Source organism: Aquirufa sp. ROCK-SH2 (assembly GCF_054558315.1).
Genome location: NZ_JBPXKB010000001.1, coordinates 57,672 through 173,014 on the forward strand (window position 1 = coordinate 57,672; position 115,343 = coordinate 173,014).

The 115,343-nt window shown below is 35.6% G+C and carries 92 protein-coding genes and 1 CRISPR repeat array (1 of these 93 only partly in view); of the genes, 40 read left to right on the forward strand and 52 right to left on the reverse strand.

Annotated elements, in window-relative coordinates:
- On the reverse strand, nt 1–599 hold the 5' portion of the coding sequence (locus tag V7S79_RS00265) for a DUF975 family protein (RefSeq protein WP_459488354.1). 79 nt of this gene lie to the left of the window's left edge; the window shows 599 of its 678 coding nt (coding positions 1–599); it begins with the start codon at nt 597–599; its stop codon lies off the left edge, out of view.
- A 136-nt stretch (nt 600–735) separates the two neighbouring features.
- Nucleotides 736–4,098, reverse strand: a complete 3,363-nt coding sequence (gene secA, locus V7S79_RS00270) for a preprotein translocase subunit SecA (protein WP_459488355.1) — start codon at nt 4,096–4,098, stop codon at nt 736–738.
- A gap of 232 nt (nt 4,099–4,330) precedes the next feature.
- On the opposite strand from secA, the gene V7S79_RS00275 reads away from it, so the two are divergent.
- The gene (locus V7S79_RS00275) at nt 4,331–4,801 is read left to right on the forward strand and encodes a hypothetical protein (RefSeq protein WP_459488357.1); all 471 of its coding nucleotides are present in this window, start codon (nt 4,331–4,333) and stop codon (nt 4,799–4,801) included.
- On the opposite strand, the gene V7S79_RS00280 is transcribed toward V7S79_RS00275, so the two are convergent.
- The gene (locus V7S79_RS00280; protein ID WP_459488358.1) at nt 4,798–5,634 is read right to left on the reverse strand and encodes a sugar phosphate isomerase/epimerase family protein; all 837 of its coding nucleotides are present in this window, start codon (nt 5,632–5,634) and stop codon (nt 4,798–4,800) included. The two genes, V7S79_RS00275 and V7S79_RS00280, sit on opposite strands and share 4 nt — an antisense overlap.
- 101 nt (nt 5,635–5,735) lie before the next feature.
- On the opposite strand from V7S79_RS00280, the gene V7S79_RS00285 reads away from it, so the two are divergent.
- From V7S79_RS00285 to V7S79_RS00305, 5 genes are all read left to right on the forward strand, one after another.
- Nucleotides 5,736–6,992: a Gfo/Idh/MocA family oxidoreductase gene (locus V7S79_RS00285; protein ID WP_459488359.1), complete on the forward strand. Its 1,257-nt coding sequence runs from the start codon at nt 5,736–5,738 to the stop codon at nt 6,990–6,992.
- A 4-nt stretch (nt 6,993–6,996) separates the two neighbouring features.
- Nucleotides 6,997–10,065, forward strand: a complete 3,069-nt coding sequence (locus V7S79_RS00290; RefSeq protein ID WP_459488360.1) for a family 16 glycoside hydrolase — start codon at nt 6,997–6,999, stop codon at nt 10,063–10,065.
- A gap of 20 nt (nt 10,066–10,085) precedes the next feature.
- Nucleotides 10,086–10,565, forward strand: a complete 480-nt coding sequence (locus tag V7S79_RS00295) for a (2Fe-2S)-binding protein (protein WP_459488362.1) — start codon at nt 10,086–10,088, stop codon at nt 10,563–10,565.
- Between the two features lies 1 nt (nt 10,566).
- Nucleotides 10,567–12,669, forward strand: a complete 2,103-nt coding sequence (locus V7S79_RS00300; protein WP_459488364.1) for a xanthine dehydrogenase family protein molybdopterin-binding subunit — start codon at nt 10,567–10,569, stop codon at nt 12,667–12,669.
- 162 nt (nt 12,670–12,831) lie between these two features.
- Entirely contained in the window at nt 12,832–13,866 is a 1,035-nt protein-coding gene (locus tag V7S79_RS00305; protein WP_459488366.1) for an acyltransferase, read from the forward strand.
- Between the two features lie 58 nt (nt 13,867–13,924).
- On the opposite strand, the gene katG is transcribed toward V7S79_RS00305, so the two are convergent.
- On the reverse strand, nt 13,925–16,213 hold the full coding sequence (gene katG / locus V7S79_RS00310) for a catalase/peroxidase HPI (protein WP_459488368.1): 2,289 nt from the start codon (nt 16,211–16,213) through the stop codon (nt 13,925–13,927).
- 104 nt (nt 16,214–16,317) lie between these two features.
- Between katG and V7S79_RS00315 the strand changes: the two genes are divergently transcribed.
- From V7S79_RS00315 to V7S79_RS00330, 4 genes are all read left to right on the forward strand, one after another.
- A complete protein-coding gene (locus V7S79_RS00315) occupies nt 16,318–17,220 on the forward strand; it encodes a LysR substrate-binding domain-containing protein (protein WP_459488370.1) in 903 nt (300 codons plus the stop codon).
- A 159-nt stretch (nt 17,221–17,379) separates the two neighbouring features.
- Nucleotides 17,380–17,874, forward strand: a complete 495-nt coding sequence (locus V7S79_RS00320) for a hypothetical protein (RefSeq protein WP_459488372.1) — start codon at nt 17,380–17,382, stop codon at nt 17,872–17,874.
- 208 nt (nt 17,875–18,082) lie between these two features.
- Nucleotides 18,083–18,331, forward strand: coding sequence for a hypothetical protein (locus V7S79_RS00325; protein WP_459488374.1), 249 nt, complete (start codon nt 18,083–18,085; stop codon nt 18,329–18,331).
- 176 nt (nt 18,332–18,507) lie between these two features.
- On the forward strand, nt 18,508–18,870 hold the full coding sequence (locus V7S79_RS00330) for a S1 domain-containing protein (protein WP_459488375.1): 363 nt from the start codon (nt 18,508–18,510) through the stop codon (nt 18,868–18,870).
- Nucleotides 18,871–18,925: 55 nt separating this feature from the next.
- A CRISPR array of direct repeats spans nt 18,926–19,741; the repeat unit is 47 nt; unit sequence GTTGTGAATTGCTTTCAAAATTGTATCTTTATTACCGCATTCACAGT.
- 72 nt (nt 19,742–19,813) lie between these two features.
- Here the strand turns inward: V7S79_RS00330 and cas2 are convergent.
- From cas2 to V7S79_RS00380, 10 genes are all read right to left on the reverse strand, one after another.
- Nucleotides 19,814–20,119: a CRISPR-associated endonuclease Cas2 gene (cas2, locus tag V7S79_RS00335; RefSeq protein WP_459488377.1), complete on the reverse strand. Its 306-nt coding sequence runs from the start codon at nt 20,117–20,119 to the stop codon at nt 19,814–19,816.
- A gap of 34 nt (nt 20,120–20,153) precedes the next feature.
- Nucleotides 20,154–21,050 (reverse strand): type II CRISPR-associated endonuclease Cas1, encoded by an 897-nt coding sequence (gene cas1, locus V7S79_RS00340; RefSeq protein ID WP_459488378.1) that lies wholly within the window; start codon nt 21,048–21,050, stop codon nt 20,154–20,156.
- On the reverse strand, nt 21,047–25,651 hold the full coding sequence (cas9, locus tag V7S79_RS00345; RefSeq protein ID WP_459488380.1) for a type II CRISPR RNA-guided endonuclease Cas9: 4,605 nt from the start codon (nt 25,649–25,651) through the stop codon (nt 21,047–21,049). The genes cas1 and cas9 overlap by 4 nt, the downstream gene beginning before the upstream one ends.
- Nucleotides 25,652–25,773: 122 nt before the next feature.
- A complete protein-coding gene (locus tag V7S79_RS00350; protein ID WP_459488381.1) occupies nt 25,774–26,658 on the reverse strand; it encodes a helix-turn-helix transcriptional regulator in 885 nt (294 codons plus the stop codon).
- Nucleotides 26,659–26,796: 138 nt separating this feature from the next.
- Nucleotides 26,797–27,693 (reverse strand): DUF3078 domain-containing protein, encoded by an 897-nt coding sequence (locus tag V7S79_RS00355; protein ID WP_459488383.1) that lies wholly within the window; start codon nt 27,691–27,693, stop codon nt 26,797–26,799.
- Between the two features lie 31 nt (nt 27,694–27,724).
- Nucleotides 27,725–28,675, reverse strand: coding sequence for an aldose epimerase family protein (locus V7S79_RS00360; protein WP_459488385.1), 951 nt, complete (start codon nt 28,673–28,675; stop codon nt 27,725–27,727).
- On the reverse strand, nt 28,672–29,451 hold the full coding sequence (locus tag V7S79_RS00365) for a TIGR02757 family protein (protein WP_459488387.1): 780 nt from the start codon (nt 29,449–29,451) through the stop codon (nt 28,672–28,674). The genes V7S79_RS00360 and V7S79_RS00365 overlap by 4 nt, the downstream gene beginning before the upstream one ends.
- A 4-nt stretch (nt 29,452–29,455) precedes the next feature.
- Nucleotides 29,456–29,620 carry a hypothetical protein gene (locus tag V7S79_RS00370; RefSeq protein ID WP_459488388.1) on the reverse strand — a complete coding sequence of 55 codons (165 nt, stop codon included), beginning with the start codon at nt 29,618–29,620 and terminating at the stop codon, nt 29,456–29,458.
- 1 nt (nt 29,621) lies between these two features.
- Nucleotides 29,622–30,524 carry a septal ring lytic transglycosylase RlpA family protein gene (locus tag V7S79_RS00375; protein ID WP_459488389.1) on the reverse strand — a complete coding sequence of 301 codons (903 nt, stop codon included), beginning with the start codon at nt 30,522–30,524 and terminating at the stop codon, nt 29,622–29,624.
- Nucleotides 30,514–31,275, reverse strand: coding sequence for a hypothetical protein (locus tag V7S79_RS00380; protein ID WP_459488391.1), 762 nt, complete (start codon nt 31,273–31,275; stop codon nt 30,514–30,516). The genes V7S79_RS00375 and V7S79_RS00380 overlap by 11 nt, the downstream gene beginning before the upstream one ends.
- 74 nt (nt 31,276–31,349) lie before the next feature.
- Here V7S79_RS00380 and kdsB point away from each other — a divergent pair, with 74 nt between their 5' ends.
- The 3 genes from kdsB (at nt 31,350) to metF (ending at nt 37,000) form a co-directional block, all read left to right on the forward strand.
- Nucleotides 31,350–32,102, forward strand: a complete 753-nt coding sequence (gene kdsB / locus V7S79_RS00385) for a 3-deoxy-manno-octulosonate cytidylyltransferase (RefSeq protein WP_459488392.1) — start codon at nt 31,350–31,352, stop codon at nt 32,100–32,102.
- Between the two features lie 179 nt (nt 32,103–32,281).
- Complete coding sequence (metH, locus tag V7S79_RS00390; RefSeq protein ID WP_459488393.1) at nt 32,282–36,043, forward strand: methionine synthase; 3,762 nt, start codon at nt 32,282–32,284, stop codon at nt 36,041–36,043.
- Between the two features lie 3 nt (nt 36,044–36,046).
- Nucleotides 36,047–37,000: a methylenetetrahydrofolate reductase [NAD(P)H] gene (metF, locus tag V7S79_RS00395; RefSeq protein ID WP_459488395.1), complete on the forward strand. Its 954-nt coding sequence runs from the start codon at nt 36,047–36,049 to the stop codon at nt 36,998–37,000.
- 95 nt (nt 37,001–37,095) lie between these two features.
- Here metF and V7S79_RS00400 read toward each other — a convergent pair whose 3' ends face one another.
- A complete protein-coding gene (locus V7S79_RS00400; RefSeq protein ID WP_459488397.1) occupies nt 37,096–39,813 on the reverse strand; it encodes a hypothetical protein in 2,718 nt (905 codons plus the stop codon).
- Between the two features lie 15 nt (nt 39,814–39,828).
- Nucleotides 39,829–40,398, reverse strand: a complete 570-nt coding sequence (locus V7S79_RS00405) for an NUMOD4 domain-containing protein (RefSeq protein ID WP_459488399.1) — start codon at nt 40,396–40,398, stop codon at nt 39,829–39,831.
- Nucleotides 40,399–40,505: 107 nt separating this feature from the next.
- Between V7S79_RS00405 and V7S79_RS00410 the strand changes: the two genes are divergently transcribed.
- Nucleotides 40,506–40,862 (forward strand): CoA-binding protein, encoded by a 357-nt coding sequence (locus V7S79_RS00410; RefSeq protein WP_459488402.1) that lies wholly within the window; start codon nt 40,506–40,508, stop codon nt 40,860–40,862.
- 3 nt (nt 40,863–40,865) lie between these two features.
- Here the strand turns inward: V7S79_RS00410 and purS are convergent, their stop codons facing one another.
- The 6 genes from purS to selD are packed head-to-tail and all read right to left on the reverse strand — an operon-like array spanning nt 40,866 to nt 45,034.
- Nucleotides 40,866–41,117, reverse strand: coding sequence for a phosphoribosylformylglycinamidine synthase subunit PurS (purS, locus tag V7S79_RS00415; protein WP_459488404.1), 252 nt, complete (start codon nt 41,115–41,117; stop codon nt 40,866–40,868).
- The gene (gene pssA / locus V7S79_RS00420) at nt 41,114–41,836 is read right to left on the reverse strand and encodes a CDP-diacylglycerol--serine O-phosphatidyltransferase (RefSeq protein WP_459488405.1); all 723 of its coding nucleotides are present in this window, start codon (nt 41,834–41,836) and stop codon (nt 41,114–41,116) included. Before pssA ends, purS begins: the two co-directional genes overlap by 4 nt.
- A 1-nt stretch (nt 41,837) precedes the next feature.
- Nucleotides 41,838–42,479, reverse strand: a complete 642-nt coding sequence (locus V7S79_RS00425) for an MBL fold metallo-hydrolase (RefSeq protein ID WP_459488407.1) — start codon at nt 42,477–42,479, stop codon at nt 41,838–41,840.
- A gap of 45 nt (nt 42,480–42,524) precedes the next feature.
- Nucleotides 42,525–43,229 carry an SAM-dependent methyltransferase gene (locus tag V7S79_RS00430; RefSeq protein WP_459488409.1) on the reverse strand — a complete coding sequence of 235 codons (705 nt, stop codon included), beginning with the start codon at nt 43,227–43,229 and terminating at the stop codon, nt 42,525–42,527.
- On the reverse strand, nt 43,226–43,987 hold the full coding sequence (locus V7S79_RS00435; protein ID WP_459488411.1) for an alpha/beta fold hydrolase: 762 nt from the start codon (nt 43,985–43,987) through the stop codon (nt 43,226–43,228). The genes V7S79_RS00430 and V7S79_RS00435 overlap by 4 nt, the downstream gene beginning before the upstream one ends.
- Nucleotides 43,988–45,034, reverse strand: a complete 1,047-nt coding sequence (gene selD, locus V7S79_RS00440; RefSeq protein ID WP_459488414.1) for a selenide, water dikinase SelD — start codon at nt 45,032–45,034, stop codon at nt 43,988–43,990. It lies immediately after the preceding gene.
- A gap of 257 nt (nt 45,035–45,291) precedes the next feature.
- On the opposite strand from selD, the gene V7S79_RS00445 reads away from it, so the two are divergent.
- A complete protein-coding gene (locus V7S79_RS00445) occupies nt 45,292–48,630 on the forward strand; it encodes a TonB-dependent receptor (RefSeq protein ID WP_459488415.1) in 3,339 nt (1,112 codons plus the stop codon).
- Between the two features lie 212 nt (nt 48,631–48,842).
- On the opposite strand, the gene V7S79_RS00450 is transcribed toward V7S79_RS00445, so the two are convergent.
- Genes V7S79_RS00450 through tsaE form a run of 3 tightly spaced genes read right to left on the reverse strand, consistent with a single transcriptional unit; the run spans nt 48,843 to nt 50,891 of the window.
- The gene (locus V7S79_RS00450; RefSeq protein ID WP_459488416.1) at nt 48,843–49,244 is read right to left on the reverse strand and encodes a hypothetical protein; all 402 of its coding nucleotides are present in this window, start codon (nt 49,242–49,244) and stop codon (nt 48,843–48,845) included.
- Between the two features lie 4 nt (nt 49,245–49,248).
- Nucleotides 49,249–50,472 carry an alanine dehydrogenase gene (locus V7S79_RS00455; RefSeq protein ID WP_459488418.1) on the reverse strand — a complete coding sequence of 408 codons (1,224 nt, stop codon included), beginning with the start codon at nt 50,470–50,472 and terminating at the stop codon, nt 49,249–49,251.
- Nucleotides 50,460–50,891, reverse strand: coding sequence for a tRNA (adenosine(37)-N6)-threonylcarbamoyltransferase complex ATPase subunit type 1 TsaE (gene tsaE / locus V7S79_RS00460; RefSeq protein ID WP_459488419.1), 432 nt, complete (start codon nt 50,889–50,891; stop codon nt 50,460–50,462). The genes V7S79_RS00455 and tsaE overlap by 13 nt, the downstream gene beginning before the upstream one ends.
- 126 nt (nt 50,892–51,017) lie before the next feature.
- On the opposite strand from tsaE, the gene V7S79_RS00465 reads away from it, so the two are divergent.
- The 8 genes from V7S79_RS00465 (at nt 51,018) to V7S79_RS00500 (ending at nt 60,865) form a co-directional block, all read left to right on the forward strand.
- The gene (locus tag V7S79_RS00465) at nt 51,018–51,941 is read left to right on the forward strand and encodes a sugar phosphate isomerase/epimerase family protein (protein WP_459488420.1); all 924 of its coding nucleotides are present in this window, start codon (nt 51,018–51,020) and stop codon (nt 51,939–51,941) included.
- An 87-nt stretch (nt 51,942–52,028) separates the two neighbouring features.
- Nucleotides 52,029–53,363, forward strand: coding sequence for an amidohydrolase (locus V7S79_RS00470; RefSeq protein ID WP_459488422.1), 1,335 nt, complete (start codon nt 52,029–52,031; stop codon nt 53,361–53,363).
- Nucleotides 53,364–53,441: 78 nt separating this feature from the next.
- Nucleotides 53,442–55,568 carry a bifunctional aldolase/short-chain dehydrogenase gene (locus V7S79_RS00475; RefSeq protein WP_459488424.1) on the forward strand — a complete coding sequence of 709 codons (2,127 nt, stop codon included), beginning with the start codon at nt 53,442–53,444 and terminating at the stop codon, nt 55,566–55,568.
- Nucleotides 55,569–55,581: 13 nt separating this feature from the next.
- Complete coding sequence (locus V7S79_RS00480; RefSeq protein ID WP_459488425.1) at nt 55,582–56,853, forward strand: TIM barrel protein; 1,272 nt, start codon at nt 55,582–55,584, stop codon at nt 56,851–56,853.
- A gap of 17 nt (nt 56,854–56,870) precedes the next feature.
- Nucleotides 56,871–58,256: an FGGY-family carbohydrate kinase gene (locus V7S79_RS00485; protein WP_459488427.1), complete on the forward strand. Its 1,386-nt coding sequence runs from the start codon at nt 56,871–56,873 to the stop codon at nt 58,254–58,256.
- The gene (locus V7S79_RS00490) at nt 58,247–58,963 is read left to right on the forward strand and encodes a (Fe-S)-binding protein (protein ID WP_459488429.1); all 717 of its coding nucleotides are present in this window, start codon (nt 58,247–58,249) and stop codon (nt 58,961–58,963) included. Before V7S79_RS00485 ends, V7S79_RS00490 begins: the two co-directional genes overlap by 10 nt.
- Nucleotides 58,956–60,317 carry a lactate utilization protein B gene (locus V7S79_RS00495; RefSeq protein WP_459488430.1) on the forward strand — a complete coding sequence of 454 codons (1,362 nt, stop codon included), beginning with the start codon at nt 58,956–58,958 and terminating at the stop codon, nt 60,315–60,317. Before V7S79_RS00490 ends, V7S79_RS00495 begins: the two co-directional genes overlap by 8 nt.
- Nucleotides 60,314–60,865: a LutC/YkgG family protein gene (locus V7S79_RS00500; protein WP_459488432.1), complete on the forward strand. Its 552-nt coding sequence runs from the start codon at nt 60,314–60,316 to the stop codon at nt 60,863–60,865. Before V7S79_RS00495 ends, V7S79_RS00500 begins: the two co-directional genes overlap by 4 nt.
- A 54-nt stretch (nt 60,866–60,919) precedes the next feature.
- Here V7S79_RS00500 and V7S79_RS00505 read toward each other — a convergent pair whose 3' ends face one another.
- A complete protein-coding gene (locus tag V7S79_RS00505) occupies nt 60,920–61,435 on the reverse strand; it encodes a hypothetical protein (protein WP_459488434.1) in 516 nt (171 codons plus the stop codon).
- A 191-nt stretch (nt 61,436–61,626) separates the two neighbouring features.
- Here V7S79_RS00505 and V7S79_RS00510 point away from each other — a divergent pair, with 191 nt between their 5' ends.
- Complete coding sequence (locus V7S79_RS00510) at nt 61,627–62,295, forward strand: hypothetical protein (protein ID WP_459488435.1); 669 nt, start codon at nt 61,627–61,629, stop codon at nt 62,293–62,295.
- Nucleotides 62,296–62,487: 192 nt separating this feature from the next.
- On the opposite strand, the gene V7S79_RS00515 is transcribed toward V7S79_RS00510, so the two are convergent.
- The 5 genes from V7S79_RS00515 to rsmA all read right to left on the reverse strand — a co-directional run bounded on the left by V7S79_RS00515 (nt 62,488) and on the right by rsmA (nt 66,472).
- Nucleotides 62,488–63,444, reverse strand: coding sequence for an NAD(P)-dependent oxidoreductase (locus V7S79_RS00515; RefSeq protein WP_459488437.1), 957 nt, complete (start codon nt 63,442–63,444; stop codon nt 62,488–62,490).
- Nucleotides 63,441–63,770: a nucleotide pyrophosphohydrolase gene (locus tag V7S79_RS00520; protein ID WP_459488438.1), complete on the reverse strand. Its 330-nt coding sequence runs from the start codon at nt 63,768–63,770 to the stop codon at nt 63,441–63,443. The genes V7S79_RS00515 and V7S79_RS00520 overlap by 4 nt, the downstream gene beginning before the upstream one ends.
- 1 nt (nt 63,771) lies before the next feature.
- On the reverse strand, nt 63,772–64,221 hold the full coding sequence (gene dtd / locus V7S79_RS00525) for a D-aminoacyl-tRNA deacylase (protein ID WP_459488440.1): 450 nt from the start codon (nt 64,219–64,221) through the stop codon (nt 63,772–63,774).
- A 1-nt stretch (nt 64,222) separates the two neighbouring features.
- Nucleotides 64,223–65,605 carry a magnesium transporter gene (mgtE, locus tag V7S79_RS00530; RefSeq protein WP_459488442.1) on the reverse strand — a complete coding sequence of 461 codons (1,383 nt, stop codon included), beginning with the start codon at nt 65,603–65,605 and terminating at the stop codon, nt 64,223–64,225.
- A gap of 84 nt (nt 65,606–65,689) precedes the next feature.
- The gene (rsmA, locus tag V7S79_RS00535) at nt 65,690–66,472 is read right to left on the reverse strand and encodes a 16S rRNA (adenine(1518)-N(6)/adenine(1519)-N(6))-dimethyltransferase RsmA (RefSeq protein ID WP_459488445.1); all 783 of its coding nucleotides are present in this window, start codon (nt 66,470–66,472) and stop codon (nt 65,690–65,692) included.
- Nucleotides 66,473–66,542: 70 nt separating this feature from the next.
- Between rsmA and V7S79_RS00540 the strand changes: the two genes are divergently transcribed.
- Nucleotides 66,543–69,824 (forward strand): PAS domain S-box protein, encoded by a 3,282-nt coding sequence (locus V7S79_RS00540; protein ID WP_459488447.1) that lies wholly within the window; start codon nt 66,543–66,545, stop codon nt 69,822–69,824.
- A gap of 55 nt (nt 69,825–69,879) precedes the next feature.
- Here the strand turns inward: V7S79_RS00540 and V7S79_RS00545 are convergent, their stop codons facing one another.
- The 4 genes from V7S79_RS00545 to V7S79_RS00560 all read right to left on the reverse strand — a co-directional run bounded on the left by V7S79_RS00545 (nt 69,880) and on the right by V7S79_RS00560 (nt 73,814).
- A complete protein-coding gene (locus V7S79_RS00545) occupies nt 69,880–70,176 on the reverse strand; it encodes a rhodanese-like domain-containing protein (RefSeq protein ID WP_459488449.1) in 297 nt (98 codons plus the stop codon).
- A gap of 10 nt (nt 70,177–70,186) precedes the next feature.
- A complete protein-coding gene (locus tag V7S79_RS00550; RefSeq protein WP_459488450.1) occupies nt 70,187–70,960 on the reverse strand; it encodes a PASTA domain-containing protein in 774 nt (257 codons plus the stop codon).
- Between the two features lie 125 nt (nt 70,961–71,085).
- Complete coding sequence (locus V7S79_RS00555) at nt 71,086–72,423, reverse strand: Gfo/Idh/MocA family protein (protein ID WP_459488452.1); 1,338 nt, start codon at nt 72,421–72,423, stop codon at nt 71,086–71,088.
- Between the two features lie 26 nt (nt 72,424–72,449).
- Entirely contained in the window at nt 72,450–73,814 is a 1,365-nt protein-coding gene (locus tag V7S79_RS00560; protein ID WP_459488453.1) for a 3-keto-disaccharide hydrolase, read from the reverse strand.
- A 271-nt stretch (nt 73,815–74,085) separates the two neighbouring features.
- Here V7S79_RS00560 and V7S79_RS00565 point away from each other — a divergent pair, with 271 nt between their 5' ends.
- The 7 genes from V7S79_RS00565 to V7S79_RS00595 all read left to right on the forward strand — a co-directional run bounded on the left by V7S79_RS00565 (nt 74,086) and on the right by V7S79_RS00595 (nt 83,269).
- Nucleotides 74,086–75,417 (forward strand): Gfo/Idh/MocA family protein, encoded by a 1,332-nt coding sequence (locus V7S79_RS00565; protein ID WP_459488455.1) that lies wholly within the window; start codon nt 74,086–74,088, stop codon nt 75,415–75,417.
- A 75-nt stretch (nt 75,418–75,492) separates the two neighbouring features.
- Nucleotides 75,493–76,656 carry a trans-sulfuration enzyme family protein gene (locus V7S79_RS00570; protein WP_459488457.1) on the forward strand — a complete coding sequence of 388 codons (1,164 nt, stop codon included), beginning with the start codon at nt 75,493–75,495 and terminating at the stop codon, nt 76,654–76,656.
- A 3-nt stretch (nt 76,657–76,659) separates the two neighbouring features.
- Complete coding sequence (locus tag V7S79_RS00575) at nt 76,660–77,751, forward strand: complex I subunit 1/NuoH family protein (protein WP_459488459.1); 1,092 nt, start codon at nt 76,660–76,662, stop codon at nt 77,749–77,751.
- Between the two features lie 45 nt (nt 77,752–77,796).
- Nucleotides 77,797–80,205, forward strand: a complete 2,409-nt coding sequence (locus tag V7S79_RS00580; protein WP_459488461.1) for a TonB-dependent receptor — start codon at nt 77,797–77,799, stop codon at nt 80,203–80,205.
- Nucleotides 80,206–80,207: 2 nt separating this feature from the next.
- The gene (locus tag V7S79_RS00585; protein ID WP_459488463.1) at nt 80,208–81,356 is read left to right on the forward strand and encodes a DUF4249 domain-containing protein; all 1,149 of its coding nucleotides are present in this window, start codon (nt 80,208–80,210) and stop codon (nt 81,354–81,356) included.
- Between the two features lie 36 nt (nt 81,357–81,392).
- Nucleotides 81,393–82,403 (forward strand): ferrochelatase, encoded by a 1,011-nt coding sequence (hemH, locus tag V7S79_RS00590; protein WP_459488464.1) that lies wholly within the window; start codon nt 81,393–81,395, stop codon nt 82,401–82,403.
- 2 nt (nt 82,404–82,405) lie between these two features.
- Entirely contained in the window at nt 82,406–83,269 is an 864-nt protein-coding gene (locus V7S79_RS00595) for an EamA family transporter (RefSeq protein ID WP_459488466.1), read from the forward strand.
- Nucleotides 83,270–83,282: 13 nt separating this feature from the next.
- Here V7S79_RS00595 and V7S79_RS00600 read toward each other — a convergent pair whose 3' ends face one another.
- From V7S79_RS00600 to V7S79_RS00635, 8 genes are all read right to left on the reverse strand, one after another.
- Nucleotides 83,283–84,221, reverse strand: coding sequence for an SPFH domain-containing protein (locus V7S79_RS00600; protein WP_459488468.1), 939 nt, complete (start codon nt 84,219–84,221; stop codon nt 83,283–83,285).
- Nucleotides 84,222–84,268: 47 nt separating this feature from the next.
- The gene (locus V7S79_RS00605; protein ID WP_459488469.1) at nt 84,269–85,159 is read right to left on the reverse strand and encodes a YicC/YloC family endoribonuclease; all 891 of its coding nucleotides are present in this window, start codon (nt 85,157–85,159) and stop codon (nt 84,269–84,271) included.
- Nucleotides 85,156–87,591, reverse strand: a complete 2,436-nt coding sequence (locus tag V7S79_RS00610) for a hypothetical protein (RefSeq protein ID WP_459488470.1) — start codon at nt 87,589–87,591, stop codon at nt 85,156–85,158. Before V7S79_RS00610 ends, V7S79_RS00605 begins: the two co-directional genes overlap by 4 nt.
- A 4-nt stretch (nt 87,592–87,595) precedes the next feature.
- Complete coding sequence (locus V7S79_RS00615) at nt 87,596–88,024, reverse strand: FKBP-type peptidyl-prolyl cis-trans isomerase (RefSeq protein WP_459488471.1); 429 nt, start codon at nt 88,022–88,024, stop codon at nt 87,596–87,598.
- Nucleotides 88,025–88,050: 26 nt separating this feature from the next.
- Nucleotides 88,051–88,743 (reverse strand): phosphoribosylformylglycinamidine synthase I, encoded by a 693-nt coding sequence (gene purQ / locus V7S79_RS00620; RefSeq protein ID WP_459488472.1) that lies wholly within the window; start codon nt 88,741–88,743, stop codon nt 88,051–88,053.
- Nucleotides 88,744–88,805: 62 nt separating this feature from the next.
- Nucleotides 88,806–90,392, reverse strand: coding sequence for a M1 family metallopeptidase (locus V7S79_RS00625; protein ID WP_459488473.1), 1,587 nt, complete (start codon nt 90,390–90,392; stop codon nt 88,806–88,808).
- Nucleotides 90,393–90,492: 100 nt separating this feature from the next.
- Nucleotides 90,493–91,809 (reverse strand): adenosylhomocysteinase, encoded by a 1,317-nt coding sequence (gene ahcY / locus V7S79_RS00630; protein WP_459488475.1) that lies wholly within the window; start codon nt 91,807–91,809, stop codon nt 90,493–90,495.
- Between the two features lie 217 nt (nt 91,810–92,026).
- Complete coding sequence (locus tag V7S79_RS00635) at nt 92,027–93,319, reverse strand: UDP-N-acetylmuramoyl-tripeptide--D-alanyl-D-alanine ligase (protein ID WP_459488476.1); 1,293 nt, start codon at nt 93,317–93,319, stop codon at nt 92,027–92,029.
- 92 nt (nt 93,320–93,411) lie between these two features.
- Between V7S79_RS00635 and V7S79_RS00640 the strand changes: the two genes are divergently transcribed.
- Nucleotides 93,412–95,511: an FG-GAP-like repeat-containing protein gene (locus V7S79_RS00640; RefSeq protein ID WP_459488478.1), complete on the forward strand. Its 2,100-nt coding sequence runs from the start codon at nt 93,412–93,414 to the stop codon at nt 95,509–95,511.
- Between the two features lie 105 nt (nt 95,512–95,616).
- Here V7S79_RS00640 and V7S79_RS00645 read toward each other — a convergent pair whose 3' ends face one another.
- Entirely contained in the window at nt 95,617–96,576 is a 960-nt protein-coding gene (locus tag V7S79_RS00645; RefSeq protein WP_459488480.1) for a sulfite exporter TauE/SafE family protein, read from the reverse strand.
- Between the two features lie 128 nt (nt 96,577–96,704).
- On the opposite strand from V7S79_RS00645, the gene leuS reads away from it, so the two are divergent.
- Nucleotides 96,705–99,527 (forward strand): leucine--tRNA ligase, encoded by a 2,823-nt coding sequence (gene leuS / locus V7S79_RS00650; RefSeq protein WP_459488481.1) that lies wholly within the window; start codon nt 96,705–96,707, stop codon nt 99,525–99,527.
- Nucleotides 99,528–99,534: 7 nt separating this feature from the next.
- Here the strand turns inward: leuS and V7S79_RS00655 are convergent, their stop codons facing one another.
- From V7S79_RS00655 to pdxA, 5 genes are all read right to left on the reverse strand, one after another.
- Nucleotides 99,535–99,825, reverse strand: coding sequence for a helix-turn-helix domain-containing protein (locus V7S79_RS00655; RefSeq protein ID WP_459488483.1), 291 nt, complete (start codon nt 99,823–99,825; stop codon nt 99,535–99,537).
- Nucleotides 99,791–100,015 (reverse strand): type II toxin-antitoxin system RelE/ParE family toxin, encoded by a 225-nt coding sequence (locus V7S79_RS00660; RefSeq protein ID WP_459489259.1) that lies wholly within the window; start codon nt 100,013–100,015, stop codon nt 99,791–99,793. Before V7S79_RS00660 ends, V7S79_RS00655 begins: the two co-directional genes overlap by 35 nt.
- Nucleotides 100,016–100,276: 261 nt before the next feature.
- A complete protein-coding gene (locus V7S79_RS00665; protein ID WP_459488485.1) occupies nt 100,277–102,718 on the reverse strand; it encodes an endonuclease MutS2 in 2,442 nt (813 codons plus the stop codon).
- Nucleotides 102,715–103,641, reverse strand: a complete 927-nt coding sequence (locus tag V7S79_RS00670) for an NAD(P)-dependent oxidoreductase (protein ID WP_459488487.1) — start codon at nt 103,639–103,641, stop codon at nt 102,715–102,717. The genes V7S79_RS00665 and V7S79_RS00670 overlap by 4 nt, the downstream gene beginning before the upstream one ends.
- Nucleotides 103,642–104,649 (reverse strand): 4-hydroxythreonine-4-phosphate dehydrogenase PdxA, encoded by a 1,008-nt coding sequence (pdxA, locus tag V7S79_RS00675; RefSeq protein WP_459488488.1) that lies wholly within the window; start codon nt 104,647–104,649, stop codon nt 103,642–103,644.
- A 266-nt stretch (nt 104,650–104,915) separates the two neighbouring features.
- Here pdxA and V7S79_RS00680 point away from each other — a divergent pair, with 266 nt between their 5' ends.
- The 6 genes from V7S79_RS00680 (at nt 104,916) to V7S79_RS00705 (ending at nt 113,108) form a co-directional block, all read left to right on the forward strand.
- Nucleotides 104,916–108,776 (forward strand): pyruvate carboxylase, encoded by a 3,861-nt coding sequence (locus tag V7S79_RS00680; RefSeq protein WP_459488490.1) that lies wholly within the window; start codon nt 104,916–104,918, stop codon nt 108,774–108,776.
- A 4-nt stretch (nt 108,777–108,780) separates the two neighbouring features.
- Nucleotides 108,781–109,533 (forward strand): PI-PLC domain-containing protein, encoded by a 753-nt coding sequence (locus V7S79_RS00685; RefSeq protein WP_459488491.1) that lies wholly within the window; start codon nt 108,781–108,783, stop codon nt 109,531–109,533.
- A 36-nt stretch (nt 109,534–109,569) separates the two neighbouring features.
- Nucleotides 109,570–110,469 carry a sugar phosphate isomerase/epimerase family protein gene (locus V7S79_RS00690; RefSeq protein ID WP_459488492.1) on the forward strand — a complete coding sequence of 300 codons (900 nt, stop codon included), beginning with the start codon at nt 109,570–109,572 and terminating at the stop codon, nt 110,467–110,469.
- Between the two features lie 24 nt (nt 110,470–110,493).
- A complete protein-coding gene (locus V7S79_RS00695; RefSeq protein WP_459488494.1) occupies nt 110,494–111,714 on the forward strand; it encodes a TCR/Tet family MFS transporter in 1,221 nt (406 codons plus the stop codon).
- A 116-nt stretch (nt 111,715–111,830) separates the two neighbouring features.
- Nucleotides 111,831–112,562 carry an outer membrane lipoprotein-sorting protein gene (locus V7S79_RS00700; protein WP_459488495.1) on the forward strand — a complete coding sequence of 244 codons (732 nt, stop codon included), beginning with the start codon at nt 111,831–111,833 and terminating at the stop codon, nt 112,560–112,562.
- A gap of 90 nt (nt 112,563–112,652) precedes the next feature.
- Nucleotides 112,653–113,108, forward strand: coding sequence for a hypothetical protein (locus V7S79_RS00705; RefSeq protein WP_459488496.1), 456 nt, complete (start codon nt 112,653–112,655; stop codon nt 113,106–113,108).
- Between the two features lie 108 nt (nt 113,109–113,216).
- On the opposite strand, the gene V7S79_RS00710 is transcribed toward V7S79_RS00705, so the two are convergent.
- The 3 genes from V7S79_RS00710 to V7S79_RS00720 are packed head-to-tail and all read right to left on the reverse strand — an operon-like array spanning nt 113,217 to nt 115,212.
- Nucleotides 113,217–114,137: a sugar phosphate isomerase/epimerase family protein gene (locus tag V7S79_RS00710; protein WP_459488498.1), complete on the reverse strand. Its 921-nt coding sequence runs from the start codon at nt 114,135–114,137 to the stop codon at nt 113,217–113,219.
- 4 nt (nt 114,138–114,141) lie between these two features.
- Nucleotides 114,142–114,495, reverse strand: a complete 354-nt coding sequence (locus V7S79_RS00715) for a transmembrane 220 family protein (protein ID WP_459488500.1) — start codon at nt 114,493–114,495, stop codon at nt 114,142–114,144.
- Nucleotides 114,496–114,507: 12 nt separating this feature from the next.
- Entirely contained in the window at nt 114,508–115,212 is a 705-nt protein-coding gene (locus V7S79_RS00720) for a tetratricopeptide repeat protein (protein WP_459488502.1), read from the reverse strand.
- Between the last annotated feature and the right edge of the window lie 131 nt (nt 115,213–115,343).

Sequence of the window (115,343 nt, forward strand, 5' to 3'; positions counted from 1 at the left end):
CCGATTCCCAATGTGAAAATGCATAAAATCCCAAGGATAAAAAACCTTAGCCAAAGTTTAAATAATTGCCATTTGTGCCCTTTCATCATTTGTTTACTTTGACTGATAGCATCCAAGGAACTGATAGTTGGATTATCCACCAAAATATAATACGTCATGGAGTAGGATAGCGCAGCGATGATGCCTGGAATAATGAATAGGAGCGTCCAAGCCAAGGTGAAAATAAAAATGATAATATTGGTGGCCAGAAATACAAAAAAGCGATTTAAATCCCGAAATCCATCGAAAATTAATTCGATTTCTGCTTTATATCCACGGACTAAATAGATACTGAAAATAGCAGCACCGAATGAGAATGCTCCTGCCAAGAAGATCGAAAAAATCAATCCGGAATCTATATTGACTACTTGATTTGTTGTTGAATGAGAATCGGTAAAAGGTATATTGTAGGGTAAATTAATTGGGTAGCTGTAAAAATGTCGAGTCATGAAATTAACCGACGAAGAAATAATGAAAATGATTAAAAAGGCTAAAATAGCGAGCAGCCAATTTCCTGAAAGCTTTTTTCTTGCTGCAGCGGTTATTTCTGAATTAGTCATAAGGTATAGGTTAAGATTATTGTCAGAAATATAGACGAATTTTCTGAAATTTCTTATTTCTATTAAGAATAAAAACGTGGTGTCTTTGTGTTAAAATGAATGGTTTAACACAAAGGCACCACGTTTTCTCTTTTCTCTACGCGATCACCACCGCATTGCCACTTTCTACGTCTTGTTCTACTACCTTGTATTTGACGTTTTCTTTGATCGATCCGTCTTTGTATTGAACAGTTACGCGTTGATTTCTATCGGCAATTTTGATGGCTTGGCGTGGTGCAACTCGTTCCGCGCTTCGCTCTTGCGTATCATAATATTCCTGCTCATCTCCTGCACCTTGATTCGCTAATCCACCCAATAAGGATGATAATGCCTCGTCTTTGCTCGTTTTTAATTTAGGAGCCTTTTCTTTTGGTGCTTTGGCAGCTTGATTGGTTTCGTGAACTTCCGGAATTTCCGCTCTCAAGACAAAACTGATTGTGTCACTATTTACTCGCGCTACAAAACGTTGGAATAAATTAACAGCTTCAAATTTGTAAATCAATAAAGGATCTTTTTGCTCAAATACCGCATTTTGAACCGATTGTTTTAAATCGTCCATTTCACGTAAATGCTCTTTCCATTCTTGGTCAATCAAGGTTAAAGTGATGAACTTCTCCATCTCAGTTACCACTTCTTTACCTTTGGAATCAATCGTTTTTTGTGCATCAACCACAATGCCTGTCATCCAATTACCATTACTGATCGGTACCTGAATACCTGAAAAACCTTGACGGATTGCCTCTTGAGCCACATTAATTACCTGTTTAGCAATTAATTCATTCTTGGCTTTGTAATGCGCCTCTGCAGCGGTAAATAATTTCTCTGTTTTAACATCGACAGATAATCTTGGGAATTCATCTGCACCAAATGGAGGTTCCATGCCCAATAAATCAATGACTTTTAATTCCAATTCTTCGTAATTGCTGAAATTGGTAGATAAATCTTGACAAACATCAAATAAAGTGTTAACAATATCCAACGATAATCTTTCTCCAAATAATGCGTTTTGACGACGTTTGTAAATCGCATTACGTTGGTAGTTCATCACATCATCGTATTCCAATAATCGCTTACGAATACCAAAGTTGTTTTCTTCTACTTTTTTCTGTGCTCTTTCGATGGATGAAGTAATCATCGAGTGCTGAATCACTTCTCCTTCTTCCATACCTAATCGATCCATGACCTTCGCAATTCTGTCTGAACCAAACAAACGCATCAAGTTGTCTTCCAAGGATACGAAGAATTGAGAAGAACCCACATCTCCTTGACGACCCGCACGACCTCTTAATTGTCTATCTACACGGCGCGATTCATGTCTTTCTGTTCCTATGATGGCCAAACCACCTGCAGCTTTGGATTCAGGACTTAATTTAATGTCCGTTCCACGACCCGCCATATTGGTTGCAATGGTCACTTTGCCCGACTGACCTGCTTCTGCAACAATCTCCGCTTCTCTGGCGTGTTGCTTGGCATTCAATACATTGTGTTGTATTTTTCGAATGGTCAATAATCGACTCAATAATTCTGAATTTTCTACCGAAGTTGTACCTACCAAAACAGGTCTTCCTTCTTCGACCAAAGCCTGAATTTCCTCTGCAACTGCATTGTATTTTTCCCTCACAGTTCGGTACACTTTATCTTCGTGGTCCTTACGTTGAATGGATCTATTAGTTGGAATAGAAACGACATCTAATTTGTAAATTGTCCAAAATTCACCCGCTTCCGTTTCAGCAGTTCCCGTCATACCTCCTAATTTGTGGTACATACGGAAATAATTTTGTAGCGTGATAGTTGCGTATGTCTGACTCGCATCCTCCACATTTACGCCTTCTTTTGCCTCAATCGCTTGGTGTAATCCATCCGAATATCTTCGGCCTTCCATGATACGACCTGTTTGCTCATCAACAATTTTAACTTTGCCTTCCACCGTGATGTATTCGGTATCTTTTTCAAAGAGGGTATAGGCTTTTAATAATTGATTAACCGTATGAATACGACTCGCTTTTTCATTGTATTCGCGGATTAAATGCTCTTTTTGAGTTAATCTTTCCGCATCATTCAATGAAGCATTTTTTTCAATTTTGTTCAAATCAATAGACAAATCTGGCAAAACAAAGAAATCTGGATTTTCCGTGTTGCCACTCATGAATTCCAAACCTTTTTCTGTCAATTCTACTTGATTGTTTTTTTCTTCAATCGTGAACAACAAAGGAGCATCTGCTTGTGGCATCAATTTTTGATTTTCTGCCAAATAGATGGATTCTGTTTCGTTTAATAATTGCTTATTACCACTTTCAGATAAGAATTTGATCAAAGGTTTTGATTTAGGTAAACCTCTGAAAGCTCTGAATAAAGCTAATCCTCCTTCTTTTTTATCCCCAGAAGCAATTTGTTTTTTTGCTTCTACCAAAAAGTTTTGGACAATTTGTTTTTGAGCCTCTACTAATTTTTGAACTCTAGGATTGAAGGCTTCAAATTCTTGTTCATCTCCTCGTGGAACAGGTCCAGAAATGATTAAAGGTGTTCTAGCATCGTCAATTAAAACGGAGTCAACCTCATCCACCATCGCAAAATGATGGGGTCTTTGAACTTGATCTTCAACGCTTCTGGCCATGTTATCACGTAAGTAATCAAAGCCAAATTCATTATTAGTTCCGTAAGTAATGTCGGCTAAGTAAGCATTTCTTCTCGCTTCCGTATTGGGATCATGTTTGTCGATACAATCCACTGTCAAACCATGGAACTCAAACAAAGGCGCATTCCATTCCGAGTCACGCTTGGCTAAGTAATCATTCACGGTAACTAAGTGAACACCTCTGCCAGCCAAGGCATTTAAATAGGATGGAAGGGTAGAAACCAAGGTTTTACCTTCACCCGTGCCCATTTCAGAAATTTTACCTTGGTGCAATACAATACCACCTATTAACTGTACATCGTAATGTACCATGTCCCAAGTAATGGTATTTCCAGCTGCATTCCATTGATTCAACCAAATAGCTTGATCGCCTTCAATGACTACATTGGATTTTTTAGCAGCAATGAATTTATCCTCTGTTGTAGCTTGAACAACTAATTTTTTATTTTCTGTAAATCTTCTGGCTGTTTCTTTAACTACCGCAAAAGCTTGAGGAAGAATTTCCATCAAAACAATTTCTAATTGTTTATTGCGCTCTTCTTGTAATTTATCGATTTGCTGAAAGTACTTGTCTTTTTCATCGACATCCTCTGTCGCTTGTCCTTGCTCGTGCAATTGTTGGATTTGCGCATCAATATCTGCTAAAAAGTCTTTGATTCTACTTTTGAATTCAGTCGTTTTGTATCTTAAATCATCATCTGAAATAGACGATAATTTGGCATATTCAGTTTTAATATTTTCTACAATCGGTAAGATAGCCTTTATGTCTCTTTCCGATTTTGTTCCAAATATCTTGGTTACTGTTTTACTGATTAATGAAATCATTGGTTCAATTATTGGCCTCTACTCGGCGTTGTTTAAATACAAAACGCAATTTACCACTTTGAAATTTTATCTGTGCTATTTTCTTATAATTTATGTAAAAAAATAAATCGATAATATTATTTCGTTGTGTCTTTGTGTTTAAAATTTAACACCAAGTCACAAAGTTTTAACATACTTCGTTTTTTGAAGTTGCCCCAAAATTCCTTTCTTTTGTGTTCCAAATTTGAATGAAATGTCAGAATATCCGATTACGCCGAGAAGACCTCCTAGAAAAAAATTAAAAATGCCTTTGTTTGGTAACATGGGAGGGGGATCGAATTCAGGAAATACCACCTCGGTTTTTGGGATGAAAAATTTCACCTCCATGCTTTTTATCGTAGGTACGGTGGGACTTTTACTTCAAATGTATTTGCCAAAACTTTGGGCGGAAAAAATGTATGACACAGAAAGTGAAATCCGAGAAATGGAATTAGATGGAGCCATTCGGAAGAAATTCACCGATCCATCCAATCGAAGCGAAATCCATTATATCTTGGTTATCAAAGAAAAAACAGGCCGCAAAAAAATAGATTTGTATTTAGCCAAACCAGATTTTTTCGACCAAGTTGCGGTACCACAACGTTTGAAGAAAAAATCTGGTGAATTAGCCGTTCAGGTAACTCGTTACAGTAAACCTGATACAATCATCCAAATTCGTTTTTAGAAAAACGAACGTAAAAATTTAACTGTTTCTGGTACTTGTTGCATGGATCTTGACGATTCATCCTCGATCATATAGTGTTTGATACCATTCTTTTTGGCAATTTCCATGATGTCTTTCATGTTTAATTCGCCGGTGCCTACCGTAACATCATTTTCTACATCACTGGATCCGAATTGATTTCCCGGAGTCCCGATTCTACGATCTTTGATGTGCAATGCTTTCCAACGGTTAGGATATTTTTGTAACCATAATGCAGGATTATGTCCTGGATGAAAAACCCAATAAATATCCATTTCATAATTCACATACCTAGGATCTGTTTTTTGAATCAATTCATCCATCAAATAACCCAATTTATATGGTCTGAATTCATAGCCATGGACGTGGTACAAGAATTGGTAGCCATTTTTAGCAAATTCTTTTCCTGCTTCATTGAAAACTTGAACCGTTTTATTTACGTCAGAAATGCCAAATTCATTGCCATTATGACCAATCCAGTAAGTGATGATATAGGAAGAGCCTAAAAATTTTGCTCTATCCATGATTTCTTTTCGCTTGATGGGATCTTGTAATTCACCAAAATCAGCACCTACGGCGATCACTTTGATGCCATATTGGTCCATTAATTTTTTGTATTCTGGTAGACTCAAACCATAAGTGCCAGAAAATTCCACTTTTTTGAAACCCATCGCTGCAATTTTGGCTATGGTTCCTGGAACATCTTTGGGGATTTCATTTCTGAAACTGTATAACTGTACACCGACTTGCTCTGGACATTGGGCAATCGATAAAAAAGGAAGTGCTAATAATAGGCTTAGGAGTATTTTTTTCATAATTGATAAAATTGATTTTTCAAAAGTAAGTAAATAGCACATAGAGAAGTCTAAAATTTTATAAAAAAAATTCTAACTTGTCATCTTAAGCTTAATTACATATGGAAATTTCACGTAGAAAATTTTTAGGGGGTACCGCCCTAGGCTTGGCTGCATTTAGTATTGTGCCAAGACACGTTTTAGGTAAAGGTTATTTAGCACCTAGTGATCAATTGACCAAAGGAATTATCGGAACAGGAGGAATGGGAAGAGGGCATATTCCTTATGCAGGAACAAGAGTCGTTGCAATGTGCGACGTTGATACCAAAAATTTACAATTAGGTTTGGATCGTGTTGAAAAGGGCGTAAAAGCTTTTTCTGATTACAGAGAATTGATTCAACTACCAGAAGTCGATATTGTACATATTGCTACTCCTCCACATTGGCATGGCATTATGGCGGCAGACGCTGCAAAAGCAGGGAAAGATATTTGGTGCGAAAAACCCATGACTAGAACCATTGGAGAGGGTAAAAGAGTAACGGAAGCTGTTCAGCAACATGGTCGTATCTTTCGTTTAAATACTTGGTTTAGATTTGAAAATAATTTTTACGGAATGAATACTCCCGTAAAACCCATTAAGAAATTAGTCGATTCGGGAATGTTGGGATGGCCATTGAAAGTGACGATTAGTAAACATACAGGTTTTGATTGGAAGTTTTATTGGGTGGGTAAAACCGATTTGACACCACAACCTGTTCCTCCTGAATTAGATTATGAAAGATGGTTAGGGCCAGCGCCTTACAAGCCATATAATGTGCATCGTACGCATCAAACCTTTAGAGGTTATTGGGATTATGATGGAGGTGCTTTGGGAGATATGGGTCAACATTACATTGATCCTATTCAATATTTCTTAGGAAAGGATGATACAAGTCCTGTTTACATTGAAGTAGATGCGCCTGCACAAGATGCAGATGCAGTGGGTACTTTTAGAAGAATTACTTACACTTATGCTGATGGTTGTCAAATTGTATTGGATGGTGAAGCAAAAGATGAAAAAGTAGCATATATCGAAGGTCCTAAAGGAAAATTGTTCCGTAATTTCAAATGTGATATTCCAGATTTTGAAAGAAAATTAGCAGAATTTCCAGATCCAGTAGATCAGCAAACGGATTTTGTGGACTCAGTGAAAAATAGAAAAACATTTGCTTTAAATGATCAAAACGGACATAAATCTTGTACCGTGGTTAATCTAGGATTGATCGCGATGCGTTTAGGACGAAATTTGAAATTTGATCCACAAACTCAGCAATTCGTTGGTGATGAAGAAGCCAATCGCTTAATCGATCAACCTATGCGTGCACCTTATACTATGTAATGAAATGAAAACAATAAAAATAACATTGCTCTTAGGCGCTGGCTTACTTTTTGGCAATCCAAATAGTTTATTAGCGCAAGCTCAAAAATCGAATACCCCTGTTTATGTGAATGATGCCGAGCGAAGTTCTCGAGTTCAAGCTAATTTGAAAATCATTCAAGAATCCAATGATATTGCTCAACAACAAAGAGCGATGCAAGCTTTACAATCCATTGGTCAAGCTGAATCTGTGGATGTCATTGTTCCCTTCTTGAAAAATAGCTATTTGGCTGGGCCTGCTGCTCGGACTTTATCAAAATTGTATCCATACTCCAAAGACAAGGTGGCAAACGCTTTGTTAGGCGCTTTGGAATCGAATGAGGCAAGTACCAAAATTCATGCGATTCAAGCTTTGACGGATATTCAACTGTCTGCTGCGTCTTCTAAGATTCAAGCTTTGTACCCTCAAACTGATTCAAGGGTTAATCAAGTCATTTTAAAAGCGCTTTATAAGTTGGGACAAAATGCTTCTGCGTCCTTATTAGCACAAGAAGCAAAGAAAGTGAATTTCTCTTTTGATCCTGCGCATGCAACAGATGCTTATGTAGAATTTCTAAAAGCAGCAAAAGATACCAAGTCATTGCAAGCGATTTTGACAAATAAAGATGCAAAATTGGATGATGCGCTTACGACAAAAATTTTGTCTAGCATTGCCAATTTATCTGCCAATCCTACGGTAGAATTTTTAAAGATTTATTCGAATTCAAATCTTGAAATTGGATTATCTGCTTTGAAAAAATATCTGAAAATCGGCGGGAAAAAAGATATTTTGGCTTTAGCTCAATCGTTCAAAACATGGAATGAAGAGAAAAAAAGCAAGTTCGTTGAATTTGCTGCCTTGCAAAAAGCGACTTGGACCTTAGACTTTTTAAATAATGTGACGGGAAGTGTGGCGCTTAATTCCCAAGTAGTAAAAAGCCTTCTGATTCTTCAAAAGGAAAACGCTGTTGTGAAAGTTTGGAATATGGCAGCTCGTCAAGACTTAGATGCCATGATGGTTGGTTCTGCTTTGGTTACAGTAAATGCCAATGATTTTTTGTCCGCTCAATTGAAGAATTATGCCAATTTAAGTGCAAGTCAAAAATCCTTAGCCTTGATTTATGCCTCTGCTCGTCAATGGCCTTCAGTGAAAACAGAGGTTTGGAAAGCAGTGCAGTCGAATGATAAAACGCGTGCTGCAGCCTATTCTGTTCTTCCAAAATGGGTAGATTCCAATGATTTTGAGATTATTGCTGAAAAATTATCCATAACATCAGAACCAGAAGAATTAAAATGTTTACATGCTTGCATGGTTCAAATATTGAAAACTCCTGGTAGTTCTTCCAAAATCACTGCCTATGCCAAAAAATCCAAGCAGCCTTTGAATTGGATTCCTTATGTAAAGGAAGTGGATGCTTTGGATTGGTTATATTCTGTGGCAAAGAAAACCTCGAATGAAGATGCCATTGCGGCATTGGTAAATGTTAATGCCAAATCTTTTCAAAATCCTACTCAACAAGTTTTACGCTTTAGAAATGCCTTGGATTTGACGAAAAACCTTGAAACAAGAGAAACTATTTATAAGCTTTTGGCGAAAAATAATACCTTGAGTTCCATGCGAGTTTTATATAAAGGCTTGAAAGAGCAAGGGATGAAGCAAACAGCTGCCGAAAGTTTGTTGGCTGTTTACACTGCGAATCCAGATTTTCAAAGTGCGATGACCAAAGAATGGTTGCAAGAAGCCTTGCCTGCTATTACAAATCCTGAAAAACGCGCTGAAGCTCAAAAAGTATTAAGCTCAACATCACCCGCTCGTGGATTTTATTCCATGTTCAATGGGGTGGATTTGACAGGTTGGAAAGGTTTAGTGGCAAATCCAGTTAAACGTAGATTAATGTCGAAAGATACCTTGGCTTTGTTGCAAAAGAAAGCAGATGAAATCATGCGTACAGGTTGGTATGTGAAAAATGATGAATTGCATTTTACAGGGCATGGAGAAAATCTTTGTTCAGTGAAAGATTATCAAGATTTTGATATGTATGTCGATTGGAAAATCGAAAAAGATGGTGATGCTGGAATTTATCTAAGAGGTTCTCCACAGGTGCAAGTTTGGGATTTAGCTCGTGTGAATGTAGGTGCCAACGTAGGTTCTGGAGGTTTATACAATAATCAAATCAATCCAAGCAAACCTTTAAAAGTTGCCGATAATCCGATTGATGAGTGGAATAGTTTTCATATTATCATGCGTGGAGAGCGTGTAACGGTTTATTTAAATGGAGAAAAAGTGGTGGATAATACCATTTTAGAAAATTATTGGGATCGAAAAAATCCAATTTTCCCGATGGATGCTATTGAATTACAAGCGCATGGAAATCACATTACCTACCGTAATATTTATGTCAAAGAATTAGAGCCACAAAAAGCTTACACTGTTTCTGAAGAAGAAAAACAAGCAGGTTTTGAGCCATTGTTTGATGGCAGTAGTTTGTTCAATTGGACAGGAAATACGGTGGATTATGTGCCTGAAAATGGAGAATTAGCCATTTATCCAAGTAGAGGAGGCAAAGGAAATCTTTATACCAAAAAAGAGTATGGCGATTTCCACATGAAGTTTGATTTTCAATTAACTCCTGGAGCCAATAATGGATTAGGTATTCGTGCTCCTTTAGAAGGGGATGCTGCTTATAAAGGAATGGAATTGCAAATCTTAGATAATACAGCTCCTGTTTATGCGAATTTACAACCTTATCAATACCACGGATCCGTGTATGGAATTATTGCTGCCAAACAAGGTTTCTTAAAACCAGTCGGTGAATGGAATCAGGAAGAGGTGATTGCTGAGGGAAATCATATCAAAGTGATTTTAAATGGGGAGGTTATTTTAGATGGCGATATTGCTGAAGCGACAAAAAATGGAACTCCTGATCATAAAGAGCATCCAGGATTGTTTAACAAAACTGGACATATTGGGTTTTTAGGACATGGTTCAGAACTTCGTTTTAGAAATTTACGAATCAAAGAAATTGTACCAAATACTAAGAAAAAGCGTAAATAATAACTTTCAATCTCATTGATATGGAAAAGATAGAATTAACAGTTAATCAAAAAAAGGTAAGTTTGGAAATAGATCCTAACACTCCTTTATTGTGGGTTTTGCGCGAGCATTTAGATATGCAAGGCACAAAATTTGGGTGTGGAATTGCACAATGTGGTGCATGCACTGTTTGGTTAAATGGAGAACCTATACGTTCTTGTGTTATGCCGATTTCTTCTGTGAAAGGGGCTAAAATTACCACCATTGAAGGATTGGATGCTCAAGCAAAACATCCTGTTCAAGTAGCATGGGATGAATTAGATGTTCCGCAGTGTGGATATTGTCAAGCAGGTCAAATTATGACCGCAGCAGCTTTGTTGAAGAAAAATCCAAAACCAAGTGAACAACAAATCATAGATGGTATGTCTGGTAATATTTGTCGCTGTGGTACTTATCACCGTATCAATAAAGCGGTTAAAAGAGCCGCTGAAATAGCATTGAACACTTCAAAAAAGAAATAAGATGAAAACTTCAAGAAGAGCGTTTATTCAAAATACGGCCTTAATAACTTCGGTTTTTTCCATAGGTTTTGATTGGTTTGGGGCAAATGCTAGTCCCATGGAAGTGGCCAATGCTGTTGTAGATGCAGATCGATTTAATGCATTTTTATCCATTAATTCTGCTGGTAAAATTATCTTATATTCTCCGAATCCAGAAATTGGACAAGGGATAAAAACCGCATTTCCCATTGTTGTAGCAGAGGAATTAGATGTTGATTGGAAAGATGTGGAGGTTGCTCAAGCAAATTTGGATACTGTGAATTTTGAGCGACAATTAACTGGTGGGAGTGGTGCTTTGAAGCATTCTTGGGATCGACTTAGAAAGGCGGGTGCAACAGCAAGGCAAATGTTTGTTCAGGCGGCTGCACAGCAATGGAATGTTGATGCTAAATTATGTTCTACCAAAAGTGGATTTGTCATTGGTCCCAATAAAGGACAAAGGGCGTCTTATGCATCTTTGGTGGAGGCTGCAAAAAAATTACCAGTTCCTACGGAAGTCGCATATAAAAATAGAAAAGATTATCAATTAATTGGCAGTTTTGTCAAAGGAGTCGATAATAAGAATGTCTTAACCGGCAAGCCTATTTTTGGAATAGATTATAAAAAAGATGGGATGGTTTATGCCCAAATTGTACGACCAGCTTCTTTTGGAAGTACCTTGAAAAGTTTTAATGCAGAAAATGTATTAAAAATGCCAGGTATTATCGAAGTTGTAAGTTTTAAAAATAAAGTAGCCATTGTTGGTAAGAGTACATGGGAGATCATGCAAGCTAGAAAGCGTTTGATATGTGAATATGATTTTCCTGTCACTAAAGAAAGTAATTATACACATCAAAAATGGTTTGATGAAGGGATGAAAACAGATAAAGCGACGGTTCAGAGAAAAGATGGAGATGTGAATGCTGCTTTTGCAAAAGCTAGTAAAATCATTGAGGCAACCTATGAATGTCCATTTTTACCGCATAGTCCTATGGAGCCTATGAACTTTTTTGCTGATGTAAGAGAGAAAGAGGCTTTCTTGGCAGGTCCTACCCAAGTTCCGCAGTCGGCACAAAAAGCGGTAGCTGCATTGGTTGGATTACCAGAATCTTCGATTCAGGTAGAACTCACGAAAATGGGCGGAGGCTTTGGGCGTCGATTGAGCAATGATTATGCATTGGAAGCTGCTGAGCTTTCGAAAATGATCAAAAAACCGGTTAAAGTAATTTGGACGAGAGAGGATGATTTAACGGGTGGTACTTATCGCCCAGCTGTGCGTTATCATTTTAAAGCCGGTTTAGATGAGAAAGGTAATGTTACAGCCTATTATTTGCGTGGAGTAGGTTTGAATGCAGGTAATAATGTCCGACAAGACAATTTCCCAGTGGGTGCCATCGAAAATGTGTTGATTGAATCTGTTAATCAAAATTCAGCAATCACAACAGGGCCTTGGCGTGCTCCGATTACCAATTTCTTAGCTTATGCTGAACAAGCATTTTTGGATGAAATAGCTGAAAAATCAGGAAAAGATCCAGTACAAATGCGTTTAGATTGGTTGGAGCGGGCAAAATCTAACCCAGTAGGCAAGTTGACGTATGAACCTGATCGTTTTATTGCTGTGATTAAAGAAGTGGCAGAAAAAGCTCAATGGAAAAAGAAAGCAGGAGTGAAGCAAGGATTTAGTGTATATTTTTCCCATTTTTCATACGTCGCTCAAATTGCAGAGGCGCAAGTGAAGGATGGAAATCCACAAATTACCCATATTACAGCAGTAACAGATTGCGGGGAAGTCATAAATAAAAGTGGTGCAACAAATCAGATTTTTGGTGCGATTGTAGATGGATATGGTCATGCCATGTTTGGTAATTTAGAGTTTGTGGAGGGTGTTCCCCTTCAAAAGAATTTCAATGATTACCGACTAATCCGAGGCAATGAAGTCCCTAAAATTGATGCTTATTTCATCGATAATGGAATTAGTCCCACGGGTTTAGGCGAACCTGCTTTACCTCCAACAGGTGGTGCAGTGGCCAATGCCATGTTTGCTGCAACTGGTAAAAGGTGGTATAAACAGCCGTTTAATAATTAAGAAGAGAGAAAAGAGAAGAGAGGAAAGAGAAGAGAGAAAAATTTAGTGATTAGTTATCAGTTATTAGATTCTTTTCTCTTTCCTCTTAAGTGAACACTCCCGAAAACTCCCATTTTCTCTTTTCTCTTTCCTCTTTCCTCTCTTCTCTTTTCAATAAATAGTATGCCCTCAAACAAAAACATCATTTGGTTAGATAATTTACGCGTTCTGTCAACACTGGCAGTGGTGATTATTCATTCCTCAGTGAATATTTTGTTTAAATTCGAAAAGGTTTCTTTGGAACATTGGTGGATAGCCAATTTTTATGATGGATTTTTTCGTTTTTGTGTACCCATTTTTGTGATGCTATCGGGGGCATTGATTTTGCCTAAAGAGGAGGAGATACCTTTATTCCTAAAAAAGAGTTTTCAACGTATTTTAGTGCCTTTCTTTTTTTGGCATTGCGTTTATATGTTCTTTAATTGGCAAGTAAGATATCGGGGAAAACACTTTCAATTTGATCAAGGTTTGAATTGGATTATTCAACAATTTCAAGGATATAGTTCGTATCATTTTTGGTATATCTATATGTTGATTGGATTATACTTGTTCATTCCAATTATTGGGAAATGGGTTCGGAAAGCAAGTGAAAGAGAAATAGAATACTTTTTATTGATTTGGTTAATTACTTTATTGATTAACTATTCTGAATTTTGGGGATTTAGTACCACCATTAAACTACCTTATTTTTCTGGTTATTTGGGATATTTGATTTTAGGATATTATTTGAAAATGAAAGAATTTAACCCTAAGAAGGCGATGTATTTCTCTTTGATGGCTATTGTCTTGGGTTCTTCTTTTACGCTTTGGGGAGCTTATGTGGCGACAGTTGAAATGAATAAATTGCAAGGGCAATTTTATCTATATTTTGCTCCTGGTGTTGTTTTATCAACTATGGGTGTCTTTTTATTTTTCAAATATCAAACCATTCAATTGCGAATTTTAAAGCCATTTTTCCAATTTGTAAGTTCTCACAGTTATGGAATTTACATGGTACATATTTTAGTTTTATTTTATCTGGCCAAATTAGGTATTTACCACAGCATGTTGCACCCAATCATAGGAATTCCGTTAACTGCTCTTTCTTGTGTTGTTGTTTCAGGAACCATTATTTTTCTATTGCGAAAATTGCCATTTGGGAATTATTTCGCAGGTTAATTAAAATAAAAAACCGACTCAAAATGAGTCGGTTTTTTTAATCAAACCTATTTAATCTTTATTTATACATTAAGTCAAATCGATCTAAATTCATCACTTTCGTCCAAGCGGCTACAAAATCTTTTACAAATTTAGTTTGTGAATCTTTGGTAGCATACACCTCAGCCAAAGCACGAAGCTCTGAATTTGAACCGAAAATTAAATCCGCACGGGTAGCTGTGGCTACAGTTGCACCTGTTTTTTCATTTTTACCCACGTATTCTTCTTTTGTTTCGTCTGTTGGTTTCCAAGTAGTCCCCATTTCCAATAAATTAACAAAGAAATCATTCGTTAAAGCATCTTTCTTGTTTGTGAAAATTCCATGCTTAGATCCATTGTAATTGGTGTTTAAGGCACGCATACCTCCAACTAATACAGTCATTTCAGGCGCAGTTAAAGTTAATAATTGGGCTTTGTCAATTAATAATTCCTCCGTTGCAATTGTATATCTCGTTTTTGAGTAATTACGGAATCCATCGGCCATAGGTTCTAACAGGTTGAAGGAATTCACATCTGTCTGATCTTGACTAGCATCCATTCTACCTGGTGTAAAAGGAACCTTAATATTTTGTCCAGCATTAGCTGCTGCTTTTTCTACTGCTGCACTCCCGCCCAACACAATTAAATCGGCGATGGAAACTTTCTTTTTGCCTGATTTCGCGTTGAAATCTTTTTGGATTTTTTCTAAGACTGCCAATACTTTTTCTAATTGTTTTGGATTATTCACCTCCCAATTACGTTGTGGTAATAAACGAATACGTGCTCCGTTTGCACCTCCACGGCGATCTGAGTGACGATAGGTTGATGCAGAAGCCCATGCGGTAGAAACTAATTCACTGATTGATAAGCCAGAAGATAATAGGCTTTTCTTTAATCCTGCTATGTCTTGTGAGTTAATTAACTCATGATTAACAGCTGGAATTGGATCTTGCCAAATTAACGACTCTTTAGGTACTTCAGGTCCTAAATAAGTTGAGCTAGGACCCATATCGCGGTGTGTTAATTTAAACCATGCTTTTGCAAATGCTTTTGCATAAACTTCTGGATTTTCTAGGAAATTACGTGATATCTTCTCGTAAGCAGGGTCAACACGTAATGCGATATCCGTTGTTAACATGGTTGGCTTATGGAAAGTGTTTTTGTCAAATGCATCCGGAATGATATTTGCGCTATTTTTTGCAATCCATTGGTTGGCACCTGCTGGACTCTTCTCAAGGGACCATTCGTTATTGAATAACAAATGTAGATATCCAATGCCCCATTGTGTAGGAGTGGATGTCCAAGTTACCTCTAATCCCGATGTAATGGCATCTTTTCCTTTACCTGATTTATACGTACTTTTCCATCCTAAGCCTTGTTGCTCAATACCCGCAGCTTCTGGATCCGCGCCTACATTTGTAGCTGGTCCAGCACCGTGCGTTTTGCCAAAAGTGTGTCCACCTGCAATTAAGGCAACAGTTTCTTCATCATTCATTCCCATACGACCGAATGTCTCACGGATATCTTTTGCCGAAGCTGCTGGATCTGGAACGCCGTTTGGACCTTCTGGATTCACATAGATTAAGCCCATTTGAACCGCAGCCAAAGGGGTTTCCAATTTGCGATCACCTGAGTAACGATTTTTGTCATCCAACCATTTTTTCTCTGAACCCCAATAAACATTTTCTTCCGGCTCCCACACGTCTGTACGTCCACCAGCAAAACCAAAAGTTTTAAAGCCCATTTGCTCCAGAGAAACATTTCCTGTTAAAACCATTAAGTCTGCCCAAGAAATTTTATCCCCGTATTTTTGTTTGATAGGCCATAACAAACGACGTGCTTTATCTAAATTGGTATTGTCTGGCCAGCTATTTAGCGGAGAAAAACGCTGTTGGCCAGCTCTAGCACCTCCACGTCCATCTCCTGAACGATAAGTACCTGCACTGTGCCACGCCATACGAATAAATAGTGGACCATAATTACCGAAGTCGGCTGGCCACCAGTCTTGCGATTTGGTTAATACCGCTGCTATGTCTTTTTTCAAAGCAAAATAATCCAAGCTTTTAAATGCTTTGATGTAATTGAAATCGGGTCCCATCGGATTTGATTTCTCTGAATTTTGACGAAGCATGCCTACATTCAATTGGCTAGGCCACCAATCTTTGTTTGTTGTAGCAGATGCTCTCGTTCCAGTATGTGGATTGATGCCAGCATGTGGATTTGTTCCACTACCATGTGGATTAGCTCCACTACCATGCGCTGATGAGTAATCTTGTGCGTTAATGACTCCAGAAAGGAGTATGCCGCAGAGAATGAATAGCTTTTTCATATGTTGATTGTTTTGTTTTCAAAAATCTAGGACGAAACTAATGAATCTATATTGATAGATAAAACTGAATTTATCTATATTTGTTATAGAAAAAATCTATATCAATGAATATCCATCAATTAGAATACATTTTGGCCGTAGATCAATTTAAAAGTTTTAGTAAAGCTGCCGATTATTGCCACGTTACGCAGGCTACTTTAAGTGCGATGGTAAAGAAATTGGAAGAGCAATTAGATATCGTAATTTTTGATCGAAAATCGAATCCAATTGTCACCACAGATAATGGTCGGTTAATTTTGCAACAAGCCCAACAAGTCGTTGCCCATGCCAATGCCTTGCTGGACTCATCTAAATCAATTCATCATAAAATTGAAGGTCGTCTTAAAATTGGAGTCATTCCGACAATTGCAAGTTCTATGATACCCATTATTTTAAAACCTATGATGGAAAAGTATCCTAAATTAAATCTGGAAATTTATGAAGTGACGACGAATCAATTGGTTAAAAATTTGTTGGATGGGAAATTGGATATTGGAATTTTAAGTACACCTATTTCTAATCATGATTTGGAGACTAATTTATTATATGTGGAAGAATTGAAGCTTTATGGATTTTTCGGCGGGAAAGAAAAAACAATCAAAAAATCTGATTTGGCAAATCAGCGCATGTTTTTGTTACAAGAAGGGCATTGTTTAAGGGATCAAGTGATTCAGCTATGTGATTTAAAGAAAAATAATTATTTACCACAAAACCTGTTGATTGAGTCTAATACTTTCGATACACTCTTAAATTTAGTGGATGAATTTAAAGGGATGACCGTTTTACCTACTTTATATATCAATCAATTGAATGAAAAACGTCAATCTAATTTGTTGGTTTTGGAAGATGGTCAATTGCAAAGAGAAGTGAGTTTAGCATTTTATCGACCTTATGCCAAATGGAATATTATTCAACAGTTTACAAAAGATATCGCTGAATGGGTTGGGGCTGAGTTAGGAAGGTTGTAAGGAAAAGAGAAAAGAGAAAAGAGGAGAGAGAAAAGAGGAGAGAGAAATGTAGAATTAAGAATGTAGAATTTACGTCATACGTCATACATCTTACGTCATTTCGACCCTATTTGACAAAACTATTACTTTCCTTTGTGACATCGAAATATTTAAGTTACTATGACGGAGCAAATCAATCAGTTAAAGACAGCCATTCAAAAGGGTAATTTTCCATGCGATTTTGAGCATTTTGGCGGTGCGGAATTAATCATCACTGACAAACCTTCTAGAAAAGGTTATCCAGGAGACACCCTTGTTTTCAGCGAACATGCCAGCGCATTGAGTTGGTTGACCATCGAAATAGCGAAGATCTATTACAAAGAATTGACCTACATGAACAAATATGCCTTTTATCCAACATTAGGAAAATGCATGAATGAAAAACTACAAAAACATGAAGACCTTAAAGATTGCCTATTGGATATAGTGGATTATGCTGAAAATGAATTATTGCAAAAAGTGGATCCAAAAAAAATTGGATTAACGCTTGAACAGCTCTATGAAATCATGAGCTATCCCAATTACTGGCGACCAACCCTTCAAGCAGCTGCAGAACGTGGAGAATCTATCAAAGAAACCTACGAAGAACTGAAAGGACTGGAAATTTTCATGTAAGTCTGTAGAATTTCAATGAACCTTTTAAATGTCATTTTTTTACTTGAAAAAATATCTCATTCTTTGAATAAGGAAATTGAAAAAGAGTGAACTGTCTAATTAATTATTATATTAAAAGAAAATAAGCTATTAATATCCAGAAATCTTAACTTTCTAGTTTCCTAACCACATGCGAACCAGTCAAATCAATCCAACATTGCTCACTTTCATGTTTTCAGCTTTAAAACAAAGCCAAAAAATTGAAATTTTAAAGATTCAATTGAGCTCTATAAAAAAACATATTGAAGAGACTGAAACAAAGAAAAAATATTTAATATCAATGCACAAAGCTAGTCAGATAGAGATAGAGCGAATTAATTTATTCAATGAGATACAACAAATCAACCAAGATTTATCCGAATTGGTATCCATCAAAGTTAAAATAATTACAATTATATATTTCGATTTGCATTTATAAAAAACTTAGTTTTGATAATCGCTTCAATGAAATTGAAATAGTTTGCGATACGATTAGTTTTACTGCAAACGTAGACCCATCTAACGGAATAATACAGGAAAAATACTGGTAAATTTTTCTGCCGACCGGCTTTCACATGTTGAAAAATTAAGTAAACAATTTAGAAAAAAATAAACATGAAAGAATTAAAAATTATTGGACTTTGTTTTTGTGCCGTTTTGTATGGTATCATTCTATTCTATCACGATAAAAATTGGACAAGCGATAAAATAAACCCAAGTGTTAGATATCTACAAAACACCCTATATATTACTAACAATGACTCATTTGATTATTCAGGAATTACAATCAAGGCAGGAAATTCTAAATACGAAGTTGTTTTGAGTCCCTTTGTTAAAATTGAAGAGGGTAAAACGTTTGAAATACACGCATCCGAATTAAGCGACTATAACAAGGTTTCAATGAGAGGTTTTGTAAATAAAGATGATATAGTGATAGAAACCTATCAAGGTTGGTTTCATGGCTATTTTAAACGCTGAAACATGATTTTAACGATATGTTGGTTTTGGGAGTAAATGTAACAGCATAGAACAACTTGTGAATTGCTTTCAAAATTGTATCTTTATTACCGCATTCACAGTATTCACAGACGAACTAATAAACGAAGTGCAGTTGTGAATTGCTTTCAAAATTGTATCTTTATTACCGCATTCACAGTTTAATACAAATAAGGTACTACAAACTTCTGTTGTGAATTGCTTTCAAAATTGTATCTTTATTACCGCATTCACAGTCAATTCGGAAATTATTAGAGTTGCACCGCAGTTGTGAATTGCTTTCAAAATTGTATCTTTATTACCGCATTCACAGTTGGGCATACGTTGGATATTGGCAAGTTTATGTTGTGAATTGCTTTCAAAATTGTATCTTTATTACCGCATTCACAGTTTTATCAAGCAAAACCAAAGCAATGAGTGGGTTGTGAATTGCTTTCAAAATTGTATCTTTATTACCGCATTCACAGTTAATGGACAAAAGGTTAAATTAAGTGATCCGTTGTGAATTGCTTTCAAAATTGTATCTTTATTACCGCATTCACAGTCAATTAAAATTGTTTATACACTATGAAGGTGTTGTGAATTGCTTTCAAAATTGTATCTTTATTACCGCATTCACAGTCTAAATGTCCAATCATAAGCAATAGGTAAAGTTGTGAATTGCTTTCAAAATTGTATCTTTATTACCGCATTCACAGTTATTATGTTGAATTAGATACTTGGAAACCTGTTGTGAATTGCTTTCAAAATTGTATCTTTATTACCGCATTCACAGTTGTTTTGTCAATTGATATTTCAATCTCATCGTTGTGAATTGCTTTCAAAATTGTATCTTTATTACCGCATTCACAGTATAGTGGCGCATAACAAGCTGATATACTGTGAATTGTGAGTAAAATTGGAATTGAAAAACCGAATCGAATAGTTAAAATATTTCTAACTGCTGAGGTGGTTTTTCATTTTGAATAGGCTTTTTTCCATAAAAGATTTCCATCATTCCAAATTGCCGGTCCGTAAATTTCATCAAACATACCTTTCCGTGCTCAGGTAAATGCTTTCGAATGCGTTTGGCATGAACTTCTGTATTTTCCATTGAAGGACAAAATCGTAAATAAATGGAATACTGGAACATATTAAATCCATCTTTGATGAGCATTTTTCTGAAATCAGCGGCTATTTTACGCTCTTTTCTTGTCTCCGTGGGTAAGTCAAAATAAACAAATAGCCACATACTTCGGTATAGATTTAGTCTAGAATCAAATTCGTCATTCATACATAGGATACAAAATCTTTCTGCTTTTACCTGCAAAACAATCGTATAAAGAGCTAGTTGTCCGACTCATTGCCACCATTAATGGACTTTTTTGCCCATCTATCGTAACATCCATTCGCATAATTCCCATTAAATGAATTTTTAAAGACATATTCATTTCATGAAAATATTCCCCACTGTCTATGATATCCAATACCAATGTATCAACATAAGGACGATACGGTTCCATAATATCATCTGCTAAACCAAAAGCATTGTATTTGTTTTTATGGAATATCCCCAGCATAGGTAACATTCCAGAAGATACAATTGCTCGAGCAGTTATACCTCGTAAAATACTATAACCATAATTCAATAAATGATTGGGCGATTCTCCTTCTGGATGCCTAGTAAAACCTTCCCAAGGAAAAAGCCGCGACCAATAATTGGCGGCGGCTCTAGCCTCATGATTTTTACTATCTCCCGATTGAACTTCTTTACTCCATCGCATCAAATTGTCAACTTGTCCACCTCGACTTCTTAAATGTCCTGCCTGATTCAAGATTTTAGCTGAGACCGTCTGTTGCCATAAATTCTTTTTTAAAGGTAAGCTAGCGTCCAATTGCGTACGCATTCGTTCTGTTTGTTGCGTATGTCCTTCCAAAGGCAATAGCAGGCCAACAGGCATGTGTCTTTCATCACAGTAAAAAACAGAAACGCCATTTTGCATCAATCGATTATTTAATGCACTGGTAATTGTCACATATAAACTTTCAATCACAAGCACTCCAATATCCTCAATGGGTACTGTTTTATCTTTAGCAAATTCATCTGGATAACTCACCACCAATTGCTGATCTTTCAAACTTAAATAGCATGAATTTTCAAAAAATAAAGCCCGTTTTATCATCGAATAACTTTTTCAATTATACCTAAGCGATTTACAATTAATTTCCAACAAACAGATTTAATCATTACTGGCTTTTTATTTTCATCATAGATTGTGTTAGATTCTTCGATTTCAAGCATTCTCTCATTTTTATTATTAGAACCATTTTCATTATCTATAATTCTACTTGCGTAGCTGTTTTTTACAAAAAATCCTTGGGAACTTGTACAACTGACGAATTTATATATTCGTTCTGTTTGCTCTTTTGATAATTTATCAAAAATAAAAGGTTTTAAATTTTCTATTTCATCTTCAGTAGGAATATAAACTAAATCATTGGGAGAAAGTGTAAATAAAAGTGTATTTCCATTTTCATCTATTTCTAAGGCAGAATCTAATCCTTGCTTTTGTCGTTCGATTGCTTCATTTAATGGAATGGTTTTATAAATTCTTTTCTGTTTTTCATCTTTATAAATTGCAAAAAATAAATTCGTCCCCTTTTCTGCCTCGACATATTTTTCTGTTTTTCTTCTCGTTAACCCAAGCGGAAATCGACTACTTTTTTCAAATATGCGCACTCTTTTTATTGGCTGATGGTTTTTACCATTATTGAGTGTAAGAATATTATTATGTAATTCTTTTATACCTGTTTCTGAAAAAGCTACTTCACAAGGAGCTAATTTTTTACCACTTTCGTCTATTGCATTTTGATAAATTTCTTGTTTAAGATGATTTAATAGAATTTTTTGAATGCCAGTATCCGTTATTTTCGCTATCTTTTTTTCGTCAAATGTTACATCTAAATCGTTTCCAAATCTAGTTGCGGTAGCATCTACAATTTCATAAATTTGAACCTTATCAATTTCTTTTCCATCAATCTGAATAGGATAAGTCTTAAGATGTTTTTTTAAACCTTCTACATTGTTTGTGTAAAGTTTGATTTTTTCTTTAAGTTGCCTTTTCACCGCTTTGTTAACAACAAATTCTACCTGTTCAATAGCATTTGAAATAGTAATATGATGCGGTTTAATTCGTTTTAAAAACACTTTTCCACTAACAGTTTCAGCATGCAAAGGTTTCCTTATTGCCCAATTATCCCCTATTACTTGTTTAGTTGTGATTTTTTTAAATGCGCCATCCTCTTCTTTCCAAACTTGATATTTATTTACAGTTTTATTGATAACTCTATTATTTTGCTTGAAGCTAATAATAGTTTGATTCAATTCATCTTCTGCATTTTTTGTAAAATTTACCCACGGTTTATGAAACTCCCATTTATAATTTCCATTTGCATCAGGTTTGGTTTTAAAACAAAGTTTATTTCTCAATTCATGCTTTATTGTTTTATCGTCTTCATCTTTTGCATTTAGATTATTCAAATAATTGATGTGTGTTCTATTTACACAAGCAATTACTAATGCGTCTAAAGCATGGTGACGATGGTCTATTCTTTTTTTAGAAAAACCTTTTGAAATTTCATCAGGAACAGTAATTTGAAATACTTGTTTACCATTATTTCCAAATTCATCTATTTTGAGTTCTAAATTACCAAAATCATTAGAATTAGTAATTATATTTAAACGCTCAAAACGAGGTGTAATGATTTTGTTCCAAACATCATTTAAACCCCAATCTTGTTTCATTTTTGAAGTTATTGAGCCATTCAGGGATATAACATTCTTTGAGGTCACTTCTTGTTCATCATCTTCACGTACTATTTTACTTAAAAGATTTTTTACAATTTTGCTGATGTATTTAGTATCGTTTAACTGTCTTTCTATAAATATTTCAGGAATTTCTTCACTTAATAATCGTTTTTGCTTGCTTTTGTTTTTGCTATAATAGCCAGTGATATGTTTATTATATGCATCAATTGTAAATATTTTAACTGTTTTCCCTCCGGTTAAGGTTACAATTCTATCTTCATTTTTTCTAATAAATTCAAAAGCAGTCATATTACTTTTTAGCTCATTTACCTCAGATTCGCAAATGACTTTATTTGACAATGAATCATCAAATAATCTAGATTGTGGAATAATATGTTCAATTTGGTATTTTGTTGTAAACAAATCACTTAATGGAATTAATTTTCCGGTATATGGAGAAATATAGCCTTGTTCTAGCCAAAGTTTATATTTGGTAATTTCAGATGGAGATGGTTTGGCATTTTTTCTAATTTTATCAACTTCTTCTAATTTTCCTTCGCTTTTTTCGCTATTATAAATTCCTTCTTCATATATTTTTAAAATCTCTTGCTGGCTAGGTGAAAAGGGCCGTATATCATTAATTCCATCATTTTTCAATTCCGTTAAAATTGCTTTGATACGTAAGTTTGTGTTTTCATTTTGATTGATAGTGTTAGTAATTCTCTTTCTATCGGTAGCATTATTTTTCATTTCTCGTCCTAATTCAATATGAATTTCATCAAAAAAGTTTTCTTTGCCTTTACCATAATGTTGCCAAATATCTTTTACTACTCTTAAAGTTTCAGTAATAACTTGCTCAACTATCGGATTTCTCAAGGAATATTGTTTGAATTCATGTTTTAAAAAATGTTCAATGTCTGCTGGAGTTTTCCACTTTGAATTGTCGCTAGCTTCACTGTGTTTATCGTAAACAACATATGATGCCAGCCATAGAGGCATACCTTTGAAATCGGAAATTGTTTTTAGGTTAATTGCTTTTTCACGAACACGATTTTTGATATTATTATCAAATTCTCCTGTTTGAATTTTATCTATTCTAAGTAATGTTTTTGGATCTATATTGTTTTCATCCCAGTGGCTACCAAAACGCATTAATGATAATAATTTTTTTATTGCCTTCTCTGAATAAGACCCATACTCTTTTTTGTATGGTTTTATTTTTGAAAAAGTTTCGATAAATTCATCAGGTAAATTATGCCGTATTGTAAAACTTGTTAAAGCCTTACTGATTTCAGTTTTATCATTAACCGAATATAAAATATGCCATAAGTCTTGAGTGTTTTTTGCATCAAAAAAAGATTTATCCACATCAATTTTTGCAATCGCATTCAAAAACTGATTTCTTGTTTCATTACAAGGATAGATTTTGTCTTCGACATAATTCCATCTGTAATTATCTTCTTTTAACTTAAAATTTGTATAGGCTAATAACTGTTTCTGACTTACGTCTGCTTTATCATTAAGCCAACTAAGCAATTCTTGAATATCTTCTTCTGACTTTAAAAATTCATCCGTAACGTCAATATCATTCAATATTCCTTTTTTAAATATTTTCAGATTTTTAACAAATTGTAATAATCTAAATTCTTGAAAAATAGGATTAGATTTTGCTATACATTTTATAGGTTTTAAAATCTGAATTCCATTAATATCTTTAACTAAAATTCCATTTTTATCTTTGATAGGTCTGGATTCTAAACAGCAATCACTAATTAAAGAAGTTTTACTTTTTAGCGGTCTTTGATAAAATATTATATCCTCTAAAAACAAATATTCAAAATCTCTATCTTTAATATTGCTTTTATGAGATTCATTATGTCTGTATAATTCATCGGTGCATTTTTTGTAAAGTTTCCTGTCTTTTAAAATCGTTGAATGATATTCAATTTGGGTTTTAAGGATTTTGGATAATTCGTCACGGTAAAACTTTCGTTCGATTGTTCTAACAAGTTCGCCTTTTATTTTTTGTTGGGGATTTTTAAGCAATTGTTCAAAAATAAAAGAACCAACAGATTTTCCACTTTGATTTATTGTTTGTTCTGTTTTGATTTTAACCAATCCCCAGTCTTCAGCTTTTGGTGATCTAAAACTTCTTTTTTCCTTGTTTTCTTTATCAAGTTTTATAGTTCCGTCTTCATTTAATTCTGTGGTGACGATAAAATTCTTTTTCGTTCCCACCCAATCAAATAATTCAACTTTACTTTCTCTTTTGTAAATCCATCCATTTTCAAGAATTACATTATACCAAATACCTGATTTCCCTTTTCCTCTTTCAATTACATTAACAACGGTGAGAGTATGAAACTCTTCTAATTTGTTTTTATTTTCTTCTTGTTCTTCCCCACGCAATTGATAATACCCTCTTTTTTGATTAAAATTTAATAAAATCCAAGCAAGTTCTTCCTTACTTATTTTTTCAGTTAATGCTTTTTTTCTCAAATAATAAATAGTCCAATCATAAGGAACTTTTTTTATTTCAGGATTGATTAATTTGAATTCTGCAAGCATTTCATTATGGCTATTCATAAATATAAATTGGTTTTTACCCTTTTCATTTTTGCAGAAAGATAATTTCTCTTCTCTTTCTGGTTTAAACTGACCAAATCGTTTATCAAAATCAATTGCCTCTGAATAATGCTTAGGTAAAAAACCAAGAATATTTAAAACTCTGTGCAGTCGTTCTCTTCTTAACAAGAATCGTTGAACTAATCGTCTTTTACCACGATGTTTAGTTCTTTCAGCAGTTTGGGAAATAGACACTCCATTATCAAAATTTGAAAGAACACTTTCATCCATAGGAATGATTCGACTACCTAGTCCTCTAATGTCTCCAATTTTATTATCGAAATCTATATTTAACAATGCCCATCCAATGCTATTTGTTCCTTCATCCAGACCTAAAATTATTTTTTCCATAATGGTTATTTTATAAATTATTTATTTAAATTTGTTCTACAATTTTGAAGCAATTCACAATAAGGATTATTCCGTTGTGAAAACATTCAAAGCGGCAATCACAAATTGTCGCTTTTTCTTTTTTAAATACCTTCAATTAATTCCACCTCCCCAGGCATACTTCTCACAATTCGATTCACCGGCTCCATGCTATTTACTTTCAACTCTAATATCCATTTTCCTTTTGTATCCTCTTTCAAAAATCCTGCAGTTTCAGGGTAATCATCTTTAAGCCATAACATCGCTCGCATGCTCAATGATAATTTAATCGGAATTTTAGGTCCTTCTTCATTAAAACCAAATACATCAGCTTGTAATAATCGATGTGAACTGGAATGTTGAAATGAATTGCTTAATTCCTCCACAGAACCCATGCGTTCTAATTTGAAATATTTATTTTTTTGTGATTCTACCTCAAAAGCACATAAATATTGGTAATTGGCTGTAAAACCGATGGGTTCTACCAATCGATCAGAGACATTTTCAGAACTTGCAGATTGATATTTATGAATGACTATTTGTTTTTTTTGATCAATCGCCTCGTGAATTTGAGTAACCAATTTGGCAGCATACCCATTCACAATAGTTTTGGCAAAAATATGAGATTCCTCCAAATTGGGTAATTTGGAGATAATCGATTGAACTAAGGGATTATTTTTAATCGAAATAGATAATACTTCTTGAATCAAATGACTCTCCTCTTTGGTAAAAGGCTCAACTATCTGGTCGGATGCAAGAAAAAATTTATTGTATTCATCTTTTTCTACCTCAAAGCCCAACTCCTCCAGCAAATCCAAATAGCGATAGCAGCTTCGCTCTGAGATCTCTAAAGACTGAGATAAACGCTTAATCGTCTTAGTTGGAAAAGTTTTTAGTAGTGTAATTAATCGAAAGACTCGAAGAAGACGATTTTGGTTGTACATAGCTTTCAAACAAGTAGTAAAGATTAAACTTAATAATTTAATCACTTATACTCTATCCTTTTGACTGTATATGTCATAAAAATATGATTTATGTCAAGTGATACCGTTAATTAAATGAAGAAGAGAGAAGAGAGAAGAGAGAAGAGAGAAAACTCTCATACATCATACATCATACATCATACCTCATCTCGTTAATCGATACAAAACACCCATCGAGATTTGTTGAGAAAATTGCCAATTTGGGTCTTGGTCATAATCTTTGAGTAAGATGGCTTGTAAGTTGGCATTGATGTATTTATTCACTTTCATGGTGATATTCGCATCAAAACGATGCACAAGTCCATTCGGTTGACTGACACGGAAGTAATCAATTAACGTAGAATAACGCGCTTTTAAATTTACATTTTCAAAAATGTCTCTTTCAATATTAAATAGAATTTGAAGAACAAATTGATTTCTAATGTTGTCTCCTTTTTTCTCCAAACCAAATAATCCTGCACGAGAAATTCGTTCATCAAAGACAAAAGTTTGACGAAGTGATCCTATACCAAAACGAGAGTAAAAAGATTTGCTTGGGTGTACTTCAAAACCCAAGGAAGTCGTCAGATAAGCTGGAGCAAATAAGCTGGAAACCAATGAATCAACGGGTACTCCTAATGCATTTTTTTTGCCGTACTCAAAACCTTGTAAAAACTGCGTTTGGAAGTTGGTAGATCCAAAGAAATCCCATTTAGGTCCTAAGCGATAACCAGCTTTGAATTCGTAATAAATACGATCTAGATTTTTACGAAAACTTTGTGTTTTGTTTTGAAGAAAACCAATTTGCATTTGCAAATCGCTATTTAAACGCCAAGAACTATTTGTGATAACGGATGTATGATTTAAATACCAACCTGTTGCAAAGGTATTACTACCCCCTGATTTCCAATTGTCTGAAAAACTGGATTGGTTCAAATTGATACCTGTAGCAAAGTCTTGTTTCCATTTTGATTTCAAACTATCCACTTTAACGATTCCGTCGGCAAAGCTGTTTGAAAAATAAAAAGAAAATAAAAGAATGAGCCCCAGTTTGAATTTCATGTTGCAAGTTAAATAAACCTTTTTTTGAATACTATAAATCCGATGATTTTCCAATCCAAACATCTACTTTTCCATTAAAAACATCCTTCGATTCCAAAGATAGTAATCCTTCAAAGGTATTAAAGGCATCCGTATTGGCTGTCATGGGTTCCATCGCAAGGCAATCGTAGCCTTCTGGAATAAACGCTACAAAGTAGGGAAATATTTCACTGGAGTGGCCAATAAAAATAGATTTTTGTTGAGTTTTCTCTTTTAGCTCTGCAACATGATAGGGAAGTTTTTCTAACAAGAAAACATTATCTAGTTGCTCTGATCTCAAATCAACTCCATTTTTGAAATCAACCTTTTCCGATTTGAATGGTATCATTTGAGGGTCGGAAAGATATTTTTCCTTGGCTGAAAAAGCAACTTGGTAGTCTTTTATCGAGGTATTGGGGAAAGAAAAATAAGGGTGCCAACCGCAAGCAAATGGCATCGGTTCATTTCCTGTATTGATGGTTTGAAAATTCACTTCGAATTTGCCTGTTGCATTCAATCGATAAATGGCATTGAAAACAAATGGAAAAGGAAAGCCTTGGAAAGATTTACCGTCATATTCGTAGCTTAAAATAACTTCACAATATTCGTTATTACTTATTTGGGAACTAATGACAAATGGTTTCCTAGCAAGAAATCCATGAATTGCGTTTCCCAGGCCTTTCTCGTTGATGGGCAATTGATAGTTTCTTCCCAAAAAGGAATAATTTCCATTTCTTACCCGATTTACCCATGGGGCTAAAATGGCGCTCGGATGTAAGTTGTTTTCTGATAAATTAAACTTTTCTTCACCCGGAATTGAAATGATGGATTCCAAAGTATTTTCATATAATAGCTCTAGTTTTATCAGAGTGGCACCTACCGATAAATTGATATCGGCTCTTTCCTGGGTTTTAGGGTTAATTAGGGAAACAATGTCTCCTTGTGGGTTTTGTTCAATAATCATGTCCAAATGGTTTTATTTTCTATTCCCATTCCATACAAAGCAAAATCGTATTTTACGGGATCACTAGAGTCTAATTTTTTAAGTTCAAATGTTAGTTCTTCAGCTTTTTTCCAATTCGCTGGGCCAGGACTAATAAGTCCTAATTTTTCAGCGGTCGTTTGTGAATGAATATCTAAAGGACAAATTAATTGACTAGAATCAATGTTTTTCCATAGTCCAAAATCTACTCCCAGTTGATCTTTTCTAACGAACCATCTTAAAAACATACAAATTCTTTTGCAAGCGGAATTTTTGGCTGGCGTGGAAATATGTTTTTGCGTTCTTTTGGGGGCATGTTCAGCATCAAAAAAATAATTGTGAAATCCAATGAGTGATTCTTTGATGTTGATATTTTCCGGTTGATGTGTCAATAGAAATGCACTTTCTAAACTTTCATATCTTGAATAATGCCTCTTGAAAAAATCGATGAAATAAAGTGTGTCTGTATATTGGAAAGTACGATGCTTGAATCCTTCAAATCGTTGCAAATCTTTTTCCTGATGATGCATGACAAAGTCAAATGGATCTCCATCCATTAATTGAATCAGTGTTTTGGCATTATTTAAAATAGTTTTTCTTTGTCCCCAGGATAACATAGCCACCCAAAATCCCATGATTTCCTTGTTTTTTAAATCGGAAAATTGATGTGGAATTTGAATAGGATCATGTTCAATAAACCGAGGATGATTAAAGAATGCGTATTTCTTTTCCAGAAGTTCCGCCAAATCTTTTTTCATGCGTCTATTTTTTTGAACCTAGAAATGCCAAGATTTTAGAAGGCAAAGAAAAAATCCAAACAATCACCGTCACCGCCGCAGAAAATACAGCTATGAAAGGGTAGGATAAGATAAAAAATATCTCAAAAACGATGTTTCCTGCCGTTATGGGTCTTTTTTTCTTTGGCATTTTATTGGACTAAATAACTTATTTCAGCTCGGATACGTTTATCAACAGCATTTAATTTTTCAAATGCTTTGGGTGATAATTTGATGATTAATTTGGAATCAGAATTGGGCAATCTACCAATCACTTTTACCCAAATACTTTGGTTATTCGCTAAGTTTTTCACTAATACCAAAGTTCCAATGGGAGCTGTTTTGTGCAAAGCTAAATACTTACCTGAATTATCAGGCACATCAATTAATTCAGCGATACCATTTTCAATGGTCTTTTTTAATCCATCTGCTGTATTTTCAGCCTTTGTTTCGCTGACAGGCGCAGGGATTGTCATGTCAATTTTACCTTCACTTGCTGGTTTTTCAGCTTTGGAAGGAAGCAAATTGGTTTTTTCTAAGCTAGGTTCTTGAATGACAAGACGTTGTCCTTCTTGAAGACGATCAGAAGTTAAATTATTCCATTTGCGTAAATCTGCCATGCTCACTTTATAAAGATTTGCGATGGTTAATAATCCTTGTTTCGATTTCACAATGTGGTATTTTTCTTCTTTTTTGTCCGCTGTAACTGGTGCTTTTTCAGCAGGTGTACTTGCTGTGCTAGATTCACCAGCGACAGTTTTGTCAATACTTTTTAAAATACTTGGACTTTCTTCCAAATAATGCAAAGGGATGTAAACGATTTCTCCCGTTTTAACAGGAATATCTGTTTCTGGATTTACTTGTTTAAATTCCGTCAATGAAATATTATACCTTTTTAAGATAGAAAAAAGGCTTTGTTTGGGACCTAATTTATACAAGATAAAGGTTTTGTTATTTTCTTTTTTTAATCCCAAAGAATCTAAGGTACTAGCGTTGGAAGTGAAAAAAGTTAAAAGACAAAAAATAATTAATAGGGTTGATTTTTTAGTATTCATATACAACGATTTGCTGCTTGTTTTTTACGTAAATTAATTGGTTTTCAATGATTTGAAAAGTGTTATATCCTATTAGGTCGCCTTCAGAAATTAATTCTTGATGTTCAATGACAAAGTCTGAATCGCAGATTTTAAGGTAATTTTTCCAACCTTGGTCGTAAATATAGTAAGAAAAAATCAGCTTCTCTTTACCTTCCCAATAATCAATTCCTTTTGCAATCTTCTCTTGGAATTTTAACAAGAAAAAGTCTTGAAATTCTTTGAAAAAAGCTTGGCTTTCTTCATAATGTTCTGGGTTTTGAACGATCAATTCTCCGAATTGTTGTGTATTATTTAATTCCACTTCGCTTTCAAATTGACCATTTGATAAATTAACCCAATAATTTTTCTTGTCAATTTCAAGGAGAATGAATTCATTTTTTGTTTCAAACCAAAATTGGCAAGGGATTTGGTATACTAATTTGCCTGTACGTAAATCATACGCTTCAATACTTTCAATACCCGGATTTTTACTTGATTTCAGTTTGGAGAAAACGCCAATATTTCCTTTGCTGCAAATCCAATTCAACGGTTTGTTGATACTTTGTGGGGCTGGAATTTCTTGGGTAATTTTTGAATCCAACGAAAGCGAGAACCATTGGACGTGGGTATTATTTTTGGTTTCTATCCATAGAAATGGTTTTTCCTTCTCGATGAAATGACCGACGCTCCAAATTTTTTCTTGAAATGATTCTGTAAAAATTTTTTCCAATGATTTTGAAAGGTTTCCCCATAAATTATGTGCAAATTTGGTGAATTTCTTTTAACAAAAATTAAAATAGATCCATGCAGGGTAAAAAAGTTGTTGCTGTCATTCCAGCGCGTTATGCTTCTACACGATTTCCTGGAAAACCTTTAGTCGAAATTGGGGGTAAACCCATGATTCAACGGACCTTCGAAAGGGTATCTCAACTCGAAGGTTGGTATAAAATCATTATTGCGACAGATGATCAACGGATTTATGATTTTGCCAAAAGCATTGGTGCAGAAGTGATGATGACGCAAGAAAATCACGTTTCTGGGACAGATCGTTGTGCAGAGGTTTTAAGAAATTTAAATGAGCCCATCGATTACGTAGTTAATATTCAAGGGGATGAACCATTCATCGATCCTAATCAGTTAGAGGAAATCACTTCTGAATTTCAAAGTAATGCCCCAATTTTGACGCTCATCAAGGAAATTAAAGATGATGCAACCTTATTCAATGTGAATACTCCCAAAGTAGTCATTGATGAAAAAGGCTTTGCGATGTATTTTTCTCGTCAAACCATTCCTTATTTACGTGGTATTCCACAAGAAGATTGGTTAAAAAAACATCGTTATTTTAAGCATATTGGACTTTATGCCTATCGAGCAGATGTTCTATTGGAATTAAGTAATTTACAACCTTCTCCTTTGGAATTAGCGGAATCCTTGGAACAATTGCGTTGGTTACAAAATGGTTACCAAATTAAAACCATTGAAACTCAATACGAAACCATTGGAATTGACCATCCAGAGGATTTATTGAAAATAGGGTTTTATTTAGTGAGGGGGTGAGGGGGTTAATTATGAATTATGAGGTAAAATTTTAATTTGCTCAAATGCCTAATTTTTAAAAAAAATATACTCATAATTCATAATTCATAATTCATAATTATTCATCCGTATCTTTGCAAGATTATAGACATAGTAAATTCTCATTCTTTGGATAATACAAAGAATTATTAATAAATTTTATGCAGAAGACGCCTATTACAGAACTTTTGAAACATCGTATTTTAGTTTTAGACGGTGCGATGGGTTCTTTAATTCAACAATATCATTTGAGTGATGCCGATTATCGCGGCGAAAGATTTAAAGACTTTCCTCATGAAGTAAAAGGCAATAATGACCTCTTGTCAATCACAAGGCCAGACGTGATTAAGGAAATTCATGCCAAATATTTTGAAGCGGGTGCAGATATTGCTGAGACAAATACCTTTTCGGGAACTTCCATCGCCATGGCAGATTACCACATGGAGGATTTGGTTTATGAATTAAATTTTGAATCAGCCAAAATAGCCAAAGAAGTTGCAGATGAATTTACGGCAAAAAATCCCGATAAACCTCGCTATGTAGCGGGATCTATGGGACCAACCAACCGAACTTTGTCACTTTCTCCTGATGTGAATGATCCAGGTTATCGTGCCGTAACTTTCGATGAATTAGTTGAGGCTTATACAGAACAAATACGTGGTTTAGTGGATGGAGGGGCAGATTTATTATTGGTCGAAACCATTTTTGATACTTTAAATGCCAAGGCAGCTTTGTTTGCCATTGATCAATATTTTAAGCAACATCCTGAAAAACCATACCTACCTGTCATGGTTTCAGGAACGATTACAGATGCTTCAGGAAGAACTTTGTCAGGCCAAACGACAGAGGCATTTTTGACATCTGTTTCGCACATGCCTTTACTTTCGGTAGGATTAAATTGCGCTTTAGGGGCTGATTTAATGCGACCTTATGTAAAAACTTTATCCGATAAATCACCCTTTTTAGTATCTGCGCACCCGAATGCGGGATTGCCGAATGAAATGGGTGAGTATGATCAGAGCCCAGAACAAATGGGTGAAATCATTGAAGATTTTCTTCAAAATGGATTTATTAATATCATTGGTGGATGTTGTGGAACTACGCCTGCACACATCCAAGTTATTGCTGAAATTGCCGCTAAATACCCTCCACACCATTTGCCAGAAACTTCATCCAATCAAAAATTGTCTGGATTAGAGCCTTTGGAAATTACGGAATTGACCAATTTTGTCAACATTGGTGAGCGTTGTAATGTGACGGGTTCAAAGAAATTTGCTCGATTAATTCGAGAAGAAAAGTTTGAAGAAGCGATTGATGTGGCTAGGGAGCAAGTAGAGGGAGGAGCTCAAATTTTGGATGTGAATTTGGATGAGGGGATGATTGATGGTGTTAAAATGATGCCTCAATTTTTGAATCTTTTGATGGCGGAGCCAGATATCACTCGTTTACCAATCATGATCGACTCATCTAAATGGGAAGTGATTGAAGCTGGTTTGAAATGTGTGCAAGGAAAATCAGTAGTGAATTCCATTTCTTTGAAAGAAGGAGAAGAAAGATTTATTGAATTGGCCAATAAAGTTAAAATGTATGGTGCTTCGGTAGTAGTTATGGCTTTTGATGAAGCTGGACAAGCCGATTCCTACCAAAGACGTATTGAAATTTGCCAAAGAGCGTATGATATTTTAGTGGATCAAGTGGGTTTTCCACCACAAGACATTATTTTTGATCCGAATATTTTGACTGTTGCGACAGGAATCGAAGAGCATAATAATTATGCGATTGACTTTATTCAGGCCACAAAATGGATTAAAGAAAATTTGCCTCATGCCAAAGTTTCTGGTGGGGTGTCTAATATTTCCTTTTCTTTTAGAGGAAATGAGCCTGTTAGAGAAGCGATGCATACGGTTTTCTTATATCATGCCATTAAGGCGGGTATGGATATGGGTATTGTAAATGCTAGTCAATTAGGCGTTTATGATGAAATTCCTCAGCCTCTTCGCGATTTGTGTGAGGATGTTTTGTTGAATAGAAATTCAGAAGCGACGGAGAAATTGGTGAATTATGCAGAAACCGTTAAATCTGCAGGGAAAGAAGTTGTAATAGATGATGCCTGGAGAAAATTACCCGTAAATAAACGCTTAGAACATGCCTTAATCAAAGGCTTGACGGAGTTCATTGATGAGGATACAGAAGAGGCTAGAAAATTAGTTGATCGTCCAATTCAGGTCATAGAAGGTCCTTTGATGGATGGAATGAATGTCGTGGGGGATTTGTTTGGAGAAGGAAAAATGTTTCTTCCTCAAGTAGTTAAATCTGCCCGCGTGATGAAAAAGGCGGTTGCTTATTTATTACCTTTTATTGAAGCGGAAAAACAAGGTGGGGAGAGTTCCTCTGCTGGAAAAATTTTGTTAGCTACTGTAAAAGGGGATGTACACGATATTGGTAAAAATATCGTTGGGGTGGTTTTAGCTTGTAATAATTATGAAGTAATTGATATTGGTGTGATGGTTTCTTGCGACAAGATTTTAGCTGCTGCGAAGGAACATCAAGTAGATATTATTGGCCTTTCTGGTCTTATCACTCCATCCTTGGATGAAATGGTTTACGTAGCCAAGGAAATGGAACGTTTAGGTTTCAAAGTTCCTCTGTTAATCGGTGGTGCGACTACCTCTAGAATTCACACGGCGGTAAAAATAGATCCACATTATTCTGGACCTGTGATTCATGTCTTGGATGCTTCACGTTCAGTACCTGTGGCTGGTCGTCTGTTACAAAGTGAATTAACTCAAAAAGAGATTTTTACGGAAATTAAAGAAGAATATGCTGCTTTGAGAATTTCTCATGCTGCACGTCAAAAAGATAAGAATTATTTGAGTATTCAAGATGCCAGAAAAAAACCAAGCGGTTTAGATTGGACAGGTTTTGAAGCGAAAGTGCCTCAATTTTTAGGAGTGAAGTATTTGAAAGAATATTCTTTGGAAGAAATTGCTAAATACATCGATTGGACTCCATTTTTCTCTACTTGGCAACTTTCAGGCAAATATCCAAAGATTTTTGACAATGAAATCATTGGAAAAGAAGCTAAAAAATTGTTTGATGATGCTCAACAATTATTGAAGGAAATTATTGATCAAAAATTATTGACCGCCAATGCTGCCTTGGGTTTTTATCCGGCTAACTCGTTGGGTGATGATATCATTTTGCATGATTTTGTTGAGAAAATTCAAGAAACAGCTTGTGAAAAACATGGTTCTCACAAAACAGTTTCTTATGATATCCAGAAAAAAGATGAGTCATCAGATTCCAAAGAGTGGTTACATCATTTGCGTCAGCAAGGTCAAAAAGCAAGTTCATTGCCTAATCACGCGTTAAGTGATTTTATCGCTCCTTTGAATACGGGAGTTACAGATTATATTGGTGCATTTGCCGTTACCACGGGAATTGGAATTGAAGCCTTGTTGGAAAAATATGAAAAAGAACATGATGATTATAATTCCATCATGGTTAAGTCGCTTGCTGATCGATTAGCGGAAGCATTTGCGGAACTTTTGCATGAAAAAGTGAGAAAAGAATATTGGGGATATGCTTCTGAGGAGCATTTGACTTGTGAAGAATTGATTGCAGAAAAATACGTTGGGATTCGTCCAGCACCAGGTTATCCTGCCTGCCCAGATCATACTGAAAAAAGGAAATTATTTGATTTATTGAAAGCAGAAGAAAATATTGGAATGTATTTGACTGAAAGTTATGCGATGCATCCTGCTTCTTCTGTTTCAGGTTTTTATTTTTCACATCCACAAAGTACCTACTTTGGTTTAGGGAAAATTGCCAAAGATCAAGTAGAGGATTATGCAAAGAGAAAAGGGATGGATTTGCAAGAAGTGGAAAGATGGTTGAGTCCGGTATTAAATTACGATGAATAGATTATGACAAAAATTACTCAATATTTAAACGAAGCCAAAGGTAAAACGCTTTTTTCCATTGAAATTATCCCTCCAATGAAGGGACAACATTTGGGTGAATTAATGTCGCATATTGAGCCATTGATGGAATTTAAACCACCATTCATAGAAGTTACCTACCATCGTGAAGAATACATTGAAAAATTAGTTGATGGTGTCATCAAACGAATTCCTATTCGTAAGCGACCTGGTACTTTAGGAATTTGTGCGGCCATTATGCAGAAATTTCAAGTGGAAGCGGTTCCTCATGTGATTTGTGGAGGTTTTACCACGGAAGAAACAGAGGATTTTTTAATCGACTTACATTATTTAGGTATTGAAAATGCCTTGATTTTACGTGGAGATCAAGAAAAAGGGGAGGAGAGATTTATCCCGAAACCTGGTGGACATGCTTATGCCAATGAATTGGTTCAGCAAGTTGCCAATATGAACAAAGGGATTTTATTGCATGAAGAAACCGAATCATTTCCGACTAATTTTTGCATTGGAGTAGCCGCTTATCCTGAGAAGCATTTTGAGGCTGTCTCGATGGAAGAAGATTTACGCTATTTAAAACAAAAAGTGGATGCAGGTGCCGATTATATCGTGACGCAGATGTTTTTTGACAATAAAAAATACTTTGATTTTGTAGATGCTTGTCGGGCAATCGGTATCAATGTTCCAATTATACCAGGAATAAAACCTTTGGCCACTGCCAAGCAATTGGATATTTTACCTTCTATTTTTCATTTAGAAATTCCTTCGGATTTATCCAAGGCTGTAAAAGCATGCGATAACAATGCTGCGATTAAGCAAGTGGGGATAGAATGGGCAGTAGCACAAGGAAAAGAATTGATAAAAGCTGGTGTGCCCGCTTTGCATTTTTATACCATGAGTAAATCAGATAGCGTTCGAGCAATTGCCTCAGCATTGTTTTAAAATTCAATTTTTAGAACTTGATTCTCCGTTTTTTATTCGTTGTGTCCTTTGTGTTTTGAAACCAATATTGATTAAAACACAAAGGCACAACGTATTTATTTGTTGTTTATTAATTCCTCCGCTTTCTTGTCTGCTTCCTCTAAAATAGCCTCGGCTTTTTTATCAGCTTCCATTTTGAGTTTGTCTGCTAATTTTTTGGCAGCGAATTGGGCAAGTGGATTTTTGGCTTCATTGACAATTCTATCCGCAGCTTGGTATGCTTCCTCTTTGAGTTTTTCGGCTGCCATTCTTGCTTCTTTTCTGATGTTTTCTGCCTGAATTTTAGCCGCTTGCTTGGCTTTGTCTATTTGTTTATTAGCTTCTGTTTTAAGAACATCCTTCACAGCTGAACTAGCTTGATTGTTACTGTTTTCATTCCCTCCTTGACTGATTCCTAGACTTACCAATGGCTTTTGAAAGGTGCCTTTGATCATAATACTAGGTTTTAGGGATTTTGTAATAGCATCTACGTTGATGCCCAAACCTAATTTGTCTAATTCCTTGTTTATCCCGTATTTAGCACCTTCAGATATCAAATTGTTGGGGATTTCTACACCTAATTGATAATTTAAACTTTGATCTAATCCATTGGATCCGCTTACATGGATCTTCCCTACATTGCTTTTTAATTGAAAAGGTTTCACTTTTAATCGACCATTGGATATTTGATAATTGATTTTTGTGGGCTGTAATACCAGATTTTTTAATGCTTGGAATTTGACCAATTCGGCTGTTTTGTTCAATACTTCTGAACCGTTCAAACTCACATTGACTAATTCCAATTCACCAATGCTTTGAATGGTATTCAAATTGGGCGACATATCTTCGTTTAAATTACTAATCAAGCTAAAATTTAAATTTATTTTTCCAGTAGCTGCAGAAGCGATAGGAAGCAATTTTTTGAAGGTTGAAAAATTTACAAATGCTTTAGGAATATCTAATTGTTGAATTTCAAAATTGATATTTGTCAATGGGTTTTTGTCGTATAAATTGCTGTAAAATCCATTGGCTACAAATGGCGATCCTAATAAATAGAAAGAAAATTCATCGAAATCAATTTTTTCTGGACTTAACTTCAAAGAACCTTTGGCAGATGTGATGTCAAAATTTTGATATTTGACACTTGCAATAGTTGATTTAATTGAGAAATCAATGTTTTTAGGCAAGCTCAATGCCTTTTGGGTTTTTACTGCTGCTGCTTGCGACGATTCATCTTTGGGCATGAACTGCATTAGTTCATCTATATTCAAGTTATTGGAATTTACAGTTAAATTTCCTCTTAAATTTTCGCCTTTTAGGAAATACAATAAGTAATTTTCTAGGTAACCTTTAGCTTCCACATCGCTTTGTCCAATCCTAGCTGTAAAGGCTTGTAATTCTAAGTTTTTTGAATTGAAATGTAATTGGGCTTTTGGGATTTGTATGGAAAATGTTGGTTCCAATGCGTTAAAATGGAATGCTTTGACTTGAATGTCGCCTTTGGCCATCCCTTGTCCATTTTTAAATTGACTTATTTTTCCATTTAAGGCAAAATTAGCTGCAATTTGTCCTTTTAATTTTTTGTTTTCTAAAGGGAATATTTTTTCTATTTCTTCCAAATTTACATTTCCAGACACATTGCTTTGGATGAATGGATCTGTCACGGGATTTTTTACCAAAAGATTCGCATGAATAGGTGAGTTGTTGATAGATAAATCGAATTTTTTCAGTTGAATTTCCGTATGATCGGGTTTTCCATCTGGATTATTTACTTGGAAATCTACTTGTACATTTTTTACACCTATATTTTTGGAATTGTATTGAAAAGCTCCATTGTTGACTTTTATTCCTAATCCGAAACCTGGATTTTCTTTTCCATTCATTTTGCCTTTCAAATGAGCCTGCAAAGCACCTTCTCCTTGTGCATTTAGCTCATTGAACGAGTTGGAATACATGCTTGGAATGAGCGATAAAAATTCCTTGAAGGGGCTTTTTTGGACGTTCAATTGTACATTCATGTCAATACTTGTATCTGGCATGGCTACCCAAGCATCCACTGAAATAGGTAATTCATTCAATAATAAGGTGTTTTTGCTAAAACTGAATTTCATTTTTTTGAAATCCATCTCTATCGGTGCGCTTAAGCTCGTCTTGATATTTGAAAGGTAGGTTTTACCCAAAAATTTCACTGTTAATTGTTCTACTTTGGTTTCTGTCGACAAAGTGAAAATATCCTGACTGAAATCTCCTTTTCCTTCGTGGTTTAAATTAGCTAATCGACTAGAAAATCCACGCAATTGGTCATCATAGAAAATGTTAGATTGACTGATTTGGTAGGAATTGATCTGTAAATCAATGGCTTGGCCCTCTGCTTGTGTAGGACTTTTTGTAGAATCTTTTTTCACAATATCCCAATTCATTTTACCTTGCGGGTTTACGATTAAATTGAAATTGGCTTCCTCTAATTGAATTGATTTTAGCGTAATTTTTTTGCTAATAAAATACGAAAACAACGGAATTTCGACTTTAACTTCTTTGATGCTAGCTAAGGTGTCTTTTTGGAATTCATTTTGACCAATGATTTGAATTTTTTCTACTCCCAATGTTAGTTGGGGGAAATTCGTCAATAGGCTTAAAGACGCATCTTGCCAATCGACCTTGGCATTTACTTTTTCATTCACCAAGGATTTTATTTTGCTTGAAATTTCATCTTTGTACATCCATGAAATACTGAAAGATGCAATGATGACAAATGTCAAAAGGCTAAATAAACTAATGATGATTTTTTTGAACATATTTTTTGAAAAATTTTAGTCTTCGAGCTTAACATGTTTCCAGTTTTCTCCAGACCTGATTCTGTTTAGTTGAGTATGCGTAATTCCAAATTGTTTGGCAATCATTTTAAAGCGATTTTTTTCTGACAAAAGCAGCTTTTTAATCATGATCACCTTACTCTCTGTCAATTTGTAATTTTTTGTTCTTTTAGGAACTACCTTATTAATGACAGCTGGGTTGTTTTTATTGTGTGAAGTTACTTCTGCTCTAGATCCCCAACGCAAATTGGTAAAATTATTGTTGAGTTTATCATGGTCTAGGTGTAGTACAAATTCATCTTCTTCCTTTTGTTTTTTTACAAATTGTTCAGCCACTAATTTGTGTACATATCTATTTATTGACTTTTGTTTATGCTTTATATTGAGTGAAAAATAACCTTGAATTTTTGATCCTGTGATTAATTTTCCATCCTTTGAGTTTTGAAAACTTTTGATACGTCCATAATTAGAAATTTCATAATGGATTTCATTTTCAAATTCAGGGAATTCAATTTTTTTCCAAACTTCATTCCAGAAGTTTTTAATAGTTGGCGAGTTGGTGTTCATAGTGGTAAAATGATTACAAAGAATCATTCCATTTTTAATTATTGAGTAGAAAATACCTTCAAATTTACTAAAATTCAGTTAATTTCAGGACTTAAATAGGAATTATTATGAGAGTTTTGGTCTATGGTGCTTCCACCAATCCTGAACGTTATGCGTTTATCGCAACGAATTTACTTCAATCGAAAGGACATGAAGTGGTTCTTGTCGGGCATCGTAAAGGGCAAGTCAACGGTGTTGATATTCAAACAGAAATGGTCGAGCAGGTTGATATAGATACAGTAACCTTGTATGTTGGTCCTAAAAATCAGGAAGGATTGTTGGATTATATTTTATCTGTAAAACCTCGAAGAGTGATTTTTAATCCAGGAACGGAAAATGAGCAACTCGAAAATGAATTGATACAAGCAGGGATTCAAGTAGAAGAGGCCTGTACGTTAGTCTTGTTACATACAGGCCAATTTTAAGGATTATTGTTGAATTAAAGTAAATTCAAATTCTTCCATAATTAAGTTCGCTAATAATTTCTTACAAGCATTTGTTACAATTTCATTGGCTTCCGCTTCGCTCGCTGCCTCTAATTGCAATTGGATATGCTTTCCAATTCGAACATCTGCTACTTGGTGGATGTCTAAGTTTTGTAAGCCAATACGAACTGCTTTTCCTTGCGGATCAAGAATTTCTTTTTGTGGCATTACATTGATTTCAGCTATAAACTTCATTTTGTATTTATATTAAGTAAAGAAATTATTCCAGATAATAAGATATAAGAAACTACTAAGATTGGTAAAGCTGCAAATTTAAGCAATATCAACAAGCCTACACAATAAAGTAGAAAAATGTATTTGATTTGATTCGTTTTCCAGTCCCACGTCTTGAATTTAAATGCCATTAGAGGTAATTCAGAAACGAGCAAGTAGCTCATTATCACTGCATAAATCAATAATCCTTTGAATTGCAATATCCAATCTTTGTATTCAGGTTGAAACACAATGATCAGAGGCAAGGAGGCAATTAGGAGTCCATTGGCTGGCGTTGGTACTCCAATAAATTGATCGGTTTGTCTTGTGTCCACATTGAATTTTGCCAAACGATAGGCGGAAGCTAGAGCAAGCAGAAACACCAATAATGGCTTGTAAAAACCAAATAGGCCAATGGTACATTGAGTTCCACAACTTGATTCTACTAAATTAAATAGGATGAAAGCGGGTAAAACACCAAAAGAAACCATATCTGCCAAAGAATCTAATTCTTTTCCAATATCTGAATAAGCATGCAAAAGTCTGGCTAAAAATCCGTCTAGGAAGTCGCAAACCAATGAAATAAAAATGGTATAGGAGGCCCACAAAACATTTCCTTGCATGACAAAATACAATCCCAAGCAACCTGCTAACAAATTACCAAGGGTTAATAAATTGGGAATTTCTTTTTTTAAGCTCATTTTATCCTTTTATGAATGGGTTGTGTATTTTTTCTTCACCAATACTCGTTTTTACTCCGTGTCCTGGGTATACTTCAGTTGGGTCAGGTAAAGTATATAATTGGGTACGAATACTGTTCATTAAATCACTATGGCTACAAAGTGGAAAATCAGTTCTTCCTACACTTCGTCTAAACAAAACATCTCCTGCAATTAATTTATTTTCCTTTTCAAAATACAAAGCCACATGCCCCGGCGCATGACCTGGAACAAACAAGATGTTGATTTTCATTTCACCAAATTCCAGAACTTCATTATCAGTATACCAATTATCTACTTCCGCAGCTTGATAATGAGGAAAACCATATACTTGTGCTCGATTGGCCGCATCATTCAAAATAACTGCTTCTTTGGGATGCAAATAGAAAGGTATTTTGTATTCTTTTTTGACAAAATCGATACCCAATACATGATCGATGTGCGCGTGTGTATTTAAAATCGCTTGTAATTGAATGTTATTTTCGCTGATAAAATGCTTTAATTCTTGTCTTTCTTCGTAACTGTAACAACCTGGATCTACGATGATACCTACTCCATTATTGTCCCAAACGACATAGGTGTTTTCTTGAAATGGATTGAAACAAAATGTTTTGAATTGAAGCACTTTTGAGAAATTTAAAAACAAAAATAAGAGAATTCACTTAATAGCTTAACATCCTAGCAGGAATATACAAGGTTTTTTATGCAAATCAGGTTTAATTTTAGACCATTCCAAAGCTGTTTTGGTTTGAGTAAAACCACCTTCGCCTTGAATGTTGCAGGCAATATGAATCAATTGATTTCCAGGGCAATGACTTAATAGATCTTCCAAAAGGGCATTGTTACGATAAGGTGTTTCAATGAAAATTTGCGTTTGGCCCGATTTTTGAACTTCTTTATTCAGTTGTTCAATGTTTTTGATTCGCGCCGTTTTGTCGATTGGCAAATAACCATGAAAGCAAAAACTTTGACCTGAGAATCCAGAGGCCATCAAGGAAAGTAGGATAGAAGAGGGGCCTACCAATGGAATTACCTCAATGCCTAATTCTTGAGCAATACTTACTGCCAAAGCTCCAGGATCTGCAACGCCAGGGCAACCCGCTTCAGAAATTACTCCGATTAGCTCTGTGTTTAGATTTAAATGTTTTTTGAGAAATTGTTGAATGCTCGATTTTTGACTGTCTTTGTCTAAAATCTCAAATTCAAGAGATTCAATATTTAAACCCAATTTCAATTCACTGATAAATCTTCTTGCCGTTCGAACATTCTCAACCAAAAAATGTTGCGTTTGTGAAACATAGTTTCTAATTTCTAAAGGAAGAACCTCATTGGCCGTATTTTCAGCGATGGGACAAGGAATCAATACAAGTTTCATAAAATTTCTTCTAATGCTTGAACAAATAATTCGGGTTGATCCGCTTGTACCCAATGTCCTGCGTTGGGGATTTCAATCAATTCAAAATTGGGAAATAATTCAGCAATATAACGGTGGTCCTCCGCTTGAATATAATGTGAATCGGCTCCTTTGATGAAAAATGTAGGAGTATCGGAATGATTTTTGACGAAAAGTTCATGTCCCACCACATCGATATTTTCCGTAATGACTTTCAAATTAATTCTCCATGCAAATTGTTGTTCCGAATTTCGGTAGAGATTTTTTAATAAAAATTGTCGAACACCTTCTTTTTCCTCAAATCTTTTTAAATGTTCATTGGCTTCTGTTCTGCTAGCTAAAGTAGCTAGATCAATACTATTGAGTCCCGCTAATATTTGCGTATGGTGTACCGGGTAGAATTTGGGGGCAATATCCACCACAATAATCTTTTGGGCAATTTCTGGGTAATTTAAATCAAATTGCATGACCACTTTTCCTCCCATGGAATGGCCGATAATGATGGGCTTGTTTAATTGATGATCTTGGATGAATTCCAATAAATCTTCCGCCATTACTTGGTAGTTGAACTCATCTGACCACGGCGATTGACCATGGTTTCTTTGATCTACTAAATAGACTTGGTATTTTTCAGATAATGCCTTGGCAATTCCCAGCCAATTGTCTGAAGATCCAAAAATTCCATGTAAAATAACCAACGCAGGGCCATGTTCCCCTACTTTTCTAAAGTATAATTTCATTTATTGTAGATAAATCGCTTTTTCTTTTTGAGGAATTGTCTGACCAATAAGAGGTAAATTTAAATTATTTGCATGCATAAAACTTTCAAATTCGTTTTTGAATGCAGCATCCACAGCTATTAATAAGCCACCAGAAGTTTGAGGATCAGCACCAATTAATCGATTTCTATCTGAAATTTCTTCTTGAATGCGATGTCCATAACTTGCCCAATTTCGGGAAGTGCCACCAGGGAAACATTTTTGTTCTAAATAATGGTCGATATTGGCCAATAAAGGTAAATTTTCGATGGTTATTTCTGCACTCACATTCGAGCCATCACACATTTCAACCAAATGGCCAAATAAACCGAAGCCTGTTACGTCAGTTAATGCTTTTACATAAGAAAGTGGACCTAGTTTTTCACCCAAACTATTAAGGGTGCTCATTTGATTAACCGCCGCTGCTAAATCCTCAGCTTGAACAATGCCTCTTTTTTGTGCTGTGGTTAAAATACCCACTCCCAAAGGTTTAGATAGATATAATAAGCAATGATCATTTGCTTGATCATTTTGTTTCAAATGGTCTTTTTTGACTTTCCCAGTTACTGCTAAACCAAAAATGGGTTCAGGAGAATCGATGGAATGGCCACCCGCCAAAGGAATGCCAGCTTCCGCACAAGCCGCTCTACCACCCTCTAATACTTTGGCAGCAATTTCCGGTGCTATTTTCTCAATGGGCCAACCAAGAATGGCAATGGCCATCAAAGGTGAGCCTCCCATGGCATATATATCAGATATTGCATTTGTCGCAGCAATTTTGCCAAAATCAAAAGGATCATCCACGATGGGCATAAAAAAGTCAGTCGTTGAAATCACTGCTTCCCCATTTTGCCAATCAAATACCGCCGCATCATCTCTACTTTCATTGCCTACAAGCAAGAGCGGATGATTTTTTTTGGGTGTATCAGTTTTAAGGATGGTATCAAGTATTTGTGGGGAAATTTTACAACCACATCCAGCACCGTGCGAATAGGAAGTTAACTTAATCGGATTGGGTTCTTTTGACATTTGATTCTATATAGACTACAAAATTATTCTTTAAATAGTTAAAAATTATGTTTTTGTTAAATTTTAGAAGAAAATAGGAATAAAAAATGGTCAATAATTTATTTATGGATGATTGTTTGTGGCTTTTATCCTAAATATCAGTCATTTAGTGCTAAAATAGTAAATAATTGTTTGGGTGAGTTTTTGGAGTATTTGATTTTTTAAGTTTATTTTGTGGTTTAATTATTCAAATCAATTTATAACTAAATTCCAAATTTATGCAGAAAAGATTTATTACTCATTCTGTGTTGCTAGGAGCGTTTTTTGCGCTTTTAATGGCATTACCCCTGGGGCAAGTGTTCGCTCAAGGTTCTACTACTGCCGCTTTAGCGGGTACAGTATTAGATGAAAAGGGAGAAGGATTACCAGGTGCGACTGTTATAGCTGTACACGAACCAACTGGTTCGAGATATGGTGCATCTACGCGTGCTGATGGACGTTACAACATTGTTAATATGCGTGTTGGAGGTCCTTACAAAGTAACTGTTACTTTTATCGGTTACAAAGAGGCCGTTCAAACGGGTGTAGTTTTAACCTTGGCTCAAGAACTTCGCCAGAATTTCAAATTAGAAGTAAATCAATCTCAATTGGAAGAGGTTAAAGTTGTTGCTTCTCGTAGTTCTATCATTAACTCGGGACGTACGGGAGCTGCTACAACGGTTGGTAATAACCAAATTACGACTTTGCCTACTTTGAACCGTTCATTAGGAGATTTCGCTCGTTTAGATCCTCGTGCAAATGGTTTAAGTTTCGCTGGTCGTAATTCATTGTATAACAACGTTACAGTGGATGGTGCTTATTTTAACAATGCTTTTGCATTATCTTCTACGATTGGTGGTCAAGCAAATGCTTCTCCTATCTCAGTAGATGCGATTGATCAATTCCAAGTATTGGTTGCTCCTTATGACGTTCGTCAAGGAATGGCAACAGGTGCTAACATCAACGTAGTTACGAAGTCGGGAACAAATGATTGGACGGGTTCTGGATACTATTTTGGTACTGATCAAGGCTTAGTAGGTAATAAAATTGGTGAAGTAACCAATCAATATGGAAACTTTGCAAGAGGTCAATTTGGTGGTCGTATCGGTGGTGCTATCATCAAAAATAAATTATTTGTTTTTGGATCATTTGAACAAGAAAAACAAACTCAACCGGGATCTACTTGGGTAGCTACGCGCCCTGGATCAACTGCAGCTAATCAATCGATTGCTACAGCAGCTGATTTAGATCGTTTGAAAGAATTCTTGAAGACAAAATACAATTATGATCCAGGTGCTTACGAGAATTGGGACAAAGAAAACTATTCTCAAAAAGTTAATTTACGTTTAGATTGGAATATTTCTGACAAACATAAATTAAATGTTAAGTATAATTATTTACGTTCTTATTCAGATCAAAACCCATCTGGTTCAGGATCATTAAGTAATCAAGGACGTGCGGCAACTTCTCAAATCTTGCCTTTCCAAGGTTCAATCTACAGAATTAACAATAACTTAGATTCTTACATTGCTGAATTGAATTCAACTTTCAGTAGTTCAGTTGCTAATAACTTAACGGTTGGATATACTCAGATGCGTGATTATCGTGAATCTCCAGTAAATAATACACCATTCCCTACTGTTGATATCGGAAATAATAATAAAAATGAGTTAACTACTTTTGGTTACGAGCCGTTTTCAGCTAATAACTTATTGAATTCTGATATTTTCCAAATTTCAGATAACTTAACTATTTATAAAGGTAAAAACGTGTATACGGTGGGTGTTGCTTATGAAAATAATGCATTCAAAAACGGTTTTGCACCTAACTATTATGGTGGTTACCAATTTAATTCGATTGATGATTTTATCAATTCAGCATCTACAGGTTCTGTAAAAGGTATTTATCAATATCAAATCCAATATGCCAATTATGCTGAATTTCCATTTGCAGAGATGAAAGGAAGTACAACTTCTGGATATATTCAAGATGAGATTTCTGCAGCAAAAGGTTTGAAATTAACATTTGGCTTACGTGCTGATATGACTTCATTCCCATCTTTTGATGATCCAAAGTACAACAATACATATGTGCCATCTTTAACTTTCCGTGATGGAGTAAAATTACAAACTAATAAGTTTCCAGATCCAACGGTTTTATGGTCTCCTCGTTTCGGGTTTAACTGGGATGTGAAAGATGATAAGCAAACTCAAATCCGTGGTGGTGTGGGTGTGTTCTCAGGTCGTGTTCCTTATGTTTGGTTATCTAACCAATTGTCTAACAATGGAGTGTTGTTTAGTTCAGAATCAACTGCGAATCCAACAAATCGTCCATTTGATCCAGATGTAAATAAATATCGTCCTCCAGTACCTTCAACTATTCTACCTACTTCTTACAACTTAGCTGTTACGGATCCAAACTTTAAATTTTCTCAAGTTTTCAGATCAAACTTGGCTTTAGACAAAAACTTAGGAAATGGATGGATTATTGGTTTAGAAGCGATCTATACAAAAGATATCAATGCAGTTTATTTGGAAAACGTAAACTTACCAAATTCTACAGTGAAGGCTGTTGGAGCTGATAATAGAACTATTTATTGGACTGCAGTTAATGGTATCCCAACAAATACTGCTTACAATAGAATTTATGGTAATAATATCAAAGGTGTAAACGTGCCAGCAGATGGAAAAAATACAGCTGCTAGTCCAAACATCTCTGATGCTATTTTAATTAAGAATACAGATTTAGGTTATTCTTATGCATTGACAGCAACAGTTTCTAAAGCGTTTGATAATGGATTGTTTGCTTCTCTTTCTTACACTAATTCAGATTCTCGTTCAGTAAATGATGGAGGTTCAATCGCTCAATCACAATGGAGAGATCGTTATGTAGTGGGAGATCCAAATGCGAATGTAATGTCATATTCTTCTTACATGCAAGCACATCGTATCAATGCTTATGGTTCATACCGTTTGAATTATTTGAACGAAAAAGCTAGTACAACATTTGGATTTACTTATTCAGTAGCACCAGCAGGTCGTTTCTCATACATTTATTCAGGTGATATGAACGGAGATAGTCAATCAAACGATTTGATTTACATCCCACGTGGTCAATCTGAAATCATGTTTAAAGATTTAGTTGTAGGTTCTACTACTTATTCTGCAGCGCAACAATGGTTAGATTTAGATAAATTTATCTCGAATGATCCATATTTAAGTGGTCGTCGTGGTCAATATGCAGAGCGTAACGGTGCTGAATTACCTTGGCAAGCAAGTTTTGACTTCAAAGTAATCCAAGATTTTTATATCAATGTAGGTGGTAAGAAAAATACCTTACAATTCACATTAGACGTATTTAACTTCGGTAACTATGTGAGTCCACAATGGGGCTTAGGTCAATCTGCTATCCGTACAGGTTTATTAACATTCACAGGTAATGATGCAGCTACTGGAAAACCAGTATTTCAATTCCCTTACCGTTCTGGTACAACTCCATTAACAGAATCATTCCAACGTAACTTTGGTTTAGGTTCTAGATGGCAAGCTCAATTTGGTATCCGTTATATCTTTAACTAAGATAGATACCCATTCAAATAAAAAAGGCTGATCGAAAGATCAGCCTTTTTGTTTTTTAAAGAGAGATAAGAGATGTATGATGTATGATGTATGATGTAAGAATTCTACATTCCTAATTCTACATTTCATCTTTAAATTTAATTTCTTACCTCTTACCTCTTACCTCTTACCTCTTACCTCTTACCTTTTACCTCTTACATCTTACATCAGTTTCATTCCTCCGGAAACGGGATAAAAACAAAATTGGTGAATTGCCCATCTACCACAAAAAGGCAACAAAACTCTTCGATGTCTTTGTAGTTCTGAATAAACAACTCTACATTTTCTAAAGAAATCAAATTTCTTTGAACAAATTCTTCCAACATAGAAGCGTGATAATTCCACTTGTTACCATTTAATTCTCCTACACCAATTAATTTTTGCCCGATATCAATCACTCTTTGTGAGGTTACAAAAATGGGATAATCGGAAAATCCCCTTTTTTTGATTTGGTAGGAGGCTTCTTTTAAGGGTTCTGCTACAATGGCAAAATCACTGGAAATTAATCCCAGATATTTTCCATTTAAATCCGGTGAATTGGGTGCGTTAGATATTGCTTGATAATCTTCGATCATAATTTTAACCTTTACTTAGTAATAATAATTGAATGTCTTTTACAGGTTTGTTGAACAATGAACCAATGTTTTTTTGTGTAACATAACCTTTGTAACAATAAATTCCTTTCATAAACGATTTACCTTGCCAAAGCATTTCTTCAATGCCACCCGTCTTTCCCGCTTTTAGTAGAAAAGAGGTGATTAAATTGCTGATTGCCAAACTGGAGGTCTTACCCACTTTCGAAGCAATATTCGGTACACAATAATGGATAATATCGTATTTGGTATAGATGGGATTCGCTAAAGTGGTGATTTCCGAAGTTTCAAAACAACCTCCTTGGTCTATGCAAACATCCATAATTAAGGTGCCTGGATTTAAATTACTCACCATTTCTTCTGTTACAATACAGGGTGTTACTCCATTTTCCGATCGTAATGCTCCAACAATTACCTGTGCATTTTGGAGTGCATAAGCCAAATTTTCTGAATCAATTACTTGGGTGATAATCGGAAAACCTATGGCTTGTTTTAGCCTTTGTAATTTATAAATGTCTTTGTCAAAAACTTGTACCTGAATACCAGCATGCCAAGCAGCCTTTGCAACTTGTTCTACTACTTGTCCAGACCCTAATAAGACCATATTAATGGGAGGAACACCCGTCACATTTCCCAATAAGGTGCCTGCAATTTGTTGAGAACTCAAAATATGGCTTGCGATAGGTAAGAGAAGCTGTCCAGCAATTTCTGCCATCATGCGGACAAAAGGTAAACCACCTCCATTATCTTCCACATACTCTAAACCAATGGCCATCAATTTTTTTTGATTGATTTTATCAATGATTTTTGCGTTCAAAGTGCTGTAATTAGCACATGAAATAAGACAGATTTCTGGCTTGCAAAATTCTAATTCCAATAATGTGGGGGCTGCAATTTTGATGACTACTTCACTTTGCCAAATTTGATCCGAATCATTGGTTACTGATGCGCCAGCCAATAAATAATCGGCATCACTGAATCCTGCGCGGGTGCCTGCATTCGATTCAAGGATGATTTCATGGCCATTCAAGGTAAGGAGTTTGACTGCCTCTGGACTCAAAGCAACTCTATTTTCATGGATGGATGCTTCCATAGGAATACCGATCCGTATGCTCGACGAATTTTGTTTATTCCAAGACATTGCTTCCAAGGGTGCAATTCCTTGATGTGCAAGTAATTCCTGAAAAGGGTTCAAATCTATTCCTGACATTCTAATGCTAATTTTCTATGCGATTGATCAATTGCTTCAATGATAAAATTGGTGTGCGGGATATCCCAAAGTTCTTCGGCTTGTTCAGGCCATTCGATTAAACAAATATTCCCTGAATCTAAATATTCCTCTATTCCAATTTCTAAAGCTTCTTGAACATTTTTCAATCGGTATAAATCGAAATGATAAATGGTTTCACCATTCTTTGTAAGATATTCATTGACCAATGAAAAAGTGGGGCTTTGTACATGATGATTTACGCCCAATTGTTGGCAAATTTCTTTAATAAGTGTGGTTTTGCCTGCACCCATTTGTCCTCTAAACAACCAAATTGTATGTAATTCATTTTTGGTCATCAGTAATTCTTTTACTACTTGATGAATTTGATCTAAATTGTAAGAAGGCCAGCTTTTCAACATTGTTGTCAATTAAAAGGCGAAGTTAAAAACTAAATTCCATTTATTGAATTAATAATTTATGCCAAAAAGTGTAAATATTTGAATAAGAATTTTAATTTTACTTTCTTATTATTAAACCAATTTAGTATGAAATCAACTCGTCGTTCTTTTTTGCAAAAAGGAGCTTTGTTTTTAGGCGCTGGCGCTTTAGGCTCTACAGCTTTCAAAGCATTAGCTAATGCAAAATCAAAAAAAATAGTAGGTGTTCAGTTATATTCCATTCGTGAAGACATGAAAGCAGATCCATTAGGAACTTTGCAACAATTGTCTAAAATGGGATATAAACATTTAGAACATGCGAATTACGTAAATCGTAAATTTTATGGTTGGTCTGCCCAAGAATTCAGAAAAGTTTTGGATGATTTGGGTTTTAAAATGCCAAGTGGACATACCGTTTTAGGGAAACCCCATTGGGATGAGGCTAAAAAAGATTTTACGGATCTTTGGAAATATACGGTTGAAGATGCTGCCGTTTTAGGTCAAGAAATCGTAATTAGCCCTTCTTTAGATTCTTCTATCCGTAAGTCTACCAGCGATTTTAAACGTTACATGGATATTTTTAACAAGTCGGGTGAATTATGTAATAAATTCGGCATGCGTTTTGGATACCATAATCACGATTTTGAATTTTCAGAAAAATTAGATGGTGTAACGCTTTTTGATTTAATCCTTACTAACACAGATCCTAAATTGGTTACGCAACAATTGGACATTGGTAATATGATCAATGGAGGAGGTGTACCGGGTGAAATTTTGAAAAAATACCCAGGTCGTTTTATCTCTATGCACGTGAAGGATGAAATTCCAGCAGCAGCAGGACATGGCGAGAAATACGAAAGTACCATTTTGGGAAAAGGTATTATCAGTGTGCTTGATATGGTAAAATTGGGTGACACTTTAGGTGGAACGAAGCACTTTATCATTGAACAAGAATCTTATCAAGGTTTGAAGCCATTAGATTGTGTGAAACAAGATTTAGAAATCATGAAAAATTGGGGATATTCTTCTTAAATTTGGATTGAAAATGATAGAAGAGAAGGGACGTATGTTCCTTCTCTTTTTTATGCCACGGATTTATACAGCTTGAACTCCTATAAAATGAAACGATTTATAAAATTTTGCATTGTTTTGGTCTTTTGCTCGACTTCTTTGTTCGCTCAAAGCAATTTAAAGCCCATTTTTATTCAAAAAGCAGATGCGTTGAAAGAGCAAGTAATAGCCTGGCGTCGCGATTTTCATGAGCATCCTGAATTAGGAAATCAAGAATTTCGAACAGCGGCCATTGTGGCGAAGCATTTGAAAAGTTTAGGGATTGAAGTGCAAGAAAAGGTGGCTTTTACTGGAGTTGTTGGCGTTTTAAAAGGAGGAAAATCAGGTCCAGTTGTTGCTTTGAGAGCTGATATGGACGGTTTGCCTGTGACGGAAAGAGGAGATTTGCCATTTAAATCGAAAGTCGTGACTGATTTTAATGGACAAAAAACTGGTGTTATGCATGCTTGTGGTCACGATAGTCATGTAGCAATTTTAATGGCTGTCGCGCAAATTTTAAGTTCAGAAAGAGCCAATCTAGCAGGGACAGTAAAATTTATTTTTCAACCTTCCGAAGAAGGTGTTTATGATTCAAAAGGAGAGAAAATAGTTTCAGGAGCCGAGTTGATGGTCAAAGAAGGGGTGTTAGAAAATCCAAAAGTAGATGCCATTTTTGGTTTGCACATTGAATCTGGAGTTGATTTAGGAGTTATTGAGTATCGACCTGGTGCAACCATGGCTGCTGTGGATCAATTGAATATCAAAGTAAATGGAAAACAAGCGCATGGAGCCAATCCATGGATGGGAGTAGATCCTATTGTTATTTCTTCTCAAATTGTGATGGGTTTACAAACCATAGTTAGTCGAAATGTAAACATTACGCAAGATCCTGCCATTGTTACTGTAGGTGCAATTCATGGGGGTATTCGACAAAATATTATTCCTGAGTCTGTTCAAATGATCGGTACGATTCGGACTTTCGGTAAAGAACAAAGAGAATTGGTGCACAAGAGAATCAAAGAAATTGCTACTAATATGGCAGTCAGTGGCGGTGCTACAGCTGATGTGACTATCGGAACAGGTTATCCGGTCACTTATAATCAACCCGAATTGGTTGAAAAAATGTTGCCAACTTTGCAAGCATTAAATACGAAAGAAAAGGTTCGTCAAATTCCTGCTCATACGGGTGCTGAGGATTTTAGCTTTTTCCAAGAGAAGGTCCCAGGTTTCTTTTTCTTTTTAGGAGCTAGACCGAAAAATAAATCTGCATTGGAGGTAGCTGCGCATCATACTCCCGATTTTTATTTAGATGAATCTGAATTTCAAGTAGGAGTGAAGGCTTTAAGTCTTTTAGTGCTTGATTATTTTGAAATGAATAAACCAATTTCCAAGTTGAAAAAATAGAAAATAATTGGCTATCCTTATTTAAAATAGGATTGTTCAGCTGATTAAAGAAATTATTTTTGTTAAAAAAAAGAAGCAATGTCATCAAGAACGTATAAGCATGTATCCTATTTATGGGACGATGAAAAAGCCAAAGCTTTGGCAGGTAATGAAGTAGATTTATTTATCTACCGTTCCAATATTTTAGGAGCAGATTTGCGAATTACCAATTATGGAGGAGGAAACACTTCTGTTAAAATAAGCGATAAAGATCATTTGACGGGAGAAGCGACTGAAGTGATGTGGATCAAAGGTTCGGGTGGAGATATTGGAACATTAAAAAAATCAGGATGCGCTGCTTTGTATTTAGAAAGATTAAGAAATTTAGAAAAAGTATATAGAGGCTTGGAACATGAGGATGAAATGGTTGAATTATTCAATCATTGCATTTTTGATTTGAACTCAAAAGCTCCATCCATTGATACACCATTACATGGATTTTTACCTTTTAAACACATTGATCACCTTCATCCTGACGCGGCCATTGCGATTGCAGCAGCAGCAGATGGAGAGAAAATCACAGAAGAGTTATTTGAAGGGCAAATTGGTTGGGTACCTTGGCAACGTCCAGGTTTTGACTTAGGCTTGCAATTGCGTGCCTGTTTAGAAAAATCTGCTGCCAAAGGAATTCAGTTGAAAGGTATCATGTTAGGTTCTCATGGATTATTTACTTGGGGAGATACTTCTTACGATTGCTATTTGAATACGCTGGATATCATTGAAAAATGTGCCGAATATATTGCTCAAAATGAGGGAAAAAATAGACCCGTTTTTGGTGGCCAACGCGTAACAAGTTTAGATCCAGAAGCACGTAAAAAGCAAGCGGCTGCAATAGCGCCTATTTTAAGAGGTTTTTGTTCTTCTTATGTTCAAATGATTGGACATTTTTCTGATGATGAGCGTATCTTACAATTCATTAATTCGAATGATATTGATGTTTTGGCTCCTATGGGTACTTCTTGTCCAGACCATTTTTTAAGAACAAAAATTTCTCCATTGGTTTTAAAATTGAAGCCCAATGAAGATTTAAGTGATTTAGATGCGATCAAGGCAGTTTTATTACCTGAGTTTGAAGCATATCGTGCAATGTACTCAGACTATCATGCAACTTGTAGGCGTTCCAATAGTCCAGCGATGCGTGACCCAAATCCGGTAGTTATTTTATACCCAGGAGTTGGAATGTTTACCTTTGCCAAAGATAAACAGACATCTCGCGTTGCAAATGAATTTTATTTGAATGCTATCAACGTGATGCGTGGTTCTGAAGCAATTTCAAAGTACACTTCTCTGCCACGTCAAGAAGCATTTGATATCGAATATTGGTTATTAGAGGAGGCTAAATTGCAAAGAATGCCGAAGCCTAAACCTTTGTCTGGCCGTGTTGCTTTTGTTACAGGTAGTGCCGGAGGAATTGGCAAGGCAATCGCTAAAAAAATGGCTCAAGAAGGTGCTTGTGTGATGTTGAATGATGTGAATCCTGATCGCTTAAAAGAGGCATCTGCTGAATTTGCCGCTTTATTTGGGAAAGATTCAGTGGCTACAACCATTGCGGATGTAACCAATGTAGAATCAATTCAGGCTGCCATTGCTGCTACTTCCTTGGCTTTTGGTGGTGTTGATTTGGTGGTTAATAATGCTGGAATTAGTATTTCAAAAGGTATTTTAGAACATACGATGTCTGATTGGGATAAATTGTATGATATTTTAGTTAAAGGTCAATTTATCGTGAGTCAAGCGGCAGTAGCTGTCATGCGTCAGCAAAATTTAGGAGGAGATATTGTTAATATAGTTTCTAAAAATGCATTTGTGGCTGGTCCGAACAACGTTGGATATGGTTCTGCAAAAGCAGCCCAAGCTCACTTTACACGCTTATTAGCGGCTGAATTAGGCCCTGATCATATTCGTGTTAATACCGTTAATCCAGATGCTGTTATCGCCGATTCCAATATTTGGGCAGGCGGATGGGCAGAAGGCCGTGCGAAAGCCTACGGTATCAAAGTAGAAGAATTACCTGCTTTTTATGCAAAACGCACTCTCCTAAATGAATCAATCTTGCCGGAAGATATTGCGAATGCATGTTTCGCTTTTGTTGGTGGTTTATTAGGTAAATCTACAGGTAATGCTTTAAATGTAGATGGTGGTGTTGCAGCAGGATTTTTAAGATAATTGAAGTAGAGAAATGAATTTAAAAGATCAAATAAGTAGTCAAAATAGCCAATTAATCGAATCGCATGACAGAAAATTGGCATTTTTAAAGTCAGAAGTTGACGTTCCAAAGGGTTTGATTCAACAACTTAAAGACTTCCAAATTGCAATTCCTTCTTGGGCCTTAGGGACAGGTGGAACTCGATTTGGCCGTTTTTCGGGTGGTGGGGAACCTAGAAATTTGGAAGAAAAAATTGAAGATGTGGGTTTATTACACGCATTAAATCAATCTTCTGGCGCTATTTCTTTACATATTCCTTGGGATATTCCTCAAGATGCTAACCAAATTAAAAATTTAGCGGCTCAGCATGGCTTAGCTTTTGATGCTGTTAATTCAAATACTTTCCAAGATCAAGCTGGACAAGCGCATAGTTACAAGTTTGGTTCTTTGCAACATAGCAATCAAGCAACTCGTAAACAAGCTATCCAACACAATATTGAAGTAATTCAGCATGGAATTGAATTAGGTTCTAAGTCCTTAACAGTTTGGTTATCAGATGGTTCTTGTTTTCCTGGGCAATTGAATTTTCGCAAGGCTTATCAAAGAACGGTTGAAAGTTTACAAGAAATTTACGCCGCTTTACCTAGCGATTGGAAATTGTTTTTGGAATATAAAGCCTATGAACCCAATTTTTATTCAACAACAGTCGGTGATTGGGGACAATCGTATTCTATGGTGAATAAATTGGGTGAAAAAGCATTGACCTTAGTTGATTTAGGACACCATTTGCCCAATGCAAATATTGAACAAATTGTTGCTTTGTTATTGATGGAAGGTAAATTGGGTGGTTTCCATTTCAATGACTCCAAATATGGTGATGATGATTTGACAGCAGGTTCTATCAAGCCTTATCAATTATTCCTCATTTTCAATGAATTGGTGGAAGGGATGGATGCTCGTGGGATGAATCATGCCAAAGATTTAGGTTGGATGATCGATGCTTCACACAATGTGAAAGATCCATTGGAAGATTTGCTACAATCCGTAGAAGCTATTCAATTAGCTTATGCACAAGCACTTATGGTGGATCGTAAGGCTTTAGAAGCCGCTCGTGATTCCAATGATGTGGTGGCTTGTCAAGAAATTTTGCAAGCAGCATTTAGGACTGATTTGCGCCCATTGGTTGCGCAAGCACGTTTAGAATTAGGTGGAGCCTTAAATCCAATGTCATTGTATCGTTCTGAAAATGTACGTGGGCAATTAATCAAGGTTAGAGGAGAAAAAACCCAAGCAACTGGTTTATAAACGAAAATTTGGATTCCATGAAAATACCAGTAATTGCCATTTTTGATATTGGGAAAACCAATAAAAAAGTGTTTTTATGGAATCAATCTTATCAAATTGTTTACGAAAAATCAATCAATTTCGACGAAATCATCGATGAAGATGGTTTTGCTACGGAAAATTTGTCTGCCGTTGTTCAATGGGTAAAAGAGATCTTTTCGGAACTCTTGCAATCTGAGCAATTTGAAATTAAGGCTTTGAATTTTTCTGGATATGGCGCTAGTATCGTATATGTCGATGAAAATGGAGATGCCAATTTGCCTTTGTACAACTATTTGAAACCATTTCCTTCGGAACTTTCTTCCAACTATTATTCAACATACGGAGCAAAGGAATTAATTGCCCAAGAAACCGCTTCTCCCGTTTTAGGACATTTGAATTCTGGGATGCAGGTTTATTCTATCAAGTATTTGAAACCTGAGAAATGGAATCAAATCAAATGGGTGCTGCATTGGCCTAATTTTTTATCTTCGCTTTTTACTCATCAATTTTATGCTGAATTAACTTCCATTGGTTGTCATACACAATTATGGGATTTTAGTAAAAATGATTACCACAAGTGGGTGTATAGTGAAAAAATCGATGAAAAATTACCTCCTTTGGTTGAAGGAACAAAAACCTTCCCTTTGGCATTGGGTAATAAAAATATACCAGTAGGGGCAGGCTTGCATGATTCTTCTTCTGCTTTATTTCCTTATTTGAGTAGTGTAAAAGAGGAGTTTATTTTGATTTCTACGGGTACTTGGTGTATTTCATTGCATCCATTTAATTCCACTTTACTGACAGATGTAGAATTGCAAAATGATGTGTTATGTTTTATGCAAATGGATGGAAAACCAGTGAAAGCATCTCGTTTGTTTGCAGGAAATGAGCATGAAATACAAACGAAAAGGCTCGAAAAGCATTTTTCTGTTCCACCAAAATCGCATAAGAATGTTCAATATAATGATCATTGGTTATCCATTTTTCAGGAACAATTGAAAAAAACGATGCCTTCGCTGAAAGAAGCAAATATGGATTTTCTTTTAAATTCAGGATTTGATCAAAGAAATTTAGCTGATTTTTCAAGTTATGAAGAGGCATATCACCAATTGATGGTCGATTTGATGATTCAACAGATTTATTCCTTACGTTTGGTGTTTGATACAAAACCTGTAAAAAAGATTTTAGTAGATGGAGGATTTAGTCATAATGAAATTTATATGAATTTCTTAGCAAATACATTTGATGGTGTGGAGGTTTATGGTGCAGAAGTGGCCCAAGCAAGTGCTTTAGGTGCTGCTTTAGCCATTCATTCTGCTTGGAATGATCAAGTTATTCCTACTAATTTGGTACAATTGAAAAGGTTTTTACCATGCGAGTAGCCCTATTTGTCCCTTGCTATATTGATCAATTTTACCCCCAAGTAGCGATTGCTAGTCTTGAGTTACTGGAAAAATTGGGATGTGAGGTTGTGATACCTGAAAATCAAACTTGCTGTGGCCAGCCCATGGCAAATTCTGGCTTTGCCAATACTACGGAAGGTTGTGATACTAATTTTACACATAATTTTGAAGGATTTGATTACATCGTAGGACCTTCTGGTTCTTGTATTTTACATATAAAAGAGCATCATCCTTCTGAAAAAATTCGTAATTCTGTCTTCGAAATTTGTGAATTTTTAACGGATGTTTTGAAAGTAAATTCACTTTCTGCAACATTTCCGCACAAAGTCGGTTTACATCAAAGTTGTCACGGACAAAGAGGATTGGGATTAAGTTCGATGTCTGAATTAAATGCCCCAGCTTTTACCAAAGTTTCTAATTTATTGGATTTAGTGGAAGGAGTTCAGTGGGTTTATCCAAGGAGAAAAGATGAGTGTTGTGGTTTTGGTGGTACTTTTTGTGTTTCAGAAGAAGCGGTTTCTGTGAAAATGGGAAAAGATCGCATCCAAGAGCACGCTGATAATGAAATCGAATATATTACAGGGACGGATACCTCTTGTTTAATGCACATGGAAGGTATTTTGCGTCGCCAAAATTCAAACATTAAGGTTATTCATATTGTTGAAATATTAAATTCACATGCTTAGTCATTCAGAAGCTTCCGAGAAATTTATTGCTGATGAGGAAAGAACCAATTGGCATGATGAAACCTTGTGGTTTGTTCGTTCCAAAAGGGATATTGCTAGCAAGAACGTAGATGATTGGGAGAGATTGAGAAATCAAGCTTCAGCCATCAAAGACTATACTTTGTCGAATTTAGGAGAGTTGTTGGTTCAATTTGAATCCAATGCACAAGCCAATGGAGTTGAAGTACATTGGGCGAAAGATGCAGCTGAATTAAATCAAATTGTTTTATCCATTGCGAAGGAACAAAACGTTCAAGCCATTGTTAAAAGCAAATCGATGCTGACGGAGGAGTGTCATTTGAACGATTTTTTAGCAAAAAATGGGATTGATGTAGTGGATACTGATTTAGGAGAAAGAATTGTTCAGTTCAGAAATGAAGCACCCAGCCACATTGTTTTGCCAGCTATTCACTTAAAAAAAGAAGATGTTGGAGAAACTTTTCATCAACATTTGGGAACTCCAAAAGGAAATAAAGATCCACAATTTTTGACAGAAGCTGCTCGTCAGCATTTAAGAGAGAAATTTTTGACTTCTAAGCTGGCTATTACAGGAGTCAATTTTGCTATTGCAAATACAGGTGAATTTGTGGTTTGTACCAATGAGGGAAATGCAGATATGGGTGCTCATTTGGCAGATGTTCATATTGCCTGCATGGGAATCGAAAAAGTAATTCCAAGAAGAGAAGATTTAAGTGTTTTTCTTCGATTATTAGCCAGAAGTGCTACTGGTCAATTGATTACAACTTATTCTAGTCATTTTGCCAAACCTCGGAAAGGCCAAAAAATGCACATTGTTTTGTTGGATAATGGTCGAACGAGGCAATTGGCTCAAGATGAATACCGTAATTCCTTGAAATGTATTCGTTGTGCGGCTTGTTTTAATACTTGTCCGGTTTATCGTAGAAGTGGTGGTCATAGTTATCATCAACCCGTAGCTGGACCTATTGGATCTATTTTAGCTCCTAATTTTGATAAAAAAGCCAATGCAGATTTGCCTTTTGCCAGTACTTTGTGTGGTAGTTGTTCCAATGTTTGTCCAGTGAAAATCAATATCCATGAGCAATTGTGGTTCTGGCGACAAGATTTAATGAAGGAAGGCTTAGCACCTTTGTCGAAGAAAATTGGAATGCAAGGAATGGCATGGGTTTTGGCTCATCCGAAAGTTTACCAAATCATGGGTAAATTTTTACGTAATTTGATGAAAATTTTCCCTTTTGCTACGAACAATGGATTGAATCCTTGGTATAAACAAAGAGAAATGCCTGAAGTTCCGAAACAAAGTTTTCAAGAATGGCTTAAAGCGAATCGAAAATGAAAAGTAGAGAAGAAATACTCAACGCGATAAAAGCTGTTTCAAGTCAAAAGCTTGAAATGCCAAATTCTTATATGCCAGATGCTACTGTTGCAGATATATACGGGCAATTTTTAGCTTCTTTAAAAACGGTAGGAGCGCATTATGTTGAGGTAAATACAAAAGATGAGGCTAGTGTTGCTTTGGATCAATTATTTTCTTCAGTTGAGCGATATCAACAATTAGAAAGGGTTGAGGATGGTCTGAGTTTAGCAGAGGTAGAAGTGTTGGAAATAAATGGGCAATTTGGTGTTGCTGAAAATGGGGCTATTTGGTTAGATGAGGGTGATTTCCCACATCGGGTGGCACCTTTTATTTGTCAGCATTTGGTCATTCATTTGAAAGCGGAAAACGTAGTTGCTCATTTGCATGAGGCTTATATTAAGGTAGAAAAGGCGAGTACTGGATTTGGTTTGTTTTTATCTGGACCTTCCAAAACGGCTGATATTGAGCAATCTTTGGTTATTGGAGCACATGGTGCCAGGAGTTTAGTGGTTATTATTTATCAATAGTGGTTTTTATAAATTAGTGGTATTGTATTAATAAATTGAGAGTAGTTTAAAGGCTTATTTCCATCTACCTCCATCTAGGAAAATTCCGAAAGAAATATTTAAGTAATTTTTTTGACTTGCAGAAGGTATCATGTTGTATTCAGTGGTAAATCTGAACTTGCTGAATTCAAAACCAGCTCTAACGGTAGCGTCTAAACGAATTGTGTTGTTGGGATCTGTAATCTCATATTGGAATGAATCATTCGATGGTTTGATAATTCCAGGTAGGTAAGGTCCAGCTCCAATCCCAACAAATGGTGCAATCGAATTTCCTTCTTTATGGAAGTAATAATCGCTGGTTAATAACATAGCAGAATTAGTACTGACATCAGTGGTAAGGACTTCTCTTAAACCAATGTTAAGATTTTTCTTTAGATTGTACTTAGCTTCAAAAGCAAACGAGGTATTATTTGTTCCATTGCTTGGGAGCGTTTTCCCTAACTCAAAACCGATACGTAACTGGTTTGCTTTTTGAGCAAAAGTAAATTGTACAATTGATAATGCAAGAATGGTAAAAATGACTTTTTTCATTTGTGTGGTGTATTAAAAATGGTGGTTGTATTTATTTAATTGATATCTTCAAGTGGTAACGCTGATATCTATACGCAAAAGTAGTGCATCTGATTTTATGCCAAATTGTGATTTTGCAACTTTTTGTAAATTTTTCGAAATTTTTTTTTCAGTGCTGAAATTCTTAAATTTAATCCTTAAATCCTTTCATAATGAAACATATCCTACTTCTATTCATCAGTATCATCCTTATTTCTTGTTCTGAAAATACCAAAACGGAGGTGAAATCAGCAAAGAAAAATTTAAATCAGGTATTGGAATGCAAGGATTTGGCAGGTTTAAAATCGAAATTTGGAGAACAAAATCTCATTGCTGATACCCTCATAGTTATGGGTGATGATACATTAAGTGGATCTATATTATACCCTAAAACTCAAAATCAAGTATTGGTATTTTACCATAATCAACAAATCATTGATGTGACCATTTTGGGAGAGAAGTCGGACTGGGAAACAACTTCAGGTCTTTATTTAGGAATGAATTTGGCTGAAGTAGAGAAGATTAATTCCAAAAATTTCACCATTTCGGGATTTAATTGGGCACACGGAGGTACGGTAGTAAGCTGGGAAGGCGGTAAACTCGGCGGGGATAAATTAAGTCACGTAGCAACTTTCAGTAATAAAAATAATCAACATGAAGGGATTTCAGATGCAGAATATCTTCAGATATCAGGTCAAACAGAATTTGATGTTCGCCATCCCGTGATTCAAAAATTAAATCCTGTCTTGGATCAAATTTCAATTGTTTCGCCCTATGTTCCCAATGAAACGGAAGGTAAAAATATGGGACATATAATTGAGAAAAGTCAGAATGCGAGATAGATTTGATGTAAGAGGTAAGAGGTAAGAGGTAAGAGGTAAAAGGTAATAAGTAAGAGTTAAATAACGCGCACGGTTGTATCGAGTGCGTACTATGTATTGAACTTTTAGTTCATAAAATTGCCCAAAATAACGCGTTCGGTTGTACAGAGTGACACTCTTACCTCTTACCTCTTACCTCTTACCTCTTACCTCTTACCTCTTACCGCTTACCTCATTTATCATACATCCTCCACGATAACCATTTAATATATCTTGCATAATGGAGAAAATTCGACTTCTTGCTTCGAAGCTTATCCAAGCAATATGAGGGGTGATTTGAATCCCTTCGATTCCAATCAATGGATGGTTTTTTGCTGGGGGTTCTGTTTCCAAGACGTCTAATAATGCACCTGCGATTTGCCTATTTATGACTGCATCTGCCAAATCTTGGGATTGGATTAATCCACCTCTGGAAGTATTGATGATGATGGCATTGGGTTTCATCAACGCTAAAAAATCTTTGTTGATTAATTTATCTGTCTGGGCATTAAGTGGACAATGTAAACTAATAACATCTGAAATTTGTGCTAATTCCTCTTTGGATACAAAATGGTAATTTGGAATTCCTAAATCTTTGGTATGATGATAAAAAATATTCATACCTAAGCTAGCTGCCATTTGAGCAAAACATTGACCGATATTTCCCATGCCAATAATACCCAAATTTTTTCCTTGCCATTCAATCAGAGGTTGTAAGGCATAACACCAATCTTTTGAATTGACCCAATCCCCATTTTTTACGGATATTTGATGTTTCTCCACTCCATTACTCCAATTTAACAATAAAGCTAAGGCATGTTGCGCTACGGAGTAGGTTCCATAATTGGGCACATTGGAAACTTGAATCCCCCGTGCTCTACAAGCAGGAATATCTACACAATTGTAACCTGTCGCGGAAACAATGATTAATTTCACCTGTTTAAATTTCTGTAAATTTTCTTCATTAATCACGAATTTATTCGTAATTAATACTTCTGCATCTAAAGCTTCTGAGGGTATATTTGTTGAATCTGTTCGATCGAAATAGTGAATTTTATCTGTGTCAGAAAGTTCTTTCCAGCGAATATCATGCTGAAATAAGGTAAATCCATCTAAGATTGCAATTTTCATAAGTTTAGCTTTGGATTGTTTTTATGACGATCAAAATCCCTCTCAGTTTTCTTTTCCAAATTACGCTTTAATGCTTCTTCTAAATTGACACCCGTCTGATTAGCCAAACAAATCAATACAAATAAAACATCCGCCATTTCATCCCCTAAATCTTTGTTCTTATCCGACTCTTTTTCCGATTGCTCTCCATACCTTCTGGCGATTATCCGAGCTACTTCTCCTACTTCTTCTGTTAACATTGCCATATTGGTCAATTCATTAAAATAACGAACTCCAACCTCTTGGATCCATTTGTCGACAATTTTCTGTGCTTCTTCTATGCTCATTTTATGGATTTTTTGAATCTATGATAATGGTTACGGGGCCATCATTGCATAAGTTTACTTGCATGTCTGCCCCAAATTTTCCTGTTTGAATTTCTTTGCCTAATTTATTTTTCAAAGTTTGAATCATTGATTCATACAAAGGAATGGCTTTTTCTGGTCTCGCTGCTTCAATAAAACTTGGACGGTTTCCCTTTTTTGTTTGAGCAAAAAGAGTAAACTGACTCACCAATAAAATGTCTCCATTGACAGCCAAAAGGTCCAAATTCATTTTATTTTCCTCATCCGAAAAGATACGCAATCCAATAATTTTTTTGGCTAAATATTCTACATCGGATGCCTCATCACTTTCATGAATTCCCAAAAGCACCACAAAACCTTGCTTAATTTGTGCATAGACCTCTCCAGCAATGCTTAATTGTGCTTCAGAAACTCTTTGGATGACAGCTAACATCTTAGCCTAAAAGGAAATAAACGATTAGAAAATAAACACCATAACCCAATATGTCATTGGTTGTGGTGATGAAAGGGCCGCTGGCAACGGCTGGATTTATTTTGAGTTTATCCAATGCCAATGGCGTTAAAGTGCCCATTAAGGAGGCTAACATAACCACAGCAAAAAGGGATAATGAAACAGTAATGGATAACATAATTGCCCCATTGTCAATCAACATCGAACAACCGAAAGCAAAAATGGCTGCAATCAAGGCATTAATAAATGCAACGATTACCACTTTCTGCAGACGTTTGCCTAAGGTGGTATCCAAACCACTTTTATCTGCCAAACTTTGTACAATCAAAGAAGAGGATTGAATACCCACATTTCCTCCAGTGGAACCGATTAGAGGTATAAAAGCTGAAATGGCAGGTAAAAGGGAGATGGTTGAATCGAAACGATCAATGATTTTGGCAGCTAAAAAACTACCGACCATTCCACCAATTAACCAAGGTAAACGGGAACGCACCAATAACCAAATGGAGTCATCTTCCTCTACGTCTTCGGAAATACCGGCCATGACTTGAATATCCTCTTGGGCAGATTCAGTGATAAAATCGACCACGTCATCAATCGTAATGCGACCCAATAAGCGCCCCTGAATATTAACTACAGGGATAGCCTCTAAATCATATTTCTGCATCAATGCAGCAACTTCTTCGCCTGGAATATAGGTTTGAACAGAAACTATTTCATCTGCCTCATAAACGTCCTGAATTTTAGAACCTCTTTTGGCTAGAATAATTTTCTTTAAAGAAACTGTTCCTAAAAGCAGTCCATCATCATCTACCACGTAAACAGCATAAACCTTCTCTACATCTTCAGCTTGTCGTCTAATTTCTTCGACACATTCTGTTACGGTTTGTTTGACATTGATTTTAATCAACTCTTTTTGCATCAATCCACCTGCACAATCTTCATCATAGTGCATTAAATCAATGATAAATCGAGCTTGTTCTCTGTCTTTTAGTAAGGCTATCACCTCTTCGCGGATACGAACAGGTTGTTCATTCAAAATATCAACCGCATCATCGGAATCAATGACATTGATATAAACTGCGATTTCTTTCGAATTGAAGTTTTTTAAGAATTTTTTTCGGTCATCAGCATCTAAAGTCGAAATGATTTCAGCGGCTATTTTGGGATCCAATAATTGAATCAAATATTTCGCTTCCTCGCCTAATAATAATTCATCCAAAATGTTGGAAATATCGGCAGGAAATAAGTCTTCAATTTTTAATAATATTTCCTCTTCCGATTTTGTTTCGATCAAAATACGGATTTCCTCTAAAAACTCTTTGGTCAGTTCGAACGGAAGGTGTTGTTTGTTGGCTACTTCCATGATTGAGGGGGAAATTAAATTTGTGCAATTTAGTCAAATAATTACTTATGCTTTGTTGTCTGGGTATTAAAATTTTTCAAAAACTCAATTCCCCAAATATCCGTTTTCTTTCCAAAGCTCTGTCAATAAGGTGAATTCTGCCACACCCAACTGTTCTGCCCGTTTGTTTAATAATTCATGATCCGGCAATTGTAAAGCTCTTAATGCATTACGCAAGGTTTTTCTTCTTTGGTTGAAAGCCATTTTGACGAGCGCTTTGAATTTTTTAGGGTCACACGCTAATTTTTTATCCCAATTTCTGACCAATCGAATCACCCCGGAATTTACCTTTGGGGGAGGAGTGAAAACCTCTGGTCCTAGTGAAAATAAATATTCTATGTCGTAAAAAGCTTGTAAAAGGACGCTTAAAATCCCATAATCTTTGTTACCCGGTTTGGCCGCTAAACGTACAGCTACTTCTTTTTGTAACATTCCTACAACCTCTACACATTGATCTTTGTAATCCAAAATATGAAAAAAGATTTGTGTTGAAATGAAATATGGGAAATTGCCAACGATCGCGAATTTTTCTTCTCCAAAAATATTTTCCAAAGGCATTCGAAGAAAATCTCCTTCAATTAATCTAGGACCTGTGAATTCCAAATAATTTTTACGAAGATAACGGACTGATTCGGTATCAATTTCAATTAAATGTGTTTCGTATTCTGTTTTTTTAACTAAATATTGAGTCAAAACGCCCATTCCAGGCCCAATTTCTAAAACTTTGGTATATGCGCCATTGGGTTGTAATCCATTGACAATACGCTGGGCAGCGTCTAAATCGTTTAAAAAATGTTGTCCTAAGTTCTTTTTTGCTCTTACTTGCACTGGATTTGGGCTTTAAGGAGTAAAATTAAGCCCTTTTTTGTACATTTAAACAAAAAATTAAAATTTAGCTATGGCGAGTTGGGCGCACAAAAGCAAAGAGGAGTTAATCAATGAAATTCAATTGTTGAAAAAACTATTGGAAAATGGTGGCAATGATCATTCAAGCAGTTCCGATAGTCCAACAAAACAGAATTTAATCAATACATTAAATAGTCTCAAACTATTTGGTTTAATCATGTCCTTGGATGGCACAATCGTTTATGCCAATGATTATACACACAAGTTTTTAGGTTATGAACCACTCGAGTTAAATGGAAAAGATTTCTTTACTACTTTATTGCCGGAAGGTGAAAAGGAACAAAGAAGAGATTCCTTTGCGAAGGCGGTTGCTCAAGGTGGATTATTTGAGGAACGAGAAAGAGATTACATTACAAAAGCAGGGCAAATAAAATGGGTAGAAGTTGCTTCTACCATTGTAAGTGAGTTAGATGGACAGCGTTTTTTAAGTATCATAGGAGAAGATATTAGTGAACGCAAAAAGGTTTCTGAGGCTTTAAGTAAATCCAATGCCCAATTACAAGATTTGATAGATAATACCACCGATTTAATTCAAATCATTGGTGCTACAGGCCGATTTTTATTTGTCAATAAGGCATGGGCGGATACCATGGGATATACGGAGGAGGAAGTCAAGGACTTACGTTTGACCGATGTGCTTCATCCTGAATTTGCTCATTTGACCAATGAACAATTAGATATTTTAGGTAAGGGTGGGACGCTGGAAGAATATTCAGGCGTTTTTAAACGAAAAGACGGTCGTCGACTGTATGTAAGTGGATCGGTTAGTTGTCGTTTTGAAAAAGATGTGCCCACTGCTTTTCGTTTTATTTTACATAATTCAACCGCGAAAGTTCGTGCAGAGAGAGCAAGTAAATTATTCTCATCCATTGCCCAAGTGGCTATTAATTCATCCAATTTAGATGATTTATACAGTAATATTCACAAGCAATTAGGTGAGGTGATTGATGTAAAAAACTTTTTCATCGCACAATACGACCCCGCTAAAAGTTATTTGTATTTCCCCTATTACATTGATGAATATTTTAATTCAAGGGTTCATTTTACCAAACGGAAATTAGGGAATGGATTAACTGAATATGCCATTATGGCCAATAAGCCATTGATTTTGCATGACGATGATATTCATCAATTGGCCAAAGAGAAGAAGATTTATTTGTATGGCGTTGTTCCTAAAGTAATGCTTTGTGTGCCTTTGAGAATTGGCGATAGGGTAACAGGGATTATCGGTGTCAAATCTTATGAACGTGCCAATAAGTATGAAAATCGAGATTTAGAATTATTGGATTTTATTTCTGGGCAAGTCGCTTTGGCGATTGCCAGGAAGCAAGCGGAAGAAGCCTTAGCGAGAGAAACGGCTCGTTTGAATGCTATTTTTGAAGGAAGTTCTCACTTGATGTGGTCTGTGAATAAGCGATTGTTACTAACTAGTTTCAATTGCGAATATTCAGAGCTTTTGCAATCTGAACTCAATCGTACTCCTCAGTTGAACTTCAGTACCGAAAAGATGGGATTCCAATTGGTTATTAGTAATCAAAGAAGAAATTTAGAGGATTTTTATAAATTGGCTTTTAGGGGTCAAAAGCAGCATTTTGAATTGGAATTAGCCACTAAAAATGGTCAAGAAAAGTGGTTGGAAGTGTATTTGAATCCTATTTTTTTAGAAAATGGTCAAATCGAAGAAGTATCAGGCATAGCTAGGGACATTACAGATTTGAAAAAATACCAAAGAGAATTAGTAGAAGCGAGGGAGCAGGCAGTCCATTCATTAAAAGTGAAAGAACAGTTTTTAGCCAATATGAGTCATGAGATTCGTACACCTATGAACGGAGTAATAGGAATGATTGATTTATTGGCAGAAACACCTTTGGAAGAGGAACAAATGGATTATGTTCAAACCATTAAAAAGTCATCTGAGACGCTTTTACATATCCTAAATGATATTTTAGATTTGGCTAAAATAGAAGCTGGGAAAATGGCTCTTCATCCAACAGACGTGGTATTTGAAGAAGTTTTTGAGCGATTAATGGCCTTGTTTTCTCAAGTTGCCCATCAAAAAGGCAATAAAATATCCTACCATCTAGCGAAAGATATTCCTCGGGTTTTAGTGGCTGACGAAACCAGATTATTGCAAATATTATCTAATTTGACATCCAATGCCTTGAAATTTACCGAAAATGGAAGGGTAGATATTGAAGTAAATACCAAGTCGATTACGCAAGATGAAGTGGAGCTTTTGGTTCAAGTGAAAGATACAGGCATAGGTATTTCAGCTGAAAATGTTGAAAAATTGTTCAGTGCTTTTCAGCAATTGGATAATTCTACCAAGAAAGTATATGGTGGTACTGGATTAGGCTTGGCCATTTCTCGGGAGTTTTGTAAAATGATGAACGGTGAAATTGGGGTAGAATCTAAAATAGGAGAGGGAAGTATTTTTTGGTTCACTGTTAAACTTTCGATTGGTGACCAGTCCTTGGCCTCTCAATCAAAAAGTAAGACTCAATTTGAAATCAAAGGCACCTTAGATCTTTTAAAACCAGAAATACTTTTGGTGGACGATAATGCAACGAATCGGAAAGTTGCGAGTCAAATTTTGATTAAGGCAGGGTGTCAGGTGGATACAGCAAGCAGTGGACAAGAAGCTATTGATAAGTTGAGCGCCGCGCATACTTTTGATTTGGTATTAATGGATATTCAAATGCCAGGAATGGATGGAATGGAAACAACTCAATACTTGAAATCGGCGAATTTGACCTATTTGCCTCCAATAATAGCCATGACAGCCTATGCGATGAAAGAAGACAAAGATCGTTTTTTATCTGTAGGCATGGACGATTATTTGGCAAAACCCATTCGTGCGCAACAATTGATTGATGTGGTTAGCAAATGGATTTCAGGTAAATCGGCAGAGGAGCAAGTATCAGTTAAAAAAGAAGAAAAAACTCCAGTAGTTGATAAAGAGATATTAAATGCTTTGTTGGATGCTGTTGGAGGAGAGAAATCCTTTGTGGATGACATGCTGAATGAATTTATTCAAGAGGCAAAAGAGCAAATTCGTGCATCTATGGAAGCCTATCAATTAGGAAATTGCAAAGGGGTTCAATCGGAATTACATACCCTAAAAGGAAATTCCGGAACACTCGGAGCCGCAGAAGTGCATCACCTTTGTGAAATCATAGAGAAAAAAGCCAAAGTTTGTGAATTCAGCGTATTTGAAACAGAAATCAAAGAATTGAGTGAGGCCTTGGAGCGGTTTGAGAGAGGGGTGAGGTAAGAGGTAAGAGGAAGGATATTTATCAGTCTCTTACCTCTTCCTCATAATTCATAACTCATAATTCATTCTGCCAAGCCAACATCCCGCCAATTAAATTACGAACATTGGTGAATCCTTCGGATTCAAGGTATTGTTGTGCTCTGCCTGAACGAGCTCCAGAACGACAATGAATGATGATTTCCTCATTTTTCAAGTGCTCAATTTCCTCTAAACGATCAGCTATTTCTCCCAATGGGATTAATGTTGCGCCTATATTAAACTCTTCATATTCATGTTCTTCGCGAACATCAATCAAGTTTAATTTTTCGTTTTTTTCGATTCTATCTTTTAATTCTTCTACTGTAATATCCATTGTTAATTTTTTATTGATTTTCTTCTCCACCTACAATCCATAAGTCGATAATATCACCTGGATGTATACTAGTTCCTGTGCAAGAAGCGCATGTTTGTTTGAAGACTGTTCCTGGAGCTTGCTCTGAATTGGCTTCGTAAGTTACTTTACCAACTTTCAATGTCATACCTGCCAAAATAATATTTACTTCATCCAAAGGTTTACCAATTAAGTCAGGCATTTCCATTTCAACATTGGCTGTACCATTTCCGATAAATAAATCAATGACAGCGCCTTTTGGGATGCTTGCGCCAGCTTCAATTTTTCTCCCATCCACTTGCATATCAATCACTTCCTTGATTCTAGGGTCATTGATTTCATGTACAATTCCTTTTTTTAATCCAGCAATTAACAATTGTTGTTCCGCACTACGTACCGATAAACCCACTAAACCTGGCATTTTTATGGTAGGAGGTGTTTCGGAATTGATGGTGATATAAATTTTTCTACCCGATTTTACCAAAGAATTTGGTAATGGGTATTGCGATAAAATAGTTAATGGAGGACGATCTGCTGTGTAAGTGCAATCGGAAATTTCATAAGTTAAGTCATTGGCATCGACCAATTCTTCCATCTTTTCCATACTCATCCCTTTTAAATTAGGGACCTTGATGGTTTCACCATGGTGTGTGCTCCAAGGTAGATAAACAAAAAAGAATCCAAAGAATAAGACCAAGGTGAGTGATACAATAATACCTATGTGGGTATATAAATCTTTCTTGGTTTTGGTAGGGATAATTGCCATTTTTTCGTCTTTCAAATATCAGATGGCAAGATAATAAAACAATTATGAATTATGAATTATGGATTATGATTTATGGTCAGGTTTTCACATTCCATAATTCATAATCCATAATTCATAAATGACAACTAGTACTTAAACACCTTATCTCCTGCCATTACTTCTTGTGTTTTCTCATTGAAAGTAACACGTTGGCCTGTGCGGTAAGCCGCATTAGACATAATGGTTGCGATAGAATGTTGGTAACCAGCTTCAATAGGAGCATTTGGAGTTTTACGTGAACGAACACATTCCATCCAGTTTTTGATGTGGCTGAAAGTTAAATCATCACCTCCTGTGTTGGCATCTGTAGCAACTTGAGCAGCTCCTTCAATCTTCATGCTAGGTAATAAATTTGCTTGCATTCCCATTGCTTTGGCTTCTCTTTCTGATAATCCTCCGTTTGGAGAAATCATATTGGTATCCAAATTTAATTCACCACCATTCGAGTAATAAATTTCTTTGGTACCACCTGCTCCATTAGAGAAACGAGAAGTAAATTGAACTTGGAAACCTTTGTTTGGATTATCTAATGGACCGTAATCAAATACAACAGTTAAAGTATCAGCATTTTTACGTCCATCTTGCCATTGGTAAATACCCCCATTAGCTACAGCTGAACGAGGATGAGCTAATCCGGAAAACCAGTGAACAGTATCAATTTGGTGTGACATCCATTGACCTGGAATTCCTGAAGAATATGGCCAGAATAAACGGTATTCTAAGTATTTTCTTGGATCAAAAGTATCAGCTGGGCGATTCAGTAAGAAGCGTTTCCAATCGATATCTGATTCTTTCAAATCTTTGCATAAGGCAGGTCTTCTCCATCTTCCAGGTTGATTTACGTTCCAAAGTAATTCTACCATTTTAATATCACCAAATTTACCTGATTTGATAAATTCATCAGCTGCCCAATAATTGGCCCCTGATCTTCTTTGAGAACCAATTTGAACAATTTTACCCGACTCTTTCACTGCTTTTAGTACCGCACGAGCATCTTCCATGGTCTCAGCCAATGGTTTTTCTGTATAAGTATCACATCCTGCTTTTACTGCTTCAATGGTATGTAAAGCGTGTTGGAAATCGGCAGTTGAAATGAAAACTGCATCAATTCCTTTTGCAGCATATAATTCGTCATTATTTCTGTAGGTAGTTATATTTCCACCTAATTCTTTTTCTAAATAAGCTTTACCTTCTTCTCTTCTTCTATTCCAAAGATCAGATAATGCAACCATTTCAAAGTTCATTCCTTTGGCTAAAGCCTTGAATGGAGGCACGTGAGACGCTCTATGTCTATCGGAAAATCCAACGCAAGCAACACGTACACGATCATTAGCACCAATAATTTTACTGTATGATTTGGGACTGAATGCCAAACTACCTAAGGAGGCAATGGCACTTTTTTGAATAAATTCTCTTCTTTCCATGTTATAGTTATATGATAGGTTCTAAATTATTTAATTTCTCTGATTTTGATATTTTTATAGAAAACAGAATCACCATGCTCTTGTAACAAGATTGGACCTCTTTCCATCATGCCAAATCCTGGCCAAACTTTGTGTTTAGAATGAGCAACTAATACGCGATATGCTGGTCCACCTCTTTCATATTCTAACACTTTAAAGCCATTTAACCAATGTTCCACATGGTTGTTTGGATAAACAATCACACGGCCTTTATTCCATTCACCGATTTTCTTTTGGAATCTCTTATCGTTTTTGATAGAAGGAATTAAGTCATATAAACTAGCTAAAGTTCTATTTCCTTCTGTTCCTAATTTAGCATCTGGATGTTTTTCATCATCCAATACTTGGTATTCCAAACCGATGGCAGATTTTCCAGAATTGTACGTTTCATTGACAAAATATTTAACTCCAGAATTCGCTCCTTCGGTTAATTTAAAATCAAATACTAGCTCAAAAGCTTTGAAAGTATCGTTAGACAAGATATCTCCTCCATTAGTAGATTCTTGCCCTCCTGAACTGTTAACATGCAATTGACCCTCTTCAACTGTCCAAACTGGAGGAGGTGCTGTCGTTTTAAAAGCTGATCTCCATCCTGTTAAATCTTTTCCGTTGAATAAAAGTTTGTATCCTTCTTGTTTTTCTCCATCTGAAAGTGAATTCATTGTGTAATTTTCGATAGGAGGAGTTGAAGCATCTACTGGTCTTGCTTGAATATCTTTTCCAGTTTGAATACGAATGTTTTTCCACATTACTTGCTTACCTACTTGGTCATTACTGCCAATGGCATGAACTTGGAAAGCGATAAATCCTTTAGCAGTCATATCGTCTACTAAATATGCCACAGGTACATCATTGATCCATGTGCGAATCACATTGCCAATTGCTTCAATACGGTATTTATTCCATTCTCCACGTTTAAATGCTTTTTTTGCACTTGGATTCATTTCATTTTGGTATAACCAACCTCTACGAGATTCGTCATAAATACCACCAGACCAACCTCTGTCTGAAGGGTCAATTTCTACCTGATATCCATGTACTCGGCCATTTTGATATTCTGGAGTTGATAAACTTCTGATTTGGATACCAGAGTTCATGGAATTGTCTAATTTTAATTCACATTCTAAAACGAAATCGCCATATTCTTTTTCTGTAGCCATAAAAGAATTAGGGGTATTGGCAACTGTCGTACCAATCATTACTCCATCTTTAATTTCATATTTTGCTTGTCCATTTAATTGTTTAAAACCATTAAATGTTTTTCCGTCAAAAAGATTTGTCCAATTTTGCTTTTGTGAAAAAGCTGGTGTGAAAACCAAAAAGCTTAATAAGCCTAGTAAGTATTTTTTCATGTTTATTTAGGAATTTTTAAATATAATATAAAAGTAGGATGTTTTGTATTTATACTCAATAAAATTTTGAATATTGATGTATGATGTAAGATGTATGATGTATGATGTAAGATGTATGATGTATGATGTAAGATGTATGTATATGGATGTCCATTTTTTTCTTCATAGTAGACTCGAAAATTTTACTTCTTACATCATACATCTTACATCATACATCAATAAGTAGATTTCCCTAATTTTATCCTTTCAATTCTGTAAAACTTATTTTTTTATGATGAATCAAAATAGAAGAGATTTTTTAAATCAGTCGCTTTTAGCTTTAGGTGCTATCGGAACCTCCACACTTGTTCCTCTTTCTTCTTTTGGGAGAAATAAAATAATCAGTGCCAATGATAAAATTCATGTCGGCTTAATTGGTTGTAAAGGTCAAGGTTGGTCAGATTTGATGGCTTTTTTGAAGAATCCAGAGGTGAGTGTGGTGGCATTATGTGATGTGGATGCCAATATTTTGAATCAAAGAAAAGCAGATTTAGATAAAATAGGAGGTCATAATCCTACTCTTTACAATGATTATAGACGTTTGTTGGAAAGTAAGAATTTGGATTTTGTCATTATTGCAACTCCAGATCATTGGCATTGTTTACAATTAACCGATACCTTATCTGCTGGTTTTCATGCATATTGTGAAAAACCAATTGCTAATTCCATTGCTGAAGCGCAAGTGATGTTAAAAGCGGCTGAGCGTTCTAAAAAAATCATTCAGATTAATCAATGGCAGCGTTCTCAACAACATTTTAAAGATGCAGTTGATTTTGTGCAATCAGGAAAATTAGGAAATTTATTAACCACTAAAACGTGGATGTACCGAGGAAATAGTTCTCCTTTGGTCAAAGTTCCCAGTACCCCCGTGCCCGCTGGAGTAGATTATGCAAAGTGGTTGGGTCCTGCCACCAAAAGAGAGTTCAATGCTAATCGATTTCATTATGAATTTAGATGGTTTTGGGATTATGCTGGTGGATTAATGACCGATTGGGGTGTACATTTAATTGATATTGTTTTGTGGGCTACGGGAGTTGAAATGCCCAAATCCGTAATGGCTACTGGAGCTAAAATTGCATTTCCTGATGATGCCAGAGAAACGCCTGATTATTTAAATGCTGTGTATGATTACGGCAAGTTTACCATGTCGTGGGAGAATATTTTAGGAATTACAGGTGGTTTATATGGGAAACAACATGGGATTGCTTTTGTTGGAAGCAATGGAACCTTGGTGGTGAATCGAAATGGCTGGGAGGTTATTCCAGAAAAGGATGGTAATAATTTTAGAATGGAAGCGGTTGCCTTACAGCCCAAAGTAGATAATGGATTGAACTTACATGCGGTGAATTTTTTAGATGCATTGAAAGCAAATGATGCTTCTAAATTAAATTGTCCGATTCAAGCAGGTGCTCGAGTGGCAATTAATTCGCACATGGGAAATATGGCTTATCGTGTGGGAGAAAAGATTCATTGGGATGCAAAATTAAATCAATTTAATTCCAGTAAAGCGAATCAATTAATCAAACCAACCTATCATAATGGTTATCAATTTCCAAGAGTATAGAGTTAAGATAGTATAGCCTATTTTCCTTGGCTTTTCTTCTTTATTCCATTACTTTTGTAGACTAAAATTGCCTTTATGAAAAAACAAACACAAGCGATTCGCATTCAAGCTGAAAGATCACAAAATAGAGAACACTCTGTTCCCTTGTATCTAACTTCAAGTTTTACTTTTGAAGATGCAGAACAAGGTAGAGCCATATTTGCAGAAGAAATTTCTGGAAATATTTATTCTCGTTACATGAATCCCAATGTAGATGAGTTCGTTTCTAAAATGTGTATGTTGGAAAATGCCGAAGATGGGATAGCCTTTTCCACAGGAATGGCGGCTATTTTTGCTTCAATGGCTGGTTTGCTTCAAAGCGGAGATCACGTGGTGGCTTCCAATGCTTTGTTCGGTTCAGCTATTCAAATTTTAACAAAGATTACTAAAAAATGGGGCATCGATTGCACCTTTGTGAATGGCCACAATATCTCAGAATGGGAAGCGGCTATTCAACCCAATACTAAATTTTTCTTTTGTGAAAGTCCTTCTAATCCGGGATTAGATTTAATCGATTTAGCTGCTTTGGCGAAAGTCAAAGAAGGGAAAAACATCGTATTAGCAGTTGATAATTGTTTTGCAACTCCCGTATTACAAACACCTTTAGATTTAGGGGCTGATTTGGTTATTCATTCCGCTACTAAATACATCGATGGACAAGGACGTGTGTTAGGTGGTGTTATTTGTGGGAAAAAAGAATTTATTCAAGAAATTCGTTTTTTTGCGCGTCATACAGGCCCTTCATTGTCTCCATTTAATGCATGGGTGATGTCCAAAAGTTTGGAATTATTGGATTTGCGCATGCAGAAACATTCGGAAAATGCCATGGCTTTGGCAGAGGCTCTTGTCGGACATTCAGCCATCCATGCGGTTAAATATCCTTTTTTACCTTCTCATCCCCAATATGATTTGGCCAAAAAACAAATGAAGTACGGTGGTGGAATTTTGACCTTGGATATTAAAGGTGGATTCGAAAAAGTTCAAAAATTAAGTCAATTATTGAAAGTGGTTTCTATTTCTCCCAATTTAGGTGATACAAGAACCATCATGACACATCCAGCATCTACCACACATTCTAAATTGAGTCAAGAAGATCGTGCTGTGGTTGGAATAACAGATGGATTAGTCCGTGTAGCGGTGGGATTAGAAGCCATTGAAGATTTGAAAAATGATTTCATTCAAGCCCTAAACCAATTGTAATTCATGTGGATAGCCCTGCTGGTTTGTCTTGGATTATTATCAGTCAATGTGATCATTGGTGTTTATGTGGAGAGGAAACTTTCCGCGTTTATGCAAGATCGCCTTGGACCGATGGAAGTAGGGAAATGGGGGCTTTTACAAGTTTTTGCTGATTTATTGAAATTATTTCAAAAAGAAGATATTGTGCCCCATTTGGCACAAAGAAAACTTTTTTTAATAGCACCTTGGATTATTTTTATTTCCATTTTCGGAGGTTTTTCAGTTATTCCTTTGAGTTCAGGGAATTGGTTACAAGGTTCTCAAACAGAGATGGGAATTATGCTGTTAATGGGTATTGTTTCTCTGGACAGTTTGGGGATTATTTTAGCGGGTTGGACTTCCAATAATAAATATTCTTTATTGGGTGCAATTCGTTCTGCTGCCCAATTGGTGTCCTATGAAATTCCTCTTGGACTCTCTATTTTGTGTGTGGTGATTGTCAGTTCGAGTTTGAATTTGCAAACGATAGTGACTCAACAAGGGATTTTTTCAGGAGATGTAAATTACCTTTTTGGACTGAAATTTTTAAACATTGATTTGTCTCAAATAGGGGGTTTTTTAACTTGGAACATTATTCGTTATCCCTTTTTCTTTGTTGTATTTATCATTTTTTTTATAGCTAGTTTGGCAGAAGCCAATCGAGCACCTTTTGATATTCCAGAGGCAGAATCTGAATTGGTTGGAGGATTTCACACGGAATATTCAGGAATGCGTTGGGCTTTATTGTTTTTGTCAGAATATGGTATGATGCTCTTGGTTAGTATTTTGGGTGTCATTTTGTTCTTCGGAGGCTGGTATTCTCCACTTCCCAATATTTCTATCATCAAATTAGCCGATTGGACAAATGGAGAACCTGGTACATTATTGGGTTCTATCCTTGGTTTTATTTGGTTAATGCTCAAATCCTATTTGTTAATTTCTTTACAAATGTGGGTCAGATGGACATTACCTCGATTAAGAGTTGACCAATTGATGTATCTATGTTGGAAGGTATTAACGCCTTTGGCTTTGATTTTCGTCGCAATTTCAGCCATTTGGTCGCTACTTAGCCTTTAAATCCAATTAATACATGTAATTTGATTCTTTCTAAACCAATATTTAATGATTAAACTCTACCACAGAGTCTTTTATGTGTTTTTTCTGTTCATTTTAACGCATTTAAGCTTTTCTCAAACTTTTACACTTCCTTCACTATCAGGAAAAGTAATTGACGCTCAATCTGGAGAACCTTTGATAGGTGCAGATATTTCATTAGACTTTAAGAAAACAGGTAGATTAACCGATTCACTTGGTAAATATGAATTGTTTTTGCCAGCGGGTGAATATGTGCTCAAAGTTAGCTATGTCGGCTATAACCCTTTCCGTACAAAGGTTGTAATCAGAAAAGCGGATGTCAAATTGGATGTGGAATTAAATAATGTCACCAAGCAATTGGAAGAAGTTATTGTTTCAAGCGCCGCTACCAAAAGAGATATTCAAACTCCTTCTTTGGGTGTGACGGTTTTAAGTTTAAAAGGAATCAAAAAACTTCCAACCATGATGGGGGAAGTAGATGTAATTCGAAGTTTACAGTCTTTGCCGGGTGTTTCTTCCGTCGGTGAGGGTTCTAACGGATTGAATATACGTGGTTCCAATGTGGATCAAAATCTAATTTATATTGATGATACACCGATTTTTAATCCAACCCACATGTTTGGATTATTTTCAGTTTTCGCCTCGGATGCCATTCGTGATTTAGAATTATACAAAGGTGGCGTTCCTTCTCGTTTTGGGGGAAGAACAGCGGCTGTATTGGATATTAAAATGATTGAGCCCAATACGGAAAAATTTAAAATGCAAGGAGGAATTGGTGTTGTTTCGAATCGAGTGATGGCCGAAATTCCTATTCTAAAAGATAAATTGTCCGTTTTGGTCGCTGGTAGAGTTTCTATTAATGATTACCTGTTCAAAGCTTTTGCACCTGATTATTTGAAAAATATTCGTGCGAATTTTATGGACGTAGCGACTAAGGTTTATTACCGCCCAAATGCTAAAAATACGGTTTCTTTTTCCAATTATTTGAGTCAAGATTTTTACCGTGTTGATTCCTTGTTTAGCATTGAAAATGTGGTCGCTAAAAGGACATCCTTTGACTATGGACATCAAAATTACGCAGTACATTGGAATCATTATTTTTCTCCCAAGTTAAATATGATGCTTAGCGCCACAATGAGTTTATACAAAACAAAAACGTATGCGCCTGATACTGTTAATACAATTGATTTAAATAGTTCGATTGATTATAAAAATCTACATGCTAGTTTTGATTATCAGCCTTCAGAAGCCCATAAGATGAACTTTGGAGCATCTTTTTTACAATATTACATCAAGCCTGGGACTTTGAATGATGGAGTAATTTCAAGGGTTGCAACCGTAAAATTGCCTGATGAAAAATCAAGAGAAGCGGCCATTTATGTAGATGATGAGTGGAAAGTAAGCAATAAATTGACCATACAGGCTGGCTTGCGTTATGCACAATATTGGAGGATTGGTGGAGGTTTAGTGAATGAATACATGGCTGGACAAATGCCATCTGCCAATTCAATCATTAATAAAAAAACCTATGCAGATGGAGATGTTATGGCAAGTTATGGAGGTTTAGAACCTCGACTTACGATGAAATATTCCATTGGAGAAAATCAAACTTTAAAGTTTGGTTATAATCGAATGCAACAGTTTTTCCAATTATTATCTAATAATACCACTCCTTTGCCTACTTCAAGATGGAAAACGGCTGATTCTTTCATCAAGCCACAGCAAAGTGATTTATTGTCTTTGGGTTATTTCAAAACCATCAATGAAAATGTGTATGAAATCTCTTTAGAAACTTATTATAGAGATACGAGAAATACCTTAGATTTTGTTTCTGGAGCTAATTTGCAATTGAATCCCAATATTGAGACTCAACTAATTACTGGAAAAAGTAAGGCTTATGGAGTTGAATTAATGTTGCAAAAGAAGAAGGGTGAAATGTCTGGTTGGATTTCTTATACCTACGCTCGTGCATTTAATCAAATGGTGGGAGATTTTCCAGAGGTACAAGCCATCAATTCAGGAAATTGGTTTCCAACCAATTATGATAAACCACATTCGGTTAATATGATGCTAAATATTCAACCAACCACACACCACAGTTTCTCATTCACTTTTGCCTATAATACAGGTCGTCCCTTTTCTTCTCCTTCCGGGAGTTATGAGATTGCGGATAAAAAATATCCTGTTTATACAGAAAGAAACAATGATCGAATTAGAGACTATCACCGTTTAGATTTTTCATGGACAATCACCAATCCAAGTATGAAAAAACAACGTTGGGAGGGAAGCTGGGTTTTTACGGTGTATAATTTATACGGTCGCCAAAATCCATATTCCGTATTCTTTAAATCAACAAGACAAGGATTACGTCCTTATGAGTTAAGCGTATTTGCTTCTCCATTTATTTCCTTGACCTATAATTTTAAATTTTTATAGAAATGCCTCAAAAAATAATTACCTATATAGTGATAAGTTGTTTTGTTGGCTTTTTGACTTGGGCTTGCGTAAATCCAGTTGAAAATTTCACGCAAATAGATTCTACTTCTTTTATTACCATCGAAGCGGATATTGCTGATGATGCTAAATTGTGTAAGATTAAAATAACCAATTCAGCTAATAAAATTAGTTCGGTTTTGTCTTTACCAGTCACTAAAGCTACGGTTTACATTTTGGATCAAAACAATGTAAAAACAACTTTTGTAGAAGGAGCAACGGCAGGAATTTATCTTCCTCCAGCAGGATTTGCAGGTAAGGTTGGATCTACCTATCAATTGTATATCAAAACGTTGAATGGAAAAGAATATTTGAGTTCTCCTGAAAAAATGAATGCTGTACCTGAGATTGAAAATGTCATTTCAAGATTTGAGACATTTGACCAATATTCCAAAGTAGATTACAGAAGAGCTGGTTTTACCGTTTATTTGGATTTTAAAGACAATACAACGGAAGGGGATTATTATATGTGGAATTGGACACATTATGAACCATTGACTATTTGTGCGACTTGTGAAGGTGGAGGAACGTATAACTTTAAAACCAATGATTGTTTGGTTCCTAGAGTTCCAACGGAACAAATTTGGAATTATCGCTGTAATGGAAATTGCTGGGATATTACACGAAATGTTGATTTAAATGTGTTTTCAGATGCATTGACGAATGGACAAAGAGTGGTAGGCCGACAAGTGGCGCGAGTGCCTTTTAATGGTTATACGCCTTATTATTTTCGTTTAGAACAAAGAGCAATCACTAAAAATGCACATATTTTTTATCAATCATTGATTTCTGCTGTGCAATCAAGCGGGTCCTTGTTTGATGTACCTGCTGAAACCAGATTTAGTATAAATTTAAAATCGGTGTCTAATCCATCAGAGCGTATTTTAGGTTTATTAAATGTCTTTTCTGTCAAAAAGAAGATATTTTACATTGATCGAAAAACAAATATTCCTGAAAGTGAATCTGCAATTATTTCACCCATCATGGGCGATATTTTTGTTTGTCCGCCAGCAAGTACTACCTGCCAGGATTTAGTTCCTTGTCTTGAATCAAATACCCGGACAAAGATTACCCCAGAAGAGTGGAAATATTAAGTTTTTACCCCATATTTGCGCTTTGATTCAAGAAATATGATCGGTGTTTTAATAGTTAATTTAGGGACTCCTGATGCCCCAGATACTTCATCTGTGAGAAGGTATTTACGAGAGTTTTTGATGGATGGGCGTGTTATTGATATTCCTTATCCATTTCGTTTTCTTTTGGTTAATGGAATAATTGCTCCTTTTCGGGCTCCTAAATCGGCAAAAATTTATCAAGAATTATGGGAAGAACGTGGTTCTCCCTTGAAATTTTATGGGGAAGATGTGGTAAAAGATCTTCAAACCCAATTAGGGGATGAATATTATGTGAAGTTGGCGATGCGTTATCAAAACCCTGATTTGGAGAGTACTTTGAAGGATATGCAACAACAAAACTTAAAGAAGTTGATTGTTATTCCTTTATTTCCTCAATATGCTTCTGCAACAACAGGTTCTGTCTATGAACGTGTTATGGAACTCATTTCTTCTTGGCAAACACTACCTGCATTTTCAATGGTCAATTATTTTTATGATCATCCTGATTTTGCGAAGTTTTTTGCTCAAAGAGCTATCAAATATCAAGAAAAGACAGCCTTTGATTATTATTTATTTTCTTATCACGGAGTTCCTGAAAGGCATATCCGAAAAGGAGATGTAACCAAAAATACCTGCCAATTAGGTTCTTGTTGTGATCAAATTACAGAAAAAAATCACGCTTGCTATAGGGCCCAATGTTTTGCTACAACCCGTTTGATAGCCAAAGAAATGGGTTTGAAAGAGGGGACTTTTGGCACTGCTTTTCAAAGTCGTTTAGGAAGAGATCCATGGTTACAACCATACACGGATGAAACGATTAAAAAATTGGTCAAAGAAGGTAAAAAGAATGTCTTAGCTTTTTCTCCTGCTTTTGTTTCAGATTGTTTGGAAACGACCATTGAAGTGGGCGAAGAATATAAAGAATTGTTTGAAGAGGAGGGTGGAGAGCATTGGCAATTAGTCGAAAGCTTAAATAATTCTCCTGAATGGGTGAATTTGTTAGCGGACCTTGTAAAATCAAATTAAGCATGTACTATTTAGCATTGAGTATTTTATTTTCTGTTTTATTATTGGTGAATTTTAGAATGCATCAAAAATGGAAAGTAGATACAACAGTCGCTATTTTGTTCAATTATCCTGTTTGTTTTCTAACAGGTTGGCTTCATCAGTTAAATGCACTGCCATTTAATTGGCCTAGTTTGGGATTGTCTTTTGGAATCTTAGGATTAGGTGTTGGATTTGTGGTTACTTTTTTATTTTCGGGGATTTCTACTCAAAAAAATGGAATGGCAGTAACTTCCTTGGCCAATAACTTGTCATTGGTTGTTCCTGTTTTATTCAGTATTTTATTGATGGGTCAATGGGCTACTTTTACCATGCAAATGTTTTTGGGATTGCTGTTGGCTTTTGGTGCCATTATTCTGTTTAACCCAATTATAAGTAAAACCGAAAAAAAGGGGTCTTATTTGGCATTGATCGCCGTTTTTGTGGGTTATGGCTTAACCAATACAACTTTTAGTTATTTAAACGGAGCGGTTGCGCAAATGGTAGGAGGAACAATCCCTTTTATGCTCATGGCATTGGTTGGATCTATGATTGCATCTGTATTTGTCTTGAATGTTCAGTTTGCCAGAGGAAAAATAGAAATCAACAAGCAATCCATTTTAGCTTCAATTCCGCTAGGCCTACCCAATTTCTTTTCTTTTTACTTTTTGTTGAAGGCTTTGGATTACTATAAAAACGATGCTGCAATTGTATTGCCGGTTTATAATATTGGCGTAATTGCTTGTACAACTCTAGTTGCGGGATTGTTCTTTAAAGAAAAATTTAATAAAAAACAGTATTTAGGGTTATTATTAGGAGTTTTTGCTATTCTTTTGTTGCTTTATTGATGACAAAATAATATTATTTTGAGCTAGTTTTTCTCTTAACTGTTTCTAACTGATTCACACTCATCATTTGCTGCATGGTTCTTTGCATGTTGTCTGCTGAACCATCTAAGAAAATAACATTTCCGTTCGACTGCTCACCAAATTGCTTGATGGCTTCAGTCCACATGGAGAACAATATAACGGAGGTATCTAAATTGGCTTGTTGCATTTCACGAGCTGCGTCTGACATACCTTTAGCAACTTCTTGTCTAAATAATGCAACCCCTTGTCCACGCAATTGAGCGGCTTCTTTCTCTGCATTGGCAGAAATTTTAATCGCATTTCCTTCTGCTTCAGCAGCTTTTGTTTTGGTAATCAATAAGGCCTGTCCTTCATTTTCTGCTGCCGCTTTTAGGTTATTAGAAGCTACGACTTGGCTCATTGATTTTAAAATGACCTCGTCAAATGTGATATCATTCAATTGTAAATCTTGTAAATGATAACCCCATTCTTCCATGACTTGGTCAATTTGGTCTTTTACATATTCAACAATTTCTTTTCTTAAACTTAAAATTTCACTTTGTTTTTTGGTTGCTACAAAAGAACGAATCGATCCTTCAACAGTTCTTACGATTGTTTGCATCAAACTTTTTTCATCTATGAACTTATAGGCTACATTGATGATGGTTTGTTCCTCTTGATTAATCACAGAGTAAAGGAGCATAGATTTAAAATAGACATTCGCTTGGTCCATTGTAATCGCTTGAAATTCTAATTCGATGGATCTGTTTTGTATCGAAATTGTTTTAAAGACATTTTCCAAAATGGGAATTTTGAAACTTAATCCTGGATGTAATATTCTGCGGTATTTACCAAACATGGCAATAACCGCGATGTTTCCTTGTTGGACAGTCACTAAGCCAGAAAGGATGATTCCTATGGCAATAACAGCTAAAATTGAAATGGTGATCATAAGAGTAAAAGAGTTTTAGGTATTTATTTGATTTTTATTTAAGATTTTTAAAGCACATTGGCCGTTTGTTCTTTGATTTTTTCTAATTCATCTTTCATGTTAACAACTAATCGTTGAATAATGGAATCGTTTGCTTTAGAACCAATGGTATTTATTTCACGTCCAATTTCCTGCGCCATGAAATTAAGTTTTTTTCCATTTCCTTCTTTCAAAACTTCCAAAAAATAATCGAGATGCGTTGATAATCTTACTTTTTCTTCAGAAATATCAAATTTCTCAATATAGTAGACTACTTCTTGCTCGAATCTGTTTTGATCGAAATCTTCGTTCAAGCCTAAATCCAATAAGGATTTTTTCATTCTTTCACGAATATTAGGCATTCGAATTTTATCTTGCTCTAAAATTTCAGTCAACCCATTTTTGATAGAAGCGATGTATTCTTTGAATTTAATTTCAACTACATTTCCTTCTCTTAATCGGAATTCTTTACATTCATTGCAAGCTTCCACAATTGCCTCAAAAATCACTTGGAACATTGCTTCCACTTCCGGTTCCATGTCCGCTGTACTCTCTGCTTGCATGGCATTGGGCATGCTTAAAGCTTGACGAAATAACTCAGTTTCATTTGGGGTAATTCCTAATTGGATAGCAAGGCGTTTTAATTCTTGATAATAACTTTCAATTTTTGCTTCTTGAAGGATATTACTTGTTCCTTCAGCTTCTGCATTTTTTTGAATGGTTACATTTAATTCAATTTTACCTCTTTCTAATTGTTGCGTTAAATAATTTCGTATTTCAATTTCTTTGGACGAAATAGAACGAGGAATTCGACAATAAATATCTGTGAATTTGGAATTTAAACTTTTTAATTCAACTCGAATTTGAAAATCTGTGGTTTCTTTTAGGGATTTTCCAAATCCAGTCATTGAATAAATCATACTTGCTTGTTGTTTTGTTTAATTGTAATGCCTAAAGCTAATGTTAAAAATAATAGTAGTCCAATGGATGCAATAGCATCTATTTTATTCCCAATTGCGACTGTCTGAGGTTCAAATTTGAATTCAATTAGATGTTTACCCTTTGGAATAAATAATCCTCTTAATACATAATTTGTTGGATAATGATCAACCAATTTTCCATCAATATAGGATTTCCAATCTTTATTACCTCGATAATAAATTTCTGAAAATACGGCAAATCCGTCCTTGTCAGATTCGCTATTGTATACCAAATTGTTTAATTGATATTTACTTAAACGAATTGTTCCATGGTTGGTAGAATCTATGGTTTTTTGTGAAACATCCTTCTTTTCAAGAATGGCAGTCTGAGCAGGTTGAATGGTTTCAATGCTTTTTAAAGCTTCATCGGCTGAATTAACTAGTTGTATGGATTTTACAAACCAAGCATTTCCCAAGGCTGCTGAATTAGTTTGCACCGTATTTCTTCCAATGGAATCCGTTCCAATGACATATTTGGTATTCAGCATATTTAAAATATTCATTTGGGCTGGATTTTGGCTGAATTCCTTTTCAATCAATTCTTGATACCTTCTTAATTTTGCTGCGTGATACCCTCCAATAGAATGATGATAATAACTAGTCGTTGCATCGTTCATAAATGAAACTGCTGAATTCAATACGCGGTATTGACTTTTATCTGCTAAAATTTGGGAGTCAGCAGCGCTAGGTTGAATTTGTTCCTCGGCAGCACTTTTAGAAATAAATGCATCATTGGAGAAATATCTTTTGGATACCAAGGTCAAATCGAAAATACTAATACATGCAATGATGAGTAATACGATTTGAGGTTTTAGGAAAGATTTACTTGCTGCAACAAGTAAGCCAGCACCCAATAATATGATAAACAAACTTCGAAATGCATCTGATTTAAATAATCCAATTCTATCTTCTCTGATTGCATTCCAAATTGCCTCATTCAAACTTGGATCTTGTATAATCGGAGCACCATCTTGAAGGCCTTTGAAATTGAAAAATAATTCAGGAAGTAATCCGAAAATCAAACATAAACCAGCACTTAATCCCAAAGAAATGAAAAGTGGTTTTTTGATTTCAGTAAAACTGGGTTTTTCTTTGATAAAATTAAATATACCCCAAAAACCAAGGGCTACAAATCCGAATTGCACAAATGAAAGTACCATGGTAATGGCTCTAAACTTGTTAAACATCGGAAAGTAGTCAAAGAGAATACTATTAAAGCCAAAGTTTTTACCCCAAGCAAAGGTGATAAACATCAAAGTGGGTGCTAAAATCCACCATTTTTCTTTTGATTTTACATAAAATGCAGCAAACAAAAACAAGAAAATAACTAAAGCCCCTGCGTATGCTGGTCCTGCTGTATAACTTTGTTCTCCCCAATAGGTGGGTGCTTTTTCTACAAATCCTAAGGCCGATTCTCCAGGAATTCCTGCATCTGTCATTACTTGATATGTAGCAGACTTTTCTCCTCCTAAATTTCCTTGGGAGGCTCCCCCCATGAAATTAGGAATCAATAAAGTACCTGTTTCAGCAATCCCATAAGACCAATCAAATGCATAGGTTTTATCTAATCCATCTCCTTTGGCTTTGTTCGCAATTAACTCTGAAGCGCTTCTGGTTGTTTCTTTACTATATACATAGTTGTTTAACAAACGCATTGAATGCGTCCCTAAGGCTAAAACTAATCCAAGTGCCAATAAAAGTCCACTCCCCAACCAATTTTTTAAGGTTTTTGTTTGATACGCTTGAATTAGGGTAAATAATTTGAACGCACCTATCAAAAAGAATAAATAATAAGTGATTTGTATGTGGTTTGCGTATAATTCCAAAGACATACCTAGCGCAAAAATAGCTGCTCCGAGCCATTTTTTGTTTCCCCAACATAATCTTAAACCTGCTAAAACGATGGGAGCATAGGCCAATGCTAAAACTTTGGAAGTATGTCCAGCTGGAATAATGACCATGTTGTAACTCGCAAAAGCATAACTTATGGCACCGGCAAATCCAATCAAGGGACTAACTCCCATTGCCCAAAGGAATAAATACATTCCAATGAGTTGCAAGAAAATTAAGTTGATGGGATTGGGTAAAATTTGGGTAATAAATGAACCTATATGGCTCGATATGCTATTGGGGTAAGAACCTGCAATCTGGTAGCTTGGCATTCCTCCAAACATGGAATTGGTCCACCAAGCATCCTGACCTGTTTCATTTTTAAATTGAACGTTTTCTTGTGCTGCCGCTTGCGCTTGCATGACATCGTGTTGCATCAACACTTTTCCTTGTAAAACGGGACTGCAATAAATAAATGCAATCACCAAAAATCCTACAATCACCAACGCATGTGGTGCCAATGAACGCCAATTTATTTTCATTTTATTAGTTGATTGAAACTAATTCCAATTCAAAAGTTAAATCTCTACCTGCTAAAGGGTGATTTGCATCTAAAGTAACGTGTGTTTCTGTCAAATCAGTAATTAAAACTTCAATCACTTGACCGCCATCTTGGTGCATGTTTAATGACATCCCTACCTCAATTTCCATGTGAGCCGGAATTTGAGTTCTTTCGATGGTTACTGTATTTTCTGGAGAGTGTTCTCCATAAGCCTCAGCAGCTGGAATAACAATGGTTTTTTTGTCACCAATGCTCATTCCTGTTACGCCATCATCGAAACCTTTGATAACCATTCCTGAACCTAATTGAAATTCTAAAGGTGTACGACCTACGGATGAATCGAAAATAGAACCATCAGTATGTTTACCTGTATAGTGTACTGCTACTTTATCGCCTGTTTTTGCAATTGACATGTTTGAAATATATAATTGTTGGAAAATTAAACTAATTGAGGTGAAATAATCAATTGCTTGATAATTTCTAAACCATCGGTATTGGCTAAATCTGGATCAGCCGCTCTTTCTGGATGTGGCATCATGCCAAATACATTGCGCCCCTCATTACAAATTCCAGCAATGTTTAATAAACTACCATTTGGATTGGCTGCTTCGGTTACTTGGCCATTTTCATCGCAATAATAGAACAATATTTGGTCATTGTCTTTTAGAGATGCCAAAGTTCTTTCATCGGTAAAATACCTTCCTTCTGCGTGTGCAATAGGGATTTTGTACGCTTTTTGAAGATCTAATTCTTGAGTCAATAATGAATTATTGGTCGCAGCTTTTAAATAGATATTTTTTGAAATGAATTTTTGTGAGTTGTTTCTCAACAAAACTCCGGGAACCAAATGAGCCTCCACTAAAACTTGGAATCCATTGCAAATACCCATTAAATAGCCACCATCTTTGGCATGTTTAATGACATTGTCCATGATAGGAGAGAAGCGTGCGATGGCTCCGGATCTCAAATAATCGCCATAAGAAAAACCTCCTGGAACAATGATGAAATCACAATTTTCTAAACTTGTTTGTTTGTGCCAAAGCTTTACCGCTTGATGACCTAAACTTTCAATCACCCCAACTGTATCATCATCACAATTTGACCCTGGGAATACTATTACACCAAATTTCATTCTGCTAATTTTTTAAAAATTTCAGCAAAAATACGGCTTTTTGTTTATTTATCCGCCGAATTTTAAAGCTTTTCTACACTTATTAAATAATGTTCTTTGTCTACGATAGGTTCTTGATTTAATTCAATTTCTTGCCAAATTGATTTGGGAGTAATTGGGGTTCCTGATTTTAGTATAATAGGAAAGTTGATTTCGTCCTTTAAATTCGTCCAACGGAATTTCATTTTCCATTTACCCTCATTTGATTCACTACTATATTCCAATTTTGGAATTTCTGTTTGGAACAAATAATAATTCATGATTTCTTTGATTGATCCATGCAACTGGCTATCGAAATAATCAAGCACCTCTTTGGTATTGGTATTTTTGTGGTAAAATGTTTCGCAAAAGCCTTTCAATGTTTTGAACCAAAGGACATCATCATTAACTATATTTCGTAAAGTATGGAACATCCATGTACCTTTGAAATACATATCAGAATCGGGACTTTGATAATTAACTCCATAAGGTCCTACGATCGGGTAACGGTATCTAATGCTACTTTTCTGTCCATTTAAATACCTTTGTGCGATATCTTTTCCCGACTTTTCTTCTAAATATACCGCTTCCGCATAAGTGCCAGTTGCTTCATGTATCCATAAATCGGCATGATCTGAGCATGAAATGGAATTTCCAAACCATTCATGTGCTGATTCATGAATGATGATGAAGTCGAACCCAAATGCATTGTTTTTATAATGATTTCCATAAGCAACGGCGCTTTGGTGTTCCATCCCCCAATAATCGGTTTCTACTAATGCATAACCATCTTTTGGGAATGGATAGGGGCCAAAATATTTATCAAAAATCAATAGCATTTCTCTGCTTTGTTGAAAATGTGCCCTTGCTTTATCAATATTTGGCTTTAAAACATAGTAATCGAGATTCAACTCTTGACCATTGTACTGAGTTAATTTTTCTTGCCAATGAGCGTAATTGGCAATGTTTAATGATACATTGTAGGTGTTAATCGGGTAGGAGACATGCCAATGACTAATTGCATTTTCTTTGTTTTCTATTCGATTGACCAAATTTCCATTGGCAACAGCCATTAAATTTTTGGGAGCCTCTATTCGGATATCCATACTAGTAGGTTCATCGGATGGATGGTCTTTACAAGGCCACCAAACGGAAGCACCCAAACCTTCGCAAGAAACAGTTACCCAATCATTGCCTTCTGGATCTTTTGTCCAAGAAAAACCTCCATCCCAAGGCGGTTTAACGGCTGGTCTAGGTTGTCCAAAATAGCTAATTTCGATTTTATGATTTTCGCCTTTGACTAAAACTTTTGGGAATTGAATAAAAATGGCATTTCCATCTCTTTGGTAGGAAACTTTTTGGTGATTGAATGAGATTTCCTTGATGGACAAATTTTGAAATAAATCTATTTGAATTTTACGTGTGTTTTCTTTCACGAGAAATGAAATGATATTCTTCCCAATGATTTCTTTTTTTGAAGGAATTACTTTGACGCTTAAATCATAATGTATGACATCGAAAGAGGTTCTTTCTTTACTTAATTGCCCTCTTAAACTATCTGCATGAGTAAATTTTTGTGCAACTGAAATTTGGAAAAAAGATATTAGAACTACGATTAGTAAATATTTCATTTGATAGAGTAATGGTAAGGGAATTCTTTCGTTTAAAAATTTAAATATAAAAAAAGCCTTGAGTAATCCCAAGGCTTTTTTTACTAAATCAATTAAAATACTAGTATCTGTAATGCTCAGGCTTGAATGGCCCATTTGCATTTACGCCAATATAATCAGCTTGTTCTTTTTCTAATGTTTCTAATTTAGCACCGATATGTGCCAAATGTAAGAAAGCAACTTTCTCATCCAAATGCTTTGGTAAGATGTAAACTTTGTTTTCGTAGTTTGCTGAGTTAGCCCAAAGTTCTAATTGTGCCAAAGTTTGATTACAGAATGAATTTGACATCACAAAAGAAGGGTGACCCATCGCGCAACCTAAATTTACCAAACGACCTTCTGCTAAAACGATGATGTTTTTCCCATCAATCGTGTACATATCTACCTGTGGTTTAATTTGATTCTTAGAAGAACCATAATTTTCATTTAACCAAGCCATGTCTATTTCATTGTCGAAGTGACCAATGTTACAAACAATTGCTTTGTCTTTCATTGCTTTGAAATGACGATCACGGATGATCTTAACATTACCTGTTGCAGTTACAAAAATGTTAGCTCTTGAAGCTGCTTCATCCATAGTAACTACTTCAAATCCATCCATTGCAGCTTGTAAAGCACAAATTGGGTCAATTTCAGTCACTAATACACGACAACCTGCTCCACGCAAAGATTCAGCAGAACCTTTTCCTACATCGCCATATCCAGCAACAACTGCCACTTTTCCAGCCAACATTAAGTCAGTAGCACGACGAATCGCATCTACTAATGACTCTTTACAGCCATATTTATTGTCAAATTTCGATTTCGTTACCGAGTCATTTACATTGATAGCAGGTAAATGCAAGGTTCCGTTTTTCATACGCTCGTATAAACGGTGAACACCTGTTGTAGTTTCTTCTGATAGACCTTTGATGCCTTCGATTAATTCTGGATATTCATCAAAAACCATGTTAGTTAAATCACCACCATCATCCAAAATCATATTTAAGGGTTGTTTTTCTTCACCAAAGAATAAAGTTTGTTCAATACACCAATTGAATTCTTCCTCATTCATGCCTTTCCATGCATAAACGGGAATTCCAGCTGCTGCAATAGCTGCTGCGGCATGATCTTGAGTAGAGAAAATGTTACATGAAGACCAAGTAACATCAGCACCCAAAGCTGTTAAAGTTTCAATTAACACAGCAGTTTGAATAGTCATGTGTAAACATCCTGCAATTCTTGCACCTTTAAGCGGTTGTGCAGCACCAAATTCAGCTCTAAGAGCCATTAAACCTGGCATTTCTGCTTCTGCTAATTGAATTTCTTTGCGGCCCCAATCTGCCAATGCAATGTCTTTAACCTTGAATGGTACATACGTACCTGATGAATTTGCCATATGATTTTTTAAGTCGATTTCTTAATAAAGTGCAAAAATACGAAAAAGATGTAAGATGTAGGATGTATGATGTAAGATTTTTCGAGATATCTATTTATCGGTTAATTTGTTATGATTTTGGAAGAGAAGAGAGAAGAGAGAAAAGAGAAGAGAGAAAAGAGAAAAGAGAAAAGAGAAAAGAGAAGAACATCTTACATCATACATCTTACATCTTACATCATCCCTCCAAAAAAGCCAAAACACTTTCCAATTGTATGCCTCTAGAGCCTTTCACTAAAATATAACTATGTTGAATAGGATGATCTTGCAACCAATTATGTAGGCCAAATTTGTCTGGGAAATAGTAGGCCTGTGGTAAATGTTTTAAAGCAAATTGCATTTGTTCACCGACCAACAGGACTTTCTGGAATTGGCAATGGCTGATTAATTCTCCAAGCATTTCATGCTCATGTTGTGATTCATTGCCTAGTTCAAACATATCTCCTAAAATGACTAATTTAGGTTCATTTTCGGTTTCATTGAAGTGTTGAATGGCGGCAGACATGGAGGAAGGATTGGCATTGTAAGCATCCATTAAAACTTGATTTGTTCCAATTTTCATAAACTGAGAACGATGGTTGCTGGGTTGGTAGGTGCGAATTCCTTCGTGACATTGTTCATCACTTAATCCAAAATAATGGCCAATTGCCAAGGCCATTTGAATGTTTTCAAAATTGTAGATGCCAGGTAAATGACTTTTAACTTGCTCCCCATTTGTTGTTTGGTAAATCACCGTAGGTTTTGCTCCTAAAAGTTCAGTGGGTATTCCTTGATTAATTTCAATAACTTCTTTAAAAGTAAACTTCTCATAAATTTCGCGTACTGCATTGGAATTTTTGGGAATAAAAACAGTAGAATGATGTTCTGATAAATATTGAAATAATTCTCCTTTCCCCTTCTTAACCCCTTCAATTCCTCCAAATCCTTCCAAATGTGCTTTACCGATATTGGTAATTAAACCATGTGTGGGCTGCGCAATATGTACTAATTCATGAATGTCACCTTGTTTGTTTGCACCCATTTCGATGACTGCAATTTCATGTTCAGGACGTATTCTTAATATGGATAAAGGGACCCCGATATGATTGTTTAAATTTCCAAAAGTCGCATAGCAATGCATTTTTTGAGATAAAACGGAATATATTAATTCTTTGGTCGTTGTCTTTCCATTAGAACCAGTTAATCCAATAATGGGAATTTGAAGTGTTTTTCGATAATCACTAGCCAAATCCTGTAGAGCTTTTAAGCCATCTTCCACTAAAAGAGTTTCTGGGAAAATGTCAAATTCTGGATCATCAATGACAACAAATTTGGCTCCTTTTTGAATGGCTTCTTGGGCTAATTGATTGGCATTGAAATTTGGTCCTTTCAAAGCAAAGAATATGTTGCCAGTTTGGATTTTCCGAGTGTCCGTTGAAACGCCAGTGCTGGATAAAAATTTCTCTAAAAGTGTTGAATTGTTGATCTTCATTTTAATTTTACAAAGCCTATTCAATAATTACCCACAAATATCGAATGAAATTTTTAGTATTTCTCCTTTTCTTGCTAATGCCTCTGAAAATTTTGTCTCAAAGTGGCAATTGGAAGGAAATTCAAACAATTTCTGTCGAGCAAAATAGCCATTTACTTAAAATGCCCTTTGCAGGTAGTTTTAATTCGGCCCAAGTGGAATCCATCGATTTGAATGCAGATGGAATCGAAGATTTAGTCGTGTTCGATCGGACCTGTCAAAAATTAAGTACATTCTTGGCTGAAAATTCTTCCTCGGCTAATTCCTATATATACGCACCCTTTTATGAGAAACAGCTACCCTTGATTGAAAATTGGTTTCATTTGATTGATTTTGATGGGGATCTGAAAAAAGATTTATTCTGCTACTCCGCTGCCGGAATCAAATTGTACAAAAATGTGGGTCAAGGAAACCTAAATAAATTTGTCCTTTTTCAAGATCCATTGTATTCTGAGGGATTTTCAGGAAAAATAAATTTATACGTGGCGCCAAGTGATATTCCCGCCATTGGCGATTTAGACGGAGATGGGGACCTAGATATTTTAGCCTTTGAACCAGCAGGTCATTTTTTGGAATTACATCAAAATTTTAGTGTGGAAAAATCAGGAAAGCCAGATATCGACTATAAGAGAACTGTTCAGGGCTGGGGTAATTTTATACATAATGATTGTAAGGATATCGTTTTTGGTACAAGCTTTAGTAATGGAATTCAAACACAATCAGTCAATAGCGCAGAAAATACACTACATGTTGGAAATGCTTTATCACTTTGGAATTCGTCTAAAAATACGTCCATGGATTTGTTGTTTGGGCATATCTCATGTTCCAATTTAGTGCATTTATCAAATACAGGTACTGGTTTAAAACCAAATTTTGAACTCACCACTTATGATTTTCCAAGAACAAATCCAGTAAATGTTGCTGCTTTTGCTTATGCAAATTCAGTTGACCTTAATCGTGATGGTAAAATGGATTTGTTGGTATCTACTAACACATCAGACAATGTCAATTACACGCAAAATTTCCAGAAAAATTTACTCTATTTTCAACAAGTAGGTTCCGAATTAATTAAACAAACTGACGGCTTTTTGCAGGATGAAATGATTGATGTGGGGGAGAAAGCTAGTCCTGTTTTTTGGGACGCAGATCAGGACGGTGATTTGGATTTATTAATTGGAAATGCTGGAATTAGAGGTGAAAAAGGAGTTAGAGCTTCTATTTATTATTATGAGAATTCAGGTTCCAATTCCAATCCTACCTATTTATTTCGTAGCAAAGATTTTATGCAATTTTCAGAAAAAAATCAAAGTACGAATTTGCGTTTGCAAACAGTCGATTGGAATTTAGATGGAAAGAAAGATTTGGTATTGAATTTTGAAACATTTGTTGATTCACAAATGCAGGTTCTGATAGCTGGGAAACAAGAATTTGTTTCATATAATTTGAAAAATATTTCTTTAGGAGAATCAGTGTATTTAAAGGATGTTGATCAAGATGGAATTTTGGATGCTTTTGTTTTAAGTAAATCGGGACAAATACAACGATTTCAATTAAAGGAAACAAAATCGTATGGTTTAGAATGGAAGCTCATGGAACCTGATTTGTTTTCATTATCTTCTTTGAAAACCTGGTCGATTCAGAGTTTCGATTTTTTGGATGATGTTGGTGATGGGCAATTAAAATTGATGGCAATGGACAAAGTGGGTAATATACATTGGGCAGAGATAGATTGGGTCAATCATTCAATCATTGAAAAACCGGTTCCTGCTGAAATGGCCTTTAATTATGGGAAAAATACATCCATTCAGTCTTTCGATTGGAACCAAGATGGTAAACAAGATTTATTGCTTGGCTTGGGAGGAGGAGGTATTCGTTTGTTTCAGAATAATAACAGTTCTCCAATTTTGGATAATAAAGAGGCAATTATTCAAATTTGGCCTAATCCAAACCAAGGCGAGTTTTTCATTCGCACGGCTGAAAAGGGACAAATTAGGATAATGGATTTTCAAGGAAAGCTTATTTATGAAAATCTCAACATCCCTGCTTTGGAATCAAATCGTATTCTTTTAAACTCAGAAATCAAAGGCGTATTTTTCGTTCAGTTTACTGGAGAAAGTAGAAAGCGTGGAGTTAGGAAGATTATTTTGGAATAGATTTATCTTTATTTTTTACTACAATATTTTCTATTTATCACAACGGACACAAAGATATTGTTATCACTACTTAACTCTTACCTTTACCTTTTACAGCTCTTCTTATTAAAAAAACTTCGGAGCTCCTAAGACGATTTGTCTAATAGACACAATGATGACCACCAAGCCGACTAAAATCATCATGGATTTGACAGGAATTTTATTGGCTAATCTTGCAGCGATAGGTGCTGCAATAACTCCGCCTAAAATTAAACCAAAAATAACTTGCCAATAGCCCAAACCTATTACCGTAAAAAAGGTAATTGAACTAGCTAAGGAAACAAAAAATTCAGTTAGGTTAACAGATCCAATGGTGTATTTAGGGTGTCTTCCGGAGGCAATTAGGGTAGAGGAAACGATGGGTCCCCAGCCGCCGCCACCAATGGAATCTAAATAAGCTCCAAATAGAGCTAAGATACCCAAGCGTTTGGTCGGCTTCTTCTGTATACGTTTAATCAAAGCTTTTCGAATGATAATCACACCTAATATTAAAGTGTAAACCGAAACAATCGGTTTGATGTATCCCGCATATTCTTCTAAACTTGAAAGGACATAAGCCCCTAAAATAGCACCTATGATGCCTGGTATGACCAAGGTTTTAAATAATTTGGAATTCACATTGCCAAATTTTAAGTGCATATAGCCAGAAACACCTGATGTAAATACTTCCGATGCATGCACGCTGGCAGATGCAGCAGCCGGAGTGATGCCTACAGATAATAAAAATGTTGTGGCTGTGACTCCATAAGCCATTCCCAAAGCGCCATCTATCATTTGGGCGATAAAACCACCCATGACGTAGTATAAAACATCTGGAGTAAGTTCTGTCCACAATCCTGAAATTTTTTCTGGAGTAAAATAAGTGAATAATAAGTGCCCAACAATCATTAATGCTATCGCATTACTAATATGAATGATGACTTCAGTAATGCTTCTTTCTCGTTTCCAAATGATATTAACTGCTTTTAAAAAGCTAGGAAAATGCGATTTTATTTCGTTTTGTTCTTTGTTGGATTCAGCCGACATAAAGGGTTTATTCTAGTATTTACCTACAAAGTTAATAGACTTTACTTAATCTACCAATAAAGTAGAGTAAATATTTTTTCACAAAAAAGGCGTAATTTGCATTCCTTTTTAAAAATTAGAAGAATCACATGCGTACAGAGTATCATTTTCGTGAAATCGAAAAGCAATGGCAACAGTTTTGGGAAGAGAATAAAACCTTTCAAGCCAATATCAATCCTGATAAACCCAAGTATTATGTCTTAGATATGTTTCCGTATCCATCGGGAGCGGGTTTACACGTTGGGCATCCACTTGGATATATAGCATCAGACATTGTTGCTAGATATAAAAGACTCCAAGGTTTTCAGGTGTTGCATCCCATGGGTTTTGATTCATTTGGTTTACCAGCTGAGCAATATGCCATTCAAACGGGTCAGCATCCTGCTATTACAACAGAACAAAATATTACTAGATATATTGAGCAATTAAAGAACATGGGTTTCTCCTTTGATTGGTCAAAGGAAGTTCGTACTTCCGATGCTTCTTATTATAAATGGACACAGTGGATTTTTATGCAATTGTTTAATTCTTGGTACAATCAAGAATCTGATAAAGCTGAATCCATCGATTCTCTAAAAGATATTTTAGCTCAAAAGGGCTCAATAGGCTTGAGGGCTGTATGCGATGAAGAATTGCCAAGGATCGATGCAGTTACTTGGAATAATTATTCAGAGGATGAAAAATATGCCTATTTATTAGGTTTTAGATTGGCTTATTTGGATGATTCAGTCGTGAATTGGTGTCCAGCCTTGGGTACAGTTTTGGCCAATGATGAAGTTAAGGATGGAGTTTCAGAAAGGGGAGGATATCCGGTTGAACAAAAGAAAATGCGTCAATGGTCGATGCGAATTACAGCCTATGCAGATCGTTTGTTGCGAGGATTGGAAGAGATTGATTGGTCTGATTCTTTAAAAGAACAACAAAGAAACTGGATTGGGAAGTCGACAGGAGCGGAGGTTGAATTCGACATAGATCAAGTGCCTTCTTCTTTGCAAGGAAAGAAAATTAAAGTTTTTACTACACGAGTTGATACCATTTATGGTGTTTCATTCATGGTTTTAGCACCTGAGCACGAATGGGCTTTGGATTTGACTACACCTGAACAACAAACTGCTGTTGAGGAATATATTCACTGGGCAAAATCTCGTTCAGAATTAGATCGTTTATCGGAAGTAAAACAAGTCTCGGGAGTATTTACTGGATCTTACGTAATTAATCCATTGAATAATGAAAAAGTGCCAATTTTCTTAGCGGACTATGTTTTAGCGGGTTATGGAACGGGCGCTGTGATGGGTGTGCCTTCAGGTGATCAACGAGATTGGAATTTTGCAAAACATTTTGATTTGCCAATAATCCCTATTTTAGATGCTCAAGTAGCTATTGATAAACAAGCGGACAACACAAAAGAAGGAAAATACATTAATTCAGGAATGATTAATGGTTTGAATTATAAAGAAGCGACGCAGAAATTAGTCGCCTGGTTGGAAGAGAAGGGGATTGGAAAAGGAAAGATTCAGTTTAGAATGCGTAATGCGGTTTTTTCCCGTCAACGCTATTGGGGAGAGCCAGTTCCGGTTTATTTCAAGCCAAATAATCAAGGAGAATTATTGCCCTATTTAATTCAGGAGTCTGAATTGCCTTTGGAATTACCTAAAATTGACAAGTATTTGCCAACCGAAACAGGTGAACCTCCATTGGGAAGAGCGGCTGATTCATGGAAATACCAAGGAAAGTACGATTATGAATGGTCTACCATGCCAGGTTGGGCAGGTTCATCTTGGTATTGGTACCGATATATGGATGCTAAAAATAAGGACTTCTTTGCTAGCAAAGAATCCATCGAGTATTGGCAAGCCGTCGATTTATACATTGGTGGTTCTGAGCATGCAACTGGGCACTTGTTGTATTCTCGTTTTTGGAACAAATTTTTGAAAGATTTGGGCTATGTCAAAGAAGAGGAATTTGCTAAGAAATTGATTAACCAAGGAATGATTCAAGGAAGATCAAACTTTGTCTATCGTTTAAAAGAATCAGATAAAGTTACTTTTGTTTCCTACGGATTAAAAGATCAATATGATGTAGTAGCCTTGCATGTGGATGTTAACATTGTGGAGAATGATGTATTGGATATTGAAGCATTTAAGTCGAGCAGAAATGACGTTCCAGCGGATGCTGAGTTTATCTTAGAAGATGGTAAATATGTGTGTGGATGGGAGGTTGAAAAGATGTCAAAATCTAAATTCAATGTGGTTAATCCAGATGATTTAATTGCCAAATATGGAGCAGATACATTACGTGTCTACGAAATGTTTTTAGGTCCATTGGAGCAATTTAAGCCTTGGAACACCAATAGTATTTCTGGTTCGCATAATTTCTTACGTAAAGTATGGCGTTTGTTTTTTGATGAGGTGAGTTTTAAGTCCAAATTAACAGATGAGGCTGCTAAACCAGAAGAATTAAAAGTTTTACATACGGCCATTCGAAAGGTTCAAGAAGATTTAGAGCGTTATTCATTTAATACAGTGGTATCTACTTTGATGATTTGTGTCAATGATTTAACGCAATTGAAATGCTCTAAAAAAGCTATTCTAAAGGAATTAGTTGTTTTATTATCTCCGTATGCGCCACATATTTCAGAGGAATTGTGGGTAGCATTAGGTGAGGAGGCAGGTACCCTTTCTACAACGAAATTTCCTGTATTTAATGCGAATTTCTTGGAAGAGGATGAATTTAAATATCCAATTTCCTTCAATGGAAAAGTGAAATTAACAATTCCTTTTTCAGCCACAGCAAATCCTCAAGAAATTGAATTAGCTGTATTAGCGAATGAACAAGTATTAAAAATTTTAGCAGGAGTGTCACCTAAAAAGGTCATTGTGGTACCTAAGCGAATTGTGAATATTGTTTTGTAAGATTGATTTAATCTAAATGAAGTGATATTTTTCTTCCCAATCCTGTTTCAATTAATTTGAACAGAGTTGAAAGTTGAATATCACTTTTTCCATTTTCAATTCTCGAAATAAAGCTTTTTTTAGCACCAATTTTATCTGCTAATTCTTCTTGAGTCAATTGTGCTAATTTTCTTTGCTCTTTAATGAGTTCGCCAATAGCGAAAGACTTAGCTTTATTTTCAAAAAGATTTCTTTTTTCTGAGCCAATTTGGCCATATCTTTTGTCAAGATGTTCCGCAAATGTTGTTATATTTTTCATTTGTTTTTAAAATATTCTTTTTTTTTAATTTTTCCGCTATTTGGATCTCTTTTTGAGGTGTTTTTTTGCTTTTTTTATGAAATCCATTGAATAAAATCACTAAGCTAAGCTCGTCGAAACAACAAAAAATCCAAAAAATATTACTTTGAAATTCTATTCTAACTTCATATAATCCATTCTGGTTTTTAATTTTTTTTCAAAAATTTAATAGGAACCCTTTCTGTAATTGAAATTAAATATAAAACCTCATCAAGTTTATATTTTTCTCGTTCAGTTAATGATTGATAAAAAGTTTCAAAATAATCCTTGTAAAAAATAATATTGCGAATTATTTTCATTGTAAAGTTAACTAATAGTGGAACTATTTAAAGCAAAATAGTTTTTTTTACAAGGTCAATAAGTATTTTCAGAATGTATTTGATTTTACTGATAAGTTGTAAAATTTATCAGTTTACTTGAGATTTACAATCGAAATCCCTGCACCCCCTCGGTCAGCATGTTCATCTTGCACGGATTTAACTTGAGAATAGCGTTTTAATTGCTCTCTGATTAAATTTCTTAAAATTCCATCACCTTTTCCGTGGAGAATTTTAACTTCATTAGAACCCAATAAAATCGCGTCATTCATGTATTGATCCACTAAGTTATAAACTTCTTCGCCGCGTTTACCTCGAATATCCAATGTCAAACTAAACTGAGCCATACGATCGTTCATATCTATTCCGCGCATTCCCAAAGGCTTTTGCTTCTCCTGTTTCGGGCTAGCCACTCTTTGTAATCGATTGACTTTAATGGTACTCCGTATTCCCCCTAAAGCAATCACTGCATCTTTGCCTTTTAATTCCAAAATTTGCCCAATCGTTGCTTCCTCTCCACCATTTTGAATGGCTACCCAATGTCCAATTTCTAAAGGTCCCGTGAAAATTTTAGGAGTTTGGCTTGTGTTTTTTGAACTCTTTATATTCGGTTCCTCATGAAGTTTTTTCTGTACAAATCCTTCTAATTCCTCTCTGACTTTCTTCGTTTCTTCTTTACCTGCAGCTTTTTCTTTTATTTCTCGAATTGTTCTTTCAATTTGTTGATTAGCTTCTCGAACTAATTTTTTAGCTTCTGCTTTAGCCGCATTGATGATGTTTTTTTGCTCTTCCTGTAAATGGTTTTTTAATTGTTCATATTGCTCCTTAATAACCTTCGATTGTTCATTTTGAGCTTCTAATCCCGCATTTTTACTTGCCCAAATTTGCTTTTCAGTTTCAGTTTCAAGCAATAATTTATCAAAATCAACCTGTTTTTTACCAATTTTCTTTCTGGCGTTTTCAATGATCTGGTTGGGTAAGCCAATCTTCTGAGCAATTTCAAACGCAAAGGAGCTCCCTGGTTTACCCATGTCTAAAATAAACATCGGCTCTAAGTGCGCTGTATCATATCGCATTGCCGCATTGAACAATCCTTCTTTTTTATCTGCCAAACTTTTCAAATTGGAAAAGTGTGTGTTAATGGCTCCAAAACAGCCTTTATCTGTTAGTTTTTCTAATATAGCCTCCGCAATTGCACCACCCAAACTTGGTTCCGTTCCGGTTCCAAATTCATCTACTAATACCAAGGTTTTTGCATTAGCATGTTGCAAAAAATACTTCATATTGCTCAAGTGAGAACTATAAGTACTTAGCTCATTTTCAATGTTTTGTTCATCCCCCATATCCAAAAAGATTTGTTGGAAAAAACCTATGGTACTTCCTTCTTGCAAAGGAACTAAACAACCTGCTTGAAAGATATATTGTAGCAATCCTACCGTACTCAAGGTAACCGATTTACCCCCAGCATTCGGACCAGAAACTACCATGATTCGTTTTTTGTCTTCCAATCGAATCGTCAATGGCTTAATTTTTTTTCCTATTTTCTTCAAAGAATCTTCTAAAATCGGATGTCGAGCTTCTTGCCAATCGACCATGGGCGATTCGCTCACATGTGGTAATATTCCTGAATGCTCTATTGCCCAAAGTGCTTTTGCTCGAATAAAATCAATCAATCCTAGCCATTGAAACCATTGCAATAACATGGGAACCATCGGTCTAACTCGGTTAGATAATCTGCTTAAAATTTGGATGATTTCTCTTTTTTCAGCTGATTCCAACGATTTGATTTCATTGTTCAAGGCCAATGCCTCTGCAGGTTCCATGTACACTGTTTTACCAGTATCCGATTCATCTTGAACAAATCCTTTGATTTTTCTTTTATGCTCTGCAGCCAATGGAATAACCATTCGTCCGTTTCTTAAAGCCAAAGAAAAATCCTTACTTACCCAACCTTGTTGCTGGGCTTGTGACAATAAATTGTCTAATTTTTTTCTCAAACTTTGTTCTTCTGCAAACTTTTTCCTTCGGATATCACCCAAAGCAATAGATGCATTTTCTTTGATATTACCATTGATATCAAAAACGCGGTCCAGCTCTTGAAGAATGGGGATTATTTGCCTAAAATCACTACCCGTTTCTTGATTTTTTGATATAATCTGCTGAGTAATTTTGTGAATTTCTGGGTATTTTTCAGCATCAATTCCATTGAAAAATCGGATGCATTGATAGAGAACATCCAAACCCCTTTGCCAATCGCGCCATTCTTCTGCAGATAAATAATGGCCTTCCAAACTGAGAGGTGAAATACTTTGTCTTAAATCATAAAAATCTACTTGAGGCCATTCTCCTCCATGTTCAGACAAAATACTTTTCATCTCATCTACTTGATGAACCCATTGTTTGACCAGAGGAAATCGATCAGAAAAGCGCATTTTATCTACAAATTCTTGGCCCATTGTACTTAAACAATGTTGGCTGATTTGTTCCTTGATATGCGTAAATCCTATTTTCTCTGCTAATCCTTCTGGGTAATTCATGAATGGTAATATGACTTGATTTTTTCTAATAAGACTTCGTTGATTTTCCAATAACTTTCGTTGGTCCAACCTGCTACGTGTGGACTGAAAATCGTATTCGGGAATTTACTGATCGAATTGAACATGTTTATTTCTGATTCTGACCAACTTTTTAGCTTTTCATTGGGTAAAACATCCAAGGCCAAGGCTTTGATTTTTTTAGTTTCAAGACCCCATAAATACGCTTCCATTGTGCCAATTTGACCTCTTGAGCTATTGATTAAGACAATGTTTTTTTTAAAACGCATTAAAAATTCTTTGGAAATCATGCCTTTAGTTTCTTCGGTTAGAGGAACGTGAAGACTCACTATATCCGCCTGCTCAAATAGGTCTTCCAAACTTGCAGCGAATTTTTTTGCAGGATGATATTTGTCATAGGCTAAAATAGAAACTCCAAATCCTTGGATTTTTTCTGCTAGCGCCTGTCCCATATTTCCAAATCCAATAATTCCTATCGTTTTTCCATGGATTTCCCAACCTCTATTTCCTTCTCTATCCCAAATCCTATTTTTTACTTCTATATCGGCGATATGTAATCGATGTGCCAAACTCAATAGTTGTCCAATAACATGTTCAGCCACAGCGTCTTTATTACCCTCATTGGCTGCAAAGACTTGAATGTTTCTTTTTTTGGTTGCTTCTAAATTAATCAGATCCAAACCTGCACCAGCTCTTGCTATGAATTCAAGATGAGGTGCTTTTTCTAGAAAATCTTCATCAATGAAAATTTTGCTTCGTACAACTAATCCTGAAATTTCTGACAGGTGAGTTGCAATTTGTTCTTTTTCAATTTGAGGTAAATAAATTGCCCTAAAGCCTTGATTTTCAAGGCCTATAATCATGGATTCATGAATCTCATCGATGATAAGAACTTGCTTACTCATTTAGGAATACATTCTATTTTTAACTAAATCTAAAGCCAAATAAAGTGCATGTAAAAAGGAACTTGGATCCGCAATATTCTTACCAGCAATATCATAGGCTGTCCCATGGTCTGGTGAGGTTCGAATGATAGGTAATCCTGCCGTAAAATTCACTCCCGTTTCAAAAGTAATGTATTTGAAAGGAATTAATCCTTGGTCATGATACATGCCTAAAACCCCATCAAATTCTTTGAATTGTGCTTTTCCGAAAAATCCATCAGCCGGATAGGGTCCTAAAACAACCTTTCCTTTCTTCCTATATTCCTCTACAATGGGTTGTATAATTTCAATTTCCTCTTGACCTAAAAGACCAGATTCTCCAGCATGTGGATTTAATCCTAAAATAGCTAATTTGGGTTTTTCTATACCAAAATCTTCTTTTAAGCTCTTTAGAAATAAATCGATTTTTGTACGTAGTAATTCGCCACTTAATGCCTTACTGACATCCTGAAGCGGTATGTGTCCAGTAGCTACACCCATTCTGAAATCGCCACTCACCATCATCATCAAGGAAGATTTTGCTTCAAATCTTTCTGTTAAATATTCGGTATGACCTGGGAAATTAAACGACTCAGATTGAATATTATGTTTGTTGATTGGAGCTGTGACCAAGGCGGATAAGCCTCCTGTATCCAAATCTTTCGCTGCTTTTTCTAAACAATCAAAAGCTGCTTTTCCTGCTTCTTGAGTTACTTTTCCTGGTTCAACTAAAGTTTGAGAGTCATCAAAAGACGCAATTAGGTACGTTTGGGATTTTTGAATTTGTCCAAGATTTTGAATGGTTTGAATATTCCAATCTTTTAATTCTAATTGTTTTCTGTAAAAATTTAGCACCTTTTGGGAGCCATAAATGACAGGAGTACACCAATTTAAAATTCTTGGACTACTCAAGGCTTTTAATATTATTTCTGGTCCAATGCCATTGTAATCACCCAAAGAAATGCCAATGATAGGCTTTTTATCGCTCATGTTTTGTTCTCGAAAAAATTTCAAATGGCAAGATAACAAAATTATAGGGAAGGGTTCGCAATTTATGGTTTTGTAATGGTACAATCTTGTTTATTTTTTTATAAAATAATCACTCTAAATTTTAGAGAGCATGATTATTTTGTTTTTTTGGTAACGAACCCGATAATAATTGTAAAATTTTAATATTTTAAGAATAAAATTGAACTTAGTGTATCATTTTTCCAATTTATTTTACATTTTTGTTATAATGCATTAAATGAAGTATTATGCCAAAATCATACGTAAAGAAAATTTCAAGTCTTCTAATCGCGAATCGCGGTGAAATTGCCATTCGAATCATGCGTGCCGCATCGGAGTTAGGTATTAAAACGGTTGCTGTTTATACCTTCGAAGATCGTTATTCATTGCACCGTTACAAGGCAGATGAAGCATATCAAATTGGTAAAGACAATGAGCCTTTGAAACCTTATTTGGATATTGAAGGATTAATTTCACTTTGTAAATCGAAGAAAATTGACGCTATCCATCCTGGATATGGATTTTTGTCTGAAAATGTAGGTTTGGCTACTCGATGCAGAGAAGAAGGAATTGTGTTCGTTGGACCATCTCCTGAAGCAATGAATGCTTTAGGCGATAAAGTAAAAGCGAAGGAAGCTGCTTTGAAAGCAAATGTTCCTATGATTCAAGATTCTGATGGAGATGTTTCTGTCTATGAAAATGCCTTATCAGAAGCAAGACGCATTACTTTTCCTGTAATGGTGAAAGCTGCTGCCGGTGGTGGTGGTCGTGGAATGCGTGTTGTTCGTACAGAAGAAGAATTAGAAAAAGCCCACTCTGAAGCTAAAAATGAGGCAAAAAATGCTTTTGGAGATGATACTTTATTCATTGAAAAATTCATTGATGATCCCAAGCACATTGAAGTGCAGTTATTGGGTGATCAACATGGAAATTTGGTACACCTTTATGAGCGTGATTGTTCGGTTCAAAGACGTTTTCAAAAAGTGGTGGAGGTTGCTCCTTCTTTTGGCTTAAAAGAAGAAACTAAACAAAAATTATATGCCTATGCACTTTCCATCGGAAAGGCAGTTAATTATTACAATGCAGGAACCGTTGAGTTCCTTGTCGATAAAGATGAAAATATATATTTCATCGAAGTAAATCCTCGTATTCAAGTAGAACACACGATTACAGAGGAGGTAACGGGTATTGATATTGTTCGTACACAAATATTAGTTGCACAAAATTACCGATTATCTGATCCAGGTATTTTTATTCAAAGTCAAGAAAAAATACCTTTAAATGGTTTTGCGATTCAATGTAGAATCACTACAGAAGATCCTTCTAATGGTTTTAAACCAGATTTTGGTACAATTATCGCCTATCGAAATGCTGCTGGTTTCGGCATTCGTTTGGATGAAGGTTCTTCTTATCCTGGAGTGAAAATTTCTCCTTATTTTGATTCAATGTTAGTGAAGGTTTCTGCTAAAGGAAGAACCTTGAGAGGAGCATCTGAGCGTTTGAATAGAGCATTGTCGGAGTTTAGAATTCGTGGGGTAAAAACTAACATTCCTTTTTTAAGAAACGTTATTACGCATCCCGTTTTTCAAGAAGGTAATTGTACAGTTCCTTTCATCGCGAATCATCCAGAATTATTTAATATTCGTCCAACTCGTGATCGATCAACCAAGGCTTTACGTTATTTGGGCGAAGTGATTGTGAATGGAAATCCTGATGTGAAGGTAAAACCAAGCACTGCTTTCCGTGTTCCGATTATCCCTGCTTTTGATGAAACAACGGAATTCCCTCGCGGTCATAAGCAGTTGTTGATGGAAATGGGTGCTGAGAAATTTGCTAAACATATTCGCGATTCAATGCAAGTGCTTTTTACAGATACGACCTTCCGCGATGGGCACCAATCTTTGTTGGCTACGCGAGTAAGAACTCAAGATATGTTGGCCGTGGCATCTGGATTTGCTAAATCTTTTCCAAATCTATTTTCCATGGAAGTATGGGGCGGGGCAACTTTCGATGTTGCCATGCGCTTTTTACATGAGTCGCCGTGGAGACGTTTAGAAGAATTTCGAGAGGCAATGCCTAATATGTTACTTCAAATGTTATTTAGGGGTTCCAATGCCGTTGGATATTCCGCATATCCAGATAATTTAATCGAGAAATTTGTAGAGAAATCTTCTGAAGCAGGAATTGATGTGTTCCGTATTTTCGATTCATTGAACTGGATAGATGCGATGAAAGTTTCCATCAAAGCAGTTCGAGAAAGAACTCCTGGTATTGCTGAGGCCGCTATTTGTTATACAGGCGATGTATTTACCAATGAAAAATACAACATGCAATATTACTTAGATATGGCGCGTCAGTTGGAAGATGCTGGTGCACATATGTTGGCAATAAAGGATATGGCTGGACTTTTACGTCCGTTTCAAGCTGAAAAATTAGTGACTGAATTGAAGAAAGCAGTAGCTATTCCCATTCATTTACATACACATGATACGGCATCGGTTCAATCTGCTACTTATTTAAAAGCCATTGAGGCGGGAGTTGATGTAGTAGATGGGGCTTTAGCCGCTATGTCTGGATTAACCTCTCAGCCGAATTTAAATTCATTGGTTGCTATGATGCAAGGTCATCCTGCAGATAGCCAATTGGATTTAGATCGAATGAATGAATATTCCAATTATTGGGAGGCTGTGCGTGCCATGTATTTTCCTTTTGAATCAGAATTGAAAGCAGGTACGGCTGAGGTGTATAATAATGAAATACCAGGTGGACAATACACCAATTTGCGTGGTCAAGCCATTGCTTTAGGGGTGGGTGATAAATTTGAATTGTTGAAAGAAAATTATTCTGAGGCTAACAAATTATTTGGAGATATTGTAAAAGTAACTCCCTCTTCAAAAGTGGTTGGAGATATGGCCATCTTTATGACGGCAAATAGCCTTTCTGCTGAAGACGTTTATGCCAAAGGTTCTACTTTATCTTTCCCTGAATCTGTCAAAGACTTTTTTAAAGGTGGATTAGGACAACCTTATCAAGGATTCCCGAAACAATTACAGGAAATTGTATTAAAAGGAGAGTCTCCAATGGAAGGCAGGCCGAATGATACATTAGCGCCAATTGATTTTGAGAAAGATTTTGCAGCGTTTCAATTGAAATTCCCTGACAATGAAGGTGGATTTTTTGATTATTTATCTTACAAAATGTATCCAAAAGTGTACGAAGATTTTTATAAAAATCAAGCACTTTACGGTGATTTATCTGCCATGCCAACCCCTGCATTTTTGTATGGATTGAAGCAAGACGAAGAAATAATGATTACCATCGAGCCTGGTAAAACCATCATTGTTAAATACTTGTATATGTCAGATCCTGATGAGTCAGGTTTGAGAAATATTACCTTTGAATTAAATGGTCAAGCTCGACGTTTAAAAATATTAGATAAGAATATCAAGGTTGAACGTGCTCAGCACGTCAAAGCCAAACAAAAAGGCGACATCGGTGCACCATTGCAAGGCCGATTGAGTCGTATTTTGGTTAAACCAGGAGATGAGGTAAAGAAAAATGCACCGCTTTATGTCATCGAAGCCATGAAAATGGAATCCATTGTTTCTGCTCCATTTGAAGGAATTATAGGGAATGTGGTTTTAAATGAAGGAACTGTAGTAGAACAAGAAGATTTAGTTTTGACTTTGGAAGAAGCGAAACTTCCTGAGCCAGATGTGGACGAGTATTTGTTTGTTTATGGTACATTGAGAAGAGATTGTGGCAATGACTTACATCGCTTGATTGCAAGAAACTCAGATTATGTCGGAATGGCGACCTATCAAGGACAAATGTATCAATTGGACGAATATCCAGGTATTGTAGCTTCTGAAAATTCTACCGACCAAGTGGTTGGTGAATTGTATTTATTATCTAATACAATCAAATTGTTAAACGTTTTGGATGAATACGAAGAATTCGATGCGGATAATTTGGATAAAAGTTTGTTTGTTAGAACTCGTGTGAAAGTTCAAGTAAAAGGTGAAGAAATTGAGACGTATGCTTACTTGTATAATCGTCCAGTTGATCCTAAAAATCGAATTGTCTCAGGTGATTTTTTAAAGAAATAATGCAATGAAAAATGGACTTTTAGTATTCGTTTTTTTGATTTTTAGTCAAATTTTATGGGCTCAAAATCCACTGAGGAGAGCTCATGCACACAATGATTATGAGCACCAAAAGCCATTTTTTGAAGCGTTTAATTTAGGTTTTGGATCGATTGAATCCGATGTATATGCCGTCAATGGTGAATTGTTGGTTGCACACGATGTGAAAGATTTGAAAGCAGATAGAACTCTAAAATCACTTTACTTAGAGCCCATCGTCAATGTATTGAAAGAAGATAAGCAAGGTAATTTTCATCAGTTTTTAATTGATTGCAAAACTTCTTCCGAAGAAACTTTGCCATTGATTATTAAGGCTTTGGAGCCTTATGCTGATTTGATTCAAAAACGAGGCTTGCGCATTGTTATTTCTGGTAATCGCCCTGTTGTGAAAGATTTTATTTTGGCACCTGCATTTATCACTTTTGATGGACGTTCTAATGAAAATTATGGTCCTGGAATTGATAAAAAAGTGGAACTGGAAAGCGATGCTTTTTATAAATTTGGAATTTGGGATGGTCAAAAACCCATGTCAGCAGAATTGAAAGCAAAATTGAAAAATTACATCGATAAAGTGCACGCTCAGGGTCGTAAAGTACGTTTATGGGCAACACCAGATACCTTATTGTCCTATCAAACATTTTATGATTTAGGCGCAGATTATTTGGGAACTGATCATTTAATGGATTTAGCTGATTATTTGCGTTTGGGAATCAGTAAATAGTTTAGATATTTGACTTTTAGTTAAAAATCTAAACCTATGATGAATCGACGAATATTTCTACAAAACAGTTCTTTGTTTGCATTAGTGGCGAGTCTGCCATCTGTGACATTTAAGCAAAATTTTAAATTAGGCTATTCTGCCATTACATGGGGTGGAAAAGATTTGCAAGCGATAGAAGAAATAGCTTCTTTGGGATTCAAAGGGATTCAATTAAGAGCTAATACCTATGCACCATTTAAAGACAAGCCAGAAGAATTAAAAGCTGCTTTAGATAAATCAGGTTTACAATTAGTGATGTTTTCAAGTGGAAATGTAGAAGTTGATCCTGCTAAAGTGGAAGCTAGTATTCAACAACATGTGAACCATGCCAAATTTGTGAAAGCTTTGGGCGGGAATGCCATTCAATTGACCAATTCATTGAGAAAAAAGGATCAAATTCCTACTGAACAGGAATTAATTCGTTTAGCGGAGGTTATGAATGAAATTGGTGCTAAAACAAAAGAATTAGGTGTTCAAGCAACTTATCATAATCACATGAATCAATGGGGAGAAACTCCAGAGGAGGTTGACATCATTGTAAAGCACATGGACGCTTCTAAAATTCAATTAGAATTAGATGTGGCGCATTATTTTCAAGGAGGAGGAAATCCAGCTGAGGCTGTGTTGAAATACAAAAAGATTTTACATAGTCTACATATCAAAGATGTTGAATCGCCAATCAAAGGGCAAGAGTCGAATCCTAAATCGTATAAATTCGTAGAGTTGGGAGAAGGTAAAGTAAATCTTGTGGACGTTTTCAAAAATTTGGAAAAAATTAATTTCAAAGGTTGGGCTATTGTAGAGTTGGATGGTGTTCCTTCGCCGACTAAAACACCTTTACAGTGTGGAACTACTAGCAGAAATTTCTTAAGAGATAAAATAAGCTACCAATTTTAGTATCTTGCAGGCAAATTAATATGTATGTCGAGTAAGAGAAACCCTGCGATTGGATTTATTTTTATCACTTTGGTGATTGATGTGTTAGGAATAGGCTTAATTGTGCCTATCATGCCGACATTGATTAGAGGATTTACGGGGGGCGATTTAAGTACAGCTTCACAATATTCTGGCTGGTTAATGGCTTCCTATGCCATCATGCAGTTTTTCTTTTCTCCCATTCTAGGTGGCTTATCCGATCGTTTTGGTCGGAGGCCTATTATTTTGGCATCTTTATTTGGTTTTTCCATTGATTATTTAATTTTAGCCAATGCGCCTGATATTACTTGGTTATTTGTTGGTCGATTATTAGCCGGAATTACGGGTGCAAGTTTTACAACTGCGCAAGCCTACATTGCAGATGTTTCGAAACCTGAAGATCGTGCCAAAAACTTTGGTTTAGTGGGAGCCGCATTTGGAATTGGATTTATTATTGGACCCGCAGTAGGAGGGATGTTAGGTCATTACGGCGTTCGAGTGCCATTTTATGCGGCAGCTGTATTAACCTTTGTCAACGCGCTGTATGGCTATTTTGTGTTACCTGAATCTTTAGCAAAATCGAATAGAAGAAGTTTTGATTGGAGTAGAGCAAATCCATTGGGCTCATTAAAGCATTTGACTAAATATCCAGTGATCGCAAGCTTGGTTGGAGGTTTCTTTTGTTTACAATTAGCTGGGCAAGCTCATCCAAGTACTTGGTCTTATTTTACCATGAAGGTTTTTAATTGGACTCCTACCGAAGTGGGTTATTCTTTAGCATTTGTTGGTCTAATTGTTGCCATTATTCAAGGTGGATTAAATCGTATTATTCTTCCAAAAGTGGGTGAAAGAAATGCCGTTATTTTTGGATTGTTATTGTATGGTTTGGGATTTGTCTTGTTTGCATTAGCTACCAAATCTTGGATGATGTATGCTTTCATGATTCCATTTGGATTAGGTGGATTGGCTGGTCCAGCTTTACAGAGTTTGATTACACAGCAAGTAGGAGCAAATGAACAAGGGGAATTACAAGGTGGATTAACAAGTTTACAATCGATTACAACGATCTTTGGGCCACTTGTTGCATCTAATCTTTTTGCCTATTATACAAGTGATAAGGCTCCATTTCAATTTCCCGGGGCTGCTTTTTTGGTGGCAGGAATATTGGTTTTTATTGGCTTAGCGATTTCGATTCGTGCCTTACCTAAAAAGTCAAAATTGGGTTAGGAAATCAGATTTTGATAATTTTTACCACTCATCATGGATTTTTTCCAAATATGTTTTTAATTAGATTTTTTTAACTTTTCTATCTATATTTCTAAAAAATTAAACAACCCACCCACATGAAAAAAATTATTTTAAGCTTCTGTTTTGGAGTATCTACTCTATTTGTTAATCAATTAAATGCTCAAACCACTGAAGAGATTTTAGTTAAGCATGAAGCCGCAATGGGAAGTCCTGAAAAATGGGCATCTATTAAATCGGCGATTGTTAAAAACAAGTTTTCTGTCCAAGGAATGGATATTGAATCAAAAACTACTTTGTTAGTTGGAAAGGCTTTCCGCACAGAAGTAGAAGTGATGGGGAATAAAATCATTACGGCTATCGAGGGAGACAAAGGATGGATGATTCGCCCAGCAATGATGGGAGGAACTGGTGAAGCAGAGGATATGCCTGCTGAACAAATTAAAATGGCTGATTCTCAAAAGCAATTAGGTTCTATTTTGTCTGCAGCTAAAAGTGCAGGTTCTAAAATTGAATTGGTAAGCAAAGAAAAGTTGGATGGAGCAGATGTTTTTCTTCTAACTGTTACAAAATCTTCAGGTGAGACCATGCAAGTGTATGTTTCAGCTTCTACTTATTTTGTGTTGAAAACGACAGGAAAAGTTAAAGCAAATGGTCAAGAAATTGATACAGAAACAAATTTTTCTAATTACAAAGCTGTTGATGGTTTGTATTTCCCTTTTACTGTTGAGGCAGCAAGTCCGATGGGAGGAATGATGCAAATAGATACTACAGGAGTAGAATTAAATGCAAGTGTAGATCCAACGATTTTCGCTAGACCCAAGAAATAATTGATCATTTTAATTTTAGATGAAGAGGTGGGTCACAAACTCACCTCTTTTTATTTATTTTCATTAAATTTGTAATCTAATTTTTTTTAAATGCGCCCAATAAAATTTATCATTTATATAATATCCTTATTTTCCATTCTTTCTTGTAAGGAATCTGTCAGTGGTCCGAAGACTAAAACTGAAATTTTAGTTTCTAAGGTATGGATGATTCAAGAAGTGAATGCTTCTGGTTATTTACAAGGCCAGGTATTTTTAAGAGGTAAAACTCCTGAAGGTTCTCCTTATGATTTATCCAAAGTGAGAGTGACTTTCAAATCGGATGGTACAGCTTTTGCAATTGATAATACCGGAAATAGTACCGCAACTGGCAAATGGAAATTAGGCTCAAATGAAATTGATTTATTAGTATCAGATACAAATAATTTCTTGCTAGATGGTACAGGAACTGTCCTAGGAATTACAGAAACAGAATTTAGCTTCAAAGGATCTCGTACTTATCGTTCAAATGCGATTGATGCTACTGTGCGAATGGTGCCAGCACTTTAAATAAAGAGAGAAAAGAGGAAAGAGGAAAGAGAAAAGAGAAAAGAGGAGAGAGAAAAGTCTTTTACCTCTTACCTCTTACCTCTTACCTCTTACCTCTTACCTCATCTCTTACATCATCACGCTTTTTATATGATTTCTTGCAGATAAAATCGCTTTTTCGACGTCTGCTTCATTGTTTTCATAGGCCTTGTCTTCCACTTCAATGACAATTGGTCCTCGGTATCTAACATCATTTAAGGCAGAAATAAATTTCCCCCATTGTATATCTCCTTGTCCAGGAATTTTTGGGGAATGGTATTCTAATGGATTTGCAAGTATTCCAACTCGGTCTAATTTATCTTTGTAAACTCTTACATCTTTCAAGTGAATGTGATGTAATTTTTCTTTATAGTGATAAATGGGATATAAATAATCCATCATTTGCCATACCATGTGGGATGGGTCATAATTTAATCCAAAATTTGAAGAAGGAATAATGTTAAATAATTGATCCCAAATTTTTGGTGTAGTTGCAATATTTTTACCGCCTGGCCATTCATCGTCAGTGAAAAACATGGGACAGTTCTCTATTCCGATTTTGATATTTAATTCATCAGCTAATTGGATGATTTCAGGCCAAACCTCACTAAATTGGTGTATGTTATAATCGACATTTTTTGTGTAATCTCTTCCGATAAATGTGTTTACAACAGGTATTTCAAGCGCTGCTGCGGCTCGAATGATTTTCTTAATATGATTACGATAAAATTCTGCTTTGACTGGATCGGGATCCATGGGGTTAGGATAATATCCCAATGCTGAAACTTTCGTTGGATGAGCTGCTAGTTTAAATTTTAAGGTATTTAATTCAGATTCGGTAATGGAATCAACTGAAATGTGAGAGACTCCAGCATATCTTCTCTTGTCTTCATTTTCGGTTGGCCAACACATAACCTCTACGCATTCAAAGTTTTTTTCATGAGCAAAATCTAAGACCTCTTGTAAACTTTTATGAGGCAAAATAGCAGAAGCAAATCCTAATGGCAGCATAATGTTAGAATTTTGATAAACCATAAAAACTTAAAAAAGAAAACGAAGCAATCCATAATCCAACAGCCTCTCTGGCTAGTTCTTGATTATGTGTTTTCATACTTAGTCCGTCAGTTAAAAAGCCTTCCCAAGCATCCATTTGAAACCAAGTTTGCAGGCCAGCTGAAAAAGATAAAACTAGAAGTACCAACATTAATTCTGGATTAATTTTGTTTCTGACAGCTTGAAGCGATGAATAAGTGGCTATCCCATAAATAGGTACCCATAAAATTGGATCTGGGTCATTGAATTGCCAATAAGTAAATAACAAAAACGTAATGGTAAATAATACCCCAAGGATGAAAATAGTTTTTTGCATAATTATGTAGGTTTATGGGCAAAGGTTTTTTACAGCTTCACTTGCCCCTGGATAATTTAACTTTTTTGCCTGCTGAAATGCTAAGCAAGCTTTTTCTTTCTTGTTTTGTTGGTAAAGACTTAATCCAAGAGCATAGTAGGCTTTTGAAAAAGAATTATTCACTTGTATAGCATTTTCGAATTGAACAATGGCTGAATCTAGTGAATTGGATTGGTATAATATATTTCCTAGGTTATAGATTGCATTTATTTCTTTTGGATTCTTTTGTATGGCGGTTTGAAAATCTTTTTTGGCTAAAGCTACTTTTGAAAGTGCTGCCCAAATGATTCCTCTTTGCAGAAAACCATTGCTGGAGTCAGGAGCAATTTTGATTGCATTTTGTACGGGAATTAAAGCTTTTTGCCATTGTAAAGTCTCCATTCTTACAGCTGCTAAATTCAACTGCGCTTCATAAAAGGAAGGTTTTATTTCTACAGCCTTTTCATAATTTATTTCAGCTTCCTTGTAATTTTTTTCTTGGAAATCGATCACACCTTTTAAATTATAGGCTTCTGCTGAACCTGGATTCTTTTGTAAAGCTTTCTCGATGGCATCTTTCGCCGAAATGATTTCATTCTTTTTTAATCTCGCTTTTGCTTCAGTCACCCAAGCGTCTGAAGATGAATCACATCCAATTAAAAAGAAAAATAAAATGCAAATAATACTCAGGTGTTTCATGATGTAAAAATCACTTTTTGTTTAATCAAAGTTAAACCCTAAGTTCAATTAAACCATATTTATTTTGAAAAAAGGAGATTTTTTTGCATATTTGCATCGGCAAATTACCAGCTCCCGCTGAATCCCCCAGG

What these genes read in the sequence shown, in the direction of transcription:
- secA (WP_459488355.1), bottom strand. Translation starts at nt 4,098, where the DNA reads ATGATTTCATTAATCAGTAAAACAGTAACCAAGATATTTGGAACAAAA.
- V7S79_RS00275 (WP_459488357.1), top strand. Translation starts at nt 4,331, where the DNA reads ATGTCAGAATATCCGATTACGCCGAGAAGACCTCCTAGAAAAAAATTA.
- V7S79_RS00280 (WP_459488358.1), bottom strand. Translation starts at nt 5,634, where the DNA reads ATGAAAAAAATACTCCTAAGCCTATTATTAGCACTTCCTTTTTTATCG.
- V7S79_RS00285 (WP_459488359.1), top strand. Translation starts at nt 5,736, where the DNA reads ATGGAAATTTCACGTAGAAAATTTTTAGGGGGTACCGCCCTAGGCTTG.
- V7S79_RS00290 (WP_459488360.1), top strand. Translation starts at nt 6,997, where the DNA reads ATGAAAACAATAAAAATAACATTGCTCTTAGGCGCTGGCTTACTTTTT.
- V7S79_RS00295 (WP_459488362.1), top strand. Translation starts at nt 10,086, where the DNA reads ATGGAAAAGATAGAATTAACAGTTAATCAAAAAAAGGTAAGTTTGGAA.
- V7S79_RS00300 (WP_459488364.1), top strand. Translation starts at nt 10,567, where the DNA reads ATGAAAACTTCAAGAAGAGCGTTTATTCAAAATACGGCCTTAATAACT.
- V7S79_RS00305 (WP_459488366.1), top strand. Translation starts at nt 12,832, where the DNA reads ATGCCCTCAAACAAAAACATCATTTGGTTAGATAATTTACGCGTTCTG.
- katG (WP_459488368.1), bottom strand. Translation starts at nt 16,213, where the DNA reads ATGAAAAAGCTATTCATTCTCTGCGGCATACTCCTTTCTGGAGTCATT.
- V7S79_RS00315 (WP_459488370.1), top strand. Translation starts at nt 16,318, where the DNA reads ATGAATATCCATCAATTAGAATACATTTTGGCCGTAGATCAATTTAAA.
- V7S79_RS00320 (WP_459488372.1), top strand. Translation starts at nt 17,380, where the DNA reads ATGACGGAGCAAATCAATCAGTTAAAGACAGCCATTCAAAAGGGTAAT.
- V7S79_RS00325 (WP_459488374.1), top strand. Translation starts at nt 18,083, where the DNA reads ATGTTTTCAGCTTTAAAACAAAGCCAAAAAATTGAAATTTTAAAGATT.
- V7S79_RS00330 (WP_459488375.1), top strand. Translation starts at nt 18,508, where the DNA reads ATGAAAGAATTAAAAATTATTGGACTTTGTTTTTGTGCCGTTTTGTAT.
- cas2 (WP_459488377.1), bottom strand. Translation starts at nt 20,119, where the DNA reads ATGTGGCTATTTGTTTATTTTGACTTACCCACGGAGACAAGAAAAGAG.
- cas1 (WP_459488378.1), bottom strand. Translation starts at nt 21,050, where the DNA reads ATGATAAAACGGGCTTTATTTTTTGAAAATTCATGCTATTTAAGTTTG.
- cas9 (WP_459488380.1), bottom strand. Translation starts at nt 25,651, where the DNA reads ATGGAAAAAATAATTTTAGGTCTGGATGAAGGAACAAATAGCATTGGA.
- V7S79_RS00355 (WP_459488383.1), bottom strand. Translation starts at nt 27,693, where the DNA reads ATGAAATTCAAACTGGGGCTCATTCTTTTATTTTCTTTTTATTTTTCA.
- V7S79_RS00360 (WP_459488385.1), bottom strand. Translation starts at nt 28,675, where the DNA reads ATGATTATTGAACAAAACCCACAAGGAGACATTGTTTCCCTAATTAAC.
- V7S79_RS00365 (WP_459488387.1), bottom strand. Translation starts at nt 29,451, where the DNA reads ATGAAAAAAGATTTGGCGGAACTTCTGGAAAAGAAATACGCATTCTTT.
- V7S79_RS00370 (WP_459488388.1), bottom strand. Translation starts at nt 29,620, where the DNA reads ATGCCAAAGAAAAAAAGACCCATAACGGCAGGAAACATCGTTTTTGAG.
- V7S79_RS00375 (WP_459488389.1), bottom strand. Translation starts at nt 30,524, where the DNA reads ATGAATACTAAAAAATCAACCCTATTAATTATTTTTTGTCTTTTAACT.
- kdsB (WP_459488392.1), top strand. Translation starts at nt 31,350, where the DNA reads ATGCAGGGTAAAAAAGTTGTTGCTGTCATTCCAGCGCGTTATGCTTCT.
- metH (WP_459488393.1), top strand. Translation starts at nt 32,282, where the DNA reads ATGCAGAAGACGCCTATTACAGAACTTTTGAAACATCGTATTTTAGTT.
- metF (WP_459488395.1), top strand. Translation starts at nt 36,047, where the DNA reads ATGACAAAAATTACTCAATATTTAAACGAAGCCAAAGGTAAAACGCTT.
- V7S79_RS00400 (WP_459488397.1), bottom strand. Translation starts at nt 39,813, where the DNA reads ATGTTCAAAAAAATCATCATTAGTTTATTTAGCCTTTTGACATTTGTC.
- V7S79_RS00405 (WP_459488399.1), bottom strand. Translation starts at nt 40,398, where the DNA reads ATGAACACCAACTCGCCAACTATTAAAAACTTCTGGAATGAAGTTTGG.
- V7S79_RS00410 (WP_459488402.1), top strand. Translation starts at nt 40,506, where the DNA reads ATGAGAGTTTTGGTCTATGGTGCTTCCACCAATCCTGAACGTTATGCG.
- purS (WP_459488404.1), bottom strand. Translation starts at nt 41,117, where the DNA reads ATGAAGTTTATAGCTGAAATCAATGTAATGCCACAAAAAGAAATTCTT.
- pssA (WP_459488405.1), bottom strand. Translation starts at nt 41,836, where the DNA reads ATGAGCTTAAAAAAAGAAATTCCCAATTTATTAACCCTTGGTAATTTG.
- V7S79_RS00430 (WP_459488409.1), bottom strand. Translation starts at nt 43,229, where the DNA reads ATGAAACTTGTATTGATTCCTTGTCCCATCGCTGAAAATACGGCCAAT.
- V7S79_RS00435 (WP_459488411.1), bottom strand. Translation starts at nt 43,987, where the DNA reads ATGAAATTATACTTTAGAAAAGTAGGGGAACATGGCCCTGCGTTGGTT.
- selD (WP_459488414.1), bottom strand. Translation starts at nt 45,034, where the DNA reads ATGTCAAAAGAACCCAATCCGATTAAGTTAACTTCCTATTCGCACGGT.
- V7S79_RS00445 (WP_459488415.1), top strand. Translation starts at nt 45,292, where the DNA reads ATGCAGAAAAGATTTATTACTCATTCTGTGTTGCTAGGAGCGTTTTTT.
- V7S79_RS00450 (WP_459488416.1), bottom strand. Translation starts at nt 49,244, where the DNA reads ATGATCGAAGATTATCAAGCAATATCTAACGCACCCAATTCACCGGAT.
- V7S79_RS00455 (WP_459488418.1), bottom strand. Translation starts at nt 50,472, where the DNA reads ATGTCAGGAATAGATTTGAACCCTTTTCAGGAATTACTTGCACATCAA.
- tsaE (WP_459488419.1), bottom strand. Translation starts at nt 50,891, where the DNA reads ATGTTGAAAAGCTGGCCTTCTTACAATTTAGATCAAATTCATCAAGTA.
- V7S79_RS00465 (WP_459488420.1), top strand. Translation starts at nt 51,018, where the DNA reads ATGAAATCAACTCGTCGTTCTTTTTTGCAAAAAGGAGCTTTGTTTTTA.
- V7S79_RS00470 (WP_459488422.1), top strand. Translation starts at nt 52,029, where the DNA reads ATGAAACGATTTATAAAATTTTGCATTGTTTTGGTCTTTTGCTCGACT.
- V7S79_RS00475 (WP_459488424.1), top strand. Translation starts at nt 53,442, where the DNA reads ATGTCATCAAGAACGTATAAGCATGTATCCTATTTATGGGACGATGAA.
- V7S79_RS00480 (WP_459488425.1), top strand. Translation starts at nt 55,582, where the DNA reads ATGAATTTAAAAGATCAAATAAGTAGTCAAAATAGCCAATTAATCGAA.
- V7S79_RS00485 (WP_459488427.1), top strand. Translation starts at nt 56,871, where the DNA reads ATGAAAATACCAGTAATTGCCATTTTTGATATTGGGAAAACCAATAAA.
- V7S79_RS00490 (WP_459488429.1), top strand. Translation starts at nt 58,247, where the DNA reads ATGCGAGTAGCCCTATTTGTCCCTTGCTATATTGATCAATTTTACCCC.
- V7S79_RS00495 (WP_459488430.1), top strand. Translation starts at nt 58,956, where the DNA reads ATGCTTAGTCATTCAGAAGCTTCCGAGAAATTTATTGCTGATGAGGAA.
- V7S79_RS00500 (WP_459488432.1), top strand. Translation starts at nt 60,314, where the DNA reads ATGAAAAGTAGAGAAGAAATACTCAACGCGATAAAAGCTGTTTCAAGT.
- V7S79_RS00505 (WP_459488434.1), bottom strand. Translation starts at nt 61,435, where the DNA reads ATGAAAAAAGTCATTTTTACCATTCTTGCATTATCAATTGTACAATTT.
- V7S79_RS00510 (WP_459488435.1), top strand. Translation starts at nt 61,627, where the DNA reads ATGAAACATATCCTACTTCTATTCATCAGTATCATCCTTATTTCTTGT.
- V7S79_RS00515 (WP_459488437.1), bottom strand. Translation starts at nt 63,444, where the DNA reads ATGAAAATTGCAATCTTAGATGGATTTACCTTATTTCAGCATGATATT.
- V7S79_RS00520 (WP_459488438.1), bottom strand. Translation starts at nt 63,770, where the DNA reads ATGAGCATAGAAGAAGCACAGAAAATTGTCGACAAATGGATCCAAGAG.
- dtd (WP_459488440.1), bottom strand. Translation starts at nt 64,221, where the DNA reads ATGTTAGCTGTCATCCAAAGAGTTTCTGAAGCACAATTAAGCATTGCT.
- mgtE (WP_459488442.1), bottom strand. Translation starts at nt 65,605, where the DNA reads ATGGAAGTAGCCAACAAACAACACCTTCCGTTCGAACTGACCAAAGAG.
- V7S79_RS00540 (WP_459488447.1), top strand. Translation starts at nt 66,543, where the DNA reads ATGGCGAGTTGGGCGCACAAAAGCAAAGAGGAGTTAATCAATGAAATT.
- V7S79_RS00545 (WP_459488449.1), bottom strand. Translation starts at nt 70,176, where the DNA reads ATGGATATTACAGTAGAAGAATTAAAAGATAGAATCGAAAAAAACGAA.
- V7S79_RS00550 (WP_459488450.1), bottom strand. Translation starts at nt 70,960, where the DNA reads ATGGCAATTATCCCTACCAAAACCAAGAAAGATTTATATACCCACATA.
- V7S79_RS00555 (WP_459488452.1), bottom strand. Translation starts at nt 72,423, where the DNA reads ATGGAAAGAAGAGAATTTATTCAAAAAAGTGCCATTGCCTCCTTAGGT.
- V7S79_RS00560 (WP_459488453.1), bottom strand. Translation starts at nt 73,814, where the DNA reads ATGAAAAAATACTTACTAGGCTTATTAAGCTTTTTGGTTTTCACACCA.
- V7S79_RS00565 (WP_459488455.1), top strand. Translation starts at nt 74,086, where the DNA reads ATGATGAATCAAAATAGAAGAGATTTTTTAAATCAGTCGCTTTTAGCT.
- V7S79_RS00570 (WP_459488457.1), top strand. Translation starts at nt 75,493, where the DNA reads ATGAAAAAACAAACACAAGCGATTCGCATTCAAGCTGAAAGATCACAA.
- V7S79_RS00575 (WP_459488459.1), top strand. Translation starts at nt 76,660, where the DNA reads ATGTGGATAGCCCTGCTGGTTTGTCTTGGATTATTATCAGTCAATGTG.
- V7S79_RS00580 (WP_459488461.1), top strand. Translation starts at nt 77,797, where the DNA reads ATGATTAAACTCTACCACAGAGTCTTTTATGTGTTTTTTCTGTTCATT.
- V7S79_RS00585 (WP_459488463.1), top strand. Translation starts at nt 80,208, where the DNA reads ATGCCTCAAAAAATAATTACCTATATAGTGATAAGTTGTTTTGTTGGC.
- hemH (WP_459488464.1), top strand. Translation starts at nt 81,393, where the DNA reads ATGATCGGTGTTTTAATAGTTAATTTAGGGACTCCTGATGCCCCAGAT.
- V7S79_RS00595 (WP_459488466.1), top strand. Translation starts at nt 82,406, where the DNA reads ATGTACTATTTAGCATTGAGTATTTTATTTTCTGTTTTATTATTGGTG.
- V7S79_RS00600 (WP_459488468.1), bottom strand. Translation starts at nt 84,221, where the DNA reads ATGATCACCATTTCAATTTTAGCTGTTATTGCCATAGGAATCATCCTT.
- V7S79_RS00605 (WP_459488469.1), bottom strand. Translation starts at nt 85,159, where the DNA reads ATGATTTATTCAATGACTGGATTTGGAAAATCCCTAAAAGAAACCACA.
- V7S79_RS00610 (WP_459488470.1), bottom strand. Translation starts at nt 87,591, where the DNA reads ATGAAAATAAATTGGCGTTCATTGGCACCACATGCGTTGGTGATTGTA.
- V7S79_RS00615 (WP_459488471.1), bottom strand. Translation starts at nt 88,024, where the DNA reads ATGTCAATTGCAAAAACAGGCGATAAAGTAGCAGTACACTATACAGGT.
- purQ (WP_459488472.1), bottom strand. Translation starts at nt 88,743, where the DNA reads ATGAAATTTGGTGTAATAGTATTCCCAGGGTCAAATTGTGATGATGAT.
- V7S79_RS00625 (WP_459488473.1), bottom strand. Translation starts at nt 90,392, where the DNA reads ATGAAATATTTACTAATCGTAGTTCTAATATCTTTTTTCCAAATTTCA.
- ahcY (WP_459488475.1), bottom strand. Translation starts at nt 91,809, where the DNA reads ATGGCAAATTCATCAGGTACGTATGTACCATTCAAGGTTAAAGACATT.
- V7S79_RS00635 (WP_459488476.1), bottom strand. Translation starts at nt 93,319, where the DNA reads ATGAAGATCAACAATTCAACACTTTTAGAGAAATTTTTATCCAGCACT.
- V7S79_RS00645 (WP_459488480.1), bottom strand. Translation starts at nt 96,576, where the DNA reads ATGTCGGCTGAATCCAACAAAGAACAAAACGAAATAAAATCGCATTTT.
- leuS (WP_459488481.1), top strand. Translation starts at nt 96,705, where the DNA reads ATGCGTACAGAGTATCATTTTCGTGAAATCGAAAAGCAATGGCAACAG.
- V7S79_RS00655 (WP_459488483.1), bottom strand. Translation starts at nt 99,825, where the DNA reads ATGAAAAATATAACAACATTTGCGGAACATCTTGACAAAAGATATGGC.
- V7S79_RS00665 (WP_459488485.1), bottom strand. Translation starts at nt 102,718, where the DNA reads ATGAATTACCCAGAAGGATTAGCAGAGAAAATAGGATTTACGCATATC.
- V7S79_RS00670 (WP_459488487.1), bottom strand. Translation starts at nt 103,641, where the DNA reads ATGAGTAAGCAAGTTCTTATCATCGATGAGATTCATGAATCCATGATT.
- pdxA (WP_459488488.1), bottom strand. Translation starts at nt 104,649, where the DNA reads ATGAGCGATAAAAAGCCTATCATTGGCATTTCTTTGGGTGATTACAAT.
- V7S79_RS00680 (WP_459488490.1), top strand. Translation starts at nt 104,916, where the DNA reads ATGCCAAAATCATACGTAAAGAAAATTTCAAGTCTTCTAATCGCGAAT.
- V7S79_RS00685 (WP_459488491.1), top strand. Translation starts at nt 108,781, where the DNA reads ATGAAAAATGGACTTTTAGTATTCGTTTTTTTGATTTTTAGTCAAATT.
- V7S79_RS00690 (WP_459488492.1), top strand. Translation starts at nt 109,570, where the DNA reads ATGATGAATCGACGAATATTTCTACAAAACAGTTCTTTGTTTGCATTA.
- V7S79_RS00695 (WP_459488494.1), top strand. Translation starts at nt 110,494, where the DNA reads ATGTCGAGTAAGAGAAACCCTGCGATTGGATTTATTTTTATCACTTTG.
- V7S79_RS00700 (WP_459488495.1), top strand. Translation starts at nt 111,831, where the DNA reads ATGAAAAAAATTATTTTAAGCTTCTGTTTTGGAGTATCTACTCTATTT.
- V7S79_RS00705 (WP_459488496.1), top strand. Translation starts at nt 112,653, where the DNA reads ATGCGCCCAATAAAATTTATCATTTATATAATATCCTTATTTTCCATT.
- V7S79_RS00710 (WP_459488498.1), bottom strand. Translation starts at nt 114,137, where the DNA reads ATGCTGCCATTAGGATTTGCTTCTGCTATTTTGCCTCATAAAAGTTTA.
- V7S79_RS00715 (WP_459488500.1), bottom strand. Translation starts at nt 114,495, where the DNA reads ATGCAAAAAACTATTTTCATCCTTGGGGTATTATTTACCATTACGTTT.
- V7S79_RS00720 (WP_459488502.1), bottom strand. Translation starts at nt 115,212, where the DNA reads ATGAAACACCTGAGTATTATTTGCATTTTATTTTTCTTTTTAATTGGA.